Origin of the sequence: Enterobacter cloacae complex sp. SHL022, from assembly GCF_049237785.1 — a bacterium.
In the GTDB taxonomy this organism is placed as follows: domain Bacteria; phylum Pseudomonadota; class Gammaproteobacteria; order Enterobacterales; family Enterobacteriaceae; genus Enterobacter; species Enterobacter hormaechei_C.
Map to the genome: position 1 here is coordinate 287,129 of NZ_JBMKJH010000001.1, position 113,184 is coordinate 400,312.

Here is a 113,184-nt window from a genome sequence, read left to right on the forward strand (position 1 = left end):
GTTGCGCTGTACGATCTGATTGACCAGCTCCGTCGGGAGCTTAACTGCGCGGTGCTGATGGTCTCCCATGATCTGCATCTGGTGATGGCCAAAACCGACGAAGTACTGTGCCTGAACCATCACATTTGTTGTTCCGGCACGCCGGAAGTGGTGTCAATGCATCCCGAATTTATCTCCATGTTTGGCCATCGTGGCGCCGAACAGCTGGGCATCTATCGCCATAATCACAATCACCGCCATGATTTACAGGGACGAATTGTCCTGCGTCGGGGAAATGGACACTCATGATTGAACTGTTACTGCCCGGCTGGCTGGCCGGGATTATGCTTGCCTGCGCCGCGGGTCCACTCGGCTCGTTTGTCGTCTGGCGCAGAATGTCCTATTTCGGCGATACGCTGGCCCATGCTTCATTGCTGGGTGTCGCGTTTGGTTTATTACTGGACGTGAACCCGTTTTATGCGGTGATTGTCGTCACGCTGCTGCTGGCTGCCGGTCTGGTCTGGCTGGAAAAACGCCCTCACCTGGCAATTGATACCCTGCTCGGCATTATGGCGCACAGCGCCCTGTCGCTGGGCCTGGTGGTAGTGAGCCTGATGTCAAACATCCGCGTAGACCTGATGGCCTACCTGTTTGGCGATCTGCTGGCCGTCACGCCCGAAGATCTCATTTCCATTGCCATTGGCGTGGCGGTGGTGCTCGGGATCCTGCTGTGGCAGTGGCGGAGTTTACTGGCGATGACCGTCAGTCCGGATCTGGCCTTTGTCGATGGCGTGAAGCTTCAGCGCGTGAAGCTGCTGTTGATGCTGGTGACGGCGTTAACCATCGGCGTGGCGATGAAATTTGTTGGCGCGCTGATCATCACGTCGCTGCTGATAATTCCTGCCGCCACGGCGCGCCGTTTTGCGCGTACGCCGGAGCAAATGGCCGGTATCGCGGTGATTATCGGAATGATTGCGGTGACGGGCGGGTTAACCTTCTCGGCGTTTTATGACACGCCAGCGGGGCCGTCGGTGGTATTGTGCGCGGCGGTGTTGTTTATTTTCAGTATGATGAAAAAGACCGCGCAGTAGTCAGCATGTCCCCGGTGGCGCTTCGCTTACCGGGGCTAGAATTTATCGCTACTTACGGCATCGCGGGCGGCGTAATGCCGAAATGATTCCACGCCCGCACCGTCGCCATACGACCGCGCGGGGTACGCTGCAAGAAGCCTTGCTGGATCAGATACGGCTCCAGCACATCTTCGATAGTCTCACGCTCTTCGCCAATTGCCGCCGCCAGGTTATCCAGCCCTACTGGCCCGCCAAAGAACTTATCCAGCACCGCCAGCAGCAGCTTACGGTCCATATAGTCAAAACCTTCAGCATCGACGTTCAGCATATCCAGCGCCTGGGCTGCGATCTCGGCCGATATAGTGCCGTCGTGCTTCACCTCGGCAAAGTCACGCACCCGGCGCAGCAGGCGGTTGGCGATACGCGGCGTACCGCGGGAGCGCTTCGCCACTTCAAACGCCCCCTCTTCGCTCATATCCAGCCCCATGTAGCGCGCGCTGCGCCCCACAATATGCTGAAGGTCGGGCACCTGATAAAACTCCAGACGCTGCACGATACCAAAACGGTCACGCAGTGGAGAGGTCAGCGAGCCGGCGCGGGTCGTGGCGCCAATCAGGGTAAACGGTGGCAGATCGATTTTGATCGAGCGCGCGGCCGGACCTTCACCGATCATGATATCCAGCTGGTAATCCTCCATTGCCGGATAGAGCACTTCCTCCACCACCGGCGACAGGCGATGGATCTCGTCGATAAACAGCACGTCATGCGGTTCGAGGTTGGTCAGCATCGCCGCCAGGTCCCCTGCTTTCTCCAGTACCGGGCCGGAAGTGGTACGCAGGTTAACGCCCATTTCGTTGGCGACGATATTCGCCAGGGTGGTTTTACCTAACCCCGGCGGACCAAAAATCAGCAGGTGATCGAGCGCATCGCCGCGCAGCTTTGCCGCCTGGATGAAAATCTCCATCTGAGAACGAACCTGCGGCTGGCCGATATACTCATCCAGCAGTTTGGGACGGATCGCGCGATCCACCACGTCATCTGGCTGAATGGTGCCTGCCGATACCAGGCGGTCTGCTTCAATCATCCTTTACCTCACAATGCAGCGCGCAGCGCTTCACGAATCAGGGTTTCACTGCTGGCATCCGGTTTAGCAATTTTGCTCACCATCCGGCTGGCCTCCTGAGGTTTATAGCCCAGCGCCACCAGCGCGGCAACCGCTTCCTGCTCGGCATCATCATCCGATGCAGGCGCGCCCGGGGAAGTCAGCACCAGATCGGCTGCCGGCGTGAACAGATCGCCATGCAGACCTTTAAAGCGGTCCTTCATCTCGACAATTAAACGCTCGGCAGTTTTCTTCCCGATGCCCGGAAGTTTAATTAACGCAGCCGGATCTTCACGCTCAACGGCGTTCACAAACTGTGGCGCTGACATACCGGACAGAATCGCAAGCGCCAGCTTCGGCCCGACGCCGTTGGTTTTGATCAATTCGCGGAACAGGGTGCGTTCCTGTTTGTTATTGAATCCGTACAGCAGCTGAGCGTCTTCACGCACCACAAACTGGGTAAAGACAACCGCCTCTTTGCCCGCCTCCGGAAGCTCGTAGAAGCAGGTCATCGGCATATGGACTTCATAGCCCACGCCACCCACTTCCAGCAGCACTAACGGGGGTTGTTTTTCAATGATGATGCCTCTGAGTCTGCCTATCACGTGACGCTCCTGCGTTCTGGAAGAAATTATCTGCCGACATAATAAAAAAAGGCTGGATAAACATCCAGCCTGATTTGTCATTATCGTAACCTGCCTCGCGCCAGATTGAGCCGCGACTCGCTCATTTGCATCGCATTCTGGCTGACGTGACAGTGGGTAATCGCAATGGCCAGCGCATCCGCGGCGTCGGCCTGCGGGTTCGCAGGGAGCTTCAGCAGGGTACGCACCATGTGCTGCACCTGGCTTTTCTCCGCGCTACCAATGCCCACCACCGTCTGCTTAACCTGACGGGCCGCATACTCGAACACCGGCAGATCCTGGTTCACGGCGGCAACAATCGCCACGCCGCGCGCCTGACCGAGCTTTAACGCCGAGTCAGCATTTTTCGCCATAAAGACCTGCTCGATGGCGAAATAGTCCGGCTGAAACTGGGTGATGATCTCCGACACGCCCGCATAGATGAGCTTCAGGCGCGACGGCAGATCGTCCACTTTGGTGCGAATACACCCACTGCCGAGGTAGGTTAACTGGCGTCCCACCTGACGGATAACGCCATACCCGGTGACGCGTGAGCCTGGGTCAATCCCGAGAATAATCGACATCACGCGTCTCCTGTAACGGATCTACACGCTCTCATCAGAGAGTCGCTGCAACCTCATCAGAGATTTCACCGTTGTGGTACACTTCCTGTACGTCGTCGCAGTCTTCGAGCATGTCGATCAGACGCAGCAGTTTCGGTGCGGTTTCCGCATCCATGTCCGCTTTGGTAGACGGGATCATGGAGACTTCAGCGTTATCCGCCTTCAGGCCAGCCGCTTCCAGCGCATCGCGCACGGCACCCATCTCTTCCCATGCGGTGTAAACATCAATAGCGCCGTCGTCGTAGGTCACCACGTCTTCCGCACCGGCTTCCAGCGCCGCTTCCATGATCGCATCTTCGTCGCCTTTCTCGAAGGAGATGACGCCTTTTTTGCTGAACAGGTACGCTACAGAACCGTCAGTGCCCAGGTTGCCGCCGGTTTTGGTGAACGCGTGGCGCACTTCCGCAACGGTACGGTTACGGTTGTCGGACAGACACTCAACCATCACCGCCGTACCGCCAGGACCGTAACCTTCATAAATGATGGTTTCCATGTTCGCGTCTTCATCACCGCCCACGCCACGTGCGATTGCACGGTTCAGGGTGTCACGCGTCATGTTGTTGGACAGGGCTTTATCCACCGCTGCGCGCAGACGTGGGTTAGAGGCCGGATCGCCGCCGCCCAGACGCGCCGCTGTCACCAGCTCACGAATGATTTTGGTAAAGATTTTACCGCGTTTGGCATCCTGTGCCGCTTTGCGGTGTTTGGTGTTGGCCCACTTACTATGACCTGCCATAAAAAGTTCTCCAAAAATCGCGCCTTCTCAGGCAGCGTTAATTACAAATTCTTCAATCGCCTGCCGGTTGCTCCACGACTTGGTCATTGCGGCGGCATCCGCCGCATCCACCCAGCGGTAGGTCAGGTGTTCCGTGAACACGATCTCCCGCTCATGGGGAAGCGCAAGGCAGAACCATGATTCCGTATTGCGCTCAATTCCCGGTGCATAGCGATGACGTAAATGGCTAAAAATTTCAAACTCCACCGTGCGCTGACAGTCCTTCAGGGTCAGTTGCTCGTAAGCAACATCAATGGCGACCTCTTCCTTTACTTCACGCGCGGCGGCCTGCGGTGCGGTCTCCCCCTCTTCCAGGCTGCCGGTAACCGACTGCCAGAAATCCGGATCGTCGCGCCGCTGCAACATCAGCACCCGCTTCGTGTCTTCTGCATAAATGACCACCAGAACCGAAACGGGACGCTTATATGCCATATCAGTTTTTCTCTTCCTTCTTCACCACCTCAATGCCCAGCTCAGCCAGTGCGGCCGGGTTGGCAAAGCTTGGCGCTTCGGTCATCAGACACGCGGCGGCAGTGGTTTTCGGGAAGGCGATCACATCACGGATGTTATCGGTGCCGGTCAGCAGCATGGTCAGACGGTCAAGACCGAAAGCCAGACCCGCGTGCGGAGGCGTACCGTATTTCAGCGCGTCCAGCAGGAAGCCGAACTTCTCGCGCTGCTCCTGTTCGTTGATGCCCAGGATGCCGAACACGGTCTGCTGCATTTCACCGCTGTGAATACGCACGGAACCACCGCCCACTTCGTAGCCGTTGATGACCATATCGTAGGCGTTTGCCACTGCGTCTTCCGGTGCTGCCTTCAGCTCTGCCGGCGTCATGTCTTTTGGCGAGGTGAACGGGTGGTGCATCGCGGTCAGGCCACCTTCACCGTCGTCTTCAAACATTGGGAAGTCGATAACCCACAGCGGCGCCCATTTGCTTTCGTCGGTCAGGTTCAGGTCTTTGCCGAGCTTCAGACGCAGCGCGCCCATCGCATCCGCAACCACTTTCTTGTTGTCTGCGCCGAAGAAGATCATGTCGCCGTCCTGCGCGCCGGTGCGCTCCAGGATCGCTTCCACGATGTCCGCGTTCAGGAATTTCGCAACCGGGCTGGTGATACCTTCCAGACCTTTCGCACGCTCGGTCACTTTAATATAGGCCAGACCTTTCGCGCCGTAGATCTTGATGAAGTTGCCGTAGTCGTCGATCTGCTTACGGCTCAGAGCCGCTCCGCCCGGCACGCGCAGTGCCGCCACGCGGCCTTTCGGATCGTTAGCCGGGCCAGCAAAGACCGCGAACTCAACGGCTTTCACCAGGTCTGCCACGTCCACCAGCTCCATCGGGTTACGCAGGTCTGGTTTGTCGGAGCCGTAGCGACGCTCGGCTTCCGCGAAGGTCATGATTGGGAAATCGCCCAGTTCGACGCCTTTCACGTCGTTCCACAGGCTACGCACCAGGGCTTCCATCACTTCACGCACCTGCTCAGCGGTCATGAAGGAGGTTTCCACATCGATCTGGGTAAATTCTGGCTGACGGTCAGCGCGCAGGTCTTCGTCGCGGAAGCATTTCACGATCTGATAGTAGCGATCGAAGCCAGACATCATCAGCAGCTGTTTGAACAGCTGTGGAGACTGCGGCAGCGCATAGAATTTGCCTTTATGGACGCGGGATGGCACCAGGTAATCGCGCGCGCCTTCCGGCGTGGCTTTGGTCAGCATCGGGGTTTCGATATCAAGGAAACCGTGGTCATCCATAAAACGGCGCACCAGGCTGGTGATTTTCGCACGGGTTTTCAGGCGCTGAGCCATTTCCGGACGACGCAGATCCAGGTAGCGGTATTTCAGACGCGCTTCTTCGGTGTTGACGTGGTTGGAGTCCAGCGGCAACGCTTCCGCGCGGTTGATGATCGTCAGATCGGACGCCAGCACTTCGATAGCGCCGGTCGCCATGTCGGCGTTGACGTTTTTCTCGTCACGCGCACGCACGGTGCCCGTCACCTGAATGCAGAACTCATTGCGCAGCTCAGAAGCCAGCTTCAACGCATCAGCGCGATCCGGATCGAAGAACACCTGAACGATACCTTCGCGGTCACGCATATCAATAAAGATAAGGCTACCAAGATCGCGACGACGATTGACCCAACCACACAGGGTGACCTGCTGCCCGACGTGGGACTGACGCAGCTGCCCGCAATATTCTGTACGCATGAGATATCCCTTAATTAGCCGCAGGCTGATTGTCGCCTGTCTCGCAGGCTACGATGTCGCAGCTTTCTGTATGTCACAACTGGATGAAAAAAGGCGGCTATTATACTGGAAATTCTGCCGCACGATAAGAGCGAAGCACGGCCTGACGCGCGTTTGCTGAACTCTTATTGCCTATTCTCACAAAAATTAACAAAATTATCCGACCGATAACAGGCCATCACGTCGTAAGGTGTAGAAAAGCAATCATTTGACGGGAGCGACGATGTTTACACTTGATGCCACCAAAACCGCCCTTGTGGTCATTGATTTACAGGAAGGCATTCTGCCTTTTGCCGGTGGTCCGCACACCGCTGACGATGTGGTCAGCCGCGCTGCGCGCCTGGCAGAAAAATGCCGCGCCAGCGGCTCGCCTGTTGTTATGGTGCGCGTCGGCTGGTCCGCTGATTTCGCCGAAGCGTTAAAACAGCCGGTTGATGCTCAGGCCCCGGCGCAGGCGCTGCCGGACAACTGGTGGACATATCCTGTCTCGCTCGGTAAACGCGACAGCGATATAGAAGTCACCAAACGCCAGTGGGGCGCATTCTACGGCACCGACCTGGAGCTCCAGCTGCGCCGTCGCGGGATCGACACGATTATTCTGTGCGGGATCTCCACCAACATTGGTGTGGAATCCACCGCCCGTAACGCCTGGGAGCTGGGCTTTAACCTGGTGATCGCGGAAGATGCGTGCAGCGCAGCCTCTGCGGATCAGCACCAGGGCAGCATGACCCATATCTTCCCGCGTATCGGTCGCGTGCGCAGCACGGATGAGATCCTCAGCGCGCTATGATGTACGTGGGCCTGCCCCAGTGGTCGCACCCGAAATGGGTGCGCCTGGGTATTACCAACCTTGAAGAGTATGCCCGACACTTTAACTGCGTGGAGGGCAATACCACGCTGTACGCTCTGCCCCGCGCGGAGATCGTCGAACGCTGGCGCGAGCAAACCACCGACGACTTCCGCTTTTGCTTTAAATTCCCGGCGACCATCTCCCACAACGCCGCGCTGCGCAACTGCGATGATTTAACCCACGAGTTTTTCACCCGGATGTCGCCTCTGGCCAACCGTATTGGCCAGTACTGGCTCCAGCTTCCCGCCACGTTTGGCCCACGCGACCTGCCCGCCCTCTGGCAGTTTCTCGAGGCCCTGCCACTTGATTTCACCTACGGCGTAGAAGTGAGGCATCCGGAATTCTTTGCCAAAGGCGACGCGGAGAAAGCGCTCAATCGCGGCCTGCATGAACGATCGGTCAACCGCGTGATCCTCGACAGCCGCCCCGTGCACAGCGCAATCCCGCACAGCGAAGCCGTTGTTGATGCCCAGCGCAAAAAACCGAAAGTGCCCGTCCATGCGATCGTAACGGCGCAGAACCCGATGGTCCGGTTTATCGGCAGCGATAACATGCAGCAAAATGAGGAGATGTTCGCCGTCTGGCTGCAAACGCTGGCGAAATGGGAGCACACCACCACGCCGTACCTTTTTTTACATACGCCGGATATCGCACAGGCGCCTGAACTGGTCGATGCTCTCTGGCAGGCCTTGCAGCAGGCGGTTCCGTCGGTTGGCCCCGCGCCGTCCATCCCACAACAATCTTCTCTTTTCTGAAATCACCCCCTATCATAGAGACGTGCCATCTGCCAAAAACAGGGAGTTAGTATGGTCAGCGCGCTGTATGCGGTGTTAGGTGCATTACTGCTGATTAAGTTTTCATTTGATGTTGTGCGCCTGAGAATGCAGTACCGCGTCTCGTACGGTGACGGGGGCTTTTCTGAGCTGCAAAGCGCAATCCGGATCCACGGCAACGCGGTCGAGTACATTCCCGTCGCGTTAATTTTACTGCTGTTAATGGAGATGGATGGCGCTGAAACCTGGATGGTGCACGTCTGCGGGCTGCTGCTGATAGCAGGGCGTTTGATGCATTATTATGGTTTTCACCATCGCCTGATCCGCTGGCGTCGTTCCGGCATGAGCGCGACCTGGTGCTCGCTTTTGCTGATGGTGCTGGCTAACCTTTGGTATATGCCGTGGGAGTTGGTTTTCTCCTTCCATTAGCGCACAATATGCCCCTTTATTTTTCCCGGATTTTTACGTTATGTCAGATCGCGACACGCTTTTTTCCGCGCCTATCTCCAGCCTGGGCGACTGGACCTTTGATGAACGGGTAGCCGAAGTCTTCCCGGATATGATCCAGCGCTCTGTTCCCGGTTATTCCAATATTATCTCCATGATCGGCATGCTGGCGGAGCGTTTTGTTCAACCCGGCACGCAGGTCTATGACCTGGGCTGTTCGCTGGGAGCGGCAACGCTGTCCATTCGTCGTAACGTTCATCACGAAGGCTGCAAGATTGTGGCTGTCGATAACTCACCGGCCATGGTCGAACGCTGCCGTCGCCACATTGACGCGTATAAAGCCCCTACGCCTGTGGAGGTGGTAGAAGGCGATATCCGCGATATCGACATCCAGAACGCCTCGATGGTGGTCCTGAACTTTACCCTTCAGTTCCTGGTGCCGGACGATCGTCAGCGGTTGCTGGATAAAATTTATCAAGGCCTGAACCCGGGCGGCGCGCTGGTGTTATCTGAGAAATTCAGCTTTGAAGATGCCAGCGTGGGCGAACTGCTGTTCAACATGCACCATGATTTCAAGCGTGCAAATGGCTACAGCGAGCTGGAGATCAGCCAGAAGCGCAGCATGCTTGAAAACGTCATGCTGACGGATTCCGTAGAAACCCACAAAGCGCGCCTGCGCAAAGCCGGATTTGAACACAGCGAACTGTGGTTCCAGTGCTTTAACTTTGGTTCTCTGGTGGCGCTGAAAGCCGGAGACGCAGCATGATCGAGTTCGGTAATTTCTATCAGCTGATTGCCAAAAACCATCTTTCCCACTGGCTGGAAACCCTGCCTGCGCAAATTGCCACCTGGCAGCGCGATCAGCAGCATGGTCTGTTGAAGCAGTGGTCCAACGCCGTGGAGTTTCTGCCTGAACTGACGCCTCATCGTCTGGATTTACTGCACAGCGTGACGGCGGAGAGCGAAGAGCCGCTCCCGGCCGGGCAGATCAACCGCATCGAAACGCTGATGCGCAACCTGATGCCGTGGCGCAAAGGGCCGTTTTCACTTTACGGCGTAAACATCAACACCGAGTGGCGCTCCGACTGGAAGTGGGATCGCGTTCTGCCGCATTTATCCGACCTGACCGGGCGCACCATTCTGGACGTGGGCTGCGGTAGCGGCTATCACATGTGGCGCATGATCGGCGCAGGCGCGCATCTGGTCATCGGTATCGATCCGATGCAGCTGTTCCTGTGCCAGTTTGAAGCGGTGCGTAAGCTGTTGGGTAACGACCAGCGTGCGCACCTGTTGCCGCTGGGTATCGAGCAACTCCCGGCCCTGAAAGCCTTTGATACCGTTTTCTCGATGGGCGTGCTGTACCACCGTCGTTCCCCGCTGGAGCATCTCTGGCAATTGAAAGATCAGCTGGTCAGCGGCGGCGAACTGGTGCTCGAAACGTTGGTTATCGAAGGCGATGAACATGCCGTTCTGGTGCCGGGCGATCGCTATGCGCAGATGCGCAACGTTTACTTCATCCCTTCCGCGCTGGCGCTGAAGAACTGGCTGGAGAAATGTGGGTTTGTCGATGTACGCATCGCCGATGTGTGCGTGACGTCGATTGAAGAACAGCGTCGCACCGACTGGATGATCACCGAATCGCTGGAGCAATTCCTCGACCCGGACGATCACAGTAAAACCATCGAAGGCTATCCGGCCCCGATGCGTGCGGTATTGATTGCGACGAAGCCGTAGTTTGTGCCGGGTGGCGGCTGCGCCTTACCCGGCCTACGCGTCGCACGTTTTCTCCAAAATAGTTCAAGTTGCAGCAAGGCGGCAACGCAGCGAATCCCCGGGAGCTTACATCAGTAAGTGACCGGGGTGAGCGAGGCGGCCAACGCGGCTGCGGCTTGAAATATGAAGGAGAAAAAAAGGCCCCTGTGTAATTTGCAGGGGCCTGGTACAAGCAAGCATCATATTGGGCGACATGATGCGCGGTAAAAATCGGTACGTTGCTACACGTGATGACGTTCAATCAACGATTTCATTACCGCAACCGACTCTCCATCCACACCGTAGCGCGAGTACTCATCCGCTTCAGCATCCGTCGACATTGACAACCCTGTATTGCGATAACGCATGGGTGAAGGTATCCATTTACCCGCTGAGCTGTGCAGCTCTTCCACCTCTGCGTTTAAAAACAGTTCCAGATTGCTGGCGCGTACTCCTGCGCCCGCCATGATTATTGGAACACCGGAATGTGCTTTTAGTTCCGTAATTAATTTCAGTCCTTTTTCAGCCGAGGACTGCTGGCCCGACGTCAGAACGCGCGCCACGCCCAGTTCTGCCAGCGTATCAAAGGCTTGTATCGGATCCTGACACATATCGAACGCACGATGAAAAGTGACCGCCATCCCCCGGGCGGCGCGCATGACCTGACGCATACGCGGAAGATCGATGTTGCCGTCTTCGTCCAGTACACCGATCACCAGCCCCGGAAAACCTAAATCACGGACGAGGGCGATATCCTCAAGCATGGCACTGAACTCACCCGCCGTATAACAAAAATCACCGCCGCGCGGGCGAATAATCGGGTGCACCGGAATAGTGATGGCCTGACGGGCTGATTTCAGCACGCCAGAGGACGGGGTTAATCCTCCTTCTTTCGGTGCCGCGCAAAGCTCGATGCGATCGGCCCCGTGCCGTTGCGCAGTGACGGCACACTCCACGCTGTAACAACAAATTTCCAGCAGCGCCATGTCATCCTCCTTAAATTTCACTCAACGTACCATCGTGGCACGTTGCCCGATTGGTGTCTGGATCGACGCTCACAATGCTTACGCTTCGCTGGCGATGATCTGCTCGATAGTCCAGGGATGGAATTTCACCGTCACGTTGCCGTCCGTTACGGCAAGCGTAGGGTTCGGTAAGCGTTCGCGCTCCCCTTTTGGCGAGCTGGTTTTGACGAAAATACCCGGCTGGCTTAACCCCTCGTCGGAAAGCAGCGTCAGCGCACGGGCGTTCAGCGTCTCGGGCTCCCCAGGCAGAACAATTTCGATATGCTCCCAGCCTTCGTGCGGATAACGCTTCTCTCCTGGCCAGGGCAGTTCCACAACGGTGAATTGCCAGTGCGCCACCGTTACCGGCGCATGAAGTTTGAACAGGCAGATCGGGCGACCGTTAATGATATTCTCCGACAGCAGTTCTCCGCACTGTTCAAAGCCACGCCGCCAGCGTTCGGCGGTGGCATTCTGGTGGCAGCGCAAAGAGATGTGATCGGCCTCAAGCGGCGCGATATCCAGCCCGAGACGGGTGGCAAGTTCTGTGAACGCCTGGGTGAAGCGCGGTAAATCTGCGGAAATATCATGCAGTTCGTCAATGGTGTGCCAGTTCGCCATAGGTCAGTCTCGTTTCGTGTCGCAAAGCCGCTAATTTACTCTGTTGCCCCCTGTCGACCAACCGCAGAATCACGGTTTTTTCGACTGCATGATTATGCATACCGTCTTCGCCTGGATTCTGAGCGATCTTCGCCCCCCGCAGGGCTGACGCCCGAAGGCATTTGCAGTATACTCCCGCCCTAAATTCTTAAACTGGCGTGGGTGTTTTTTACCCGCATCAAAAACGTAAGGTATCCAGGTGAATATTCAGGCTCTTCTCTCAGAAAAAGTCAGTCAGGCACTGATTGCCGCAGGTGCGCCTGCGGATTGCGAACCACAGGTTCGTCAGTCAGCGAAAGTACAGTTTGGCGACTATCAGGCTAATGGCGTGATGGCAGTGGCTAAAAAACTGGGCATGCCGCCGCGACAGCTCGCTGAGCAGGTACTGACGCATCTGGATCTCACCGGCATCGCCAGCAAAACCGAAATCGCCGGTCCAGGCTTTATCAACATTTTCCTTGAGCCTGCATTCCTGGCAAGCCACGTTGACGCGGCGCTGAAATCTGACCGTCTGGGCGTGGCTCAGCCAGAAGCGCAGACCGTGGTGGTTGACTACTCCGCGCCAAACGTGGCGAAAGAGATGCACGTCGGTCACCTGCGCTCCACCATCATCGGTGACGCGGCAGTGCGTACCCTGGAGTTCCTTGGTCACAAGGTGATCCGCGCTAACCACGTAGGCGACTGGGGCACGCAGTTCGGCATGCTGATCGCGTATCTGGAAAAACAGCAGCAGGAAAACGCAGGCGAAATGGCGCTGGCAGACCTGGAAGGTTTCTACCGTGAAGCCAAAAAGCACTATGACGAAGACGAAGCCTTCGCCGAGCGCGCGCGCAGCTACGTGGTGAAACTTCAAGGTGGCGACCCGTACTTCCTCGAGATGTGGCGCAAGCTGGTGGACATTACCATGTCCCAGAACCAGCTTACCTATAATCGTCTGAACGTGACCCTGACCCGTGACGACGTGATGGGTGAAAGCCTGTATAACCCGATGCTGCCAGGCATTGTGGCGGACCTGAAAGCTAAAAATCTGGCGGTGGAAAGCGAAGGCGCAACGGTGGTGTTCCTTGATGAGTATAAAAACAAGGAAGGCGAACCGATGGGCGTGATCGTCCAGAAAAAGGATGGCGGCTATCTTTACACCACCACCGACATCGCCTGTGCGAAATACCGTTACGAAACCCTGCATGCGGACCGCGTGCTGTATTACATCGACTCCCGTCAGCATCAGCATCTGATGCAGGCGTGGACTATCGTGCGTAAAGCGGGTTATGTGCCGGATTCCGTGCCGCTGGAACATCACATGTTCGGCATGATGCTGGGTAAAGACGGTAAGCCGTTCAAAACCCGTGCGGGCGGCACCGTGAAGCTTTCCGATCTGCTGGATGAAGCGCTGGAACGCGCGCGTCGCCTGGTGGCCGAGAAGAACCCGGACATGCCTGCTGACGAGCTGGAGAAACTTGCTAACGCGGTGGGAATTGGCGCGGTGAAATACGCGGATCTCTCCAAGAACCGTACCACCGACTATATCTTCGACTGGGACAACATGCTGGCGTTTGAAGGCAACACGGCGCCATACATGCAGTACGCTTACACCCGCGTACTCTCCGTCTTCCGTAAAGCCAATATCGACGAAAGCGTGCTGGCGAATGCTACGGTGTCTATTACCGAAGACCGTGAAGCACAGCTGGCTGCCCGCCTGCTTCAGTTCGAAGAGACGCTCTCCGTGGTCGCGCGTGACGGTACGCCGCACGTTATGTGTGCTTACCTGTACGATCTGGCCGGTCTGTTCTCTGGCTTCTACGAACACTGCCCTATCCTCTCTGCCGAGAGCGAAGCGGTGCGCCACAGCCGCCTGAAGCTCGCGCAGCTGACGGCGAAGACCCTGAAGCTCGGTCTGGATACTCTGGGTATCGAAACCGTAGAGCGTATGTAAAAAATAAACCCGGCAAGCGCCGGGTTTTTTATTATCAGAAATACTTCCGCAAATACTCCGTCAGGCACAGTATCGCCATCGCCTGCCCGTACGGCATCGAGGTCAGCGGTATCTGGCGGTAAAACGCCAGATCGCTGCCCATCCCGGTCCCGAACGAGGTTTGCAGCAGCTCCCCTTCCGGCGAGATGTTTTTCACGATACCGCGAATCGCTTTCTCCGCCACCTCTGCGTACTCTGCGCCGACATAACGCTTGCGCACGGCTTTCAGAATGCCGTAGGCAAACCCTGCCGTGGCCGACGCCTCCAGATAAGATTCAGGATCGTCCAGCAGCGTATGCCACAAGCCACTCTCGTCCTGACATTTTGCCAGTGCGGCGATCTGCGCGTTCAGTACCTGCACCAGATAGCGACGAACGGCGTTGTTTTCCGGCAGATCCACCAGCTCGAGGAAATCCGGGATCACGATGGTCAGCCAGCTGTTGCCACGCGCCCAGCGGGCCCGGGCAAAGTTGTGATTGCCGTCGTAATTCCAGCCGTGGAACCACAGCCCCGTCTCCCGATCCATCAGGTTCTGTACGTGGAGCAGGAACTGATAGATCGCCTCCTCGACGTACTCCGGCTTGTTCAGCAGCTTGCCGATTTTCGCCAGCGGCAGCACCGTCATCATCAGCGTGTCATCCCACATTTGCTGATGGTTCTCTTCCGCCAGGGTGATGTGCTGCATGCCACCATGTTCGGTGCGCGGCATCTCATTCATCGCCCATTCCGCCCAGCTTTCCAGCCACGGCAGCCAGGCCGGGTTTTTGGTCTCTTCGTAGCGATACGCCAGCGTCAGGAACGGCGACATGGTATTCACGTTTTTGGTGGTTGCGCCTTCAGCGAAACGGTCAGTAAACCAGCTGTCGATAATCTCGCGCATGCCTTCGTCACCGGTCTGGCAGTAATACTGCCAGATACCGTATAAACCGACGCCGTGGGTCCATTCCCATCCGGCCCAGCCTTTGGTGTCGATCACACGCCCGTCGTCCAGCCGAAGCAAAAACTCACCCGTTTTGTCGTGGATATTGACCAGGTTATGCGTCACCTTTTGAATCAGCGATTTCAGCTCATCCCTGGCGATAAAGCGCTCAGGCTGACGCAGTAATGGGCTATGTTTGACAGGCCAAACTTTCATCATCTTAACCTCTGTTGTATGTCGAATTCAGTACCGCGCGATCCTTCAGCGAAGGGGCCGCCGGCTTATTGCGATTCAGATAACCGATATTGTTGTTGCCCCACAGGGATTCATACGGCATACCGGCCAGCATCTCCACGGTGGCGCGGGCCTGCGGGGTCACCGCCTCTGGCATCGCATGGCCGGACTCGCGCATTTTCGCGGTCTCTTCACGCAGGGTGCTGTGGGTCTGCAAATTGAGTTTGAAGCGCAGGGAGACCAGGAAGCCGCAGAACAGTACCAGAATGGTGCCGACGCTCAGGATCATCAGAATGGTGTGGCTCACTTCCGCAGGCTGCACTTTTTGACCGCTGACAAAGCCAGACATCTGCATCACGATCCCCACCAGCATTACCGCACCGGCCTGGGACGCTTTACGGGTCAGCGTCATGATGCCCGCGAAGATCCCTTCGCGACGCTGACCGGTGATCACTTCGTCCACGTCAGCAATGTAGGTGTAGGTATTCCACGGTACGTAGTTGATCCCCCCGCGACCAAGACCGGCAACCGCAGAGATCAGCAGCAGCAGAGCGTAAACGTCGCTCAGGCCCGCGTAATAAAGTACCGCGTAAGAGAGCGAAGCCAGACCAAACAGCACGACCACCATGCGGTAAGACGGCGCAGGTCCGAAGCGAATGCACAGCGGGATCATGCCGATCACGGCGAGGAACTGGAAGATGGCCATCGTGCCCAGCAGGTTGGACGCCATTGACGCCTCCTGCATCAGCACAAATACCACGTAATAGGTAAACACGGCATTAAAGACGTCCTGTGCGATGTAGCCGCCAAGGTACATCCCCAGATGCTGGCGGAAAATCTTGATACGCAGCGTCGAACTTAATTCAACAAAAAGGCGATTCAGGCTCTGGCCCAGGGTCAGCTTTTTCTTCTCTTCTTCGGCACGCAGGGCCGCTTCAGACCACTCTTCCCGCGGGCGCTCCCAGGTAAAGAACCAGACGAACGTAAGCATCAGTGCGCAGAGTACGGAGAAGACCAGGCTTGCATAGAAGAAGGAGATCGCGTTGTCTTTGCCGAAATGCGTGAGCAGGATCCCCGGGAGGAAGGAAGCCAGAATAGCGGACATCTGCGCCATAGAGATACGCGCCCCGGAGAATTTGGTTTTCTGTTTGAAATCGTCCGTCATCTCCGGCACCAGCGTTTCGTATGGCACCAGGATCATGGTGTAGACGATATCAAAGATCAGATAGGTCAGCAGGTAGTACCAGAAACTCATGTCCCCTACCCACATCAGCGAGTAGCTGAAAACACAGGGAATACCGAGCAGGATGAAGAACTTACGACGGCCAAAACGCTTGCCCAGCCAGGTGGTGCCAAAGTTATCGGTTAAAAAGCCCATTAACGGGCTGACAACCGCATCCAGCACCCTTGCGGCGGCGAAGATAAAGGTTGCTTCAATCGGTGTGAGTCCACAGAAGGTGGTATAAAAATACAAAAGCCAGGCGGCCGTCAGGGCGGTGGTTCCCGCCCCGAGGAAGTCCCCTGACCCGTAAGCAAGATAATTTGCGAGTCCAATTTTACGTGTTTTCATTGCCGTCAACCCTAATCAGTTTTGGGAGACTCCCTGTAAGCAAACCTCGTCCGGGAGTTTTTACACGGCTACAGTAAAAGTATCGACCTGTTGATACCTTTCTGTTTCTGCCATCACAAAGGGGTGAATGGCAAAAATGCAAAGAGTGTCAATACGCGTGTCACTGATTTATAAAACAGCGTTTCTTTTGTATCAAAAGGGAAGGTCAATTTTGCGAGCCAGCCTTCAGAAATGCCTGAAGACTGGTGAAAAGGCAGGCAGTTAGCGGTAGTTGACGAGCACCTCGTTGCGCTGAACTTTCAGCGCCGGGATCAGACGTCCACCGCCTGGCACTTCCCAGATAAAGCGTAAAGGCTCCTGAGCAGACACCCCGTTGAAGGCCTGGGTGGTGCCACTTTGTCCCTCGATTTCCGCGCAGCGGGTCAGCGAGCACAGCCGCACTCGCAACCCGGCTGGTGTGGGTCCCGTCAGGGTGTAATTCCAGGCCACCAGCGTCATCTGCCCGGACACGGGCTCAGAGGCGGACAACGGACGGGAGGAGATCGACTCCCCGCGATGGTTGAGCGTTAAGCCTATACTGCTGGCCTGCCATGCCCCCTCGCCTGCGGCCTGCGCCGCCAGCGGGAAAAGTAAGATCCACAGCCACTTCCGCATTATTTCCCTCCTATGGTCGCCGTCATGCGAATATTGCGGTTATCGGACAGCTCCATATTCGACAGCACCACCAGCTGGTTCAGGCTCCGGCGCAGGAAGCGCGACAGCAGCGGACGCAGCGCATGATTCACCAGCAGCACCGGCGGCGCGCCCAGCATCTCCTGACGCGCCAGCGCCTCCTGGGTTTGCGCCAGTAATCTGTCCGCCAGACCCGGCTCCAGCCCGCCACCGCCCTGCAACGCCTGAAGCAGCAGCCGTTCCAGCGGCGTATCCAGGCCAATGACCTGCACTTCGCCGGTTCCCGGGAACCATTGCTGGGTAATGGCGCGTCCGAGCGCCACGCGTACCACCGCCGTCAGTTCGTGCGGATCGCTTTGCAGCGGCGCATGTTCGGCCAGCGTCTCAAGGATGGTACGCATATCGCGAATGGGCACCTTCTCGTCGAGCAGGTTTTGCAGCACTTTATGCAGGGTGGTTAAGGTCAGCACGCCCGGCACTAAATCTTCGGTCAGTTTCGGCATCTCCTGCGTTACGCGGTCGAGCAGCTGCTGCGCCTCCTGACGACCAAACAGTTCCGCAGAGAACTGGCCAATCAGATGGTTGAGGTGCGTCGCCACCACGGTACTGGCCTCAACAACCGTGTAACCCTGGATCTGCGCCTGCTCTTTCAGAGCGCTCTCAATCCAGATTGCCGCCAGACCAAAGGCCGGGTCGGTCGTCTGCTCACCCGGCAACGTGCCTGCGGCCGTGCCCGGGTTAATTGCCAGCCAGCGGCCGGGGTACGCATCACCGCTGCCGATTTCTACCCCTTTCATCAGGATGCGATAGCGCGCGGGCGGGAGATCCATGTTGTCCCGGATGTGGACCACCGGCGGCAGGAAGCCCATATCCTGGGCGAATTTTTTACGAATGCTGCGGATACGGCCAAGCAGTTCACCATCCTGCTGGAAATCCACCATCGGGATCAGGCGGTACCCCACTTCCATCCCCAGCGAATCTTCGAGCTGAACGTCGTTCCAGGTGGCCTCCACCGCCTGGGTGTTCTCAGGCATTTTGACCGGCGCTGGCTCTGCCTTAGGCTGCGTTTCACGGCCACGCATCCACCAGGCAAGGCCCAGCAGCGCGGCAGTAAACAGCAGGAATACCAGGTTTGGCATGCCAGGCACCATACCGAGCAGGCCCAGTACCGCCGCGGAGAGCAGCATAACGCGCGGGTTGCTGAACAACTGCCCCACCATCTGCTCGCCTACATCCTGATCGGTGCTGACGCGGGTCACAATCACACCCGCCGCGGTGGAGATCACCAGCGCCGGGATCTGCGCCACCAGACCATCACCAATGGTCAGCAGCGTATAGCTTTCCGCTGCGTGGCCCATGTCCATGCCGTGTTGCAGCACGCCGACGAGCAGGCCGCCGACGACGTTAATCACCATGATCAGAATGCCCGCGATGGCGTCACCGCGCACAAACTTACTCGCACCGTCCATGGAGCCGTAGAAATCTGCCTCCTGGGTCACTTCGGCACGGCGTTTTTTTGCTTCATCTTCCGCGATCAGCCCGGCATTCAGGTCGGCGTCGATGGCCATCTGCTTACCCGGCATACCGTCGAGCACGAAGCGCGCGCCCACTTCTGCGATACGCCCCGCCCCTTTAGTGATAACCATGAAGTTGATAATCACCAGAATGACGAACACCACGATACCGATGGCGAAGTTGCCGCCCACCAGGAAGTGACCGAAGGCTTCGACCACCTTGCCCGCCGCCGCCGCGCCGGTGTGCCCTTCCATCAGGATGATACGCGTGGAGGCAACGTTCAGCGCCAGACGCAGCAGCGTGGTGAACAGCAGGATCGTTGGAAACGCGGCGAACTCCAGCGTGCGCTGGGTGAACATCGCCACCAGCAACACCATGATGGACAACGCAATGTTGAAGGTGAAAAGCAGGTCGAGAATAAATGCCGGTAACGGCAGCACCATCATCGACAGAATTAGCAGGATCAGAATCGGTCCGGCAAGGATCTGCCATTGCGTCGATTTCAGGTTGCCGGGCAGGCGCAACATTGCCACCAGATTAGCCATCAGTGTCCTTCTCGTTCAAAAAATCCAGTGCTTCAGGCACCGGAAGGTTCTCAGGTTTTACAGGTCGTTGACCGCCCGCTAAACGCCAGCGTTTCAGTTGCCACACCCAGGCCAGCACCTCTGCGACAGCGGCGTAGAGCTGGCCCGGGATCTGTTGTCCAATTTCCGCGTGGCGATACAGCGCACGGGCCAGCGGCGGTGCTTCCAGGATCGGTACGCGGTTTTCCGTCGCGATTTCACGAATGCGCAGCGCAATCAGCCCGGCCCCTTTCGCCACCACTTTCGGCGCGCTCATTTTGTTTTCGTCGTACTGAAGCGCCACGGAGTAGTGGGTCGGGTTGGTGACGATGACGTCGGCTTTCGGCACATCTTCCATCATGCGCCGACGCGCGGCGGCACGCTGCATCTGCCGGATACGGCCCTTAACGTGGGGGTCGCCTTCCATCTGTTTATATTCATCGCGGATGTCCTGACGCGACATTCGCAGCTTTTTGATATGGGAATAGATCTGGAAGATAACGTCGAACGCCACCATCGGAATAATGCTGAGTACCACCAGCAGCGAGCATAACCCGACCAGGTTCAGGGCATTTTTCATCGCCGTCATCGGTGACTCGCTGATCAGGCGCATCATCTCCGGCCAGTGGTGCCACAGAAAAAACCCGGCTGTACTGCCCATAAGAAGCGATTTCAGGATCGCTTTAAGAAGCTCAGCCCCGGTTTGCGCGGAGAACATTTTCGCAATACCGGGTAGCGGGTTGAGCTTGGAGAATTTCGGTTGCAGCGATTTACCGCTGAACACCAGGCCACCGAGCATGACCGGCGAAACAAGGGCCACGATGACCACGCCCGCGATCAGCGGCAGCAAGGCGATCATCGCGCTTTTCACAAGGTTGATGATTTGAATGAGGATCAGATTGGGGTCATTGACCATGCTGTGATCAAAACGTAAGCCAGCAGAGAGCATTCCCGCCAGTCTGCGGGCGAGCATCTCCCCGCCCCACCAGATTATGCAGACGCCCACCACCAGGATCAGCAGGGATGTCAGCTCTCGGGATCGGGGGATCTGCCCATCCTCACGGGCTTTTTCAAGTCGGTGGGGTGTGGGGGCTTCTGTTTTGTCGTCGTTCTCTTCTGCCACTGTGCCTGCTCGCAGCCCATTAATTCACGGGTATCATGCCAGCGCAGAGAAAATCCAATGGCGGGAAAAGCCCGTTTATTCGGGCTCTTTTCGCTGTTTTTGTTCTGAGCTGCCTCAGGCCGCGTTAACGACCTGAGGCAGAACGGGCAATCAGAAACCAAGGCTATCCAGCAGATCGTCCACCTGATCCTGGCTTGCCACCACGCCCGCTTTGCTGGTGTCAAGCTGTGGACCATTGAGCAGGCTTTCGTTCTCGCGTTTCGGACGGGCAGCCGGTTCCGGAATGTTCTCCAGCAGCACCATCAGCAGCTGACGTTCAATCTCCTGAATCACATCCATCATGCGCTTGATCACCTGGCCGGTAAGGTCCTGGAAATCCTGCGCCATCATGATGTCCAGCAGCTGGGCGTTAGTGAAGCTGGTGTGGCCCGGCACGTCACCCAGGTACTGACGGGTATCCGTTACCAGTTCGCGGGCATCCGCCAGCTCAATAGGGTTCTCAAACCACTCATCCCAGCGTTTGCTCAGCGCTTTCGCACCCTTCTCCATGGCATCCTGGTGCGGCTGCGAGGCTTCAACGCTGTTCAGCGCACGCTCGGCCGCCTGCGCGGTCATCTGCACGACGTAGTCCAGACGGTCGCGCGCGTCAGGGATGGCTTCCGCCGCTTCGGCGATAGCCTGGTCCAGCCCCAGCTCACGCAGGCTGTCGCGCAGCATGCGGGTCAGGCTACCAATGCGGGCAATAATGTCGCTCGGCGAATGTTCTTCAACGGGTTTCATAGCAGGTTGCAACATATCCATCACCTCACATGCCGAGTTTCTCGAAGATCTTCCCGAGCTTCTCTTCCAGAGTCGCCGCGGTGAATGGCTTCACCACGTAGCCGCTTGCGCCCGCCTGTGCAGCGGCAATAATGTTCTCTTTCTTCGCTTCTGCGGTTACCATCAGTACCGGCAGAGAGGCCATACCTGCATCCGCGCGGATGGTTTTCAGCAGTTCGAGACCGTCCATGTTCGGCATGTTCCAGTCGGAAATCACAAAACCAAACCCGCCAGCCTGGAGCTTGTTCAGCGCATCCACCCCGTCTTCTGCTTCTTCAACATTGTTGAAGCCCAGCTCTTTCAGCAGGTTGCGCACAATGCGACGCATGGTGGAAAAGTCATCCACAACCAAAAACTTAAGCTCTTTATCCGCCATAAAATAATACTCCTGAGTCAAATACGTATTGCCTGTCCGGCACTGATTTTCGCCAGCATCTGCTGGCTTACCTGGCTAAGATCGACCACTTCGCTTACGCCACCCATATTGATGGCCTCGCGCGGCATGCCGAACACCACACAACTTGCTTCATTCTGCGCAATCGTCCAGGCGCCAGCCTGGTGCATCGCAAGCATTCCGGCGGCGCCGTCGTTACCCATCCCCGTCAGGATCACCCCAACGGCGTTGCGCCCCGCATGTTTCGCCACCGAATGAAACAGCACATCCACCGACGGACGGTGCCGGTTAACCGGCGGCCCGTCATGAATTTTGATTTGATAGTTCGCCCCGCTGCGCGCCAGCTCCATGTGCTTGTCACCCGGGGCGATATAGGCGTGACCCGGCAGCACGCGCTCGCCGTCTTCCGCCTCTTTCACGCTGATCTGGCACAGCTTATTCAGGCGCTCCGCGAACGAGCGGGTAAAGCCCGGCGGCATATGTTGCGTAATCAGAATACCCGGGCTTGAGAGCGGCAATGGCTGGAGTACATGGCGAATTGCCTCTGTTCCTCCGGTTGACGCGCCAATCACCAGCAACTTTTCCGAGCTGAGTAACGGCCCCGCCTTCAGGGTTGCCGGGGCTGCCGTCGGTTTATGCGCGGCAAGCTTCGCCCGGGACGCGGTGCGGATCTTCTCGGCGATCATCTCGCTGTACGCCAGCATCCCCTCGCGAATGCCGAGCTGCGGCTTGGTGACAAAATCCACCGCCCCCAGCTCCAGCGCGCGCAGGGTGATTTCTGAACCCTTACCGGTCAGAGATGACACCATCACCACCGGCATCGGGCGCAGGCGCATTAATTTTTCCAGGAAATCGATGCCATCCATGCGCGGCATTTCAACATCCAGCGTCAGCACGTCGGGGTTATATTTTTTGATTAAATCCCGCGCGACCAGCGGATCGGGCGCTGTCGCCACCATCTCCATATCGCTGTGGCTATTGATGATTTCGGTCATGATCTGACGCATCAGCGCCGAATCATCGACAGACAATACCCTGATTTTACTCATGCTTTTTCCTTACTCAGCGCATATACCGTTTGCCCACGCAGGCTAAACTCACGCACGAGGTTGCTGAAGTTTTCCGAGTGCCCGGCAAACAGTAAACCGTCAGGCTTGAGCAACGGAACAAAGCGACGCAAAATGTCCTGCTGCGTCGTTTTATCAAAATAGATCATCACGTTACGACAAAAAATGGCGTCGAATGGCCCCGGCACGTTGTACTGCTTATCCAGTAAATTAACGGGGGCAAATTCCACGCAGTTCGCCAGCTCCTGGCGTACGCGCACCAGTCCTTCATGCGGGCCGGTACCGCGCATGAAGTAACGCTGTAGCTGCTGGGGAGACAGCGTTTTCAGCTCATCCTGGCGATAAACGCCGTTACGGGCTTTTTCCAGCACTTCCGTGTCGATGTCGCTGGCGTACACTTTCCAGCGACCCGGTGCCATGCCCAGGGTGTCCGCCAGGGTGATGGCCAGCGAGTACGGCTCTTCCCCGGTAGAGGCCGCCGCGCTCCAGACGCGATACTCTCCGCCACGGCGGCGGGCGTGTTCCGCCAGCACCGGGAAGTGATGCGCCTCGCGGAAAAACGCGGTCAGGTTGGTGGTTAATGAGTTGATAAATGCCTGCCATTCGGCGCTGTTCTGGTTCGCTTCGAGCATGCTCAGATAGCGGCCAAAATCGTCCAGCCCCAGCGTGCGCAAGCGCCGCACCAGCCGGTTGTAGACCATGTCTCGCTTATGGTCCGCAAGCACGATCCCCGCACGCTGGTAGATTAACTGACATATCCGACGAAAATGCGCGTCGGACAGCGCGAGGCGCTGTGTCATCTGCAACAATAATGACGTTTGCCCTGAGGGCATGGGTGATGTCATAGCGCCTTCTCAATCACATTCAGGATACAACGGGCACGGCCTGTGACCGTCCGACTTCTGTTACTGCTTCAACGTGCTCTTTCACATTAAATACGGCGACTAACCCGGTAAGGTGATCCGCCTGGTTTGCCAGCTGATCGGTCGCAGCCGCCGCCTCTTCCACCAGTGAGGCGTTCTGCTGTGTAACCTGATCCATCTGTGTAACGGCCTGCGCCACCTGCTCAATACCACGGCGTTGTTCATCAGACGCCGAGGCAATCTCGCCCATAATGTCGTTAACCCGCGTCACGGAGGTGACTATCTCGTGCATGGTCTGCGCGGCGGTATCCACCAGCGCGGAGCCCTGCTGAACGCGGGAGACCGACTCTTCTATCAGCCCTTTGATCTCTTTCGCCGCATTGGCGCTGCGGCTGGCGAGGTTTCGGACTTCACCGGCAACCACCGCGAACCCGCGCCCCTGCTCGCCGGCACGCGCCGCTTCCACCGCCGCGTTCAGCGCCAGAATATTGGTCTGGAACGCGATACCGTCGATAACGCTGATAATGTCGCCAATTTTCTGCGAGCTGGCGGCAATCTCCTGCATCGTGCTGGCAACGTGAGAAGCCTGATCGCCCCCACGTTTCGCCGTCATCGCTGCCTGTTTTGACAAGTCGGACGCCTGACGCGCGTTATCGGCGTTCTGGCTTACCGTCGCGGTCAGCTGCTCCATGCTGGCCGCCGTCTGCGCCAGCGATGCCGCCTGCTGTTCAGTGCGGGAAGAGAGGTCGTTATTGCCTGCCGCAATCTCGGAGATCCCGGTATGCATGGCGTAACTGCCCTGGCGAACGTTGCTTACCGTTTCCCGCAGCGAACTCTGCATCGCCTTCAGGCTGGCGAAAATCGCTGATATTTCATTCCTGCCATACACGGCCACCGGACGCGCCAGGTCGCCCTTCGCAATACTGTCGAAGTGACTGCTGACGATGGCCAGCGGCTGGACGATCATTTTGCGCGACCACCACAGCGAGCCGCCGGTCAGCAGGGCCGCCAGGATTACCATGGTCAGGAATATCATCCCTGACATGCGGTAACTGGTACGGCTGTCCGCACCGGCACGCGCCACAAACTGGTTAATATCCTGCTGCCATGCGTTAAAGCTGTCGTCAAACGCCGCCTGAGACGCCTGCACCGGCGCGGTCAGGAAGTCAGAAAGCTGGTTGTTCTCCAGCCACGTCGCCTGATGGTCGAGATCGCCGTACCACACATCAAAGGTCTTTTTCATGGCGACTTTGAGCGCTTTCTCTTTCTCACTGACCGCCTCCTGCGCCGTAAAGGCCTTGAACTGCGCGTCGGCCTGCTTCAGGCTGCTGCGGGCCACAACCATCAGCGCCTTAATATCCTCCGGCGGATAGCTCAGCGCGGTTAACGTCCCTGCTTTGTTCAGCGCAGTGCTTGCCTGCAACAGCACGGCACGCGTTTGTGCCAGTGCGGAGCGCTGCTGATTACTCGTCTCAACTTCCTGCAAATTCTGATAGCCATCGCGAAACGCCCAGAAAGACAACCCGTTACTGCCAACCTGCAAAACCCCACACAGGATCAGAATCAAAAACAGTGTGGTCGAGATACGAATACGATTTAACATCCACGCTCCCATCAAGCGGCAAGCAGCCGCGGTTTAATTGTCAGTCAAAATGTTTCCCAGTTTTCATCTTGTCCGGTCACCGCTGCGCGCGTACGTGCTGTCACGGGCGCCGGGGCTGCTTCGCCGTACACCGACCGCGAGCTGACCGTATTTGTTGTTTTTGAAGTAAGACGGAACGCCGAGACAGCCATTTTCAGGCGGCTCGCCTGGTCCTCCAGCGCAGCGGCCGCGGCAGCGGACTCCTGCACCAGGGCGGCGTTTTGCTGCGTCACACGATCCATTTCCGATACCGCCAGGGCGACCTGGTCAATACCACGACTCTGCTCATCCGATGCAGAGGCGATTTCACCCATGATGTCCGTCACGCGCGTCACGGCATTCACGATGTCATTCATGGTTTCACCCGCACTTTCCACCAGCACCGAGCCGGTATCCACGCGTGAAACAGAGTCTTCAATCAGAGCTTTGATCTCTTTCGCCGCATTGGCGCTGCGGCTGGCGAGGTTACGCACTTCGCCGGCGACTACGGCAAACCCGCGGCCCTGCTCGCCCGCACGCGCCGCTTCAACGGCCGCGTTCAGCGCCAGGATGTTGGTCTGGAAGGCGATGCCGTCGATAACGCTGATGATGTCGGCGATTTTCTTCGAGCTGTCGGCAATGTCATGCATGGTTTTCACCACGCCGTCGACCACCCGACCGCCGCGCTGGGCGGTGTCGGACGCGCTTTCTGCAAGCTGCGACGCCTGACGGGCGTTGTCGGCATTCTGCTTCACGGTCGCGGTGAGCTGCTCCATGCTGGCCGCCGTCTCTTCCAGAGCGGACGCCTGCTGTTCGGTACGGGACGAAAGATCGTTGTTGCCCATCGCGATTTCACTCGTGCCGGTATAGATGGCATCCGCCCCCTCGCGCACGTTGGCGACGGTATCAATCAGCGAACGCTGCATATGGTCGACGCTGGTTGCCAGCTCGGAGATCTCATTGCGGCCAATAACGGACAGCGTTTTCGTGAGATCGCCCCGGCCTATATCACGGATATGGGCAATGACGCGGCCAAGCGGGTTAAGAAGGATATGACGAATGCCGTACCACACGGCCACCAGCACAATGACCAGCGCGAGGGCGAGAACCGCCATCTGCCATTTCGCGAAACGGTAGTCGTTCTGGCTTTGCGTAAAGGCGGAGTGATAAAGCTCGCCACTGGCTTTGGCGTACTCGCCGAGCGCCGCGCCGAGGGCGTTCTGCATTCCCTGGGTCGGCTGCGCGAAATAGGCGTCCATATTGCCCTTCTCCAGGAACTGCACCAGCTCCGTGAGGCCGGCGAAGTAGGCCTGATATTTTTCATCTATGTTCGCGCTCGCCTGCGCCATTGCCGGCTGAGGGGCGATTTTTTTGAAGGCGTCGTAATGTTTCGCCGCGTCTGCCAGCGTGGCGCGCGCATTCTTCAGCAGTTCCGTTTTTGCGCTGCTCTGCTGGTTATTTGGGTCCATCATCATGCGGGCAGACGAGCGGCTCAGGTTGATACGCGTCTGCAACATCAGATCCCAGGTCGTGGTCAGTTCGCTTTGCTGCATTCGCAAATCGTTCGAGGCCGCGAAGCTGTCCTGGTTCTGTTTTAACGACGAGAAAAAGAGGCCGCCAGAAGTAAGCTGAAGAAGTGCGAAAATGACCAGCACCATCATAAGCATTGTGACAACGCGGATACGGTTCAACATACAACACCTTCTCATAGATTTATTAACGGTGTTATCGGCACAGGCCACAGGAACTTTACATTTGCGAAAGGGAAAAGCGCGGGAGTCAGAATGCGACGTCGACAATCAGCGTGTCGGTGTAGGTTCCGGCAGGCGGCGTGGCCTGGCTGGTCAGAACTTTGGCGGTGTAGTTGTAGGTACGTAAAAGCCCGTCCGTACTGACCTGCGATGAGCTGGCGCTGGCCCAGCGCTCGCTGCCGCTGCTACCCCAGCGGTTGCTGGTCGCCTCTTTGTAGATGTCGTAACTCATGAAGTTGCTGCCGCTGACCATACGACGCACGTTGTTCAGGGCATTTGCCCCATTATTAATGCCTATGGTGTAGGTGCTGCCTTTGGTACAGGTGACGGCAACCGACTGTGAAACGGTGGGAAAATTTTGCACCAGCGGCGCGCTGTTAAAATTCACGTCCGGCGTGGTCATGGTGCTGCAATCGTTGGTGACGGTCATGTTGAGGAGGATCGAGGTGGTTGCCGTGCCGGTTTGCGGGGTCAGGCACGCTCCGACCGCGCCAACGGCGCACACGTTGTAGTTAATGCTGAACGTTAACAACACCTGATACGGCCCGGCGGTGACGTTCTGCCCCATTACGGTCCGGAAATAAAGGGGAATGTTGTAGCGCCTTGAACCCAGCAGCCCGAGCAGCGTGTTTCCGCTCCAGGTATAGGCTTTGCTGATTTGTATTTCACTGTTTCCGCCGCAGCCGGACGCCCCGCACAGGCGCGTAGGAATGACATCGGTAATAGCCGCGTTGTCCGTACGCTTCATGGTCGCCCGGCTATTCGCAAAGACGGATGCCGAAGTGTAATTCAGCGTCACCGAGTCGTTGGTTAACAGGTTGAGAACGGTATCGCAGGTCACCACCAGCGTGCCCGTCGTTTCCACTTCCCCGGTGCCGCTGAGTGCGAACGAGGTGACGCTGCCAAACGAGGCATTCACCGTACTGACGGTACAGGCCGCCCAGCTGCCGCCGGAGCACAGCAGCAGAAGCGCGATTAACAGGCGTCTCACGGCGCCTCCCGACAGGTCAGCGGACCGTAGGTTTGCAGCTTATGCTCAGGGTTTGCACCAACGGTCAGCGTTGCCGTACAGCGTTTACCCTCCGGGGTGATGACCTCGAGCGGATTCACATCGTTGAGGTTTTCCAGCCAGGCGAGGCCGTCATAGCCGACAACCGCGCTGCTGCGGGATGCGCGTCTGACCTGGCTTCCCACCGGGATCGCATTGCCCTGCGCATCGTGCAGAATGACGCTGGCAACCCGCTCCTGCTCCATCGGGAAATCCACCAGATAACCGTTATGCCGACGAATCGCCACCCGACGCTCGGTCTCTTTCAGCCGGGTATCCGCAGGTAAGTTCAGGGTATCAATGCGGTAGCTTGCCGGGTAATAGGCGGAAACGCCGCTGACCAACAGATAACCTTTGTTATTGGTTTTACCAACCGGCTGGTTTTCGTAGCTGACGGGTACGTCCGGATGTCCGTCGGTGCTGATCACCACAAACGCATCGTTGATTTTGTTCGCCGCAAACAGCTCACCGTCCATCAGCACGACAGAACCCATCGCCTCGCCCCACCAGGTCATCATGCCCTTCTCACCGTAGCCGCCGCCCTGTAGCTCCACGTTGTTATTCCGCCAGCCGAGCGTGGCCTGCTGATAGTTACTCGACCGCGACTGGTTGGCCCAGGCCATGTTCCAGCTAAAGCCGCCGTCTGAAGGCATCGAGTGGTTGTAGTTAATGCGTTGAGTGCTGCCTGCGTCAGGGGTGTTTTCAAAGGTGACGGCGGCGCTGTCACGTTCGCCGAGGGGAACCTGCAACGACAGCGCAACCGTCCAGTCGCCCCGCTGCTGGTCACGGCTGGCAGCCAGATAAATACTGCTTGAGCCCCACAAATTACGGCTCCAGGAGAGGTTGAGCAGCTCAGTTTTTTTGCTGTCAAAACTTTCAACCCCGATCCACGCCGCGCCGATATTGCCGTAACCGCCGAGGTTAAAGGTTAAGGAATACTGGTCGGTATTGCGGCTCAGGCTGGCAACGGGGTTATCATTTTCATCATAAACGGTGGGCTGATCGTACAGGGCGAGGTTGCCGAAGCCACGGTCGCGCCGGGTATGCTGGGTCGCTACGCTAAACTCGCTGGTGTTGTACTGATAGCCCCAGTTTATCTGGCCGCCGCTATCGCCGCGCATGCGGCTTTGGGTCCACGAGGTATTTACCACGCCAAAACGCCCGAGCTTCAGCACCGTGCCCGCACCGCCGAGCGCCAGCGACTCCGCCCCTTCCGCATGCCCCTCCAGCGTCAGCCAGTCGGTCACCCCGTAGCGATACGATCCGCTGCCCGCCGCCGGGCCATAGTCAAAATTCTCAATACCGTAGTTACGCCGCAGGCTACCCAGCGTCACGGCGCCGTCGCTTAACCCCTGCTTAAGCAGATCGCTGCTGACATAAAACGGCAGCGTGGTACTCACCTGACGACCCAGCGCATCAGTGGTAACCAGCACCGCATCCCCGGCACCGTTGATATACGGCAGATTGGTGAGGGTAAACGGCCCCGGCTGAAGGCGGGTGGAGCCGGAACGGTAGCCATTAATAAAGAGATCGACCGAGGTCGGGACAGCCGCCTCGCCGGAAAACGCCGGCAGCGGCCAGGTCACCAGATCAGGACGCAGGGAGAAGTCGCGCCCGTAGCTGATCCCGCCCATGCGCACGCTGGTGCTCCAGCTCAGCGCATCGCTGATGACGTCCCCGACGGTCCAGGTGGTGGCATCTTCCTCGTTGGTGATCAGAAACGTTGAGTCGTAGCGCACGTACCCTTCCTGCTGCCCGCTGTTACCGGTGAAATTCTGCCGGGCGTAACCCGTCGATGAAAACGAATAATCCTCATTGAAATAGCGGAACTCGTGCCAGACCGACGCCTGGCCGCCCGTGTGCTCGGAATGGTTGGTATAAACGTCGTAATTGAGCAACGCGCCGCGGCCATAGTGCGGCTTGCTATGCGTGTTCTGTTCGCTGAACGGCGTGATCCGCGCGGCGACCCAGTCCCGGGGGACCGTCAGCAACAGACGCTGGGCCGTGCTGTCGTACTCTGCGCGTACCGACGTAAGCGTCGAGAGATTCACCTCTCCGGCAGGCACATGCGCGGGCGGCAGCCCGGCGCGGAGCAAATCCGCGCCCGAAATAAACCAGGCACCCTCGCGCTGCGTCACCGGCACCACCAGACCCGTGTCATAGTGGTTCAGCACCAGGGCGAGCTGGAATACTGCTTCGCCGTTCATCGTCCGTGCATCCGGCGGCGGCGGTAAACTGTCGTCACCGGTTTCGGCAAAGGCGCTGGTACTGACGCAAAGCAGGATCATCATCGCCGGTTTCAGTTGACGGGCGTCGATTGCCATTGCGTATCCCTGGCATTAATTTGCGCGCTCATCCGGTTCGGCTGATAAATCCCTGCCGGAAGCGGCCAGCTTCGGGTGCTGCCTGGCAACACATAACCCAGCAGCCCCTCGGCAACCGTGCGTTTTTGCCCGCCCTGCTCAACCGCAACCTGGCTGAGCCGGACGTGAACATCCCCCTGATTACGGACCTGAAGCGCGGGTTTCCCCCCCTCCTGAACGACCCGCCAGCTCAGCTGTTGGGTGTTCGCCAGCGCGTGGTGTGCCCCTTCGTTGAGGGTGGGGATCCCCTGCCCATAAACAAATAAAGGAATCGAATAGCGCATTTGCAGTTTGAGGCCCATGGACGGTTCCGCTTTGGCATCCGGCTGGGGAATTTCATCCACAATAATGCGGTAGGCCTGCTCAACCCCCGACGGGATCGTCCCCTGCTTGATCAGGCGAATAAGCTGTTTACTGCCTTTAGCGATAGTCACGATCGGCGGGCTGGCGACCACATCCTGCTGGGCGGTGTAACGCTCATATCCGCCCTCCTGTTTCCAGCGCACAATGCGTATCTGCATTGTCGTGGCGCTGTTGCCCTGATTCTGGATCCACAATTCAGTTGCTCTGGCCTCTGCCGAAAGCCACGGATCGATGGGCCACAAAAGAATGGTTGCCGCTGCCTGCGCCTGGCCCGCTGCCAGAGCCGTTGCCCCCAACAGACCCACCAGGCCTGATCGCCTGAAAAATGGCTTCATCGATGTTCTCCCTTTCCTACCATGACAAGGTCACGGTGAGTTGATCTGAATATGTTCCCGGCAGGCTAAACCCCGTCAGGAGCGCGACGCCAAAAAGAGGCAACGCGATGTTATTGCTGTTGGTATAGGTAATCGGTATGGCCTGGTTAACGCCAATTTCACTGTTCGCGGCCAGTGAGCTGCTGCTGTAGAGCCGGTAACCGACCACCTCTGTCCCGCCTGAACGCGTCATCCGCCTCACAGAGCTATAATTCTGACCGCCGTTAATGCTCATACTTAGCGCCACACCCGGTGTGCAGGCGATGGACAACGCGCCGTCGGCGACAAAGCTGGTGCTGACCGGCGTGTTGTCCACGCCATTGCGGGTTCCAAAATCCAGCGTCCCAAAGCGCCCGCCCGTGCCGGTACTCACCGAGCATCCTGGTACTACCGTCGCGCTCACCCTGAAGGACTGGGATGTCACCGCCCTGGCGTCGCAGATCATCATCAGCCCGACGATCAGGGCCAAAAAAGGGTGCACGACGCCCTCTGCGCTTTCGCGCAGACATAAACACAATGCCTTCATGGCTGAATCAGTAGGTGACGCTGACGTTAATCGTGTCGGTATAGGTTCCCGGTACAACCGTTACGCTATTGCCGCCGCCTGTTATGCGCCCGTAGAGGGTATAGCTGTTCACCCCGCCCGCTGTGGAAGCTACGGGCAACGCGGCGTTGTTAGCAATCACGTTGTTGTACCCGCTGTCGCTATAGAGGCTGTATGCCACGCCCTGTGCCGCATTGGCGGTGTTCACCAGATATCGGGCGGGTGTGCCGGGGGTGCCGACAACGGTTCCGGGTGCGGTCGCGTTGGTGTTGCCGGTGATCGCCACCGTGTAACTGGCAGTGGTACATTGAATGGTAAAGGTATTTCCGCCGCTGGCCCCGGTTAACTGGGTTGTCAGGGTGGAGAATGTCGCAGGATGGGTCCCGAAATCGAGTGTCCCGAAGTTAATGCCGTTTTGCGTTGGCGAGCCGTTGATCAAACAACCGTTCGTCAACGTCAGCGTCGCCCCGATAGTACCGCTACTGGTGACTGCCAGCGCCTGACCGACAGTCGCCGCCGTCAGCAGTGTACCCGCGCAGATAAAAAGAAGTTTTCTTTTCATTTACCACCCTCCAGAAGAAATAATGGTCCGCTTGCCATATTTTATTCATACTGTTCAGTATGTTAGCCCCGCTTAAACATTCCCCGGCGCGGTTACTGAGAATTTAGTTTATGGTTCACGCTTCAACCACTTTCAACGAAGGTGAGACACCCGCCCCCAATTAACAGACTATTAACAAACATTACAAAGAGTTAGCAAAATAAAACGGGCATTATTCTTGCTTAATCTGAGGATATATCGCGTGTAATGTGATCTGCATCACAATATATCGTTATGATAAAAACAACGAATTTCATAAAAATTAAAAACAAGTTGTAACTCACGCAGCTTTACTTCAATTTATGCCTCGAATATTTTCCTGCGCTTAAATAAAAATTTTGTATGCATCGACGCAGGAAACTCTTTTAGCGCATAGAGGATCTTTTTGTGGCAAGTGCAAACAAACTCACGCTCTTCATCGTGATTTTCATGCTGGCGGGTATTCTTTCAGGTGCGGCGATCCATGAGTATGCTTCGTCCGACGCGATACAGGCCTGGTCGGAGAACATTACGCTACTGACCGATATTTTCCTGCGGCTGATTAAGATGGTGATTGCCCCGCTGGTGTTCAGCACCCTGACGGTGGGCATTATGAAGCTGGGTGAAACGTCGACGATTGGGCGCGTCGGGGGTAAAGCGATGGTGTGGTTTATCAGCTCATCCGTGCTTTCCATTCTGGTGGGGCTGTTTATTGTTACCCTTGAACAACCCGGCAGCGGTCTGAACCTGAGCATACCCACAGAGACAGTTGATACCGGCCTGGCCGTTAGTGGGATGTCGCTGAAAGCCTTCCTGTCACACACCATTCCAACCAGCATTGCCGGCGCGATGGCGAACAATGAGATCCTGCAAATTGTGGTCTTCTCGATGTTCTTCGGCATTGGCGGCGCGTCACTGGGCCAAAAATTCAACGCTCCGCTGGTCGCGGCGCTGGATGTGGTCTCCCACATTATGCTGAAGGTGACGGGCTACGTGATGTACGTTGCGCCGCTGGCCATTTTTGCCGCAATTTCGTCCGTCATTGCCACCCAGGGGCTGGGCATTTTGCTGAACTATGCCTCGTTTATTGGCGGTTACTATGTGGCGATCCTTCTGACCTGTCTGGTATTGCTGGCGGTAGGTTACATGGTGCTGAAAAAAGAGATTTTTCGTCTGGTGGCGATGCTGAAAGATCCGGTGCTGGTCGCGTTTACCACCAGCAGCTCTGAAGCGGCATACCCGAAAACGCTGGAGCAGTTAGCGCGCTTCGGCTGTTCACGGAATATCGCCTCTTTCGTCCTGCCGATCGGCTACTCGTTTAACCTGGTCGGCTCCATGGTTTACTGCTCGTTCGCCTCAATGTTTATCGCCCAGGCGTACAACATTCACCTGAGTTTCACCGAGGTGACGGTGCTGATGTTAACGCTGATGCTGGCCTCGAAAGGCATTGCGGGTGTACCGCGCTCGTCGCTGGTGGTGCTGGCGGCAACCATTCCGAGCTTTAACATTCCGGTGGCCGGGATCCTGCTGCTGATGGGGATTGATCATTTCCTGGATATGGGACGGTCCGCCATTAACGTGCTGGGGAACGGGATTGCGACGGCGATGCTGTCGCAGAATGAAGGGGCGCGGGAAGCGGAGGCAGAGCTGGTGGAGCAGGAGGCGTAAGGATACAAAAGAGCCGGGTGGCGCTGACGCTTACCCGGCTTCATTTTATGCTACATGATTCGCCGCAATATCCAGCAGCGCCATCTCTTCACTGTTCAGCAGCTTCTCAATATTCACCAGAATTAGCATACGCTCGCCGAGCGCACCCAACCCCGTCAGGTATTCCGTCGACAGCGTGACCGCAAACTCCGGCGCAGGACGGATTTGATCTGCGGTCAGCGACAGTACATCAGACACGCCATCCACCACGATCCCCACCACGCGCTGCCCCAGATTCAGGACGATCACCACCGTGTTATCGTTGTACTCCACATCGCCCTGGCTGAATTTCACGCGCAGGTCCACGATAGGCACAATCACACCGCGCAGGTTGGTCACACCCTTGATAAACGCTGGCGTGTTCGCAATGCGCGTTACCTGGTCGTAACCACGAATTTCCTGCACTTTCAGGATGTCGATACCGTACTCTTCATCACCTAAAGTGAAAACCAGGAATTCCTGCCCCGATGGCTCGCCCGCCAGTTTCGTTACGTTACTCATACCGGTCATGTTATTACCTTTTACTTAATCAGGCGGCTGTGTTCGCCACACGTTGTTCACGATTTAATCCCTGAAGTGCCGATACATCGACGATCAGCGCGACGCTACCATCACCCAGGATGGTGGCAGCAGAGATCCCCGGCACTTTGCGGTAGTTGCTTTCCAGGTTCTTAACCACCACCTGATGCTGACCAATCAGCTGATCAACCAGCAGCGCGTAGCGGCGTCCGGCGCTTTGCAGGATCACAACGATACCCTGCGTGGCCTCGGTTTTTGCCCCGTCCACTTCGAACACTTTCCACAGTTCCACCAGCGGCAGATACTCGCCGCGTACTTCGAGCACGCGCTCCCCGCCCGCCAGCGGATGCAGATCTTCTTCACGCGGCTGGAGGGACTCCATCACCGCGTTCAGCGGCAGAATAAAGACTTCGTCCGCCACTTTAACGGACATGCCGTCAAGAATGGCCAGCGTCAGCGGCAGCAGGATACGAATCGTGGTGCCTGCACCCTGCTTAGACTGGATCTCAACGTGACCGCCCATCTCCTGAATGTTACGTTTCACCACGTCCATGCCCACGCCACGGCCGGAAACGTCGGTGACCTGCTCTGCGGTTGAGAAGCCCGGGGCAAAAATCAGCATGCCCACTTCTTCGTCCGTCATGTTTTCGTTGACCGCCATTCCCTGCGAGATCGCCTTCGCCAGAATGCGCTCGCGGTTCAGGCCCGCGCCGTCATCGGTCACTTCGATGCAGATGTTGCCGCCCTGATGTTCCGCTGACAGGATCAGGTTGCCCACGGGCGATTTTCCGGCTGCCACGCGATTTTCCGGCAGCTCGATGCCGTGGTCGAGGCTGTTACGCACCAGGTGCGTTAACGGGTCGATAATGCGTTCGATCAGGCTCTTGTCCAGCTCGGTGGAGCTGCCCATCAGCGTGAGTTCGATCTGTTTGTTGAGCTTGCCGGCCAGGTCGCGCACCAGGCGCGGGAAGCGGCTAAAGACATATTCCATCGGCATCATGCGGATGGACATCACCGATTCCTGCAAATCGCGGGCGTTACGTTGTAACTGGCCCATGCTGGTGATGAGATCGCCGTGAGTCACCGGGTCCAGCTCGTTGGAACGCTGGGCCAGCATCGACTGGGTGATCACCAGTTCACCCACCAGGTTGATTAGCTGATCCACTTTCTCCACCGCCACGCGAATGCTCGTGGACTCGCTGGAACGCGCCGCCGGTTTTTCACCGCGGGCCGGGGCAGCCGTCTCTTTTGGCACGGCTTTCAGTGCCGGGGCAGCGGCAACTACCGCAGGGGTATTCTCTGCCGGAGCTGGCGCTTCAACGGCCGCCGCCTCGGTTTCAAACGCAATCTGATCCGCTTCAATGACGAAGCAGAGCACTGCCACGATGTCATCCTGACCGATCCCGCCGTCAAGCGTCGCGGCCAGGCTGTCTTTGCCCTTCACCACGTTGCTGAGCGTCGCCAGGTTCCCCAGCTCCTCTTCCAGCAGGTTGACCTCGTTCTCCTTCAGACGTGACAGCACCACGCGCAGTTTTCCTGCGGGCGCGTCAGGCGCCGTAGCGGGTTCGGCCACGGCGTCAACAACGCTCAGTTTTGCCGCAGGGACAGCGGGCGCAGACGCCTCACCTTTGGCTTCCAGCGCTAACTGACGCAGCGCGTTGCAGATGTATTCAAAGCTGGCGGCATCAGGCTCTGCCGAACTTTTATAGGCGTCGAGCTGTTCCTGCATAATATCTTTCGTTTCCAAAAACAGGTTGATAATGTCGGTATTGAGCTGCATCTCACCGCGTCGTGCTTCATCCAGCAGGTTTTCCATTAAATGGGTGGTTTCCTGCAAAATGGTAAATCCAAACGTTCCGGCTCCGCCTTTAATGGAATGCGCCGCACGGAAGATGGCATTGAGCTGTTCTGAGTCCGGCGCCTCGGGCACCAGATCCAGCAAATGTTGCTCCATATCGGCCAACAATTCGTCGGCTTCATCAAAAAATGTCTGGTAAAAATCGGTAATATCCATGCTCACGCTATCACCTCGGATTGGCTGGTGGCGATGTTGGAACGGCAGCCGAAGGGACGGCCCCAGGCTGTTTTAAATCGTCCAGTGACTCATTCTGACTTTCGGCGTTTTCATGCAGGATGGCCTGCTCCGCCTGCTGGTTCAGCACTAAAAGACTGATACGACGGTTGATGGCGTCATCCGGTCCGCGGTCGGTAAGGCGCATGGTTGCAGCCATGCCGACCACGCGCAGGACCTTGCCATCATCAAGCCCACCCGCCACCAGCTCGCGACGCGAGGCGTTGGCGCGATCGGCAGAAAGCTCCCAGTTGCTGTATCCTTTCTCTCCCGTGGCGTACGGGAAATCATCCGTGTGTCCGGACAGGCTAATGCGGTTAGGAATACCGTTCAGTACCGGTGCAATCGCACGCAGAATATCGCGCATGTAGGGCTCGACATCGGCGCTGCCGGTTTTAAACATCGGCCGGTTCTGGCTGTCGATGATCTGAATACGCAGCCCTTCCTGTACCAGGTCAATTTTCAGATGCGGACGCAGTGCGCGCAGCTTAGGGTCCGCTTCAATCAGCTGATCCAGGTCACCGCGCAGTTTTTTCAGGCGCGCCTGCTCCATCCGTTTTTTCAGCTCGTCGATGTTAGGCTGTTTTTTCACTTCGCCCTGCTGCTGGGTGTAATCGTCACCGCCGCCGGGGATCGGGCTGTCGCTGTTCGAAATGCGCGGCCCGCCGGTGACCGCCGTCGCCAGCGGCGTCCTGAAATATTCCGCAATCTGGATAAGCTCTTTCGGGCTGGAGATGGAGATCAGCCACATCACCAGGAAGAACGCCATCATGGCGGTCATAAAGTCGGCGTACGCGATCTTCCAGGAGCCGTGAGAACCGTGCCCGTGCGCCTTATGCTTGCGCTTTTTTACGATGACGATCGGATGGGACTGGTTTTTCATGCGTCCTCAGTTGTCGTCTGTTGGTTGGGGTTTTTCACCGCGCGCACGTGCTCTTCCAGTTCGATAAACGACGGACGTTCGCTGGAGTAGAGCGTCTTACGACCAAATTCGACGGCGATCGGCGGGGCATAACCATTGAGGTTTGAGAGCAGCGTAATTTTCACGCACTGCATCATTTTGGTGGTTTCGGCGCTCTTCTGGCGCAGCACGCTCGCCAGCGGGGAGATAAAGCCGTAGGCCAGTAAAATACCGAGGAACGTCCCCACCATCGCGTGGGCAATCAGCGCGCCCAGTTCAGCCGCCGGGCGATCCGCCGAGGCCAGGGCATGTACCACGCCCATTACCGCCGCCACGATGCCAAACGCCGGAAGCGAGTCGCCCACCAGCGCCAGGCTGTTGGCCGGCACTTCGGATTCGCTCTCATGGGTTTCAATCTCTTCGTCCATCAGGGCTTCAATTTCGAAGGTGTTCATGTTGCCGCTGATGATCAGGCGCAGGTAATCGACGATAAAATCGAGCATCATCGCGTCGGCCAGAATACGCGGGTAGCTGGCGAAAATTTCGCTCTCTTTCGGGTTTTCGATGTCCCGCTCCAGCGAGAACATCCCCTGCTGACGTGACTTCGCCATCAGGCGATAGAGCAGCGCCAGCAGATCCATATACATGCTTTTGGTGTATTTCGAGCGACGAAACAGCAGCGGAATCGCCTTCAGCGTGCCCTTGATCGATTTACCGTTGTTACCAACGATAAAAGCCCCTACCCCTGCACCGCCGATGATGACAAGTTCAGCCGGTTGATAGAGTGCTCCAAGGTGCCCGCCGGTCATCATGTAACCGCCGAAAACTGTACCGAGAACTACCAGGTAACCTAATAAGATAAGCACGACATCATCCTTCCGCTAGTGACTATGGCAGGACGTTCATTTCGAGCGCGAGACCTGAACGCAGGGTAAAAAAAAGCAGCGGTAATCGCTTACCGCTGCTGGAATCTTGCCCACAGGTTCGGGTTAAACAGCGTGTTCGATCTGTTCATCCAGCAGTTGTGGAATAATATCGGCAGCATCCCGGGAAAGTTTACGTCTTTTTACGGCTCGGGATGGAGGCTGGCACAAACTACAGGCGAAGCTGCCCGCAGGCTGATGCGCGTGGGTAATAAAATTGCCGTCACAGCAGTTGCAGCGCGACAATTCAAGCATGCCGCTTTCAACAAAACGCACCAGCGTCCAGGCGCGGGTCAGCGCCAGCAGAGGTCCCTCTTCCTGCTGCGGGCATTGCTCAAGGTAAAGTTTGTAGGCTTTGATCACGGCATCAACGCCGCTGCATAACCCCGTTTTAAGTAGGTACTGCCAGGCATTACAGAACATGGAAGCATGAATGTTCTGCTCCCAGGTCATGAACCAGTCAGTGGAAAACGGCAGCATGCCTTTTGGCGGCGGGCTACCACGCAGTTCTTTGTACAGCTTGATCAGACGACCACGGCTCAACTGCGTCTCGCTTTCCAGCATTTGTAAACGCGCGCCCAGCGTGATGAGTTCCATTGCCAGCTGGATATCACGGGCTTCCTGAACAATGCTTTTTTCGCTCATTGTTAAGCCCTTTTCTTCCGGGCTACGTCATCAGGCTGGCTGATTTCGTTGAGCAGGCGGGTGGAGAGAAGAATACCGGTGTGGATTTGTTGCAGATCGTCCACGCGAGATTCCTGAGTCAGACGCGTAATGGTCTGCGGGTTATCAAAACGGAACTGGCAGACAAGTTGATTGGTTTCAGCCAGCTTGACCATTTGCGGGAGGGTTAATCCACCCAGCATGGTTGCCATCTCTTCGTTAACACCCAGACGAAACATCGCTGACGGTTTGTCCTGACTAATCAAACGCTGCGCGAGCAATAAATACGACAAATTGATGTCATAAATATGTTTTAGCAACTCGGATGTATGCATTTTTCCCATCCCGAATAACCAACTATTATTTTTATGCGGAAAGACCGCACCCCGTGATGTCGCCGGGAAATCACCCGGTATAAAAAGAAAAGGCCAAATGCATAGTTGAATTTAGGTTTGTACGTCGTAAAGCGCGTGACCGGTTAACATGGCCAAAATGTCGGTTACACATTTTATCTTTTCTTACAAATAACTAAGATTTTTCCTAATTCGACGCAAACTCTACTCGTCAGTTTTGACACATACAATGCAGCCCCCCTGGAATTTAAAAAAATGTGATCTTCGTCACATAATTTACGCGAATGTAACCCATAAATCCATCAGCGTGACTTGTAATTTGACTATTTATTGAGCAACCGAAGCTTGGTTATATTCTTATGGAACGAATACTCATGCAGAGTGATGAGTGGATCGGGTATGAAAATTGCTATGTCGGAGAAGCGCTGCCCTTCCGCGTCTGAACGGGCGCGAACGTCAGGGAACAGCCAGAGTTAATTAAGTAAAAACAGCAGGTTAAGCTTTCAATTCGAGACAGGAGCTTCCAGGGGTCAGCATCACGCTTGCGTTGACGATCGGTTAACGCGATTTAACAGCACGGAAGGCTAAATGTGTGATTTACGTTAAGTTGTTAATTACTTTCATTTAGCGCCGCCATTTCGTTATTCTTCTTATAAGAATAATTAATGAATAATTATGATAAGGTTCACACTATTGTCGCATGTACCTCTTGCAGAAGCGGCAGATTCGCGGTAAAGCTTGAGAAACGTGTCATTCTGACATAAAAGGAGTGTGTGATGAGTTACTCCCATCTTCTTGTTTCTGTTGCGGTTTCTCCAGAAAGTCATCAACTCGTCGCCCGTGCCGTTTCCATTGCCCGCCCGAACAACGCCCGCATAAGTCTGATCACCCTGGCAGCTGAACCCGAAATGTATAACCAACTGGCAGCGCCTATGCTGGAAGATATTCGTGAGGTTCTTCAGGAAGAAACGCAGCAATTTCTGCGCGAGCTGGTTGAGCGGGCAAACTATCCTGTCCATCAGACGGTGATTGCCACCGGGGAATTAAGTGAACATATTCTCGACATTTGTCGGAAACAGAATATTGACCTGGTCATTTGCGGAAATCATAACCAGAGCTTTTTTTCCCGGGCGGCATGCTCGGCAAAATCCATCGTTTCGTCAAGCCAGGTGGATGTCCTGCTGGTGCCTCTCGGGGGCAATTAATGCCCCCGAAGGAAATCAGGCGAGTTTAGGGAAGGTCGCGATCTTTTTTTGCAGATCACCTTCCTGACTTTGCGGCTGGATCGCGCGCAAATCGTCAATAAAACGCGCCTGCCAGCGGTTGATATCATTCTTAACGATGGTCTCCATCATTTCCGAATGACGTGAAATGCGTTCCGCAAGCGGCATGGTTAACGCGCGATTCAGGGCATTTGCCACGTCATCGCGATCGTAAGGGTTCACAATCAGCGCTGAGGTTAACTCGTTTGCCGCACCGGCAAATTGGGACAGCACCAGCACGCCCGGGTCAGCAGGATCTTGTGCTGCTACATACTCTTTTGCCACCAGATTCATCCCGTCGCGCAGCGGCGTGACCAGCCCGACGTCCGCATAGCGGAACACTTTCATCAGGATTTTGCGCTCAAAATGCTGATTCAGATAGAAAAGTGGAGTCCAGCCGAGCTGGCCATAGCGCCCGTTGATGCGCCCTGCTTCGGTCTCAAGCTGGTGACGAATATCCTGGTAGGCCTGAACCTCACCGCGCGAGGTCGGCGCTATCTGGGTGTAGCGGATCTTGCCATGATGCTGCGGGAATTTATCCAGCAGGGTTTCATAGGCGAGGAATCGCTCCGGCAACCCTTTGGAATAATCCAGTCGTTCAACCGAAAAGATATTCTTAACGTGCTTGAGTTCGTCCTTGAGCTGGGCAAGCTTCGGCGGCAGCGGACCGGAGGCCTGCTCGGCAATTTCGTCTGGCTCAATACCGATTGGGTAGACTTCGGTATGGAAATTTCGTCCCCACGCAGTATGAGATTTACCGCCGTGAGTGACCAGCCGGGTTTTGCCCGACACGCTGTCGAGGAAGGCCAGCCTGTCATTTTCCGTCTGGAAACCGAGCAGGTCGTAATCTGACAGCGCCTCCAGGATCTCCTCGTGCTGCGGCAGCGCCGTAAAGATCTCCGGGGTCGGGAACGGAATATGCAGGAAGAAACCGATTCGGTTATTCACACCCCGTTTCCGCAACTCCCTGGCGAAGGGCAGCAGATGATAATCGTGGATCCATAAAATATCGTCTTCTTCGATCAGCGGCAGTAGTTTATCTGCCAGCAGCGCGTTGACGCGCATGTAGCCTTCATAGGATTCACGCTGGAATTTCACCAGATCCAGACGATAGTGAAACGCTGGCCACAGCACGGCGTTTGAGAACTCGGAATAATATTCATCATAGTCCTTCTCGCTAAGGGCGAAGGAGGCCCACGTGATATTGCCCCGTGACACCTTTTTTAGCGGTTTTTCTTCATTACTGATTTCCCCGCTCCAGCCAAACCAGAGACCACCCGCGGCTTTGAGGGCACCTAATACCCCGACCGCCAGGCCACCGGCACTGGCTTTTTTATCATCCGGCGGTGCGATGCGATTAGAGACGACGACTAAGCGACCCATAATGATTTCTCCCGTTGTTTTGCGCTATTTGTTGTTGTTGCTGGTTAGCGACGTCAGATATCCACTGCCAGACGCTGGCGACATTTTCCAGCCGCCATCCGGCAATGGTTTCACCAGATCCAACCTTGACAGACATGCCCTGGGCCTGGTTTACCACCCTGAACCCGGCCTCGTCGGTCAGGTCATCCCCAAAAAAGACTGGCGTACGCCCTTTGAACGGCGCTTCCGCCATAAACGCTGCAATGGCAGCGCCTTTGTTAATTCCTGCCGGTTTAATCTCGACCACACATTTACCCGGCTGTAACGCCAGCTCCGGATGGGCTTCGGCCACGCTTCTTGCTATCGAAAATATCGCCGCCTCATGATGGGGCGCCTGACGGTAGTGCAGCGCAAAAGCCATGCCTTTGGCTTCCAGTTCCGTACCGGGAAGCATTTCCAGAGCCGAAGAGAGTTGCGCATGCAGCGCCTGAATCAGCGTGTCGGGGAGTGAAACTATATGCAGTTGATCATGGATATCGCGGCGCTCCGCTCCGTGCACACCGGCCAGCGGAAAGTGATAAGGACTGGCGAGCACGTCCAGCTCGGCCATTGAGCGCCCTGAAATCAATGCCAGTGCCCCCTCGTTCTGTCGGGAGAGCTGCTGCAAATTCTCTAACACCGTGTCCGGTACAACAACGTCATCCGGATGCGGTTCAATCCCGGCGAGCGTCCCGTCGAGGTCAAAAAAGAAAGCAAATTTTCCGGGCAGTACAGGCGGTGCGGTTAACAAGTCAGCCACCCTAATCCTCCTTACAGTGAACAAAACAGCCATGTAAGTATAGACAGTGTGACGGTGCTCGCCATTTAGCAACCGGCCCGTCAACAAAACTGGCGGGCCGGTCAGGGGGTCAACTATGGTTAATAGTTGAGCAGGTTAGTGGCTAAAAATAAATCAGACGGTACGCTTCGCTTTTTGCTTGTAACGGTCGAAGATCACCGCTGCCAGCAGGATCAGGCCGCGTACGACGTACTGAGAGAACGGAGAAATATTGAGCAGGTTCATGGCGTTCTCTACGGTCCCCAGAATCAGGATCCCCGCCACCACATATGAGATTTTTCCGATGCCGCCCTTGAGGGAAACGCCCCCCAAAACGCAGGCTGAGATGACGATCAGCTCATAACCAATGGAGGTCATAGGCTGGCCGCTGGTCATGCGCGACGCCAGAATAATCCCCGCCGCCGCCGATACCAGCCCGGAAAGCACGAAGATAATGATCTTGGTCCGTACGACCGGGACACCCGCCAGACGCGCCGCCTCTTCATTGCCGCCAATCGCCAGGGTATTTCGGCCAAAGGTGGTGCGGTTGAGCAGGAAACCGAACAGGATCAAACAGCCTACCGTCAGCCAGATTGGCGCAGGCAGCCCCAGCCAGTTGGCATAGCCCAGAGTGAAGAAACGCTCGTCTTCGATCCCGACCGCTTTGCCGTCGGAGATGATATAGGCCAGACCGCGCACGATTTGCATGGTCGCCAGCGTCGTAATCAGGGCGTTAATCTTCAGGCGCGCAATGACAAACCCGTTCACCAGGCCGCTCAACACGCCGAGCAGCAGCCCGGCCAGCACGCCGATCCACAGGCTTTCGGTCATGTTGATCACCACGGCAGTGGTGACGCCTGCACAGGCAATCACCGAGGCGACCGACAGGTCAAAATCACCGGAGGCCAGGCAGAACAGCATTCCGCAGGCCACCATGCCGGACATGGAGATAGCCAGCCCCAGCCCCTTCATATTGATGAACGTGGCGAAGTTCGGCACAAAAATCGCGCAGGCGACGAAGAGGGCAGCAAAGACCACCAGCATGCCGTACTGGTCCCAGATGCGGCCAAAACTGAAAGCCGACTTCGGCGCTCCGGATGTAGTAACAGAGGACATCATTGACTCCTTACTCAGGCGACAGCCTGGCTAACTTTAGGCATGGCGAGACTCAACGCCTGTTGTTCATTCGCCTGTTCATGCAGCAATTCACCGGCAATTTCGCCTTCACGCATCACTACAATGCGGTCGGCGACGCCCAGCACCTCGGGCAGATCGCTGGAGGCGAACAGGACCGCCACACCACGTTTTGCCAGTTCATAGATGACGTTATAGATTTCGTGTTTCGCCCCCACGTCAATACCGCGCGTTGGTTCATCCAGCAAAATGACCTTCATATCTTCCGATAGCCAGCGCCCCAGAATGGCTTTTTGCTGGTTACCGCCGGACAGGTTCATGATCAGCTGTTCAGCGCCGGGGGTTTTAATGTTCAGCGAACGGATATGGTGATCCGCGTTGCTCGCCTCCCAGCCGTCGTTAATCAGACATCCCGCGCGGATAAACTTGCGCCGGGCAGAGATGTTGATGTTGTCGCGCACCGAGTGCACCGGAATAATGCCCTCTGCCTTTCGATCCTCCGGGCAGAGCATAATCCCCGCGTTAATCGCCTGCGCAGGCTTCTGAATATCGACCTTTTTCCCGTCGACGAAAACCTGGCCCTGGGTTATGCGCGTCCCGCCAAACAGCCCTTTCATCAGCTCGCTGCGCCCTGCCCCCACAAGGCCAAACAGCCCGACGATTTCGCCGCTGCGCACCGAGAGTGAAATGGGCGTGCGCACGCCTGGGGCTTTGACGTTATCCAGACGCAGACGCTCCGGGCCATACTCGCGCGGTTTCCAGTGGTAAATGTCACCCAGATCGCGTCCGACCATCGCCTGCACCAGCTGATCGTGATTAACCTGCTGCATATCGGTGAAGGTGCGCACGTAGCGTCCATCTTTAAACACGGTGATGGCATCGCTTAAGGCAAAAATCTCTTCCATACGGTGAGAAACGTACAGAATGATGCGGCCTTCTTTGCGCAGCTCGCGGATCACGCGAAAGAGATTTTCTATTTCACGCGCCGAGAGCGAGCTGGTTGGCTCATCGAAGGCGATAATTTTGGCGTTACGCGCCAGCGCTTTGGCAATTTCCACCATCTGCCACTGGCCGATGGAGAGATACTTAAGGGGCGTTTGCGGATCGACATCCAGCCCAAGGTGCTTGAGCTGCAAGCCCGCTTCATAATTGAGCAGCGAGCGGTTGACCACGCCGCTTTTATGCGGAAGCTGGCCCAGATAGATGTTCTCCGCCACGGTCATTTCAGGAATGAGATGCAGCTCCTGATAGATGATGGCGACGCCCGCATTTAACGCTGCCGTGGTGTCGGCAAAGGCCACCTCTTCGCCGCGAATAGCCAGCGTGCCGGTGGTGGGCGTGTAGTTGCCGCTGAGAATTTTTAGCAGCGTGGATTTTCCCGCGCCATTCTCCCCCATCAGGGCGTGAACCTGGCCGGCATAGCAGTCGAAGCTGATATCGGTCAGCGCGTTTACACCGGGGAACGTTTTACCGATGCCGCGGAAAGAGAGATACGGATCAGACTGTTGCATAACGACTCCGTGATTCCTGTAGTGTGTACGTCTGGCCCCTCACGGTGAGGGAGGGGCGCAATCACAGCGTATTACTTACCGCCCAGTCCTTTTTTCGCCAGCTCCTCTTTGAAGTTATCGCGGGTGATCAGCACCACATCGGTCACTTCAGTGAATTTCGGCGGTTCAGCCCCTTTGGTCACCCAGTTGTAGAGCATTTCGCTGGATTTATAGCCGTGGACATCCGGGCTTGGCAGCAGTGAGCCATAGAAGCCGGTCGCCTGCGCTTTAGACAGTTCGCTCACGGCGTCAACGCCGTTAATGCCGATCCCGATCACGTCCGGTGCTTTAAAGCCCTGGCCTTCCGTTGCACGCACGCCGCCCAGTACGGTGTTGTCGTTCATCCCCACCACCAGCCAGTGCTTCACTTCCGGATGCTGGACGAGCATGGAGTTTGCCGCATCAAAGGCGCCCGGAATATCGTTGGATTTGGTCGGGACTTTGTAGATCTGTTTTTCCGGGAAGCCAGCCGCTTTCAGGGCGTCCATGGACCCGGTGGTACGACGACGGGCGGTGTCCAGCTCGTCTGCGGTAATCGCCATCACGGCAGTCTCTTTGACATCCCAACCGCGTTTTTGCATCTCTTTATAGAGCTCCTGGCCCTGACGCTCACCGATTTTAGTGGCCGCCATCATTACCAGCGGAACGGTATCCATCGGTTTGCCTTTGGCATTCACGAACTGATCGTCCACCGCAATCACTTTCATGTCGTAACCGCGCGCTTTCGCGGCAATCGCTGACCCCAGTTTTGGATCCGGCGTACAGATAACGAAACCTTTCGCACCGCTGGCCGCCAGGCTATCAATGGCGTTCAACGTTTTCTCACCGTCAGGTACGGCGATTTTAATTACCTCAAATCCCAAATCTTTTCCGGCTTTATCAGCAAATTTCCATTCGGTCTGGAACCACGGTTCTTCAGGCTGTTTAACCAGAAAACCGAGCTTTAAATTTTCAGCGATAGCGGATTGTGACATAACGGCAGCCAGGCCGATGGCCGCCAGCGCTTTAGTAAATTTGTGCATGGTAAACTCCAGCTTAAGCATTCTTATCTGTAGGGAATAATGGCGAACAACTTATTTAATCAGACTTAAAACAAGGCATTAGCGCTTACCTTGTTATAAGCGTTATTGCTGGAGATAGTTTTAGCGGGAAATTAATCATCCATAAGAGAGCGACATCACACCGCAGAATTACAGTAATTGCGTACATAAATTCAGCGAAAAATGACATAAAAAAGGACGTAATTGTCCTACAAATGGAAAGGAGTTAAGCAGGATTATCCATAAGGTCAGCTAAGAAATCCCTGTAAGCCGGACGCCTTAGCGTCCGGCAGAAAATTTACCAGCGGTAATAGATGTGTTCAGCATGATCGCGCACGGGGGCGTCGGCACCCAACAAACGAGCAGAGAGCGTCAGCGCAAAGTCAAAAGCGTGCCCCAGCCCCTTGCCGCTGATGAGGTTATTATCCTCCACGACCGGCGCATCTACATATACTCCATCATCAACGCTCTGCCACAGATCGCCGGAACAGACGTAGCGGCGCCCCTTCAGTAGCCCGTTACCGCCCAGCACCCGCGCGGCCGCAGAGCAGATCGGGCAGATAAGTTTGCCGTGCTCGTCATGCGCGGAAACAAAGCGGATCACCTCCTGGTTAGCAGCAAGATTGACGCTCCCCTGCGGCCCACCGGGCAACACGACCGCGTCATACAGCCTATTAATGCGCTCCGTTAACGTACTGTCAGCCACCATGGGGATATTATGGTAACTCACTACCGCACGGGACTCCGCGCAGGCCAGCGTCTCCACCTCAATCTGTAAACGCCGCAGAATATCAATAGTTATAATCGCTTCTGCTTCTTCAAAACCAGGTGCCAGCAGCACCGCAACGTTAGCCATCATAAACCTCAAATAATGAAACAATGTAAAACATCGTTTCATTTTCTCGCGTTATCAGATCACAATCTTGCGCCGCGATCACAGAACCGTATATTGAGTGAAAATTGATTTAGCTCAAACTTGATACGACAGGATATATTTGCAAATATTATTTCTGATTTATCACTTTTACAGAATTTCCCGCCAAAGAACGTTTCCTGAAACGATAAAAATGAGCAAAATTGTTTTTACACCCTTTTAAATCAACATGTTATATAATTACCAATCTCGTAACCTTCTTTCTATTCTGGGCTATATTTAAATTTGTAATCTATGGTAAACACAGCCCAATTAAGAGTTTTCTTAAGTCGAAGAGAAGCGTATGCTTATTTAAATCGAACACAGGAAGTGAATTTTCGAGTTTTTACCTTGCAGAAATCTATTTCCGCCATTCAATCGTCAATACCTGCCGGGTCAGGTTAAGTAGCGGACATCAAGTCCCACAGTCAATAAGGATATGAGAATGACTACCCAAACGATGATGCAAAAACTGAATGCCCAGATGAACCTGGAGTTTTATGCTTCAAATCTGCATCTGCATTTGAGCGCGTGGTGTTCCAGAAAAAGCCTCAACGGCACTGCCACCTTCTTTCGTACTCAGGCGCAAAGTAACGTCACGCACATGATGCGTGTCTTTAACTTTTTGAAAGCTGTCGGGGCAAACCCTACCGTCAAAGAGCTTGAAACGATTGAAGATAATTACACTTCTCTGGAAGAACTGTTCCAGAAAACGCTCGAAGAGTATGAGCAACGCTGTGCGAAGCTGAGCAAACTGGCTGATGAAGCCAAAGCGCAACAGGACATCATTACCCTCACGTTTTTACGCGATATGGACAGAGAGCAGCAGCAGGATGGCATGCTGCTGAAGACGCTCGCAGATGAAATCCGCAACGCGAAACGTGCGGGGATTTGTCTGGAGCAGACGGACCGCCATCTTCTCGACATAGCTACCGTGCAACACCACTAAGTCCCTTCACCCGCTCCCGTCAGGGGGTGGGTACCAACTCCCTGCTTTTGCTGACATTTAACAAATCAGATCTTGCTCCCAATGAATAACCACACATCGTGTAATGATTTGTTTAATTACATTCATTGACGAGGGAGCATCATGATCACCATTGAGTTTATTGTCATTATCCTCTGCCTGCTGATAGGCACCCGCTTCGGCGGGATGGGCCTGGGGCTGATAAGCGGTATCGGCCTGTTTATTTTAAGTTTTGTCTTTGGTCTGCAACCCGGTAAACCGCCCGTTGACGTGATGCTCACAATCCTCGCCGTCATCGGCTGTGCGGCCACGCTACAGACCGCCGGTGGCCTGAATGTAATGATGCAGTTTGCAGAGCGCCTGCTGCGTAAACATCCCCAACACATCACCCTTCTCGCACCGTTTACCACCTGGATGTTGACCTTCCTCTGCGGGACCGGTCACGTCGTCTACACCATGTTTCCCATTATCGCGGATATCGCCCTGAAAAAAGGCATTCGCCCGGAACGGCCGATGGCGGTGGCCTCGGTGGCCTCTCAGATGGCGATCACCGCCTCCCCCGTTTCCGTGGCCGTCGTTTCGCTGGTCTCGATTCTGGGTGCGCAGCACGGCATCGGTCACGCGTGGGGGATCCTCGAAATCCTCGCCGTTTCCGTACCGGCCTCACTGTCTGGCGTCGCCATTGCGGCACTGTGGAGCCTGCGCCGGGGGAAAAACCTCGCAGACGATACTGAATTTCAGGAAAAGCTGAAAGATCCGAAACAGCGGGAGTTTATCTATGGAGGAACGGAGACGTTGATGGATCAGCGTTTCCCGAAACAGGCCTACTGGTCAACGTGGATCTTCTTCGCCGGGATTGCCGTTGTGGTCCTGCTGGGTGCGCTGCCCGAGCTGCGTCCGGCGTTTGAGATCAAAGGGAAAATGACAGCCCTGTCGATGAACCTTGTCATTCAAATGATGATGCTGATCGCCGGGGCCATCATGCTGATGACCTGCAAGGTGAATGCGTCGGCCATTTCAAACGGGGCGGTATTTAAGGCGGGGATGGTCGCGATTTTCTCGGTGTTTGGTGTGGCGTGGATGAGCGATACCTTTTTTCAGGCGCATCTCGACGAGTTGAAAATGGCGCTGGAGGGGGTGGTGAAGAGTCATCCCTGGACGTATGCCATCGTGCTGTTCCTGGTATCAAAACTGGTCAACAGCCAGGCTGCGGCCTTGACCGCGGTCGCCCCGATGGGGTTGATGCTGGGCATCGATCCGAAAATGCTGGTGGCCTTCTTCCCGGCATCCTACGGCTACTTTGTGCTGCCGACCTATCCGAGCGATCTGGCCTGTATCGGATTCGATCGCTCCGGTACCACCCGCATCGGTAAATTCATCATCAACCACAGCTTTATTCTGCCGGGGCTGATTGGCGTCAGCTGTGCCTGCGTGGTGAGCTATCTGCTGGTGCAGACGTTCTTCTGATCCTTCTGCGGGCGACAGGCTTTGTCGCCCTTCGACGTAAAAGCAGAAAAGGGTTTCTAATTTTAAAACATCGGTTTATTTTAGTGTGACTCACCCTGCGGTGTGAAGCGGAGTTCAATCAGCGCAATCGCTTTCTGGATCGCGCGGAGCGTAACCGGGTCCGCCGCAGCAGGATGGTTGGTGAAATCGATGTTTTTCAGTTGGGTCGACATCTTTTCGCGTACCTCAACCGGCGCGATAACGTCAATCACATCAAGGATTTGTTTGATAACCAGCTGGCAGGCGACGACGTCAGATACCAGTTCCTGATCGGCGCTCAGGTTTTGTGACATGGGGTTCTCCTTATTCAAAGGCCGCCATAGTAGCAAAACAGACGCCCTTCCATCTCCCTCTCGTCGTCCGCAGACATAAAAAACCTGCCGAAGCAGGTTTTTTTATCAGAACATCGCACCCGGTGGGACGTCTTTAAACGTTGTGCAGTAGTTTGCCCACATGCTTTTCAGGATTTTGCGCAGTTTCATTATGTTGCTCCAGTAACGTGTTATGCAGGTGTTATTATCAATACGCTTATAATATGACCACCATCACAAAAATCAACCATTTTGTGACCTGCATCACGGTTATTAAACCCTCAGTGCTGCTGGTTTGTTAAAAAAAGCCATGATAAATCTGCACGTTACAGTCTTATAAATTCCAGTAAATGTTTATAAAATTTTTTGAGCGGGCAGGAAGAGAATGAGTGAAAACGTATCCGGCAAAGAGAGCCGTGGATTATCGCCTGCGGCGCTGCTGGTGGCCGGTGCTTTCTTTATGGAGTTTCTGGACGGGACGGTGATTGCCACCGCGCTGCCGGACATGGCAAAAAGCTTCGGTGTACAGGCCGTGGATCTGAATATCGGCATCAGCGCCTACCTGATCACCCTGGCCGTGCTGATCCCCGCCAGCGGCTGGATCGCCGACCGCTTCGGCGCGCGAAAAGTGTTTGCCCTCGCGCTGGCAATCTTCACGCTGGCCTCGGTATTTTGCGGCCTGTCCACCACGCTCGATCAGTTCGTCGCGATGCGCGTCCTTCAGGGCATGGGTGGCGCGCTGATGGTGCCCGTGGGTCGCCTGGCCGTGCTACGCACCACGCCAAAACATCAGCTCATCACGGCAATCGCCACCCTGACGTGGCCTGCGCTGGTCGCGCCGATCATCGGCCCGCCGCTGGGTGGGTTCATTACCAGCTATGCCGACTGGCGCTGGATCTTCTTTATTAACGTGCCGCTGGGGATAATCGCCATTTTGCTGGCACTGCGCATCATTCCAGACCTGCATGAAGATACGCGCCGACCGTTTGATTTACCGGGTTTTGTTGTCACCACCCTTGCCATGGTGAGCCTGGTTTATGCGATGGAGTTGATGGGCGCAGAGCCTCTGCGAACAGGATTAACCGCCACGCTGTTTATCGTCGGTATCGTCGCGTTAAGTCTGGCACTGCGTCACTTTAAGCGGACAACCTGGCCGATGATCAGACTCGATGCGATGCAGGTGCCGACGTTTCGCGTCACCCTGTATGGCGGATCGCTGTTTCGCGCCTCCATCAGCGCGGTTCCGTTCCTGTTACCGCTGATGTTCCAGGTCGGCTTTGGCATGGACGCATTCCATTCGGGCCTGCTGGTGCTGGCGGTTTTCGTTGGCAATCTCACCATTAAACCGGCGACGACGCCGCTTATCCGCAGCCTGGGGTTTAAGCGGCTGTTGCTGATTAACGGTGCGTTGAATGTCCTGGCGTTGCTGGCCTGCGCGTTTCTGACGCCGCAGACGCCCGCGTGGCTCGTCATGCTGATCCTCTATCTGGGCGGCGTTTTCCGTTCGATTCAGTTTACAGCCATCAGTACGCTGGCTTTTGCGGATGTGCCATCGGTGCAGATGAGCTATGCCAATACTCTGTTTTCAACCGCAACGCAGCTTGCCGTGGGGCTTGGGATCACGCTCGGGGCGATTGGTATTCGTATCGGGGAAAAAGTCAGTGAGGCGATGGGGATTGCCGGCATGCCGGGAATGAGCTTCCGGCTGGCATTTGTGGCGATCGCACTAATCTGCCTGGTGGGAATGGTTGACACGCTGCGTCTGACCAAAGATGCAGGCAGCGCGGTCTCATCGAAAAAGTAACGCTATCTGCCGGGCAGGCAACGCACCGCCCGGCAAAACGGAATCAGCCAACAATACCGCGCACGAAGGCTTCGATCTCTTTGTCCTGGCAGTTCTCGAAGAAGCACTGCTGGAAGCGCTGGCCTGAGACGGCGGTTTTAACCAGCTCAGGATCGATTGCTCGCAGGGTATCCAGATAGTTTTCTTTCACCACCGCCGCTTTCACCTGGTTCAGGATCCCGGCGTTACGCACCTGCGGCTCTTTACGCTCTGGTGGATAACCTTCGCCATTGCGTCCGGTAAACGCTTTCTCAAAGATAAAGCGTACGTTCAGTTCTGCCCCCCAGCCGAAGCCCTTCGCAAAAGGCAGAGAAAGCGCGTTACCGTTGTTGATTTGCGCAAACAGGAAGGCATCCGCAGGATCGATGCAGTAACCGCAAATCACACCCGGATGGATGTTCAGGGACATCAACGCGCCCTGCCCGGTACCGCAGCCGGTGACAACAAAATCGACAGCTTTAGCGTTAAGCAGAATGCTCGCCATGATGCCCAGGTGAATATAAGTAAGATGATGATCGTTCTCATCACTCATACCGACGTTATAGACCGGGAAACCTTTCTCATCAGCAACGGCTTTCAGCTCATTAAGGATGATGGGATTTTTAGCGGCCTGGCTGTTTTCCATCATCAGTGCAATTTTCATCTTGTCTCTCCTGAATGCATGGCGGGCGATCCCGCTGTGGATACTTTTTCCACTTAACCTTACTATCAAACAAACACACTTTCAAATTAAGTGAAAACTTGTTTTAAAAAACAAAGATGCGCTCACAATTTCGCGCGGTGGCCCGGCTCGTTGCACAGTGAGAGGGCAGATCCTCCGGCTATTCCGGCCATTGCGTCACATCGCGTTGGTTACAATGGCGTATTTCCCGTCACGCAGAGTGAACCATGAAACGTGTAATCATAGCCGGAACGATCCTGTTGCTCGCCGGGTGCAGCATCAACCGTAAGGCAGAAATCAGCAGTACGGATGCCCCAAACGGAATTGTGCGCCTCGGCTATGGCCAGGCCATGCTGCAAAACGCCTGGTCTGATGAGTATGTTAATAACGGTACGGCAACCAAAGCCTGTCAACATATGGGCTACGCCACCGCGTCAGCCTACGGGCAGCCAATTAAAACCTGCACCCTGATCAGCGGTTCACTCTGTCTGAACGAAAGTGTGACCATTCAGTATAAATGTCAGGGATATGCTGTTACCTCTTCCAGCCAGAATCCGTGGTATTAACCGCTACTGCCAGTCACGCTGGCAGTTTATTTAATAAGAACTAAAACAATTCTCATTAATAAATATAAATAGCGGCAATGCGTTTTATTCCCATTCGTATTTTTAATAAAGAAATATTTATTTTACTTTTTGCAAATAATTAAATAACAAATTATAGTGTCGCTCATCGTGAACCAGAATTAATAAACCGGAGCTGCACCATGTTAAAAACTGAAATGATCGACAAGCTCAATGCGCAAATGAACCTTGAGCTGTTTTCTTCCCTGCTTTATCAGCAGATGAGCGCCTGGTGCAGCTATCACAGCTTTGAAGGAGCGGCCGCCTTCCTGCGTCGTCATGCCCAGGAAGAGATGACGCACATGCAGCGTCTGTTTGATTACCTGACGGACACCGGCAGCCTGCCGCGTATTGATAACGTGGCATCCCCTTTTGCCGAATACGGCTCTCTTGATGAACTGTTCCGCGCCACCTATGAGCACGAACAGCTGATCACTCAGAAAATTAATGAACTGGCTCATGCCGCCATGACCAGCCAGGATTATCCAACCTTTAATTTCCTTCAGTGGTATGTGGCTGAACAGCACGAAGAAGAGAAGCTGTTTAAATCCGTGCTGGATAAATTATCTCTGGCAGGTAAATCCGGGGAAGGTCTGTACTTCATTGATAAAGAGCTGTCGACGCTCGACACGCAGAATTAACAGAAAAGCGGTGCTGAGTTTTCAGCACCGTTTTATTTAATGACGGCAAATTTTACTTTCGTGAGTGGAAAATCCGTCTGCTGCCGGAATGAATTTTCCGCGCGCCGCCAGAAACGCCACCAGCTCCGCGGCCGTCATCTCTGAAGCTGAACAGGTATGGAAACGCGCCGCTTCGCCAAAGCGGGCATGTATCGCCTCAACCAGACTCTCCTCCGTATACCGCTCACCTGACTCAATCATCATATTCAGCACGTCGTGTCCGTGAATTGACATGGTTACCTCTCGTAAATAAAAAGCAGACTAAACGCTCCCTCCACGGCACGCTTTGCGCTGGCTCAGGTTACCCTTTTCTTTTTGTAAATTAATTTTTACATCCTATGTAACGGTGATTTGACGAGACGGGGCTTTTCCCTTACTCTGCGCCGCAGAATGAGTCGCGGTATGGAAGCGTTGTAGAGGAAAGCGTGAAGAACAGAACTCTGGGAAGTATTTTTATCGTCGCCGGAACGACAATTGGCGCAGGAATGTTGGCCATGCCGTTGGCTGCCGCTGGCGTCGGGTTTGGGGTTACCGTAGTGCTGCTGGGCGGTCTGTGGGCCCTGATGTGTTACACCGCGCTATTATTGCTGGAGGTTTATCAGCATGTCCCTGCCGATACTGGCTTAGGCTCCCTGGCTGCACGCTATCTTGGACGCTACGGGCAGTGGATCACCGGTTTCAGCATGATGTTCCTGATGTACGCCCTGACTGCCGCTTACATCAGCGGCGCCGGAGAGTTGATTGCGTCAAGTATCAATGACGGCTTCGGTGCGTCACTTTCACCGGAAACAGGCGCCATTGTCTTTACGCTGATTGGTGGCGGCGTGGTTTGTGCGGGCACATCGCTGGTCGATCTGTTTAACCGTTTTTTGTTCAGCGCCAAAATTCTTTTCCTTGTTGTGATGCTGGTGCTGCTGGCACCGCATGTTCACAAGATTAACCTGCTCTCCCTCCCGCTGGAGAAAGGTCTGGCGCTTTCGGCCATCCCGGTTATTTTCACCTCCTTCGGTTTTCACGGCAGCGTACCGAGCATCGTGAGCTATATGAACGGTGATATTCGCAAGCTACGCCGCGTCTTTGTTATCGGCAGCGCCATTCCGTTGATTGCTTACCTGTTCTGGCAGCTGGTAACCCTGGGCAGTATTGATTCCAATACTTTTATCGGCCTGATGGCAGAGCATTCTGGTCTGAATGGATTCCTGGTTGCCCTGCGTAACGTGGTGGCCTCTTCACACGTGGAGCTGGCGGTACATCTGTTTGCAGACCTGGCGCTGGCAACTTCCTTCCTCGGCGTGGCGCTTGGCCTGTTTGACTATATGGCGGATCTGTTCCAGCGGCGCAATACCGTTGCGGGACGCTTACAGACGGGGGCGATGACCTTCCTGCCGCCGCTGGCCTTCGCGCTCTTTTACCCGCGCGGGTTTGTGATGGCGCTGGGGTATGCCGGCGTGGCGTTATCGGTACTGGCCCTGCTGCTGCCTTCCCTGCTGGCGTGGAAGAGCCGCCAGCAACATCCGCAGCAGGGGTATCGCGTGGCGGGCGGTACGCCAATGCTGTGCGTGGTGTTTGGGTGCGGCGTGGCGATTATTCTGGTGCAGATTTTGATTGCAGCGGGGATGCTGCCGGAAGTGGGATAACTTATTTATACAGGTCCTGAGGTACTGTTCCGTTCACCTTAAGATCAACAGAATATAATTTTTTCACAGCATGTGAACGGGATAAGGGGGCCGCCGCGGCCCCCTTATCAATCCCCGCGGCCCCGCGGAAAATCGGTGCTTCGCACTGCGCTCACCTCCCGACCATCTGCCTGCGGTCGGCTCAACTCGACATCCTGTCTCGATTCGCCTCTGGCCGCCATCCATGGCGTCCAGCCCTTGTCATCTGGTCTCCGGTTCGCCGATTTTAGCGGGGACTCAACACCCGTGCCCCATTCAGGCCACAGTAATTAATGATTTAATGCAGGCAGCAGCTTTTAAACTTCTTCCCACTCCCGCACGGGCACGGGTCGTTACGCCCCACCTTCGACCCGTTCACGATCGGCTTTTTCGCTTCCGGCTGCTGCGGGTTAGCCACCCAGTAGTTATACAAGCGCAGCGCCGCAGGCTGAATGCTCTCGATGCTGGCCATATACTCCTCTTCGGTCAGCGCATCCAGCTTCTCGCTGTTCTCTTCCGTCCCGTGCAGGGCAATCACCGCCAGGTCCGCTTCCAGCGCTTCCGGCAGGGATGACCAGTCCGTCAGCGCCACGCCGCGCATGTAGCCATAGCACCACTCTTCCACCACGGTATAGCTCTGACCGTCAACGTCGTTATAGCCAAACAGCGGTTCAAACTGATCCGGGTATTCGCTCAAACGCTCGGCAATATCGTTCATGTGCTTAAAGCAGAGATCGATAAAACGGTTCATCTCACGATCGTTTTTCCAGCGAGGAATATATTTCTCACCACCCCAGACCGCCACCAGCCAGGTGTCGGGCTCCACCACAACGGGACCGGAAAGTACTGCGGTAAGCATGCCGTCCAGTTCGGACACGTCAATCACGGATGCATCGTCGTGACCGTAAGAGATTAATGTCTCTTCCAGCCACGCCATCTCGCTTTCATTTAATGGGCCTTCAGCCATTGCTGATACTCCTGATAAAAAAAACGATCCTGACATATATCGCCGCGCGTGCCTATCTGAAGTTTAGGTCTTTATTGCTGCAAAAACGTGCAAATCGTGACCGTTGCACAACTTATGGGCTTTGTTGTTAAGGAGATGTGATCTCCGCTGTAAAATCATATCATCCCGCAAAGGCGCATAAAACGGCGCTCTATACTCAACGTGTTGTGACCGGGTCAAGGGATTAACCATTCTGGCAACCTTTTTGCTTAATGTTCTGCGCGCTTCGCGGTGCGTGGGATCCTCGCCGTATTAAGCATGAGATTGCTTCTAAAGTGCATTTTGTTCTCGCTCTTGTTTTTGGATTTACGATGCCATCAGGCGTTCGGGTTTATACCTGGTGCAAAAACCTCTTTGCTAAGGAACATAATAATGTCGCTGAAATTTACCAAAACTCCCCTCTCCCTGGTGCTGGCCGGTTGTCTGGTGACGGCCTTTTCCGCGCAGGCCGATATCGTCATCGGCGTGGCCGGGCCGTTCACAGGCCCGAACGCAACCTACGGCGATCAATACTGGCATGGCGCTACGCAGGCGGCGGAAGACATTAACGCCGCCGGCGGGATCAACGGTGAGAAAATCAAACTGGTTCAGGGCGACGACGCCTGCGAGCCCAAACAGGCCGTCGCCGTTGCCAACCGCTTAGTCGATCAGGATAAGGTGAAAGCGGTCGTCGGCCACTTCTGCTCTTCGTCGACCATGCCCGCCTCCGAGGTCTATAGCGATGCCGGGATCCTCTCCATCACTCCCGGCTCAACGAACCCACTGATTACCGAACGTGGCATGAGCGACATATTTCGCATGTGCGGACGTGACGACCAGCAGGGCCAGGTCGCCAGCGATTTTATTCTTGATAAGCTGAAAGCCAAACGGGTGGTCATCATCCACGATAAAGACACCTACGGTCAGGGGCTGGCGGATGCCACTAAAGCGGCGCTGGCGAAACGCGGCGTTAAGGAGGTGATGTACGAAGGGTTGTCCCGCGGGGAGAAAGACTTTAACGCGCTGGTGACCAAAATCGGCGCACAAAAACCGGACGTGGTGTTCTTCGGGGGCTGTCACCCGGAAGCGGGCCCGCTGGTTCGCCAGATGCGTGAACAGGGCGTGCAGGCGAAGTTCTTCTCGGGAGACTGTATCGTCAATGAAGAGATGGTCACCGCCGCCGGTGGGGCACAGTACACCAACGGTATTTACATGACCTTCGGTAAAGATCCGCGCCTGATCCCGGACGGAAAAGCCGTCATCGAGAAATTCCGCACCGGTAAATTTGAACCTGAAGGGTACACCCTCTACGCCTACGCGTCTGTGCAGGCTATCGCGGCGGCATTCAAGGCCACGAAAGGGACGGATTCCGCAAAAGCCAGCGAGTGGCTGAAGGCCAACCCTGTCGACACGGTGATGGGTAAAAAAGCCTGGGACAGCAAAGGTGACCTCAAAGTCTCTGACTACGTGGTCTACCAGTGGGATGACAAAGGCAAATATAAAGAAGTGCCATAACGGGACGGAATCTGCTCAGCGCCGGCAGGTCTGACTGTCGGCGTAACCCTTTATTCAGGTGCGCGACCATGAGTACATTCTTTCTGCAACAATTAATTAATGGCTTAACGCTGGGGTCGGTCTACGGTCTTATCGCCATCGGCTACACCATGGTGTACGGCATCATCGGTATGATCAATTTCGCTCACGGCGAAGTGTATATGATCTCCGCCTATCTCTCGGCCATTGGCCTGGCCCTGCTGGCGTTTTTTGGACTCCACTCCTTTCCGCTGCTGATCCTGGGGACGCTGGTTTTCACCATCGTGGTCACTGGCGTTTATGGCTGGACGATTGAGCGCATCGCCTATAAGCCGCTACGCAACTCGACGCGTCTGGCGCCGCTGATTTCGGCCATCGGGATGTCGTTGATACTGCAAAACTACGTCCAGCTCAGCCAGGGCCCGCGCCAGCAGGGCGTGCCCACCATGCTTGATGGCGTGCTGCGTTTTCACCTTGGCGAAGGGTTTGTCCAGATAACCTATACCAAAGTCTTTATCCTCATCGCCTCGTTCGCGGGCATGCTGGTGCTGACCTGGATTATCAACCGTACCCGCTTAGGACGCATGTGCCGTGCGGTACAGCAGGATCGTAAGATGGCCTCCATCCTGGGTATCAACACTGACAGAATAATTTCGCTGGTGTTTGTTATCGGCGCAGCCATGGCCGGGCTGGCGGGCGTGCTGATCACCATGAATTACGGCACCTTTGATTTTTACGTCGGGTTTGTTATCGGCATCAAGGCCTTTACGGCGGCGGTGCTGGGCGGCATCGGCTCTTTGCCCGGTGCGATGCTTGGCGGGCTGATTCTGGGCGTCGCAGAAGCGCAATTCTCCGGGATGGTGAACTCGGATTATAAAGACGTGTTCTCGTTTGGATTGCTGGTCTTAATTCTGATCTTCCGTCCTCAGGGGCTGCTGGGCCGCCCTGTCGTGGCTAAAGTGTAAGGAACAACGCGATGACCTCTGACGGTTTTTCCCTGAAGCGCTGCATTCTGGACGCAATTTTTTCTGGAATGATCGCCCTGATTATTTTCGGCCCGATTGCGGGTGTGATACTGGATGGTTACAGCTTTACCTTTGACGGCCAGCGGCTGGCGTGGATTGTTGGCACGGTGATGGTGGGACGTTTTTTGCTGAGCGCCTTTTCAGCTACGGCGGCCGGAAGACGTTTACAGACGCGGTTTGAATCCGACAATGCGGGCGTGTATGTCCGGCCGCCGGCGTATAAAAGCCGCATGCGCTGGATCATTCCGCTGATTGTCACGCTGGCGATCTGCTTCCCGTTTGTAGCAACGAAATACCTTCTGACGGTTGCCATTCTCGGACTGATCTACGTCCTGCTCGGTCTTGGGCTGAACATTGTTGTTGGCCTGGCAGGGCTGCTGGATCTGGGTTATGTCGCCTTCTATGCCATCGGCGCTTACGGGCTGGCGCTCGGGTATCAGTATCTGGGGCTTGGGTTCTGGAGCATGCTGCCGCTGGCGGCGCTAATGGCCGCGGGCGCAGGCGCCCTGCTTGGCTTTCCGGTGTTGCGCATGCACGGGGATTATCTCGCCATCGTCACGCTCGGGTTTGGCGAGATCATCCGCCTGGTGCTGAACAACTGGCTCACCTTCACCGGCGGGCCAAACGGCGTTTCAGCCCCTGCCCCAACCTTTTTTGGCCTTGAGTTTGGCCGACGCGCCAAAGAAGGCGGCGTCCCCTTCCACGAGTTCTTCGGCCTGACCTATAACCCCAACATGAAGTTTATTTTCATCTATGCGGTACTTTTCCTGGTAGTCATGCTGGTGCTCTACATTAAACACCGGCTGACCCGAATGCCCATTGGACGGGCGTGGGAAGCGCTCCGTGAGGATGAGATTGCCTGCCGTTCCATGGGGCTGAATCACGTTCTGGTCAAACTCTCGGCCTTCACCCTGGGCGCATCGACGGCAGGTATCGCCGGGGTGTTTTTTGCCACCTACCAGGGGTTTGTTAACCCGACCTCTTTCACCTTTTTTGAATCGGCCCTGATCCTCGCCATTGTGGTCCTGGGCGGGATGGGCTCCACCGTCGGCGTCGTACTGGCCGCCTTTGTGCTGACCGTCACGCCGGAACTGCTGCGCAGCTTTGCGGAATACCGGGTGCTGCTGTTTGGCATGCTGATGGTGGTGATGATGATCTGGCGTCCTCGCGGTCTGATCCGCATCAACCGCAGCGGATTTACCGTGCGTAAAGGAGTGGCGCCATGAACGCAACGATTTTACGTGTAGAACATCTGATGATGCACTTCGGCGGGATCAAGGCCTTAAACGACGTCAATCTTGAGGTGCAGCGCGGCTCCATTACCGCACTGATTGGGCCTAACGGCGCAGGAAAAACGACCGTCTTTAACTGCCTGACCGGTTTCTACCGGGCCTCCGGCGGCAACATTCTGTTCAATGCACGAAATAAAACCACCAATGTCATTCAGGTGCTCGGCCAGAAATTCCAGCCGGGCGACTGGCTCAACCCGGCGCAGCTTGGTCAACGCCTGTTCTATAAAATGTTTGGCGGCACGCATCTGGTGAACCGCGCGGGTCTTGCGCGCACGTTTCAGAACATCCGCCTGTTCCGCGAGATGTCTGTTGTGGAAAACCTGCTGGTGGCACAGCACATGCGCGTCAACCGCAATCTGCTGGCGGGTGTGCTGAATACCCCTGCGTATCGTCGGGCAGAAAACGATGCGCTGGACCGGGCGTTTTACTGGCTGGAGGTGGTGGATCTGGTGGATTGCGCGAACCGTCTGGCCGGGGAAATGTCCTATGGTCAGCAACGACGCCTCGAAATCGCCCGCGCCATGTGTACCGGCCCGGAGATGATTTGTCTCGATGAACCTGCTGCCGGCCTGAACCCGGTGGAGACGCACAAGCTGAGTGAGATCATCCGGTTCCTGCGCGACCACCATGACATCACGGTTTTGCTGATCGAGCATGATATGGGGATGGTGATGGGCATTTCAGATGACATCATTGTGCTCGATCACGGCGATGTAATTGCCAGAGGTAAACCGGCTGAGATTCAGCACAATGAAAAAGTGATTGCCGCGTATCTGGGCACCGACGAAAGCGAGGTAAATCTGTGAGCGAACCGATGCTTCAGTTTCAGGATGTGGATGTTTTCTACGGGGTGATCCAGGCGTTGAAGCAGGTTTCGCTTGATGTTAACAAAGGGGAAACCGTGGCCCTGATTGGCGCTAACGGCGCGGGGAAGTCAACATTACTGATGTCTGTCTTTGGTCAGCCCCGGATCCGCAACGGGCAGATCCTCTTCTGCGGCGAGGATATCAGCCACAAATCTACCCACTATGTTGCCACCGGCGGCATCGCGCAGGCACCTGAGGGACGACGCATTTTCCCGGATATGTCTGTAGAAGAGAACCTGCTGATGGGGACAATCCCCGTCGGCAATCAGCATGCAGCGGAAGATATGCAAAGCATGTTCGACCTCTTCCCTCGCCTCAAAGAGCGACGTAACCAGCGGGCGATGACGCTTTCAGGCGGTGAACAGCAAATGCTGGCTATCGCCCGCGCGCTGATGAGCCGTCCTAAACTTCTGCTGCTGGATGAACCCAGCCTCGGCCTCGCGCCAATTGTGGTTAAACAGATCTTCCAGACGCTGCGCGAACTGGCCCGTAACGGAATGACGATTTTTCTGGTCGAGCAGAATGCGCACCACGCGCTGAAGTTGTCCGACCGCGGCTATGTGATGGTTAACGGCCAGATTCGGTTAAGCGGCAGCGGCGAGGCGTTGCTGAAGGATCCGGAGGTGAGGAAGGCGTACCTGGGTGGAGTGTGAAACGAAAAGGCTATAGTGAGAAAAACTCACAGTGATTGCCATTATTAATCGTTTTTCTGATGCGACCGCATTCAAATATCATCTTCACGACCCGCCTTTGCGCGGGTCGATAAAACGTTCAGCCGCAAACTGAATAATAATGATAAGAGGATCCGGGGCAAATATGACACTTGATGCGTTATATCAGTTATTGAAAACTGTATTACCACCTGACACCGATTCAGCCGATGATTTACAGGATTTTATGGCCATGCTTATGGCGACGAAACATCACTCTGAGGCTCTGTCACCGTTTGCGCAGCGCGTATACATGCTATCCGTTGCCCATCGCGACCCTAAGCAAGCGGCTGCGCTGATTTCAGCCTGTCATCCTGAAGCAGGAAAGCCCCTTCCGCTGCTCGACTTCTCCGGCTGGCCGGACGTGCGTTACGCCACGTCGGGTGAATTACAGACGCCCGAGACTGAAGAATATTTTCACAGAATTTCGTCTGCCGCCACGCTATTACGTGCGGCAATCATTGACGCTGAGCAACAGAAAAACACGCCAGCATTTTATATTCTGGATAAGATACTCAGCCTGAACAGCGCTTTGCCAGAATGTTATAAAAAGATGGCAAACATATCTTATTCATAACGGTATTAATAAACCCGACTGTCATCGTATTCCAGATAATCGATATCCAGCGCCGGAACGACCGGGGTATGGTTTTGCAGCCAGGCCAGAAGATGCTGAATGCTCTCTCTTTTGAGTGAATTTTTTGGCCAGACGAGGTAGTAGCCATCCCCCGTCGCAATAGCTTCCCTGAACGGCAGGCCCAGCAGGCCACTTTTCAGGGCATCAAGCGTGAGATGCAGGTCGGCGATAGCGATGCCGTGCCCGTTCATCGCGGCAATACTTCCCTGTTCAAGGGTATCGAACACCATACCGCTGCTCATATCGAGCCCCGGGAACAATCCTGTTCTTCGCAGCCAGCGCCGCCAGTCACGTCTGTCCGGTGAAGGATGGATCAAATCGCATTGCGGAAGCCGTTGCCGGGCCGGTTCGATAAGTGATGGGGTACAAACCGGGATAAGCCATTCATGAAAAAGCAGCTGACTCTCCGTTGTGTCACCAAAACGGCCATTACCAAGAAGGATGGCGCAGTCGTAGGGCTCAAGATTGAAATCAACGGTATCAATGTCCATCCAGACGCTGGCAATCTCAACCTGTGGTTTTGCATGGTTGTTGCGAAAAGATCGCAGCACGTCGAGAAGCCATCTCATGGTCAGGGTGCTGGGTGCTTTTAACCGCAGCAGGTGGTTTTCACTGCGAAATGCCCGGCAGGCCCATTCAATGCTCGTGAAGCTCTCGTTCAGCTGTCCGGCAAGCACTCGCCCGGCTTCAGTGACCTCCACGCGAGGACCTTGCCTTTTGAAAAGCTCGCAGTCGAACCACAGTTCAAGGGTACGAACATGTCTGCTGACCGCACCCGGCGTAATATTGAGCGTTTCAGCGGCTTTACTGAAGGAGTTCAACCGCGCAGCAACTTCAAACGCACGCAGTGCATACAATGGCGGTAAAGACATAACGTCCCTTAAATGAAAATTTCATTATGCTAAAACTTGTTCCGGGGCAACGCCAGCAAGTAAATTATGGAGAAAAACAATGATCCCCAATATACCGAGTCATATCGATAGGGGTCAAAATCGATATGCAAAAAGCTGCGGACAAACTCGTAGCCATTAGCAAAGATGTTTATCTGAACGGCTGCAACAGCGATTACAAACACCATATATGCGATAAATAGCGGGTATTTATGCAGCCTGTTAACTTTTAGTTTCCCGAGATAAAGCAAGAAAAAAATTGCAACAGATACAACAAAATAGACGATGGCAGGCCAAACGGGTGGATGAAGCGAAAATTCTAATTCTTGTGACATAATCAATTCTCTTTAGCTATCTGGTACATCTGCCATCCCGTAATGCTCCCAGTGGTCAAATCCAGCGCCATTGCGGTTTTAGATGCCTCTTGTCAACCGTAGTTCATATCCTGTACGTTCGAGAGCTTGTCGCCGGAGAACAATGTTTTGATCATTTGTTGATACCCTTGCCCAGCCCATTTGCAAGCTCTTCCACTTTTTCTAAGGAAAATCCAAATGAAGTTATCTGCGAAGCTGCCGCAGGGCAATCGATGAAACGGAGATATAAGAATTTACGCGATAAGGAAACGCCCTCGACGCATAATGATCGAAAAATTATGGTTGTGCATGGGTCAGGCACGAAAAATAAGATTTGTTGTCAGGAAGGGGGAATTGCAGGCACAAAAAAACCACCTTTCGGTGGTTTCACGACACTGCTTATTGCTTTGATTATTCTGCGTTTTCCCATGGTAGCCGGAGTGGGACTTGAACCCACACAGCGCGAACGCCGAGGGATTTTAAATCCCTTGTGTCTACCGATTCCACCATCCGGCCAGGGAAGAAAGTGGAGGCGCGTTCCGGAGTCGAACCGGACTAGACGGATTTGCAATCCGCTACATAACCGCTTTGCTAACGCGCCTTAAATCTGTTGTCTTTCGACCTGCACCCGCAAACTGCCGATGCTTTAATCTGGAGCGGGAAACGAGACTCGAACTCGCGACCCCGACCTTGGCAAGGTCGTGCTCTACCAACTGAGCTATTCCCGCATGTCATCAAGTAACTATTTAACGACTTCCTAACCACTTGATTTCATTATCGTCCGGCTAACTGTGCCGCCGTTCGATGCGTTGCATTCTACTGATATGACGTTATGAGTCAACGTTATTTTTTGCATCTCAGGACCGTTTGCTGAAAATTAAGCCGAAACGATCACTGTTCAAGCAAATCACCGCGCGCAGCGTTCAAATATTGCAGCATTGACCACAATGTCAGCACCGCCGCAACCCACAGCAGACCAATGCCGGCCCACTCAACCCAGGCATTCGGACGCCACAGCATCCACACCAGCGCCGCCATCTGCGCAGTGGTTTTAACTTTCCCAATCCAGGACACCGCCACGCTGCTGCGTTTACCCAGCTCCGCCATCCACTCGCGCAGGGCAGAGATAATAATCTCACGTCCAATCATGGTCGCGGCAGGCAGCGTCACCCACCAGGTATGATAATGTTCCGCCACCAGCACCATCGCGATTGCTACCATCACCTTATCCGCAACCGGATCGAGGAATGCGCCAAAGCGGGTGCTCTGGTTCCAGCGACGCGCCAGATAACCGTCAAACCAGTCCGTCACGGCAGCGATCAGGAAAATAAGCGCACAGGCAAAAGGCGCCCAGACGACCGGCAGGTAAAATGCCAGGACGAAGAACGGAATGAGCACAACGCGAAAGAGAGTGAGCAACGTAGGGATATTAAATCGCATGATGACGGTAACTGTCTGTTGTCAGTAAAATTTAGCTCTATGTTGCTACAGAGCCCTCAATGTTTCAACGAGTAGTAGATCTTTTCTGCCAGCCCTTGCGAAATACCCGGCACTTTTGCAATTTCTTCCATACTGGCGTTGAGTAATCCTTGCAATCCGCCCATATACTTCAACAGCATCTGGCGACGTTTTGGCCCGACGCCTTCAATCGTCTCAAGGGTACTGGTATTTTTCACTTTCGCCCGTTTTTTACGGTGCCCGCTGATGGCATGATCGTGCGACTCATCGCGAATATGCTGGATCACGTGCAGCGCAGGGGAATCCGGCGGCAGGCTAAAGCCCTCGCCTTCCGGCTCAAAGAACAGCGTTTCCAGGCCAGCCTTACGATCTGCCCCCTTCGCTACCCCTAGCAGCAGCGGATGGTTCTTGTCCCACTCTACGTCGAGCGATTCGAATACCGCCTTCGCCTGCCCCAACTGCCCTTTCCCGCCGTCGATAAGGATAACGTCCGGGATTTTGCTCTCTTCAATCGCTTTACCATAGCGACGGCGCAGCACCTGGTTCATGGCGGCATAATCGTCACCGGGCGTAATGCCGGTGATGTTATAGCGACGATACTCTGCCCGCAGGGGGCCATTCGCATCAAAGACCACACACGACGCCACGGTCTGCTCACCCATCGTATGGCTGATGTCGAAGCATTCCATGCGTTTCACTTCCGGCAGCTTGAGCAGCGTAGCAAGGGCGGTTAAACGCTGGCTGACGGTCGACTGCTGGGACAGTTTGGTGGTCAGCGCCGTGGCGGCATTGGTTCGCGCCAGCTTCAGATAACGTGCGCGATCGCCCCGCGGTTTCGTCTGGACATTCACCCGGCGGCCTGCCAGCTCTGAAAGCGATTCCGCCAGCAGGGTTTTATCGTCGAGCGTGAAGTCTAGAAGGATCTCCGAGGGCAGCGTACGCATCTGGCTGCCCTGCAAATAAAACTGGCCGACGAAAGTCTCCACCACTTCACCCAGCTCGGTGCCGCCAGGCACTTTCGGGAAGTAGCTGCGGCTGCCGAGCACTTTACCCTGACGAATAAACAGCACGTGAACGCAGGCCAGACCGGCGTCAAAGGCTACGCCGATAACATCGAGGTCGTCGCCCGTATTAGAAACAAACTGCTTCTCGGTCACCCTGCGCACCGCCTGGATCTGGTCGCGGATGCGTGCGGCCTCTTCAAATTCCAGCGCCGCGCTGGCTTTTTCCATACGAGTAATCAGTTGCGTCAGCACCTGATCGTCTTTCCCGGCTAAAAACAGGCGGACATATTCCACCTGCTGCGCGTACTCTTCTTCGCTTACCAGCCCTTCAACGCACGGCCCCAGGCAGCGGCCAATCTGATATTGCAGGCACGGCCGGGAACGGTTGCGGTAGACGCTGTTTTCACACTGGCGAACGGGGAAGATTTTTTGCAACAGCGCCAGCGTTTCGCGTACGGCATAACCGTTCGGGAAAGGGCCAAAGTATTCACCCTTCGCATGCTTAGCGCCACGATGCATCGCCAGGCGAGGATGGGTATCACCGCTCAGGAAGATAAACGGGTAGGACTTATCATCGCGCAGCAGGACGTTGTAGCGCGGCTGATACAGCTTGATATAGTTGTGCTCAAGCAGCAGCGCTTCCGTTTCCGTGTGCGTCACGGTGACATCAATGTTGTGGATGAGTGCGACCAGTGCTTCGGTTTTACGAGAGGCAAGATTGCTGCGGAAATAGCTGGAAAGGCGTTTTTTCAGATCTTTTGCCTTACCGACATAGATAACCGTACCGCCAGCGTCGTACATTCGGTAGACGCCCGGCTGGCTGGTGACGGTTTTCAGAAATGCTTTTGAATCGAACGCTTCACTCACTGACTTATTAACGACTCCGCATTGCACAAACCATGGCGAATGGCCAGGTGAGTCAGTTCGACATCACCGTGAATGTTCAATTTACTGAACATCCGATAGCGATAGCTGTTGACCGTTTTCGGGCTGAGATTCAACTGCTCTGAGATCTCATTCACCTTCTGACCTTTAGTGATCATCAGCATAATCTGCAATTCGCGCTCAGACAAACTGGCAAACGGAGATTCCGTTTTTTCCGGTTCAATCTGACTCAGAGCCATCTGTTGAGCAATATCAGAAGCGATGTAACGCTGCCCGGCGTATACGGTGCGGATCGCATTGACAACTTCCTGCGGCGCGGCGCCTTTACTGAGATACCCGGCAGCACCCGCCTGCATAACCCTGGCAGGCAGCGGATTTTCGGTATGGACGGTCAGCATGATAACTTTGGTATCAACGAACATGCGCGCGATTTTGCGCGTGGCTTCAAGCCCGCCAATACCGGGCATGTTCATATCCATCAGCACCACGTCTGCAGAGTTAGCGCGACACCATTTGACGGCATCTTCGCCACAGCACGCCTCGCCGGCAACTTTAATACCCTTTATATCTTCAAGAATGCGTCGTATCCCTGCGCGCACCAGTTCGTGGTCATCAACAAGAAGGACGTTGATCAAAGGAAATGTCTCCAGAATAGGGATAACGCTACTGACTGCTAATTGGGTTTATATTAACGGTTTTCCATGCAAGATTAAAACGCTAAAAAATCGGCTATACGATTCTGGTCTCGTTTTTGGAAATTAGGCTGTACAGCAAGTGGAAAGAAAACCCTTGTCCGCTGGGCTTTTACCGCTATTTTCTAGCATCGATATTCAAAAAGTTACTAAAACAGTTGTTAACTCAAACGAAAGAAAGCGCGCGATTTTTTGTAACAACAATTAACGAATGACGAACCGGGGATAAACATTTAATTGCCGCTAACATATTGGACAGAGTACCTTCATAATCCGCGTCGACCAATAATCGCGGCGCGACAAGTATAAAAAACAACCACTGCATTTTTTGCCATAGCTTGTGGTATACTCCGCCGCCTTAACTTTCATCGTCGCGCTCATGCGCTGTTTTATAATGAGGAAAATAAATGAGCACACCTGAATTTGCCACTGCCGAGAATAACCAGGAACTGGCACAGGAAGTAAACTGCCTGAAGTCGCTGCTGACGCTTATGCTACAGGCGATGGGCCAGGCTGATGCTGGTCGTGTGATCATTAAAATGGAAAAACAGATCGCGCAGATGGAAGACCAGGCGGAATCCGCTGTTTTTGCCAATACGGTTAAGCAAATTAAACAAGCCTACCGCCAGTAACAAAAACGGCTGGATGCAAAGCATTCAGCCGTTTTCTCGTCTGACACGCAGAACGTGATATCAGTCAGATAAGTCCCGTCGCCGCGGCATAACACGCTATCTGGATCTTATTCGGTGCGTTGAATTTCTTCTGCATATTCTTCTGATGGAAATTGACGGTATTTTCCGAGATGGAAAGAATGATGGCGATTTCTGCCGACGTCTTCCCTTCTGCGGTCCACTTCAGAATTTCCCGTTCACGCTTGCTGAATTTCATTTCAGGCGGCATCACCGTCTCATGTTCAAAGCGCAACAGCGTTGTGAGCGCCATCTGGACCAGCATTTGTAAACGCAGCTCAACTTCTTCACTGGATATCGAGTGTGCCTGTAAGCTGGTACATGACACGGAAAGGAAACCGAGCGCATGATTTGGCATCATCAGACACTGCGTTATTCCCTTGCGTAAACCGTGGTCCCGCGCGCCGTCCCATAATTGCTGGGCATCCGTGAATAATTCATCCGTCCAGGGCAAATGTCCCTGAATGAAATTCTCCGGCTTCAGTACCGGGTCAATGGCGAAATAATTCTCGGACTGATATTGCGCCATCCATTGTTGCGGATAACTGGAATGGACGGATGTTCGCGGGCGGGTAAATGGCACAGGGTGTCGAACACAAAGCGCATAATAATCGAATTCAAGCGCCTGCGTTTGTCGCTGAAGTTCCTGATATACCTCGTCAGCACAGGTCATTTGCTGAAACCGGAGGACGCATTCCCGTCGCCAGGTGAAAAAGTCTATATCCCTCATACTTGCCGAATGAAGCCTCTGATAAAGATAATCATTATTATGGTGAATATAACCTAACACATTTAGCATGATTATTTATATAAAATATCGGCCACAGGCAGATTATCTTTAATTTGGCGATGGCTTATCCACTTCAGGCGGAATAAAAAAGCAACAGAACGGAGTTTAAGGGAGGATAATTTGCTCCAGAAGCGACATCTGGAGCAAATTGAACGCTAAAATGCTACTGCATTAAGAATTTTTCAAGGAACTGACGGGTACGTGGCTGCTGCGGATTGGCAAACAGCGCTTTAGCTGGCCCCTGCTCAACTATTCTCCCCTGATCCATGAAAATAGCCCGATCGGCAACGTCGCGGGCGAAGCTCATTTCATGCGTCACAATCACCATCGTGCGTTTCTCCTGCGCCAGCTGTCGGATGGTGTTCAGCACTTCCCCGACCAGCTCAGGATCGAGCGCGGATGTGGGTTCGTCAAACAGGATCACATCAGGGCGCATCGCCAGCGCGCGCGCAATGGCGACACGCTGCTGCTGCCCGCCAGATAAGCGACGCGGATAGCTCGTCTCCTTCCCTGCCAGGCCAACCTTCGCCAGCAGCTCGCGGGCGCGGACCGTGGCGTCTTCCTTAGGTTCCCCCTTGACGATGACCGGCCCTTCAATAATGTTTTCCAGCACCGTGCGGTGCGGGAAGAGATTAAAGCTCTGGAACACGAAGCCGACATGCTGGCGCAGGCGGCGAATCAGCCCTTTTTGCTGGCTGATAGGTTTCCCGGTATCAATGGTGATATCACCCACGCGGATCGTCCCGCCTTCGGGCTGCTCCAGTAAATTGATGCTGCGCAGCAGCGTGGTTTTGCCTGACCCGCTCGGGCCGATAATTGCCACCACTTCGCCCTGCTCAACCTCAAGATCAATGCCATGCAGCACCGTTTGCCCGTGGAATTTTTTCACCAGGTTTTTGACGTCAATTGCACTCATTTTGGATCACGCTCCTGGCGGTTAAGCTGGTTTTCAAAATAGTTTTGCAGAGCGGACAGCACCGTCGCCATCACCCAGTAAATCAGCGAGGCCGCCAGATACATAGTAAACACTTCCAGCGTACGCGAGGTGATCAGCTGCGCCTGACGGAACAGCTCCGGCACCTGAATGGTCGCCGCAAGGGAGGTGTCTTTCACCAGGCTGATAAAGCTGTTGCTCAGCGGCGGCAGCGCCACGCGCGCCGCCTGGGGCAGGATCGCCCGGCGCAGCGTCTGCCACGGGGTCATCCCGATACTGGCCGCCGCTTCCCACTGCCCTTTATCGATGGAGGAGATCGCCGCACGCAGCGTTTCAGAGGTGTACGCCGCCGTATTCAGCGACAGGCCAATCATCGCCGCCGGGATCGGATCCAGCTCGATACCGAACTGTGGCAGCCCGTAGTAAATCATAAACAGCTGGGCGATAAGCGGCGTTCCGCGGAACACGGAGATGTAAAACCGCGCCAGCCACCGCACCGGCCAGATGTTGGACATGCGCATCAGTGCCAGCACAAACCCGAGCACCAGCCCGAAGAACATCCCGCCGATACTGAGCTGTAAAGTAAACACCGCGCCTTTAAGCAAGAACGGCAGCGAATCAATAACCAGTTGAATACTTTCTTGCATTATTATTTTTCTACCTGATTTTTAGACATGAGGATGATAGGCAAACAGCGCAGGCGCTCCGCCAGTATGAACAAACAAAATAGGTCCTTCATCCTTAAAGCGCTTGCGGGCAATGCCGTCGATCAGGCCCGCCATTGCCTTACCGGTATAGACCGGGTCAAGCAGAATACCTTCGAGACGGGCCAGCAGCTTAACGGCCTCCATCCCTTCATCATTGGGGGTGCCATAGCCCGGCGCGAAATAGTCATCCCACAGCAATATTTCCGCCTTCGCCTGAAGCGCAAGCTGTTCAGCCACCGCCTGTTGCAGGGTGACGACTTTCGGCTTTTGGTCCGCAACGCTTCTGGATACCGTCACGCCAATCAGCTCGACCTCCGGCATCAGCTGCTCAAGCCCGACCGCTAAACCGGCATGGGTCCCCGCACTGCCGGACGCCACCACCACCGAGGATAAACTTACCGCGCCTTCGCACTGCTGAGCGATTTCCAGCGCGCTCTCAACATAGCCGAGGGCACCCAGCGCATTCGAGCCGCCAACCGGGATCACGTACGGACGAAAACCCTGCGCTTCCAGACGCGTCGCCAGCTCGTCGAGCTGTGCTGCCGGGTCGGTCAACGCGTCGACCATTTCAACCTGCACGTTGAACAGATCCAGCAGCAGACGGTTACCGTTAGTCAGGTAATTCTCTGCCTGCGTCCCGATCGGGTTCTCCAGCAGGGCTACGCAGTGGAGTCCCAGCTTCGCCGCCACTGCCGCCGTCTGGCGAACGTGGTTAGACTGAATTGCCCCGGCGGTGATCAGCGTATCCGCCCCCTCGCGCAGGGCATCGGCGGCGAGAAATTCCAGCTTGCGCAGCTTATTTCCGCCCATCGCCATGGGCGTCACATCGTCACGCTTAATGAAAATATCGCGCCCCAGATAGTCAGAAAATCTCGGGAGAAACTCCAGCGGCGTGGGTGCGCCGATAAATTCCAGACGGGGAAAGCGCGTTAAATTCTGTAGTGACATGGTTCCTCCGGTCACGCAAACAATTGTTATTTCATTATGCACGCAGACGCGCGAGAAATAAAAAAGGCGCTTTTAAAAGCGCCTTTTTTTGTCAGTCAGAGACTTATTTCGTCACGTCTGCGCCGAACCACTTCTCAGAAAGCGCCTTCAGGCTACCGTCTTTCTGCATCTCAGCAATGGCACCATCGATGGCTTTCAGCAGATCCTCGTTACCCTTACGCACCGCCACGCCGGACTCCTGACGGGAGAACGCATCACCCGCGACAGCCAGGGTATTGTTGGTTTTCTTCACCAGATCCAGCGCTGCCAGGCGGTCCACCAGAATGGCGTCGATACGGCCTACGCGCAGATCCTGGTATTTCGTCGGGTCATCATCGTAGGTACGGATATCCACGCCCTGCACGTTCTGGCGCAGCCACTCTTCGTAGTTGGTGCCCAGACCGACGCCGACTTTCTTACCTTTCAGATCCGCTGCGGACTTGATGCTGCCTTCGTTACCTTTCTTCACCAGCGCCTGAATACCGGACACGGTGTACGGCGTGGAGAAGTCATACTTCTTCTTACGTTCGTCAGAAATGGTTACCTGGTTAATCACCACGTCAATACGTTTGGAGTCCAGTGACGCCAGCATCCCATCCCATTTGGTGGGTTTCAGGGAGGCTTTAACGCCGAGGTGTTTTGCCAGCTCCTGCGCAAACTCCACTTCAAAACCGGTCAGTTTACCGTCGTCACCCTGGAAGCTGAACGGAGGATAGGTTCCTTCCAGCCCAACCAGCAGCGTGCCGCGCTCTTTAACTTTGTTGAGCAGATTCTCTGCCGCGAACGTTTTCACGCTCATCCCCGCGACCAGCGCAACGGCCATCATCCCCATCAGCGCCTGACGACCCAGAAGTGCTAATTTCATAAGTACTCCGATACAGTGGAATTTTTGAGTAGTGTAGAGAAATCGCCTGCAACGTCAAAGGCGGCTGCGCTACATCTTATTCTTTTTTAATATATATCAGAAGTTGTTCCGGCGCGGACTTTCTGCTTTATGACGCCCGGCATCTGGACTTTATATTGTGCATACTTTCGCAGCGCGATGCGGTAATTGTTGGTACTGGTGGCGGGCAGCCAGGGCTCCAGATTTTCATCCAGGTATCCGGTCGTCAGCAGATCGCGGGAGATATTTTGCATGGTCAAATGCTGACCCAGGCGGCGCAGGCGAACCACGTATTCACGCACGGTGCCGTGACTCATCTCGGTTTGTTCAAACAGGAACTGCTTGAAGCCGATAATATCGAAGAAGTCGCTTTGCTCTTTGCAATGGAGATCGCCACAGAAACGGCAAAGCGCTACCCACTCTTTTTGCTCTTCAAGCCAGGCGGCTTCATCCATCAGCGTATCGAGGCGGGAAATCGCAATCTTATTCACGATTTCACCGCGACGAACCAGCGTGATGCGGTCGAGTAATTTTTTACAGTGGGCGCAATGCGTCTGGCTGTGTTTAAAGTCTTTCAGGTAGCGGCTTAAAGGCCGTCTTTTAGATTGCTGCACCGTCATGATAACTCCTGGTTGTCAATACGTTGTGCGGCATTTCCAAGGCGAATGACTCACCTATAACTTACCCAGTTTTGTGCGCAGGCGTTTAATGGCCTGGCTGTGCAGCTGGCTCACCCGTGACTCGCCCACCTCCAGCACGGCACCAATCTCTTTGAGATTGAGCTCTTCCTGGTAATAGAGGGTTAACACCAGTTGCTCACGTTCCGGTAAAGCTTCAATCGCTTCCATCACGCGCTGGCGTAAATTCCCTTCCAGTAAGTGGTGTAACGGGTTTTCTTGCTGATGTTCATCCGTCACCAGCTCGATGCTATCGCCATGCTCTTCGCGCCACTCATCATAAGAGAAGAGTTGGCTGTTATTGGTATCGAGCAACATCTGACGATATTCTTCAACAGGAATGCCCAGACGTTCCGCCACTTCGGTTTCCGTCGCGTTGCGCCCCAGCTCCTGTTCCAGCTGCCCCATCGCATGCGCCACTTCGCGCGCGTTGCGGCGAACGCTGCGCGGCACCCAGTCGCGGCTGCGCAGCTCGTCCAGCATCGCACCACGAATACGCTGCACTGCGTAAGTCGTAAATGCCGTTCCTTGCAGAGCGTCGTACCGGTCAACTGCATTCAATAACCCGATACCGCCCGCCTGTAGCAGATCGTCCAGTTCCACGCTCGCCGGCAAACGCACCTGGAGGCGCAATGCTTCGTGACGCACCAGCGGAACATAACGCTGCCACAGCGAGTGTTTATCCATTACACCTTCAGCGGTATAGAGTGAATTCACGATAAACAGCCCTGCGTTAGTTGAGTTATCGGCATGATTATCCGATTCTGGAGGGGTTTTAATCGGGTGAATAGTGGGTGAAATGAGGGGTTATTTGGGGGGTTACGCTTGTGCGTGGATAGAAAAAACCCCGCCGAAGCGGGGTTTAAGCGTAATCAGGCGATTAACCTTGCAGCAGAGACAGAACCTGCTGAGGAACCTGGTTAGCCTTGGCCAACACGGAGTTACCGGCCTGCTGGATGATCTGCGCTTTAGACATATTTGACACTTCGGTCGCATAGTCGGCGTCCTGAATACGGGACTGCGCTTCAGACAGGTTGGTGGTGGTGTTGTTCAGGTTGGTGACAGCAGAACCCAGGCGGTTTTGGATGGCACCTAAAGAAGAACGGAACTTATCGATGGAGCTGATAGCATCGTCCAATGCTTTCAGTGGATCGGTAGTAGTAGCAGCTTTAGTCGCTGCGTCGGTAGTGAATTTACCTGCTGCGTCAGTGTAAACAGCTTTTCCAGAACCATTGGTCACGCTGCCATCAGTTTGCAGGAAGTAATCAACGGTATTGGTAGTAGTCAGAGTACCATCAGTCGCTGTATAAGTAGCCGCGCCCCCAGTGGTAACAACGCCAGTTGCGCTAATAGAAATATCGTCAGTACCATCAGCGTCATTATCTATATTGAGAGCAGTACCTTTAGCAGCGGATTGCAGAGCATCAGCGCTGATACGAACGTTGCTCAGTGTAATTGTACCTGATTGAGAACCTGTTGCTGCGTCAGCAGAACCCGCCAGAGCGATAGTTGCGCCATCAGCCGTAGTAATTGAAACACCCACTGCACCTGTAGCGTCATGGTTTTTAGTCAGACCATCAAGCGTTGCCGCGGCAACTGTACCGGCGCTGTTTTGAGTCAAGTTACCTGTTGAATCGATAAACAGTGCTGAACCATCTTTAGCAGTAATTTTACCATCACTCGCCAGCACAACATCAACAGAAGTACCACCAATCTTAACGCTCAGGTTAGCAGTATCCCCTGCTTTCGGCGTCAGGAAGGATTGCAGTGCAGCGCTATTGCTGTCACCAGCTGCCGCACCAGCAGCGATGGTCGCCCCGAAGCTGAAATCATTTGTTGCTTTGTTGTAGGTATAGTTAGTCGCTGTCGCTGTCCCAAAACCATTAGAAATTGTGGCATCGACAATTGCACCATCAGACAGATTTGCAAATACGTTTGCAGCAGTGGCTTTATTCAGACCTGCGTCTACAGTGTATTTGGTTACACCGGCAGCATCGGTGGATGGTGTTGTACCTGCTGTAGCTGCTGCCGCTGCCAGTTCATCCTTGGTAGCAGCAGTGTTTGCCACAGAGCCCTGACCATTAACGTTAAAACCGGTCAGACCAAGAGTTTTAGAGTCGATTTGTTTCAGGTCGATAGTGATGGTCTGGCCATCGTTCGCTCCAACCTGAATTTTCATGGAACCGTCTTTAGCCAGCACATTAACACCGTTAAACTGAGTCTGACCAGACACGCGGTCAATTTCGTCCAGACGGGATTTGATTTCATCCTGAATTGAGTCCAGATCAGACTTAGAGTTAGTACCAGTAGAAGACTGAACGGTCAGCTCACGAATACGCTGTAAGTTGTTGTTGATTTCAGACAGTGCGCCTTCAGTAGTCTGTGCAACAGAGATGCCGTCGTTAGCGTTACGTGCAGCCTGAGTCAGACCTTTGATGTTGGAGGTGAAGCGGTTAGCAATCGCCTGGCCTGCTGCGTCATCTTTTGCGCTGTTGATACGCAGACCGGATGACAGACGCTCAATGGCAGTAGACATTGAAGACTGGTTCTTGTTGATGTTGTTCTGAGTGATCAGCGAGAGGCTGTTGGTATTAATGACTTGTGCCATGATTTCGTTTCCTGTTGTTCATCAAATCTGTGGATTAGATTTGGGTTTCCACCCTTCGGCTTCATCGCCGTCAAAGGTGTTATCGTCTGGTCCAAAACAACCTTTAGATTTTTTTTCAGGATCGCATCATTTTTTTAGCCACAGAAATACTCTTCTCTATTAGCGCTATTCTCGCCATTAAAAAAAAGAATCTAACCGTAAACTTTCCTGAGTTGAGGCCGATAACCCCACTATTCGTTCTACGTGTCGTTACATTAAGGAATAAATATGGCAAGTATTTCTACGTTGGGAGTCGGATCAGGTTTGCAGTTAGGCGACATTCTGGACAGTCTGACCGCTGCACAAAAAGCACAGCTGACGCCGATCTCTAAGCAGCAAACTTCCTATACAGCAAAACTTAGTGCCTACGGCACGCTGAAAAGTGCATTGGAATCCTTCCAGACGGCAAATACTGCACTTAGCAAAGCCGATCTGTTTACAGCGACTACCACCGCCAGCAGCAGCACAGCCTTCAGTGCCACAACCAGCGGCAGCGCGATTGCGGGTAAATACACCATTAACGTATCGCAGCTTGCGCAGGCGCAAACCCTGACAACAGCTAAAACGCAAAGTGATAATAAAACGGCGATTGCGACAGCGGACAGCACCATCACCATTCAGCAAGGTGGTGACAAGAAACCTGTCACTATTAATATCAGTGCGGAAAACTCATCTCTGAGTGGTATCCGAGATGCGATCAACAAAGCGGATGCTGGCGTAAGTGCCAGTATTATTAACGTCGGTAATGGTGAGTATCGTCTGTCCATTACGTCGAAAGATACCGGTAAAGACAATGCCATGACTATTAGTGTCAGCGGCGATACGGCACTTCAGTCCTTCATGGGCTACAACGGTAATAGCGCAGATACCGCTAACGGCATGATGGAAAGCGTTACGGCCCAAAATGCGCTATTGAAAGTTAATAACGTTGATATTGAAAACAGCAGCAATACAATCAGTGATGCGCTGGAAGATATCACTCTCAACCTGAACGACGTGACAACCGGTAATCAGACCTTAACGATCACTACCGATAACACTAAAGCGACCAAAGCGATAAACGACTGGGTGACGGCGTATAACTCCCTGCAAGATACTTTCAGCAGCCTCACAAAATATACTGCTGTGGACGCGGGTTCAGACGCTCAGAATACCAGCAACGGCGCGTTATTAGGCGACAGTACGCTACGCACTATTCAGACTCAGTTGAGAAGCGTGCTGAATAACCCTCACACCAGTTCCAATATCAAGACCCTTGCTCAAGCTGGCATCACTACCGACCCAAGCACCGGTAAACTGGAAGTGGATGATGACAAGCTTAGCGCGGCAATGAAAAACAGCGCGGCTGGTATCAAAGACCTGCTGATCGGTGACGGGAAAACATCCGGTATCACCACCACCGTTGGAACAAACCTTACAGGTTGGCTCTCCAGCACCGGCATCATTCAGGCTGCCAAAGATGGCGTCAGTAAAACCCTGAACAATTTAACTAAGCAATATAACGCGGCCAGCGAGCGTATCGACACCATGGTAGCGCGGTATAAAGAACAGTTTACGCAATTAGACGTCATGATGAACTCGCTGAACTCTACCAGCAGTTACCTGACGCAGCAGTTCGAAAATACGTCCAGCAACAAGTAGTAAACGCTAATCAGACCCTAGGGGGATAACATGTACGGCGCAAAAGGCACGCAAGCCTACGCAAAGATAGAAGTTGAAAGCGCGGTGATGAGCGCCAGCCAGCAGCAGCTGGTTATCATGCTATTTGATGGAGCCCTCAGCGCACTGGTACGGGCACGTCTGTTCCTTGCAGACGGTAATATCCAGGCAAAAGGGCTGGCGCTCTCCAAAGCGATTAATATCATCGAAAATGGCCTGAAGGTCGGATTGGATGAAGAGAGTAAAGACGAGTTAACACAAAACCTGATCGCTCTCTATGCCTATATGGTTCGTCGCCTGCTTCAGGCCAACCTTCGCAATGATGCCAGTGCCATCGAAGAGGTGGAAAATTTACTGCGCAATATTGCGGATGGCTGGAAGGAGGCAGCAGGTATACCAACTCTTGTCCAGGACGCCGTCTAATGAGTAACGCACCGCAACTTTATGCCCTTTATCAGCAACTCCTTGAGCAGAGCCAGTTGATGTTGCGACTGGCCCGGCAGGGACTATGGGATGATCTGATCATCTGTGAAACCGACTATGTTAATGCGGTGCACTCACTGGCTCGTCTCACTCAGGAAAGTGAACCTTCGACGCAGATTCAGGAGCAGCTTCGCCCGACGCTGCGGGTGATCCTGGACAACGAAGGCCAGGTAAAAACGTTGCTGCAAGCCAGAATGGATGAACTGGCGAAGCTGGTTGGTCAATCCTCCATCCAGAAAACCGTTCTCTCCACCTACGGTAACCAGGGCGGTCATGTCCTGGTTCCGCAAAGTAATAGCGATATCAATTAGCCATTTAACTGGCGGGCAAACGTTAACCGTTTCGTTCGCCAGGCATTTCTGCCAAACCTGCTCCATACTTGAGTTTCGCGACCTCATGGAGATGGTGCATGCGCAACCCAACACTTTTACAATGTTTTCACTGGTACTACCCCACCGGCGGTGAACTGTGGCGAGAAGTCACGGCATTAGCCCCCAATCTGAACGAAATCGGCATCAATATGGTCTGGTTACCGCCGGCCTACAAAGGGGCATCCGGCGGCTATTCCGTCGGGTATGACTCTTATGACCTTTTCGACCTCGGTGAGTTTGACCAGAAAGGCAGCGTCGCCACCAAATACGGCGATAAAGCCCAGTTGCTGGAGGCCATCAACGCCTTAAAAAGTAACCAGATTGCGGTGCTTCTGGACGTGGTGGTCAACCACAAAATGGGGGCCGATGAGAAGGAACCCGTCCGCGTGCAGCGCGTGGATGCGCAGGATCGCACCCAAATCAGCGATGAGATCATCGAATGCGAAGCCTGGACGCGCTACACCTTTCCCGTTCGGGCCGGCCAGTATTCGCAGTTCATCTGGGATTACAAATGCTTTAGCGGTATCGACCACATTGAAAACCCCAATGAGGACGGTATCTTCAAAATCGTGAACGACTACACTGGCGAAGGCTGGAACGATCAGGTCGACGACGAGATGGGCAATTTCGATTACCTGATGGGTGAAAATATTGATTTTCGCAACCACGCGGTGACGGAGGAGATCAAATACTGGGCGCGCTGGGTGATGGAGCAAACCCACTGCGACGGCTTCCGCCTTGACGCGGTAAAACACATCCCGGCCTGGTTCTATAAAGAGTGGATTGAGCACGTCCAGGAGGTGGCCCCGCAGCCGCTGTTTATCGTGGCGGAATACTGGTCACACGAAGTGGATAAATTGCAGCACTACATCAATCAGGTGGACGGCAAAACCATGCTGTTTGATGCGCCACTGCAAATGAAATTTCACGAAGCCTCACGCCAGGGACGCGACTACGATATGAGCCAGATTTTCACCGGTACGCTGGTGGAAGCCGATCCGTTCCATGCCGTGACGCTGGTGGCCAACCACGACACCCAACCCTTGCAGGCGCTGGAAGCCCCGGTTGAAGCCTGGTTCAAACCGCTGGCCTACGCGCTCATCCTGCTGCGTGAAAACGGCGTGCCGAGCGTGTTCTACCCGGATCTATTTGGTGCCAGCTATGACGACACCGGCGGGGATGGCGAGACGTATCACATCGATATGCCGGTGATTGAACAACTCCACGAGCTTATCCTCGCCCGGCAGCGTTTTGCCCACGGCGTGCAGACGCTGTTTTTCGATCATCCAAACTGTATTGCGTTCAGCCGCAGCGGGACTGAGGAGCACCCGGGCTGTGTGGTGGTGCTGTCGAATGGGGATGACGGCGAAAAGACGATCTGCCTCGGGGAGAATTACGGCAATAAGACCTGGCGTGATTTTTTAGGCAACCGCGAGGAAACCGTGACCACGGCGGCGGATGGCGAAGGGACGTTCTTCTGTAACGGGGGAAGCGTCAGCGTCTGGGTGATTGAGGACGCGCTGTAGTGCTGGAACAGTGCGGTCTGCGGACCCGCTCCCGAAGCGTACGCCATCCTCACAAAATAATGTCTGCACAGACGGCCCCCTCTCCCTTGAGGGAGAGGGCTGGGGTGAGGGGGAACATACGGCTCTGGTGGTCATTCCGTTCACTTTATGTTCCTTGCTACTCTGTCACAACATAACCGGTGAACGTGCCAGGGTGGCTCAGTCGCCACCACCCTGGCGACCCGGGCTTCCGGCGGAAAATCGCCGCTTCGCGGTGCCTTCGGCTTATTCCTTCCGGCTTATCGGGGACGGGCGGAGGTAACATCCCTGTAAAGCCCGCCCTCTCGGCGCATCCCTGCGCCTCGCCCCGGCCTACAGGAAACGCCTCAGCGATTTACAGCCGGACCAGAGCATCGCTGAAAGCCTTCAGTCGTTCTCAAACAAGTTTTTTGCTTCGGGTTAAAAGTTACGGAAGCTTACTCTCCAGCGGATTCTTGCTCAGGTAATCTGCGCATTCCACCGTTGGGCGGTCAACCTTGTACAGTTCCATGCCGTCATACTCCAGCGCCGCCCCATCACGATCGAGCGGATAGACGTCTCGTTTTTCGGTCACGTTATAATAATCATCTGAACGCAGCATGATCTTACCCGGCACCGCGATAACGCGCTGCCACTGACGGCAATCCAGGGTATCACCCTCTGGCGTCACCACCAGCGTGGCAATCGCCTCCGGGCTCACCATCGCGCTCTGCGGCCCTTTCGACTGCCAGTAACCTGCCAGATGCGAAGGTGCCGGATGCTTAACCACTTCCTGATAGTTTTCGACCTGAACGCATCCCGCTAACGTCAGCATTGCAGCCACAATTGCTACTTTTTTCATCATCTTTCCTGCATGCGAAGAAAAAAATATTGTGGCATTAAAGCCATCAGGCTGCCAGCGTAAGATAGGTATTGATTAAACCTGCATCCCCATCACTTCCTGGTATGCCGACACCAGCTTGTTACGCACCTGCAACCCCATCTGCAATGACACCGACGCTTTTTGCAGATCGGCCATCACATCGTTGAGCGCCACGCCGGGTTCGCCAAGGGTAAATCTCTCAGCCTGGGTACGGGCCGCGTTTTGCTTGTCGCTGATCCGGTCCAGCGCCGCATGCAGTTGACCGGCGAAACTGACGCCCGGCGGCTGGTCAGCCACGCTCTGATTACGGGCGGTCATCGCCGTTGCCTGTAACTGACTGAGTACCCCTTCAATGCCCTGTATAGCCATGACTCTCCCCTGGATGGTTTTTTACGAGGTCAAGACTAACAGCTTGTCAATAAGATAATGGCGGTAAATAGCGTTAAAAAACCAGGTTATTTGACGCATAGAAAATCCCGAATCATCAAATAATGGCAGGGCCATCAGTATGGAACTTTTGTCGTGTTTGCCGACCCGGGAGTCAGTTTTGTTTCTCTACACGAATAACGTAAACCACCAGGATTTAAGAGGTGCGCAATGAGTGCGACAGCAGCATCGACAGCGCCACAGAATAAATCACTCGAGTGGATGAACCGCCTTCGCGCCAACCCTAAGATCCCGTTGATTGTGGCAGGCGCTGCCGCCATTGCGATCGTTGTCGCGATGGTCTTATGGGCAAAAAGCCCCGATTACCGCACGCTCTACAGCAACCTTTCCGACCAGGATGGCGGTGCCATCGTCACCCAGTTGACCCAGATGAACATCCCGTATCGCTTTGCCGATAACGGCGGTGCACTTGAAGTACCGGCAGATAAAGTGCACGAGCTTCGCCTGCGTCTCGCCCAGCAGGGGCTGCCGAAAGGCGGCGCGGTTGGGTTTGAGCTGCTGGATCAGGAAAAATTCGGCATCAGTCAGTTCAGCGAGCAGGTTAACTACCAGCGCGCGCTGGAAGGTGAGCTGGCCCGTACGATTGAAACCTTAGGCCCGGTGAAAAGTGCCCGTGTGCACCTGGCGATGCCTAAGCCGTCCCTGTTTGTCCGCGAACAAAAGTCCCCTTCTGCCTCTGTGACGGTTAACCTCGAACCTGGCCGTGCGCTGGATGAAGGGCAGATCAGCGCCGTCACGCACCTGGTCTCCAGCGCGGTGGCCGGTCTGCCGCCAGGTAACGTCACGCTGGTGGATCAGAGTGGTCATCTGCTGACGCAGTCCAACACCGCCGGGCGCGATCTCAACGACGCCCAGCTGAAATACGCCGCCGACGTGGAAGGCCGTCTTCAGCGTCGCATCGAAGCGATTCTGGGCCCGGTGGTCGGCAGCAGCAACGTACACGCGCAAGTCACCGCGCAGATTGATTTCTCGAATAAAGAACAAACCGAAGAGCAGTACGCTCCGAACGGGGATGCCTCCCGCGCCGTGTTACGCTCGCGTCAGATCAATGAGTCGGAACAGGTCGGCGGCCAGTATCCTGGCGGTGTGCCGGGCGCGCTCTCTAACCAGCCTGCACCTGCCAACGCCGCGCCAATCTCCACCCCGCCGGCAAACCCGCAGAACGGTCAGCAAACGAATCAGCAGACGACCTCGACCGCGAACAGTACCGGCCCGCGTAACAGCAGCCGTAACGAAACGACCAACTACGAAGTCGACCGGACCATCCGCCATACCAAACTGAACACGGGCGATATTCAGCGTCTCTCTGTTGCCGTGGTGGTGAACTACAAAACGCTGCCGGACGGTAAACCGCTGCCGCTCACGGCGGAGCAGATGAAGCAGATCGAAGATTTGACCCGCGAAGCGATGGGCTTCTCTGAAAAACGTGGCGATACCCTCAACGTTGTGAACTCACCGTTCAACCCGGTGGATGAGACCGGTGGCGAACTGCCGTTCTGGCAACAGCAGGCGTTCTTCGATCAGCTGATGTCCGCAGGCCGCTGGCTGCTGGTGCTGATTGTCGCGTGGCTGCTGTGGCGTAAGGGCGTTCGTCCTCAGCTACAGCGTCGTGCTGAAGCCGAGAAAGCCGCGCTGGAACAGAAGAACGCGCGTCCGGACGAGGAAGAAGCGGTTGAAGTTCGTCTCAGCAAAGATGAACAGATGCAGCAGCGTCGTGCTAACCAGCGCATGGGCGCAGAGGTGATGAGCCAGCGCATTCGCGAAATGTCAGATAACGATCCGCGCGTCGTCGCGCTGGTCATCCGCGGTTGGATGGGTAACGAACATGAGTAATACGCTTACAGGCACCGATAAGAGCGTCATCCTGCTGATGACCATTGGCGAAGATCGCGCGGCGGAGGTGTTTAAACACCTCTCCCAGCGAGAAGTGCAGATCCTCAGCGCGGCGATGGCCAACGTGCGCCAGATCTCTAACAAGCAGCTGACCGAGGTGCTGGCGGAGTTTGAGCAGGAAGCCGAGCAGTTTGCCGCCCTCAACGTCAACGCCAACGAATACCTGCGCTCCGTGCTGGTTAAGGCGCTGGGCGAAGAGCGCGCCGCCAGCCTGCTGGAAGATATTCTCGAAACGCGCGACACCGCCAGTGGGATCGAAACGCTCAACTTTATGGAGCCGCAAAGCGCCGCCGATCTTATTCGCGACGAGCACCCGCAGATTATCGCCACCATTCTGGTCCATCTCAAACGGGGCCAGGCGGCCGATATTCTTGCGCTGTTCGACGAGCGCCTGCGCCACGACGTGATGCTGCGTATCGCCACCTTCGGCGGCGTCCAGCCAGCCGCGCTGGCGGAGCTGACCGAAGTGCTGAACAACCTGCTCGACGGCCAGAACCTCAAGCGCAGCAAAATGGGCGGCGTGAGAACGGCAGCGGAAATCATCAACCTGATGAAAACGCAGCAGGAAGAGGCGGTTATTACGGCGGTACGCGAGTTCGACGGCGAGCTGGCGCAGAAAATTATCGACGAGATGTTCCTGTTCGAAAACCTGGTCGAAGTGGACGACCGCAGCATCCAGCGCCTGCTCCAGGAGGTGGACTCCGAATCGCTGCTTATCGCCCTCAAAGGCGCCGAGCAGCCGCTGCGCGAGAAGTTCCTGCGCAACATGTCCCAGCGTGCGGCCGATATCCTGCGCGACGACCTGGCCAACCGTGGCCCGGTACGTCTGTCTCAGGTGGAAAACGAACAGAAAGCGATCCTGCTTATTGTTCGTCGACTGGCCGAAACCGGCGAGATGGTGATTGGCAGCGGAGACGACACCTATGTCTGATGAACTGTCGTGGAAGCGCTGGACGCCTGACGACCTCTCCCCTCCCAGCGCAGAGTTCACCCCTGCCGTTGTGTCGTCCGACGAGGGCGACGCCGGGGCGGGCGAACCCGAGCTGAGTGAAGAGGAACAGCGCGCCCAGTTGCTGGCCCAGATGCAAATGCAGGCGCACGAACAGGGCTTCAATGCAGGGATGAACGAAGGCCGTCAGACCGGGCACGCACAGGGTTATCAGGAAGGGCTGGCGAAAGGTTTAGAGCAGGGCATCGAGCAGGCGCGCCAGCAGCAGGCGCCGCTACATGCCCGCATGCAGCAGCTGGTGAGCGAGTTTCAGCATACGCTGGATGCGCTCGACAGCGTGATTGCCTCGCGCCTGATGCAGATGGCGCTGGAGGCGGCCCGTCAGGTGATCGGCCAGACGCCGATAGTGGATAACGCCGCGCTGATTAAGCAGATCCAGGGGCTACTCCAGCAGGAGCCGCTGTTCAGCGGCAAACCGCAGCTGCGCGTTCATCCTGATGATTTGCAGCGCGTGGAAGAGAGCCTCGGCGCTACGCTGAGCCTGCACGGCTGGCGGCTGCGCGGCGATCCGTCACTTCATCACGGAGGCTGTAAGGTCTCGGCGGATGAGGGCGATCTGGATGCCAGCGTCGCGACCCGCTGGCAGGAACTGTGCCGCCTGGCGGCACCGGGAGTCGTCTGATGACCGCTCGCCTTACGCGCTGGCTTAACACGCTTGATAATTTTGAAACGAAGATGGCGCAGCTGCCATCCGTTCGTCGTTATGGACGCCTGACGCGCGCCACCGGTCTGGTTCTGGAAGCCACGGGGCTGCAACTTCCGCTCGGCGCCACCTGCGTGATTGAGCGTCAGGACGGGGGCGACACGCGTGAAGTGGAAAGCGAAGTGGTCGGGTTCAACGGTCAGCGCCTGTTTCTGATGCCCCTTGAAGAAGTGGAAGGGATTTTGCCCGGCGCCCGCGTCTACGCGAAAAACATTAGCGGTGACGGCCTGCAAAGCGGCAAACAGCTCCCGCTCGGTCCGGCGCTGCTGGGCCGCGTCCTGGACGGAAGCGGCAAACCGCTCGATGGCCTGCCCTCCCCTGATACCACCGAAACCGGCGCGCTGATCACCCAACCCTTCAACCCGCTGCAACGCACGCCAATCGAGCACGTACTGGATACCGGCGTGCGGCCGATTAACGCCCTGCTCACCGTGGGACGCGGCCAGCGTATGGGGCTGTTTGCCGGCTCCGGCGTGGGTAAATCGGTCCTGCTCGGCATGATGGCGCGTTATACCCAGGCTGACGTGATCGTCGTTGGCCTGATTGGTGAGCGTGGTCGCGAAGTCAAAGATTTCATCGAAAACATTCTGGGTACGGAGGGCCGCGCCCGCTCGGTGGTGATCGCCGCGCCTGCGGACGTGTCGCCGCTGCTGCGTATGCAGGGTGCCGCCTACGCCACGCGTATTGCGGAAGATTTCCGCGACCGGGGCCAGCACGTGCTGTTGATTATGGACTCCCTGACCCGCTACGCGATGGCGCAGCGTGAGATTGCGCTGGCCATCGGCGAGCCGCCCGCGACCAAAGGCTACCCGCCGTCGGTCTTCGCCAAGCTCCCGGCGTTGGTTGAGCGCGCGGGGAACGGCATCAGCGGCGGCGGCTCCATCACCGCGTTCTATACGGTACTGACCGAAGGTGATGACCAGCAGGACCCGATTGCCGACTCCGCACGCGCGATCCTCGACGGCCATATCGTGCTGTCGCGCCGTCTGGCCGAAGCCGGGCACTATCCGGCCATTGATATTGAAGCGTCGATCAGCCGTGCGATGACGGCCCTGATCACCGAGCAACACTACGCCCGCGTGCGTAACTTCAAACAACTGCTCTCCAGCTTCCAGCGCAACCGCGATCTGGTAAGCGTCGGGGCGTACGCCAAAGGCAGCGACCCGATGCTCGATAAAGCGATTGCCCTCTGGCCGCAGCTGGAGGCATTTCTGCAACAGGGTATTTTTGAACGCGCCGACTGGGAAGATTCCCTCCAGGCACTGGAGCTGATTTTCCCGCAGGTGTAACACAGGTGGAGGGCGAAGGTCATGGCGCAGAACAGCGCGTTATCAACGCTGAAAGATCTGGCTGAAAAAGAAGTTGATGATGCCGCATTGCAGCTTGGCGCAATGCGACGCGGGTGCCAGCAGGCTGAAGAACAGTTGAAGATGTTAATCGACTATCAGCATGAATATCGCACCAACCTTAACACCGACATGACGCAGGGCATTGGTAGCCAGCGCTGGATTAACTATCAGCAGTTTATCCAGACGCTGGAAAAGGCGATTGAGCAGCATCGCCAGCAGCTTAACCAGTGGACGCAAAAAGTCGATACCGCGCTGAATTTCTGGCGCGAGAAAAAACAGCGGTTGCAGGCCTGGCAAACCCTACAGGACCGGCAGATTGCAGCCTCGACCCTGGCGGAAAACCGTCTGGATCAGAAAAAAATGGATGAGTTTGCCCAGCGCGCATCAATGAGGAAACCTGAATGATCACACTGCAACAACTGCTGATGACCGACAGCGACCCGTCCGGCGGCACGCTTGCCGGGAAAGGCGCTGAGGGCGCGCAAGATTTTCTCTCTCTGCTGGCGGGCGCGCTGACCGAGACCACCGGCAAAGGCAAAGATGCCCCGCTGACGCTGGCGGATCTGAAAGCGGCGGGCAGCAAGCTCTCGACAGCGGCAAAGGAAAAAAACGGTGATACCACGCTCCAGGCCAAAATCGCCGAACTGCTCTCCCGTCAGGAGACTCTAACTGATGAAGATACCGCCGTCTCCCTGCAAAGCCTCGTCTCCGGCCTGAAACCCGCCGCGAATACGGATGCGCTGAAGGCGCTAACCCAGCCGGAGGCGAAAACAAACAGCGAGACCACGACTGAAGAAGAGGAGCTGGCCGGGTTAAGCGCGCTGATGGCGATGTTACCGCACCAGCAGACCACCACCCCGGTAGCGACGCAGCCTGCGAGCACCGGGGAGATCGCCCCCCGTGCCGCCCTCCCCTCTGCGCTAGCCCAGACGGATAACGGCCAGCATCAGCCGCTTAGCCATGCGTTAACGGGTCAGGAAAAAATGCCGGTTCAGGACAGCGACACCTCGCTGCCCGCCACGGCAGCCGTTACGCCAGCCGTCGCCGCCGTCGCGGAGAAGCAGGACGTAGCGAGCGCGGCGTCGCCTGCCGCCAGCCCAACCGCGACGCTGGCCCCGATCGTCAGCCACCTGGCGCCTTCACAGCCTGCCGCTACCGTTGCGACAGCGCCGGTGTTAAGCCAGCCGCTGGGCACGCACGAATGGCAGCAGAATCTGAGCCAGCACATCACCCTGTTCACCAGACAGGGACAGCAGACCGCAGAGCTGCGTCTGCACCCGGAAGATCTGGGTCAGGTGCAAATTTCGCTTAAGCTGGATGACAACCAGGCACAGTTGCAGATGGTTTCGCCCCACAGCCACGTTCGCGCGGCGCTGGAAGCGGCCCTGCCGATCCTGCGCACGCAGCTTGCGGAAAACGGCATTCAGCTTTCCCAAAGCAGCGTCAGCAGCGAGGGCTTTACCGGGCAGCAGCAGTCCTCATCCGGGCAGCAACAGCACGCTTCGCGTTCCGGCCAGCATGGCGGGTTTAACGATGAGAGTGAAGAGTTATTGCCTGCCCCTGCCGCCCTGCAATCCGCCGCGCGCGGCAGCCGTGCCGTAGACATCTTTGCCTAAACGCCAGAGGTAACGTGATTATCCCCGTCTTTTCCACGCTTTGACCTAAGCCGGACACGGGATAATCACCGTATTAAGCTGTACCGAAACAGGAAGCTCGTATCAGATGACAGACTCCGCTATCACCAAAAAAAGCAAGCGTTCCATCTGGATCCCGCTGCTGGTGTTGATTACCCTCGCGGCCTGCGCCACCGCAGGCTACAGTTACTGGCGTATGCAGCAGGAACCCTCCAGCGCGGCCGCCAAAGCTGAAGCGCCGCCTCCACCGGCGCCGGTCTTCTACCCGCTGGATACGTTCACCGTGAACCTGGGCGATGCGGATCGCGTGCTTTACGTGGGTATTACGCTGCGTCTGAAAGATGAAGCGACCCGTGCACGTCTGAACGACTACCTGCCAGAAGTGCGTAGCCGTCTGCTGCTGCTGTTTTCTCGTCAGGATGCCTCCGCGCTCGCCACCGATGTGGGCAAGCAAAAGCTGGTCGATGCCATCAAACAGACGCTGGCGACCCCGCTGGTAAACGGCCAACCTAAGCAGGAAGTCACTGACGTTCTGTATACAGCCTTCATTCTGCGGTAACGACATGGGCGACAGTATTCTTTCTCAGGCAGAAATCGATGCGCTGCTCAACGGCGACAGCGATAAGAGTGACGAACCGAAACCGGGTCTGACCGGCGACGATAATATTCGTCCCTACGATCCCAATACCCAGCGTCGCGTGGTGCGCGAGCGTTTACAGGCGCTGGAGATCATCAACGAACGTTTCGCACGTCAGTTCCGTATGGGGCTGTTTAACCTGCTGCGTCGTAGCCCGGATATCACCGTCGGTGCCATCCGCATTCAGCCGTATCATGAGTTTGCCCGCAACCTGCCGGTGCCAACCAACCTTAACCTGATCCATCTGAAACCGCTGCGCGGTACCGGCCTGGTGGTGTTTTCGCCAAGCCTGGTGTTCATCGCAGTGGACAACCTGTTCGGTGGCGATGGTCGTTTCCCGACCAAAGTGGAAGGCCGGGAGTTTACCCATACCGAACAGCGCGTGATTAACCGCATGCTGAAGCTGGCGCTGGAATCCTACAGCGACGCGTGGAAAGCGATTAACCCGCTGGAAGTGGAGTACGTGCGTTCCGAGATGCAGGTGAAATTTACCAACATCACCACCTCCCCGAATGACATCGTCGTGAATACCCCGTTCCACGTCGAGATCGGCAACCTGACGGGTGAGTTCAACATCTGCCTGCCGTTCAGCATGATTGAACCGCTGCGCGAACTGCTGGTGAACCCGCCGCTGGAGAACTCACGTCACGAAGATCAGAACTGGCGTGAGAACCTGGTGCGTCAGGTGCAGCACTCGCAGCTGGAGCTGGTAGCCAACTTTGCCGACATCTCCATGCGGTTATCGCAGATCCTGAAATTACAACCCGGCGACGTTTTGCCGATAGATAAACCCGACCGCATTATTGCCCATGTGGATGGCGTACCCGTGCTGACAAGCCAGTACGGCACGATTAACGGCCAGTATGCGTTACGCGTTGAGCACTTGATCAACCCGATTTTGAATTCGCTGAATGAGGAACAGCCCAAATGAGTGACATGAACAATCCGTCCGATGAAAACAGCGGAGCACTGGACGATCTGTGGGCTGACGCGTTAAACGAGCAGAAAACAACGCCGACGAAAAGCGCGGCAGACGCGGTCTTTCAGCAGTTAGGCGGCGGCGACGTCAGCGGCACGTTGCAGGACATCGACCTGATTATGGACATTCCGGTCAAGCTCACCGTTGAGCTGGGTCGCACCCGCATGACCATTAAAGAGCTGCTGCGCCTGACGCAGGGTTCCGTGGTGGCGCTTGACGGTTTAGCGGGTGAGCCGCTGGATATTCTGATCAACGGCTACCTGATTGCACAAGGCGAAGTGGTGGTGGTGGCCGATAAATACGGCGTACGTATCACCGACATCATTACCCCTTCCGAACGTATGCGTCGTCTGAGCCGTTAAGTATGAAAACCCAGGCAACACTGTCCGCGCCCTCCGCCGTACCCGGCTCACCTCTGCTCCAGGTGAGCGGCGCGCTGTTCGGTATTATTGCCTTTATCCTTATCGCCGCCTGGCTGGCAAAGCGTTTCGGTCTGGCGGGGAAAACGGCCGGTACCCGCGGGTTGAAGGTCAGCGCCAGCACCCCGCTAGGACCGCGCGAACGCGTGGTCATTGTGGAGGTGGAAGATGCGCGACTGGTGCTGGGCGTGACCGCCTCCAGCATTAACGTTCTTCACACGCTGCCCCCTGCGCCTGCCACGGTGGAGGCTAACGCCCAGGCCCCTGCGGATTTCCAGTCCGTTATGAAGAGTTTGCTCAAGCGTCCCGGGAGATCCTGATGCGCCGTTTGTTATTCCTTACGCTGGCAGGCCTGGGCCTGTTCGCGCCCTCTGTGTATGCGCAACTGCCGGGGCTGGTTTCCACTCCGCTGGCGAACGGGGGACAAAGCTGGTCCCTGTCCGTGCAGACGCTGGTGTTCATCACCTCGCTGACCTTTATCCCGGCGATCCTGCTGATGATGACCAGCTTCACCCGCATCATCATTGTGTTTGGTCTGCTGCGCAACGCGCTCGGTACGCCCTCCGCGCCGCCGAATCAGGTGCTGCTGGGGCTAGCCCTGTTCCTGACCTTTTTCATTATGTCGCCGGTTATCGACAAGATTTACACCGAGGCGTACCAGCCGTTCAGCGAAGATAAAATTTCTATGCAGGTTGCCCTGGAAAAGGGGGCTCAGCCATTACGTGAATTTATGCTTCGCCAGACGCGCGAAGCGGATTTGGCCCTGTTTGCCCGTCTCGCTAACACGGGCGAGTTACAGGGACCGGAAGCGGTGCCGATGCGCATCCTGCTGCCAGCGTATGTCACCAGCGAGCTGAAAACCGCGTTCCAGATTGGCTTCACCATTTTCATTCCGTTCCTGATTATTGACCTGGTGATCGCCAGCGTCCTGATGGCGCTCGGGATGATGATGGTTCCGCCCGCGACCATTGCCCTGCCCTTTAAGATCATGCTGTTCGTGCTGGTCGACGGCTGGCAGCTGCTGGTCAGCTCGCTGGCGCAGAGTTTCTACAGTTGAGGAGCGCGCAATGACGCCTGAGTCGGTCATGATGATGGGCACGGAGGCGATGAAAGTCGCGATTGCCGTCGCCGCGCCCCTGCTGCTGGTTGCGCTAGTCACCGGTCTGCTTATCAGTATTCTCCAGGCCGCCACGCAGATTAACGAAATGACCCTGTCGTTCATCCCGAAGATCATTGCCGTCTTCGTGGCGATTATCGTTGCCGGGCCATGGATGCTCAATTTGCTGCTGGACTATATGCGCAACCTGTTCACCAATCTGCCTTACATCATCGGCTGACGGACGATGCTGCATTTCACCAGCGATCAGTTTGTTCAGTGGCTCGGGATCTATTTCTGGCCGATGCTGCGCATCATGGCGCTGATCTCCACCGCCCCCATACTCAGTGAAAAGTCGGTGCCTAAACGCGTCAAAATTGGGCTGGGCATGGTTATCACGATTATCGTTGCCCCTTCCCTGCCGGCGGTGGATATCCCGATCTTTTCCCCGAATGCGATCTGGATTGCCCTGCAACAGGTGATGATTGGCGTGGCGGTCGGGTTCACGATGCAGCTCGCCTTCGCCGCGGTACGAACGGCGGGTGAACTTATCGGTTTGCAAATGGGCCTGTCTTTCGCGACGTTCGTTGACCCGGGCAGCCACCTGAATATGCCCGTGCTGGCGCGTATTATCGACCTGCTGGCGATGCTGTTGTTTCTCTCGTTCAACGGCCACCTGTGGCTCATCTCGATGCTGGTGGACACCTTCCACACGCTGCCGATTGGCGACAACCCGGTAAACAGCAACGCGTTTCTGGCGCTGGTGAGGGCTGCCGGGCTGATCTTCCTCAACGGGCTGATGCTGGCGCTGCCGATCATTACCCTGCTGCTCACCGTTAACCTCGCATTAGGTTTACTCAACCGAATGGCTCCGCAGCTGTCGGTATTCGTCATCGGCTTTCCGGTGACGTTGACGGTTGGCCTTTTATTAATGTCATTATTGATGCCACTTATCGCCCCCTTCTGCGAACATTTATTCAGTGAGATATTCAATCTGTTAGCGGATATTGTTAGCGAACTTCCACGCAAATAATAACCCGCAGTGTTTGCAATGTCTTTCTGAGGATATTCCTAAAAATAATCTCGAAAAACATCTACCAGGATATATCTGACGCGGTTTAAATGTTTCTAACCACCTCACAATACTTAATATTTACTTTACTTTAAGATGATTCCTGGCAAATTATACGTAACTTTACGGGATAGTGAGTTCGCCTGAAAGTCTTTGTCATGCTCACAGGTTTTATTAGATTTTTTCCATCCCGTATGGCTGTTTATGAGCTCTCAGGCAGGTGGTGAATTATCGTTACGCATTGAGTGAGGGTATGCCATGTCAACGATCATTATGGATTTATGCAGCTACACCCGGCTAGGGTTAACCGGGTACTTAGCAAGCAGAGGGGTTAGAAAGAGAGACATCAACGATGCACACACCGTTGAAGAACTCGCAGCCGCTTGTGACGCCCACAAGCCCGGCGTGGTGTTTATTAATGAGGACTGTTTCATTCACGACCCCGCTAACAGTCAGCACATTAAGCAGATCATTAATCAGCATCCTAAGACCCTGTTTATTGTTTTTATGGCGATCGCCAATATTCATTTCGATGAGTATTTGTTGGTGCGTAAAAACTTATTAATCAGCTCGAAATCGATTAAACCAGAGTCACTTGATGACATTCTGGGCGATTATTTGAATAAAGAAGTTAAGAATGTAGGGGCGATTAACTTACCCACCCTATCATTAAGCAGAACTGAATCAAGTATGCTAAGAATGTGGATGGCTGGACAAGGGACAATTCAGATCTCAGACCAGATGAATATCAAGGCAAAAACAGTATCGTCACACAAAGGAAATATTAAAAGGAAAATTAAAACGCATAATAAGCAAGTGATATACCATGTCGTACGCCTGACAGATAATGTGACGAATGGGATTTTCGTTAATATGCGCTAATTTGCACGGCCATGTTGTACCCTACCTTGATCTCTGGCCTGGCCAGAGATTTTGCATTTAAGCAGCCGGAGCCGGGGAGAAGACGCCCCCGACGCCGCCCTATTCCGCCGTTTCTACAAAGATCCCATCCGGGTGCCCCAGTTCGTTGAAGAACCAGATGCCGAGCGGGTAATCTTCCAGCGACACCAGATACATTGTGCCTTCATTAAACTCTTCTATTGCCAGAACCACGCCCGGGCGGCGCGGCCCACCGTCCGTTTTGACGGTTACCCGATCGTTGACCTTCATACATTCCTCCTGTGGTTTTGAGCCAGTGTAGAACAAATTACATTGCCTGGCATCGCCGCCTGGCGCGAATGGCGTTTTTGTGTGCGGTCTATACTTAGCTGTTGAGACGGTTAAATGAGGAGCCCGCCATGAAGACTGACAAAGAGTACAGCGACACCATTAAGCGTGAGGTTGAAGTGGATGTCGATGCCCTGCTTGCCGCCATCAATGAAATTAGTGAGTCCGAAGTTCATCGCGCGGAGGATAATTCAGACCGTGTCGTGGTCAATGGTCGGGATTACCATACCTACCGTGAACTGGCTGAAGCATTCGAGCTGGATATCCATGACTTTAGCGTCTCGGAGACGAACCGCTAAGACGAAAAAAATCCCGGTCAAGGGGATGACCGGGATCAAACTTGCTTATGCAAGAAGCACTTGTAAATTCGTTACACCAGGAAATCTGGTGCAGGTAAGACATTATCCCCAACAGAATTGTCTTACAAGCATATATTCTCTTAGCGAATATTATATTTTATACATGTGAATTTTGGTTATGAGTATAAACCTGCGCCGCGTGTGGGTTTGTCGGGATCGTTTCCACTTAAACGGCGCTTCAATGCCTATTTTTTTTAAGATTTTTCTTAGGAAAAATCATCATCCGGGAGACATTATGCCTTCGCTTGAGGAGACTCTTCTTGTCTTTACCGACCTCGACGGCACGCTGTTGGATTTTCACACCCTTGACTGGCAGCCTGCGGCCCCGTGGCTGGAAAAATTAATGGATGAACAGATACCGGTCATTCTGTGCAGCAGCAAAACCGCGTCCGAGATGGATGACATCCAGCAGGAACTGGGGCTTGGCGGGCTGCCCTACATTGCGGAAAACGGCGCGGTGATCCAGCCTGACGTACGGTGGGAAAACGCCGCACGGTTCATCTCAGAAAAGAAGCATGACGATATCCGGCAGTGTATTGCCCGGGTACGCCAGGAGATGCATCTGAAATTCACCACCTTCGATGATGTGGACGAGCACGTAGTCGCCGAATGGACCGGGCTGAGCCGTCCCCGTTCGGTGCTTGCGCGCAAGCACGAGGCTTCCGTGACGCTGATCTGGCGTGACAGTGATGAACAAATGAGATACTTTGCCGCCGAACTCGCCCGGCAGCGGCTGAAGATCGTCCAGGGTGCACGCTTCTGGCATATTCTGGACACCTGCTGCGGCAAAGACGTGGCGGTTCACTGGCTTGTGGACCAGTATCGCCTGCACGAGGGCTACGAACCGACGACGCTGGGCCTGGGCGACGGCCCCAATGATGCCCCGCTGCTGGACAGCGTAGGCTTCGCCGTGGTGGTGAAAGGCTTCAACCGGGAGGGTATCAGCCTTATAAACAACGATCCAGCCCGGGTTTATCACACTCAGCACACCGGGCCGACCGGCTGGTGCGAGGGACTTGATTACTTTTTGAGGTGATCTTGCCAGATGACCCGGTTACGCCCGCGCTGTTTCGCCTCATACAGACGCGCATCGGCGGTGGATTGCAGATTTTCGAAGTGATAATTGCCCTTCTCCTGCGCACCAGAGACGCCAAACGACGCACTCACGCGCAGGGTGGTACTTTTCTTAATCAGGATCTCTTTGCTGTCGATACGCTCGCGGATCTGCTCTGCGACTTCCGCCGCCTCTTCAAGCGTCATGCCGGGCAGCACCACACAGAACTCTTCCCCCCCGACACGTCCGGCAATATCTTTATCACGGAGGGTGCTGGCAATCAGCCCCGCGGCATGGGACAACACCTTATCACCCGCCTGATGCCCGAACCGATCATTGATACTCTTGAAGCAGTCAAGATCGATCTGAATGACCGAGAAAGGAAGCGACTGCTGTTCACACTGCTTCGCCAGTATTTTCGCCTGATCAAACAGCGATCCACGATTATTCAGCCGGGTCAGAGGGTCATGCCAGGCCTGCCATTGCAGCGAGTTCTGCATCGAATACATATTACTGACCATGCGCCGGATCACCAGCCATGAGATGAGCAGCATCGCGGTGAACAGCGCCCAAAGCAATGCCAGCACAATGCTGATGCTACCGAAATCGCCGCGCACCCCTTCATCCAGGGTGTGCACGCGCAGGATGACGCCATCAAAATGGTCAAGACGCTCCCAGCTGACAAAACGACTCCCCAGACGAATGCCGCCTTCGGAATCCGATTCTATCGCGTGCGCTAACTGGGCTAATTCGCGCGCGTCAAAATGATTAACGTCCACAGCAGGTGACTCAGATGTCGCAAGCAGGGTAAGCCGGCTGTCATACAGCTGGTATTCCCCTTCCGGGTTATCGCCCACGGCTTCCACCAGCAGGCGACGCAGGGTGGCAAAGGTGAAATCCATCGCCACCACGCCATACCAGACGTGATGGTAATAAACCGGCACGCTGGCGGTAATCAGCGGCTTTTTGCCCACAAAAGAGGAAGGCGGCGAGATAAACCAGCGCACGGCACGCGCACGGTTTTCACGCTCGGACTGTTGGGTAAACCAGGGCTGAGTGACCAGATGATAATAGCGCTGCACGATATCGCTGGAATTTCCCGGCGTATCCGTTTCCAGAAAGAATCCGGCGCGAGAGACATAAATCACGCGCTCTTCGTTGCGGGAAGGGCTGGATGCCAGACGCAGTAAATACCCCACTTCAAGCGCCGCGGACAATTCATTATCAAGGTACTCATCATCACGGTTCAGAAGAGTGGTCTTTTCAACGAAGGCATCCGAAACACCGTTGATCGGTAATGTGCGCCGTTTATCAACCGCAATTTGCCAGGTGGGAGACGTGCGCAAATGCGCAAAACGCTTTACCGCATCATGCAGCGCGCCAAACGCCAGCGGCGTTTCCAGCGCATCATGCATGCTGTGGCGAAAAAACAGCATTTTATCGACGCTGAACTGAAGCTGTCTGTCCAGCGCACTGGCAACCGTTTCCAGATGGTTACGCTGGCTGGAGATATAAGCATCTTCCAGTACCACAACTTCGCGCCAGGTCAGGAGAGTGGAAAAAATCAGGACAACGATAAAACAGAGGTTAACAATCAAACTGGGATTGCTACGCTTATGCAGCCACTGCAAAAAAGATTGTTTTACAACAAAGGTATCGTGCTGCACACACACTCCCTGATTGTCGCTCACCATCCGATATGATAAGTCTTCTGCCAGTAAAAACGCCCGGCAAGGCCGGGCGTTGTGTGATTAAGCCTTGTCGCGTTTTTGCCTTTTATTAGCAGGCTGAAGCTCGTCTTCACGAAAAGCCTCCCGCTTAATGCCGTATCCATCATGCCACCGACACTCCACCATTCCGCTGGAATACCCGGTGACGATCATGCCTGGACCACCATTTTTAGGCTTAACTTCATCACTGATCAAAAAGACCATACCTGCCTCCTGTATCAGGGTGAAACGTTTTCAATTTAGACGAGGAATAGTCTTTTTGCACCCGGGGTCAGCAATAATTAATGCGATTTCCCGCGTACTTTTTCAACCAGCTTAACAACGGCTACCACAATCAGACCGACGATAAAGCCCAGCACGAGGTTAAGCAGTGTGGGCAGGATCGCAGCGACTACCGCTCCCTGGCCTGACGCAAAATGTTCAATCATGTGATGCAGCGAAGCAACACCGTGCACGATAATTCCACCGCCGACCAGGAACATTGCCAGGGTTCCCACCACCGATAAGGTTTTCATCAGCCACGGCGCTACCACCAGCAGGCTTTTCCCGATGCCGCGCGCAATTGCGCTGGATTTTTTTTCCAGCCAGAAGCCGATATCGTCCAGCTTGACGATCAGCCCGACCAGACCATAAACCCCTATCGTCACGAGGATCGCAATGCCGGACAGGATCAGCACCTGGTTCATCAGAGGGGCCTCTGAGACGATCCCCAGCGTAATCGCCACAATTTCGGCCGAGAGGATGAAGTCAGTACGGATCGCGCCTTTGACCTTATCGCGCTCGAACGTTTTTGGATCCTGCGCGGCCAGCGCTTCCAGACGCTGCTGGCGCATTTCCGGGGTGTCTTTCTCTTTGCGTGCAGCGAACATATGCAACACTTTTTCGGCACCCTCGAAGCACAGGAACGCCCCGCCAATCATCAGCAGGGGCGTAATGGCCCAGGGTATAAAGGCGCTAATCAGCAACGCCAGCGGAACGAGGATCACCTTGTTAATAAAGGACCCTTTCGCTACGCCCCACACCACCGGCAACTCACGGTTCGCCCGCACGCCGCTGACCTGCTGCGCGTTCAACGACAAATCATCTCCCAGTACCCCGGCGGTTTTTTTCGCCGCCAGTTTTCCCATAACCGAAATGTCATCCAGCAAGGTGGCGATATCATCCAGCAATGTTAATAAGCTACTTCCTGCCAAAATCTCTATCCTTCTTTTTTTGCTAATTAAGTGAATAGTATGGAACAAAACTCACCGCCCGGAAACAGGCACCTCACGTCAACAAAAATTTCACATTAACTACACAATTAAAGCACTCGCCAGCCCGATAGTTTTGGCGTTAACTATGAGCGAACTTTTTATTTCGTCGTGAGGGACTATGCGTTTTCGGCATTTATTACCGCTCATTGGAGCACTCTTTTCTCTTTATATCATCTGGGGATCCACCTATTTTGTCATTCGTATAGGCGTGGAAAGCTGGCCCCCGCTGATGATGGCCGGTATTCGTTTCCTTACGGCCGGCGTGCTGCTGATGGCATTTTTATTGCTGCGCGGCCACAGGCTACCGCCGCTGCGTCCCCTGCTTAACGCCGCCCTGATTGGCCTGCTGCTGCTGGCGGTGGGCAATGGCGCGGTAACCGTCGCCGAGCACCAGAACGTACCGTCGGGCATCGCCGCCGTGGTCGTCGCGACCGTGCCGCTGTTTACGCTCTGCTTTAGTCGTCTCTTCGGGATCCGCACCCGTAAGCTCGAATGGCTGGGCATCGCGATTGGGCTTGTGGGTATCATCCTGCTGAACAGCGGCGGTAACCTGAGCGGGAACCCCTGGGCTGCCGTTCTGATCATGATCGGCTCCATGAGCTGGGCCTTCGGCTCGGTCTACGGTTCCCGCATCGAGCTGCCTTCCGGGATGATGGCGGGTGCCATTGAGATGCTCGCGGCAGGCATTGTGCTGCTGATGGCCTCCGCGTTGACGGGTGAAAAACTGACGGCGATGCCAGACCTTTCAGGTTTCCTGGCCGTCGGGTATCTGGCGCTGTTTGGCTCCATTATCGCTATCAGTGCCTATATGTACCTGATTCGCAACGTCTCACCGGCGGTTGCCACCAGCTACGCCTACGTTAACCCGGTGGTGGCCGTGCTGCTGGGTACCGGTTTTGCGGGCGAAGTGCTGTCGACGATTGAATGGCTGGCGCTGGGCGTGATTGTCTTTGCCGTGGTGCTGGTCACGCTGGGTAAATATTTGCTGCCCGCGAAACCGATTGTTACGAGGTGTGAGGTGGAGAAACCGTGATCGGGTGAATGCCCTGGGTATCGATCTGCGCGGCCTGACCGCCGCCGCAGATCCACTCTTCCAGCCGCTCCGTCAGTTCCACGTCATTCAGCTTCATTCTTCCGCGCAGCGCGCACTCCCAGACAATCAGCACCCGCCAGCCCTGAGCGTAAAGCTGCGAAACATCGCGTTTATCACGCTCGACGTTCCTGCCAATTTTGTCCAGCCAGAAGTCGGTGCGTGTCGCCGGGACTTTAAACAGATAGCAGTCATGATGATGCCAGAAACAGCCGTGGGTAAAGATGATGCACTGGTACGCGTCGATGACGAAATCAGGACGCCCGGCAAGCGTGGCATCCTGAACCCTGAATTCAAACCCGACGGCGGTCAGGAGGCCCGCGATCCGTTTTTCGATCGCGGTATCACGCGTGCCGATGGCACGCATGTTTTTACTGCGCGTGGCCTTATTGTGAACGTCCGCCATTGACGGCCTCACTCTGACGAAGCTGAACGGCCTTGCTGATACGTGAGGCCAGCAGTTTAGCTACGGCGGCAAAGGCGGGCACTACCACCGAGTTGCCAAACTGACGATAGGCCTGGGTGTCCGACACGGGGATGCGAAAACTGTAGCCCTGCGGCGTCTCAAAGCCCATTAAGCGAGCGCACTCGCGCGGCGTTAAGCGCCGCGGTCGGTGCTGTTGGTTCTGTGGATCGTCGAAATCTTTTTCGCCCAGCGCCTTATCCCAGCCCCGATCGATAAGAATTTCCGCGCCATCTTTGTAATAGCGCGCCGACAGCGTACGCGTCACGCTGTCAGGATTAAGCGGATTGACCATGCCAAACCCAAAGCCATTGCCTTTGGCCTGATGCTTTTTGGCATAGCGATAGAGGTATTTCCACAGCACCGGGGTCAGAATGAATTTTGCATCGACGGCGGGCTCCAGCAGATCGGCCACCGTCGGGCGGCGCGCCGGATACAGCGAAGGCAAATCACGCAGCGTAAAATCGCCTTTTAGATTGAGATCGCGGCGGAAACCCACCAGCACAATACGTTCGCGGTGCTGTGGCAGGAAGTGTTTGCCGTCGATAATTTTCGGATCGTCCGGCCCCATATCCTCTGCATCCGCCACGTCGTAACCCAGTTCATCCAGCGTTTGCATGATAATGCGGAAGGTTTTGCCGCCGTCATGACTCTTTAAATTCTTGACGTTCTCCAGCACAAAAATTGCCGGGCGGCGGGCATCAATAATCCGGGCAACGTCAAAAAACAGTGTGCCCTGCGTATCACAGGCAAAGCCGTGTGCGCGTCCCAGCGCGTTCTTTTTCGACACGCCAGCCAGCGAGAACGGCTGACACGGAAAGCCTGCCAGCAGCACATCGTGCGCCGGAATGGTATTGCGAATGTGTTCGGCGGCCTCTTCATCGCTGACGCCAGTTTTGTGGCTCAGCGTGACATCACGAATATCCGCGTTGAACTGGTGCGCGTCGGGGTCGCAATACCAGTTGGCTTTATAGGTACGGACGGCATGTTTATTCCATTCACTGGTGAACACACACTGCCCGCCAATAGCTTCAAAGCCATGGCGAATGCCGCCGATACCGGCAAAGAGATCGATAAATCGAAAGGCATAATTCGGATGCGCAGCAGGAGGACGCGGCAGCAGGTTGCGCAGATAACGGAACTCGCCGTCGCTCAGGCGGTGCCCTGCCCTGTCGCTTATCAGCAACCGCTTGAGTATCGCCGGGCTCCAGTGACTCTCGCCATGGGCCACCAGCTGGTTTGCCAGCGTTTTAGCATCATACATTTCCAGCAGCTGACGCAGGAGTGCCTGCACGGCTGCCGTTGATTTCTCAACCCGCTCAGGCGCGGGCACAGTCACTGATCGATTTTCCTGCATTCTCTTAACCGGACAATAAAGACAGAAAACAGAGTACCACAGTTCAGGATCGCACACTGCGACGGAAATGGGTCAATATCTGGCTGTCGGTTTCGAGGTAATCGCCCTGTAATTCGGCACTCAGCTTCGCCATAAACTGGATCAGAAAATCGGCATTGTGACGCGCAAGTTTGCGCCCCCGCGCGGTTTGCATAGTGTCCGGCAGGCGCAGGAGTTTGGTCTGAAAGTGGTCGAGCGCGAAGGCTTTATCATCCAGCGCTCGTGTTACGGCGAACGGGTCGTCGGCATCAAACAGCGCGGCGCCCAGCGCACCGGAGACGGCAAAGACGCGCGCCAGGCCGATAGCGCCTAACGCCTCCAGCCGGTCGGCATCCTGCACAATTTTGGCCTCCAGGCTTTGCGGCGCGATACCGGCACTGAAGCTGTGCGCTTCAATAGCATGCTCAACGGCTGCATAACGATCCGGCGGAAAATCAGGAAAGTCGCGACTGAGGATCTCGCGCGTTTTTCGCGCTGCCAGCCGCGAGGAGTGGCTACGTTCCGGGTGATTTTTCGGCAGGCTGACAATGTCATGGAAGTAGCATGCGGTCAACACAACCAGCGGATCGCTATCCTCGTCAGCCATAATACCCTGCGCCGTCATCCAGACGCGGCGAAAATGGGCGATATCGTGCGCCGCATCATCAGTAAAATGATTTTCGTCGAGCCAGCGCTCATAACGGTGCTGCCACTGCGCAAGTTCCATCATCCCATCCTGTTGCTCAAAAGAGAGTGAATTATAATACATCCGAATCAAAATCTTTAATAAATAGAATTGCGAAATACTTAATAATAATTACCCGCTATATTTTCAATTAATTAATTCACATGAAAAATAAAGAGATAAAAAGAAATATTTTGTAATATTTTTACCAGTTTAATTACATTTATTTTTGAACCTAAATAATAATCCATAGAATAGTATCAGCCATGTAGTTACGGAGGGTAATTACATATATTCAGACAATTTATATTTAAAGGGAATATATAATGAAAAGAAAAGTTCTGGCAATTCTTGTACCCGCGTTATTAATGGCTGGCGCAGCAAATGCAGCGGAAATGTATAACAAAAACGGCAACAAAGTTGACCTGTACGGTAAGGTTGATGCGCGTCATACCTTCTCCGACAACCCAGGCGACGACGGCGATGAAACCTATGTACAGGTGGGTTTCAAAGGCGAAACGCAGATCACGAACGACCTGACAGGTTACGGCCAGTGGGAATATAAAACCTACGCTAACGATACCGAAGGCGCAGGCGACACCTCTTTTAACCGTCTGGCCTTTGCTGGCCTGAAATACGGAGAATATGGCTCATTCGATTATGGCCGTAATTACGGCGTCGTGTATGACGTTGAAGCCTGGACCGATATGCTGCCGGTATTTGGTGGCGACTCCTATACCTGGACCGACAACTATATGGTTGGCCGTACTAACGGTGTGGCGACCTACCGTAATAATGACTTCTTCGGTCTGGTCGATGGCCTGAACTTTGCGCTGCAATACCAGGGTGCTAACGAAGGTGCTAACGCAAACGAAAATCAGGAAGGCACCAAAAACGGTCATGATGATGTTCGTTTCCAGAACGGCGACGGCTTCGGTATGTCTACCACCTATGACTTCGATTTCGGCCTGACGCTGGGTACGGCTTATTCTTCCTCTGACCGTACTAACGACCAGGTCGCTTACGGCGCTGGCACCTATAACCGCTTCAGCAAATATGCTGGCGGTGAACGTGCGGAAGCGTGGACAATCGGCGCTAAATACGATGCTAATGATGTCTATCTGGCCATGATGTATGCGGAAACCCGTAACATGACTCCGTACGGCAACGATGGCATCGCCAACAAAACCCAGAACTTTGAAGCCGTAGCACAGTACCAGTTTGACTTCGGTCTGCGTCCATCCCTGGCGTGGGTCTATTCTAAAGGCATCGATTTGGGTGGTAACGATTATCATCCAGGCAATGGTTATGACTATGTAGACCAGGATCTGGTTAACTATATCGACGTGGGCATGACCTACAGTTTCAACAAGAACTTCTCCACCTACGTTGATTATAAAATCAACCTGCTGGACGAAGATGATGCCTTCTACAATGACAACGGTATTGCTACCGATGACATCGTTGGCGTAGGCATGACCTACCAGTTCTAAGCACTATCAAAATTAAAGCCCGCGATGCGGGCTTTTTTTATTTGACGCTGAAATGTTATGGCGCTTCCTGCAAGGCCAGGCGAACAAACCCGTTATTCTGCGCCAGCAATTCATGCGCTTTCCAGGCATTCAGACCCGTCAGCACCATCAGTACCGCCGTTTTGCACTGGTGGTTACAGCTTTCCAGCGCGGCCTTCGCCTGCGCCCGGCTACATCCCCCCGCTTCCATCACAATGGCAATTTGTCGTTCGGCCCATCTGGTGTTGCTTGCCTCCAGATCAACGCGCAGGTTGCTGTACACCCGTCCTGTCCGTACCGCCAGACCGGTGGTGATCATATGCAGGATCATGCTTTGCGCAATGCCTGCTTTAGCGTTGGTATACCCGGCCACCACATCCGCGCCCAGATCGGGAGCAATGACCATACTCGCCAGCTGCGCCGCTTCACTTTGCGCATCCTCAGTAATGAGCGCAACCGTTGAGCCCAGAGACCACGCATGACGCATCGCGCCCCAAACCCATGGCGTTTTGCCGCTGACGGACAGCGCCAGCATCATGTCATGCTCGCCAAATTCTATCGTCTGAAGGTCGGCAACGCCGCTCGCGTAGCTTCCGGCGTTATCACCTGCTGTTAACGCAATGACGGGGTGTTTGCCCGGCGCAAACGCTTCTGCCGCCTGCTCAGCCATGCGTCCGGACGCGCCCGCGCCGGTCAGCACCAGACGTCCGCCGTGGCTAAGCGTCGCCGCCGCGTTATCCACCACGCGGGCCAGCATACTTAAGTGTGGGGTAAGTGCAGAAGAGATTTGCGCGTCATCCTGGTGTATGACGTTAAGCATATCCAGCGTCGATAATCTGTCGATGTTCATCGTGCTGGCGTGCCGTCTTTCCCTGGCCGTACCGGTAAGCATAATGCTCATAAACTGCCTCCTTATTATGAGTACCCACACACTATAAAGTGTTTTATATAGGTCACCTGAGAGGAGGCTCACGAAACGCCTCTCTTTACATGGCTTTATGAAACGCCCGTCATCAGCGATAATTAGCCCTTTCTTTTTCATCGCGGAGTGTTAATGAGCGATTTGCAGCCCTTCCCCCCGACGCGCAAGCGCCCTATGAAGCTGAATACGCTGGTTACGCTGATGGTGTGCGCGATTATCGGCTCGGTGCTGCTGGTGGTCTTCGCGCTCTACTCTGTGCAGATCACCCGCGCCACGCGCGATGACGTGAAAGATACCGCGCTGGGTATCGCCCGGACGCTGGCCGACAGCCCGGAGATCAAGCGTGGCCTGATGGAATCGCCGCAGGCTGGCATCATCCAGCCGATAGCCGAGGCGGTGACGAAGCGCAACGACTTGCTGTTTACCGTGGTCACCGACCTGCGTGGGATCCGCTATTCCCATCCAAACGAAGCGCTGTTAGGTTTGCATTTTATTGGCGACGATCTGACGCCCGCCCTGGAAGGGAAAGAGAACGTCTCCGTTAACCGCGGTGCGCTCGCGGAAGCGCTGCGCGTCTTTACGCCCGTGTATGACGACCAGCACGAACAGATCGGCGTGGTGGTGGTGGGTATTTCGCTGAATAAAGTTGAAGATCAGATTGCCCGCGGGCGGCTCAACGCCGTGTGGACCATCTTATTCAGCGTTCTGATGAGCTCAGTGGCGATCTGGGGTCTGGTCCGGGTTCTGAAACGTATCCTCTTTGGGCTGGAGCCTTACGAGATCTCAGCCCTCTTTGAGCAGCGCCAGGCCATGTTGCAGTCCCTGCGCGAAGGCGTGATGGCCGTGGATATGCACGGGCGCGTGACGATGATTAACCACACCGCCAGAGAGATTTTGCTCCTGAGCTCGGGTGAGCACTCCGAGAGCAGCGGCGAACCACTGCTGGCCAGCCTGCGGGAAGTGGCGAAAACCGGCATTGCTCGCCAGGATCAGGAGATCGGCTGTAACGGACGGCTACTGCTGTGCAACATGGTCCCCGTGAAAAGCCAGAATCAGGTGATCGGGGCAATCAGCACCTTCCGCGATAAGACCGAAATCAGCCAGTTAATGCAGCGTATCGATGGCATGGTCAACTATGTTGATGCCCTGCGCTCCCATACGCATGAGTTTATGAACAAGCTGCACGTGATCCTCGGCCTGCTGCACATGAAGCGCTACGATAAGCTGGAGGAGTACATCATCCAGACCGCGCAGAATTATCAGACGGATATCGGCGCGATACAGCGCAAAGTTAAATCGCCGGTCATTGCGGGTTTCCTGCTGGGTAAAATTAACCGCGCCAAAGAGGCTGGAGTGACCCTGACGCTGGCGGAGGAGAGTCAGCTTCCTGACACCGCCAATGAAGAGCAGGTTGCGGTGCTGATCACCGTGCTGGGCAATTTAATCGAAAATGCCCTGGATGCGATGGAAGGCCAGCCGGAAGGCGAGATCGGCCTGCTGCTGCATTATCAGAACGGCTGGCTGAGCGGTGAGGTCAGCGATGACGGTCCCGGTATTGATCCCGAGCGGCTGGAGGCTATTTTTACAAAGGGCTACTCAACAAAAGGTGAAAACCGCGGCGTTGGGCTGTTCCTTGCGCGTCAGCAGATCCAGAATCTGGGCGGAGATATTACCGTCGAGTCTGAACCTGGCGTATTTACCCAATTTTTTGTTCAGATCCCCTGGGATAGCGAGAGGAATATCGCGTGATAAATGTGTTAATTGTCGATGATGACGCCATGGTAGCCGACCTCAACCGTCTGTATGTTAACCGCGTTGAGGGTTTTAGCTGCTGCGGCGTCGCTTCCACGCTCAACCAGGCCGAGGCGTTGATCGCCAACCCAGGCCAGCCGATCGATCTGGTGCTGCTGGATGTCTATATGCAGCAGGATAACGGGCTGGATCTGCTGCCCATCATTCGCGCGTCGGGCCGCCCGATTGACGTCATCATGATCTCGTCGGCCTCCGACGCCGCAACAATCCAGACGTCCATGCACTATGGCGTGGTGGATTACCTGATTAAACCGTTCCAGTTCCCGCGTTTTGAAGAGGCGCTGAACGGCTGGAAGGCAAAGCGCAGCCTGATGGGATCGCATCAGTATTATGAACAGGCCGACGTCGACAGGCTGATCCACGGCGGCGCGCCGGAGCTGGCTGACAGCAAAAAATTACCGAAAGGCCTAACGCCGCAGACGCTGCGCACCATTTGCCAGTGGATCGACAGCCATCCGGAGATAGAATTTTCCACCGACGATCTGGCGAATGCGGTCAACATTTCCCGCGTCTCCTGCCGCAAGTACCTGATCTGGCTGGCGCAAATTAATATCCTGTTCACCAGCATTCATTACGGCGCTACCGGCCGACCGGTATATCGATACCGTTTGCAGCCGGAACAGGTCGGACTGCTCAAACAGTACTGCCAGTAATTCGGTAGCTGTCGTCCAGAAGGGTAAAACGGAAGTGGTGCATCGAGGAGATCACCACTTCTTTTGTTTTGGTGACAAAAATGGCTTCAATATCGGGGCGCGAACGCAGCGCGGCGCAGCCCTTTTCCACACCCATGCCGTAGATCAGCGTGGTCCAGATATCGCCGTCGAGGGAGTCTTGCGAAATAATCGTCACGCTGTCCAGTTCGTTATCCAGCGGGTAGCCGGTGCGCGGGTCAAGTATGTGGTGATAACGTTTGCCGTTCTGCTCGAAATAGCGCTCATAGGTGCCTGACGTCACCACCGACCGGTTCTCTACCGTCATAGCGCCAATCAGCGCGTCACCGGCGAACGGTTTTTTCAGGCCGACGCGCCAGCCGCCCTCCGGCGAACCTAACGTCTGGACATTGCCGCCAAGGTTGATCAGCCCAAGTTCAACGCCCTCTTTATGCAGGTGATCCCGCACCCTGTCGGCGATATAGCCTTTAGCAATAGCACCCAGATCGATCTCCATTCCCTGGCGAGTAAGAAACACGCTGCTATTGGCTTCATCCAGCACCACGTCCGCAGGATCCGTGATGCCCATCAAGGCGGCGATCTCGTCCGCGGGCGGTACAGCGTCCCCCTTAAAGCCAATTTTCCAGCATTTCACCAGCGGGCCGATCGCCAGGTTAAAGGCGCTGTCTTTAAGCAGGCTTGCCGCTTTCGCGCAGCGGATCAGCTCAAACACCGGACGACTGACGGCAACCGGATGCTGACCAGCCGCATGGTTGATGTCCATTACCTGGGAGTGCGCACGGTTAACGGTGAGCAGATCTTCGTACTGTTTGATCAGGCGAAACACGCGGGAGGCAAGCGCTTCGTCATGGGAAAAGAGTTTCAGGAGTATGGGCGAGCCCATCAGAACGGCGGAGTAGCTGTAAACGCGATGGCTATCAGGCATTGCATGAGTCCTCAGGTGTAGCCCCGGCAGGCACCGCGCCGCCGGGGAAACAGGAGCCTTACCGTGTTTTCGAACGCATAGCCGCCTGATGTCCTGCAAGCGTACCAAAAATAATGATATCTGCCACCGCATTACCGCCGATGCGGTTACCGCCGTGGATGCCACCAACAACCTCACCCGCAGCAAACGCTCCCGGCAATACGTTATGGTTGCTGTCCAGCACGCAGGTATCGGTATTGATGGTCACGCCGCCCATGGTGTGGTGAACCCCTGGTGCAATCTGAATGGCGTAGAACGGCCCTTCGTTGATTGGCGCACGCAGCGCGGTGGTACGTCCAAAGTCGTCATCGTGCTGTTTCTCCACAAAGCCGTTGTAGCGTTCCAGCGTTGCCAGGAACTGGTGGTGATCCATCCCCAGCGCTTCCGCCAGGGCTTTTGGCGAACTGGCGCTGGTAACAAACCCTTTCGCGATGTACTCATCCGCGGCTTTATTTTTGACGCGAACATGCTCGTCAAAGACGATGTAAGCGTATTTCTCCGGCAGCGCGATGATTGACGCCGAGACTTTATCGCGGGTCTCCATTTCGTTAAAGAATCGGTTGCCCTGCTGGTTTACCAGAATCGCCCCGCCGCCGCGGATGGATTCGGAAATCAGATACGACGTTTTCTGCTCAACGGTTGGGTGGATCTGAATTTCGCCCATATCCACTGTGCCTGCACCGATACGCTCCAGCAGCGCGATACCGCCCCCGGTCGCCCCTTTGTGGTTAGTGGTAACGAACCCTGCCAGATCCGGACGGTATTTCACCACCATCTGGCTGTTGGCGCTGAAGCCACCCGTTGCGACAATCACGCTTTTGGTTGCCACGGTGAGGGTTTCGTTCTCTTCGGTGGTCAGACGCACGCCGGTCACTTCGCCGTTTTCGAAGATGATGTCGCTCACGGAGGTATCCAGCATAACCTCGATGTTGCGCTTGTTGACGTTACGCACCAGGCCGCTGATCAGATACCCGCCAACTGCGGAACCGTCTTTCGGACGGTGCGTACGGTCGATGCTCATCCCGCCGGTGGTGGTGATGTCGTTCAGCATAATGCCGCGCGTTGCCAGCCATTCGATGGCCTGCGGCGCGTTCTCGACAAAGCGACGCAACAGTTCAGGGTTGTTCTTATTGCCACCGCCTTTCAGGCTTTCCTGGTAGAACAGCTCTTTGCTGTCCTGAATGCCCTTCACGCGCTGGAAGCGGGTCTCCGCCGCGTTCATCCCGGCAGAGGCTTTAATGGTGTTCCCGCCAATAGTCGGCATTTTCTCAACGATCAGCACGCTCGCGCCTTCGTCGTGAGCCTGAATCGCCGCCGCCAGACCGGCGCCGCCGCTGCCGACCACCACCACGTCCACGCTTTTAGTCTCATTCGGGTCAGCGCCCTCTTCTGCCGCCAGCGCTTTGCTGGATTTCAGCATCGCCTTCGAGACCGCTTTTTTCACCGCCTCGCTTTGGCTGGTCGCGCCGGTGATAGCATCCACGTGCGGAGTGTTGGCATCCAGAATACGGGAGCGGATCTCTTCGAAGCTGGTGACAAACTCGACGTCTTCACTCGGGCCGGAGGCCAGTTCGATATCGGCGATGCGGTCGGTTTCGAGGCTGACGTTAATCACCAGTTCGTTAGCATCGTCCTGCACTTTTTCAATAAAGGTGCCCGGTTTGAATTTAGATTCGCCCATGCTCATGTCGCGGATCATCGCTTCCACCAGCGAGAAGCGCCACAGCGGTTCCGGGATGCTCAGTTCTTCGCGTCGGGTACTGTCCATAAACAGCTCCAGGCTTTCGCCCGCCGCGATGCGATCGGTCCAGTCCGGATAGGCGATGGTGGCACGACCAACGGCAATCAGGTCGTAACCGTGATCCAGCGCTTCATTCACATCCGTGGCATTCACCACGCCGCCAACGCCCATCACCGGTACCTGAGCCAGCGTGTCTGAGCGCATGGCGCAGTATTTTTCGATAAGTGGCGTCGGGTCCTGAGTATCGACGATAGAAGGACGCAGGGCGGCGCCAAGGGAAAAGTGGAGATAATCCACCCCGCGCGCGGCCAGTTTTTCCAGCAGATACAGGGTATCTTCGAAGCGAATGCCCGGGACTTCCAGCTCTTCCGGAGAGAAACGGTAGCCAATGATAAACGCGTCGTCCGCGTACTGGCGCACCATCTTGTGGGTAATGTCCAGCACCGCCAGCGGGAATTTCGCGCGGTTTTCGCGGCTGCCGCCCCACTCGTCGTCGCGCTGGTTGGAGTTCGGGGAGAAGAACTGCTGGATCAGATAGGTATTCGCCCCGTGGATTTCGACGCCGTCGAACCCGGCCTGAATTGCGCGGCGCACGGCTTCGCCAAACTTGCCGATCATGCCTTCCACCTCTTCCGCGGTCAGGGCAACCGGCGTGGCGGCACCGTCACGCGGCGCGGCAACGGCGCTTGGGCCAACCGGCGTGCGACCGCCGATCAGTTTTGGGTCGACCATACGGCCGCCGTGGTAGATTTGCAGCAGGGCTTTGGAGCCTTTTGACTTGATGGCGTCAGCGATTTTTGCCAGCCCGGCGATTTTCTCGTCGTTATCAATGCCAATTGCGCCCGGGAACGCCAGGCCGAGATCGTCAACAAAACAGCACTCAACGATGATGGTGCCGATGCTGCCCGCGCGGGCGCGGTAGTACTCCACCAGCTCGCTGGTCACGGTGCCATCGTAATAACCGGTACAGGTTGTCATCGGGGCCATTAACAAACGGTTTTTCAGTTCAGTACCATTCGGTAATGTGAAGGGGCTTAAAATACGTTCGTTAGTGCTCATAATAGAAACTCCAAACTTTAAAAATTAAGAATTCGTTATCGGGATGATTTTTTATTTCGTGTTTTTTGCCGATGTCATGATAGTAATATAAAGCTTTTTTTAGTTTATAAAGCCATTACGTTAGTTAATAAACTATTTAATCCCTTCGATAACATTAATAACACATTGGTGTTAGCGCGAATGTTTTACTCGTTCACAATAATTTAAAAAAAGTTAAATCACAAAAGGTCAAACCAATACACCACAACTACCAAAAAACCAAATAAAACAACAACAAGAAAAAGCACCAAAATTTAAATGTTATAGTTTTGATACATAAAATGCGTAAAATCAGCGAATAACCACACTACTCAGAGTGGTTATTATAAAAAATATAAAAATAGCCATTCAGTTCCGTTTTTTTGATCGTGATCAATAGTTATGGCATTCAAAAGAGCAATATAAAAACATCATCATTTTTTATTTGGCGCAAACAAAAATGCGTTAAATCGCTATTACTGAAAACACAAAAACGCACCTTAAATAACTAAAAAAAGCAAAACGAATAAAGCAATCGAATTTGTGTTTTCGCTGTACGACGAATTTTTGACAACTTAAGACGTGAAACTATGAATACAAAAACTGCTGTAACGCCTCCTGCGGCGAATCTGGCATCAAATGGAACAGCAAAACGACTGCTGATGATGGCTTTGCCCGTCATTGTTGCCGTCCTGCTGTTGTTTGTTCCCGTTCCGGACGGGCTGCCGCCTTATGCGTGGCACTACTTCGCCATCTTTGTTGGCGTCATCGTCGGGTTGATTTTCGAACCTCTGCCGGGCGCCGTGATCGGTCTTACCGGCGTCGTGGCGATTGCGCTGTGCAGCCAGTGGGTGCTCTTTAGCCCGGAACAGCTGGCTGACCCAAAATTCAAGCTGGCGGGCGCCTCCTTTAAATGGGCGGTCAGCGGGTTTGGTAACTCCACCGTCTGGCTGATTTTCGGTGCCTTTATGTTCGCCGCAGGCTACGACAAAACCCGCTTCGGTCGCCGCCTGGCGCTGATTCTGGTGAAGTACCTGGGCCGTCGCAGCCTGACGCTCGGTTACGCCATTACGTTTGCGGACCTGCTGCTGGCCCCGTTTACCCCGTCCAATACCGCGCGCAGCGGTGGGACCATCTACCCGATCATCGCCAACCTGCCGCCGCTGTACGGTTCAAAACCCAACGACCCAAGCGCGCGCAAAATCGGTTCGTATCTGATGTGGGTGGCAATTACCGCGGCCTGTATCACCAGCTCGATGTTCCTTTCCGCTCTGGCACCTAACCTGCTGGCGCTGGCGCTGGTAAAAAGCACGGTCGGAATTGATATCTCCTGGGGGACCTGGTTCCTCGCCTTCCTGCCGCTGGGTATTCTGCTGATCCTGACCATGCCGCTGCTGGCTTACTGGTTCTACCCGCCGGAAGTGAAGGTAAACAACGAAGTACCGTTATGGGCGACCCGTGAACTGGAAAAACTGGGCAAACTGTCGCGCAATGAGATCCTGCTGCTGGTGTTCGTGTGCTGTGCGCTGCTGATGTGGATCTTCGCCGCCGCATGGATTGAGCCCGCGATGGCTGCCCTGCTCATCGTTGGCCTGATGCTGTGGACCGGCGTGCTGGAGTGGAACGATATCACCGGTAACAAAGCCGCGTGGAATACCTTCGTGTGGTTCGCCACCCTGGTGGCGCTGGCGGATGGCCTCTCCTCCACCGGCTTTATCAGCTGGCTGGGTAAAGAAGGCGGCCTGCTGATGAGCGGTATTTCTCCGGGTGTCGCCACCATCGTGCTGCTGCTGGCGTTCTACCTGCTGCACTATCTGTTCGCCAGCACCACCGCGCACACCACGGCGCTGCTGCCTGCGATGCTGACTATCGCCTCCACCATTCCGGGCATGAATATGGAAGTGTTCGTCCTGCTGATGGTGACCTCACTGGGCGTGATGGGGATCATTACCCCCTACGGTACGGGTCCAAGCCCGATTTACTACGGTAGCGGTTACCTGCCAACCAAAGACTACTGGCGCCTCGGCACCATCTTCGGTGCCATCTTCCTGGCGGCCCTGCTGCTGATTGGTTACCCGTGGATGTCCATGATGTTCTGATTCCTGACCGCCGGACATATCCTCCGGCGGTTTTATTTTTGTGGAGCAAGCTATGTCAAACAAACCCTTTATCTACCAGAACCCCTTCCCTCTCGCGCATGACGACACCGAATACTATCTGCTGACCAAAGAGCATGTCTCCGTTGCCGAGTTCGACGGTCAGGAAGTGCTGAAAGTGGAGCCGGAAGCCCTGACCCTGCTGGCGCAGCAGGCTTTCCACGACGCCGCGTTTATGCTGCGTCCGTCTCATCAGAAGCAGGTTGCCGCCATTCTTAACGATCCGGAAGCCAGCGAGAACGATAAGTACGTTGCCCTGCAATTCCTGCGCAACTCCGAAATTGCGGCGAAAGGCGTGCTGCCCACCTGTCAGGATACCGGTACGGCAATCATTATGGGTAAGAAAGGCCAGCGTGTCTGGACCGGCGGCGGCGACGAAGCGGCGCTGAGTCAGGGCGTGTATAACACCTATATTGAAGACAACCTGCGCTACTCGCAGAATGCGGCGCTGGATATGTATAAAGAGGTGAATACCGGCACCAACCTGCCCGCGCAGATCGACCTCTACAGCGTTGATGGTGACGAGTATAAATTCCTGTGCATGGCGAAAGGCGGCGGTTCCGCCAACAAAACT

The 113,184-nt window shown here is 55.2% G+C and carries 115 protein-coding genes, 3 tRNA genes and 1 pseudogene (2 of these 119 only partly in view); 50 read left to right on the forward strand and 69 right to left on the reverse strand.

Annotated features, from left to right (window positions below; all coding sequences use genetic code 11):
- Positions 1-288, forward strand: the 3' end of a protein-coding gene (gene znuC / locus ACOTZD_RS01380) for a zinc ABC transporter ATP-binding protein ZnuC (RefSeq protein ID WP_003859757.1). The gene continues 468 nt to the left of window position 1, outside the view; 288 of the gene's 756 nt are visible here — the last part of the coding sequence; the start codon falls outside the window, past its left edge; the stop codon is at positions 286-288.
- A complete protein-coding gene (znuB, locus tag ACOTZD_RS01385; protein WP_003859755.1) occupies positions 285-1,070 on the forward strand; it encodes a zinc ABC transporter permease subunit ZnuB in 786 nt (261 codons plus the stop codon). The genes znuC and znuB overlap by 4 nt, the downstream gene beginning before the upstream one ends.
- Before the next feature lie 52 nt (positions 1,071-1,122).
- Here the strand turns inward: znuB and ruvB are convergent, their stop codons facing one another.
- The 6 genes from ruvB to aspS all read right to left on the reverse strand — a co-directional run bounded on the left by ruvB (position 1,123) and on the right by aspS (position 6,378).
- Positions 1,123-2,133, reverse strand: coding sequence for a Holliday junction branch migration DNA helicase RuvB (ruvB, locus tag ACOTZD_RS01390; RefSeq protein ID WP_003859753.1), 1,011 nt, complete (start codon positions 2,131-2,133; stop codon positions 1,123-1,125).
- An 8-nt stretch (positions 2,134-2,141) separates the two neighbouring features.
- Complete coding sequence (gene ruvA, locus ACOTZD_RS01395) at positions 2,142-2,756, reverse strand: Holliday junction branch migration protein RuvA (protein WP_003859751.1); 615 nt, start codon at positions 2,754-2,756, stop codon at positions 2,142-2,144.
- A gap of 80 nt (positions 2,757-2,836) precedes the next feature.
- Positions 2,837-3,358 carry a crossover junction endodeoxyribonuclease RuvC gene (gene ruvC / locus ACOTZD_RS01400; RefSeq protein ID WP_003859749.1) on the reverse strand — a complete coding sequence of 174 codons (522 nt, stop codon included), beginning with the start codon at positions 3,356-3,358 and terminating at the stop codon, positions 2,837-2,839.
- A 34-nt stretch (positions 3,359-3,392) separates the two neighbouring features.
- Positions 3,393-4,133, reverse strand: coding sequence for a YebC/PmpR family DNA-binding transcriptional regulator (locus tag ACOTZD_RS01405; RefSeq protein ID WP_003859747.1), 741 nt, complete (start codon positions 4,131-4,133; stop codon positions 3,393-3,395).
- A gap of 27 nt (positions 4,134-4,160) precedes the next feature.
- Positions 4,161-4,604, reverse strand: a complete 444-nt coding sequence (nudB, locus tag ACOTZD_RS01410; RefSeq protein ID WP_174401966.1) for a dihydroneopterin triphosphate diphosphatase — start codon at positions 4,602-4,604, stop codon at positions 4,161-4,163.
- A 1-nt stretch (position 4,605) separates the two neighbouring features.
- A complete protein-coding gene (gene aspS / locus ACOTZD_RS01415; RefSeq protein WP_003859743.1) occupies positions 4,606-6,378 on the reverse strand; it encodes an aspartate--tRNA ligase in 1,773 nt (590 codons plus the stop codon).
- Between the two features lie 262 nt (positions 6,379-6,640).
- Here aspS and ACOTZD_RS01420 point away from each other — a divergent pair, with 262 nt between their 5' ends.
- Genes ACOTZD_RS01420 through cmoB form a run of 5 tightly spaced genes read left to right on the forward strand, consistent with a single transcriptional unit; the run spans position 6,641 to position 10,221 of the window.
- The gene (locus tag ACOTZD_RS01420; RefSeq protein WP_017384353.1) at positions 6,641-7,207 is read left to right on the forward strand and encodes a hydrolase; all 567 of its coding nucleotides are present in this window, start codon (positions 6,641-6,643) and stop codon (positions 7,205-7,207) included.
- Positions 7,204-8,022 (forward strand): DUF72 domain-containing protein, encoded by an 819-nt coding sequence (locus ACOTZD_RS01425; protein ID WP_023314350.1) that lies wholly within the window; start codon positions 7,204-7,206, stop codon positions 8,020-8,022. Before ACOTZD_RS01420 ends, ACOTZD_RS01425 begins: the two co-directional genes overlap by 4 nt.
- A 51-nt stretch (positions 8,023-8,073) precedes the next feature.
- Entirely contained in the window at positions 8,074-8,469 is a 396-nt protein-coding gene (locus ACOTZD_RS01430) for an MAPEG family protein (protein ID WP_003859737.1), read from the forward strand.
- A 40-nt stretch (positions 8,470-8,509) separates the two neighbouring features.
- The gene (gene cmoA, locus ACOTZD_RS01435) at positions 8,510-9,253 is read left to right on the forward strand and encodes a carboxy-S-adenosyl-L-methionine synthase CmoA (RefSeq protein ID WP_421636243.1); all 744 of its coding nucleotides are present in this window, start codon (positions 8,510-8,512) and stop codon (positions 9,251-9,253) included.
- Positions 9,250-10,221 (forward strand): tRNA 5-methoxyuridine(34)/uridine 5-oxyacetic acid(34) synthase CmoB, encoded by a 972-nt coding sequence (gene cmoB, locus ACOTZD_RS01440; RefSeq protein ID WP_022651447.1) that lies wholly within the window; start codon positions 9,250-9,252, stop codon positions 10,219-10,221. Before cmoA ends, cmoB begins: the two co-directional genes overlap by 4 nt.
- Positions 10,222-10,481: 260 nt before the next feature.
- Here cmoB and cutC read toward each other — a convergent pair whose 3' ends face one another.
- Both cutC and ACOTZD_RS01450 read right to left on the reverse strand, forming a co-directional pair.
- Entirely contained in the window at positions 10,482-11,225 is a 744-nt protein-coding gene (gene cutC / locus ACOTZD_RS01445) for a copper homeostasis protein CutC (RefSeq protein WP_047653733.1), read from the reverse strand.
- 78 nt (positions 11,226-11,303) lie between these two features.
- On the reverse strand, positions 11,304-11,864 hold the full coding sequence (locus tag ACOTZD_RS01450) for a VOC family protein (protein WP_045896070.1): 561 nt from the start codon (positions 11,862-11,864) through the stop codon (positions 11,304-11,306).
- A gap of 238 nt (positions 11,865-12,102) precedes the next feature.
- On the opposite strand from ACOTZD_RS01450, the gene argS reads away from it, so the two are divergent.
- Positions 12,103-13,836, forward strand: a complete 1,734-nt coding sequence (argS, locus tag ACOTZD_RS01455; protein ID WP_032609527.1) for an arginine--tRNA ligase — start codon at positions 12,103-12,105, stop codon at positions 13,834-13,836.
- A 34-nt stretch (positions 13,837-13,870) separates the two neighbouring features.
- On the opposite strand, the gene ACOTZD_RS01460 is transcribed toward argS, so the two are convergent.
- From ACOTZD_RS01460 to ACOTZD_RS01535, 16 genes are all read right to left on the reverse strand, one after another.
- Positions 13,871-15,010: a glycoside hydrolase family 88/105 protein gene (locus ACOTZD_RS01460; protein ID WP_048209383.1), complete on the reverse strand. Its 1,140-nt coding sequence runs from the start codon at positions 15,008-15,010 to the stop codon at positions 13,871-13,873.
- Between the two features lie 4 nt (positions 15,011-15,014).
- On the reverse strand, positions 15,015-16,598 hold the full coding sequence (locus tag ACOTZD_RS01465; protein WP_003859727.1) for an MFS transporter: 1,584 nt from the start codon (positions 16,596-16,598) through the stop codon (positions 15,015-15,017).
- Positions 16,599-16,859: 261 nt separating this feature from the next.
- Positions 16,860-17,252, reverse strand: coding sequence for a flagellar protein FlhE (gene flhE / locus ACOTZD_RS01470; protein WP_003859725.1), 393 nt, complete (start codon positions 17,250-17,252; stop codon positions 16,860-16,862).
- Positions 17,252-19,330 (reverse strand): flagellar biosynthesis protein FlhA, encoded by a 2,079-nt coding sequence (gene flhA / locus ACOTZD_RS01475; RefSeq protein WP_003859723.1) that lies wholly within the window; start codon positions 19,328-19,330, stop codon positions 17,252-17,254. Before flhA ends, flhE begins: the two co-directional genes overlap by 1 nt.
- Positions 19,323-20,471, reverse strand: coding sequence for a flagellar biosynthesis protein FlhB (flhB, locus tag ACOTZD_RS01480; RefSeq protein ID WP_003859720.1), 1,149 nt, complete (start codon positions 20,469-20,471; stop codon positions 19,323-19,325). Before flhB ends, flhA begins: the two co-directional genes overlap by 8 nt.
- A gap of 150 nt (positions 20,472-20,621) precedes the next feature.
- Complete coding sequence (cheZ, locus tag ACOTZD_RS01485) at positions 20,622-21,266, reverse strand: protein phosphatase CheZ (protein WP_003859718.1); 645 nt, start codon at positions 21,264-21,266, stop codon at positions 20,622-20,624.
- Between the two features lie 10 nt (positions 21,267-21,276).
- Positions 21,277-21,666 carry a chemotaxis response regulator CheY gene (gene cheY, locus ACOTZD_RS01490; RefSeq protein WP_000763862.1) on the reverse strand — a complete coding sequence of 130 codons (390 nt, stop codon included), beginning with the start codon at positions 21,664-21,666 and terminating at the stop codon, positions 21,277-21,279.
- A gap of 17 nt (positions 21,667-21,683) precedes the next feature.
- Positions 21,684-22,733, reverse strand: a complete 1,050-nt coding sequence (locus tag ACOTZD_RS01495) for a protein-glutamate methylesterase/protein-glutamine glutaminase (RefSeq protein ID WP_003859716.1) — start codon at positions 22,731-22,733, stop codon at positions 21,684-21,686.
- Positions 22,730-23,596 carry a protein-glutamate O-methyltransferase CheR gene (cheR, locus tag ACOTZD_RS01500; protein ID WP_003859714.1) on the reverse strand — a complete coding sequence of 289 codons (867 nt, stop codon included), beginning with the start codon at positions 23,594-23,596 and terminating at the stop codon, positions 22,730-22,732. The genes ACOTZD_RS01495 and cheR overlap by 4 nt, the downstream gene beginning before the upstream one ends.
- Positions 23,597-23,615: 19 nt before the next feature.
- Positions 23,616-25,217, reverse strand: coding sequence for a methyl-accepting chemotaxis protein IV (gene tap, locus ACOTZD_RS01505; RefSeq protein ID WP_045340739.1), 1,602 nt, complete (start codon positions 25,215-25,217; stop codon positions 23,616-23,618).
- Between the two features lie 44 nt (positions 25,218-25,261).
- The gene (gene tar, locus ACOTZD_RS01510) at positions 25,262-26,929 is read right to left on the reverse strand and encodes a methyl-accepting chemotaxis protein II (RefSeq protein WP_023324886.1); all 1,668 of its coding nucleotides are present in this window, start codon (positions 26,927-26,929) and stop codon (positions 25,262-25,264) included.
- Positions 26,930-27,014: 85 nt separating this feature from the next.
- Positions 27,015-27,977, reverse strand: a complete 963-nt coding sequence (locus ACOTZD_RS01515; protein WP_022651452.1) for a Csu type fimbrial protein — start codon at positions 27,975-27,977, stop codon at positions 27,015-27,017.
- Complete coding sequence (locus ACOTZD_RS01520; protein WP_022651453.1) at positions 27,974-30,358, reverse strand: fimbria/pilus outer membrane usher protein; 2,385 nt, start codon at positions 30,356-30,358, stop codon at positions 27,974-27,976. Before ACOTZD_RS01520 ends, ACOTZD_RS01515 begins: the two co-directional genes overlap by 4 nt.
- On the reverse strand, positions 30,334-31,095 hold the full coding sequence (locus ACOTZD_RS01525) for a fimbrial biogenesis chaperone (RefSeq protein ID WP_022651454.1): 762 nt from the start codon (positions 31,093-31,095) through the stop codon (positions 30,334-30,336). The genes ACOTZD_RS01520 and ACOTZD_RS01525 overlap by 25 nt, the downstream gene beginning before the upstream one ends.
- 16 nt (positions 31,096-31,111) lie before the next feature.
- On the reverse strand, positions 31,112-31,660 hold the full coding sequence (locus ACOTZD_RS01530; RefSeq protein WP_032609535.1) for a Csu type fimbrial protein: 549 nt from the start codon (positions 31,658-31,660) through the stop codon (positions 31,112-31,114).
- Positions 31,661-31,667: 7 nt separating this feature from the next.
- A complete protein-coding gene (locus ACOTZD_RS01535; RefSeq protein ID WP_003859701.1) occupies positions 31,668-32,240 on the reverse strand; it encodes a Csu type fimbrial protein in 573 nt (190 codons plus the stop codon).
- A 426-nt stretch (positions 32,241-32,666) separates the two neighbouring features.
- Here ACOTZD_RS01535 and ACOTZD_RS01540 point away from each other — a divergent pair, with 426 nt between their 5' ends.
- Positions 32,667-33,926: a dicarboxylate/amino acid:cation symporter gene (locus ACOTZD_RS01540; RefSeq protein WP_003859700.1), complete on the forward strand. Its 1,260-nt coding sequence runs from the start codon at positions 32,667-32,669 to the stop codon at positions 33,924-33,926.
- Positions 33,927-33,971: 45 nt separating this feature from the next.
- On the opposite strand, the gene cheW is transcribed toward ACOTZD_RS01540, so the two are convergent.
- From cheW to flhD, 6 genes are all read right to left on the reverse strand, one after another.
- Positions 33,972-34,475, reverse strand: coding sequence for a chemotaxis protein CheW (cheW, locus tag ACOTZD_RS01545; protein ID WP_003859699.1), 504 nt, complete (start codon positions 34,473-34,475; stop codon positions 33,972-33,974).
- Positions 34,476-34,494: 19 nt separating this feature from the next.
- Positions 34,495-36,504: a chemotaxis protein CheA gene (gene cheA / locus ACOTZD_RS01550; RefSeq protein WP_003859698.1), complete on the reverse strand. Its 2,010-nt coding sequence runs from the start codon at positions 36,502-36,504 to the stop codon at positions 34,495-34,497.
- A 4-nt stretch (positions 36,505-36,508) separates the two neighbouring features.
- Positions 36,509-37,438, reverse strand: coding sequence for a flagellar motor protein MotB (gene motB / locus ACOTZD_RS01555; RefSeq protein WP_045337563.1), 930 nt, complete (start codon positions 37,436-37,438; stop codon positions 36,509-36,511).
- Positions 37,435-38,322 (reverse strand): flagellar motor stator protein MotA, encoded by an 888-nt coding sequence (motA, locus tag ACOTZD_RS01560; RefSeq protein WP_003859696.1) that lies wholly within the window; start codon positions 38,320-38,322, stop codon positions 37,435-37,437. Before motA ends, motB begins: the two co-directional genes overlap by 4 nt.
- A 123-nt stretch (positions 38,323-38,445) precedes the next feature.
- Entirely contained in the window at positions 38,446-39,024 is a 579-nt protein-coding gene (gene flhC / locus ACOTZD_RS01565) for a flagellar transcriptional regulator FlhC (RefSeq protein WP_003859695.1), read from the reverse strand.
- Positions 39,025-39,026: 2 nt separating this feature from the next.
- Positions 39,027-39,377, reverse strand: a complete 351-nt coding sequence (flhD, locus tag ACOTZD_RS01570) for a flagellar transcriptional regulator FlhD (protein ID WP_003859693.1) — start codon at positions 39,375-39,377, stop codon at positions 39,027-39,029.
- Between the two features lie 794 nt (positions 39,378-40,171).
- Here flhD and uspC point away from each other — a divergent pair.
- Positions 40,172-40,600, forward strand: coding sequence for a universal stress protein UspC (gene uspC / locus ACOTZD_RS01575; RefSeq protein ID WP_003859692.1), 429 nt, complete (start codon positions 40,172-40,174; stop codon positions 40,598-40,600).
- A gap of 15 nt (positions 40,601-40,615) precedes the next feature.
- Here uspC and otsA read toward each other — a convergent pair whose 3' ends face one another.
- The 6 genes from otsA to ACOTZD_RS01605 all read right to left on the reverse strand — a co-directional run bounded on the left by otsA (position 40,616) and on the right by ACOTZD_RS01605 (position 47,416).
- The gene (gene otsA / locus ACOTZD_RS01580; RefSeq protein ID WP_003859691.1) at positions 40,616-42,040 is read right to left on the reverse strand and encodes an alpha,alpha-trehalose-phosphate synthase; all 1,425 of its coding nucleotides are present in this window, start codon (positions 42,038-42,040) and stop codon (positions 40,616-40,618) included.
- Entirely contained in the window at positions 42,015-42,818 is an 804-nt protein-coding gene (otsB, locus tag ACOTZD_RS01585; RefSeq protein ID WP_023314361.1) for a trehalose-phosphatase, read from the reverse strand. The genes otsA and otsB overlap by 26 nt, the downstream gene beginning before the upstream one ends.
- Before the next feature lie 153 nt (positions 42,819-42,971).
- Positions 42,972-43,952 carry an arabinose ABC transporter permease AraH gene (gene araH, locus ACOTZD_RS01590; protein ID WP_003859689.1) on the reverse strand — a complete coding sequence of 327 codons (981 nt, stop codon included), beginning with the start codon at positions 43,950-43,952 and terminating at the stop codon, positions 42,972-42,974.
- A 14-nt stretch (positions 43,953-43,966) separates the two neighbouring features.
- Positions 43,967-45,481, reverse strand: coding sequence for an L-arabinose ABC transporter ATP-binding protein AraG (gene araG, locus ACOTZD_RS01595; RefSeq protein WP_003859688.1), 1,515 nt, complete (start codon positions 45,479-45,481; stop codon positions 43,967-43,969).
- Between the two features lie 71 nt (positions 45,482-45,552).
- Positions 45,553-46,542, reverse strand: coding sequence for an arabinose ABC transporter substrate-binding protein AraF (araF, locus tag ACOTZD_RS01600; protein WP_003859687.1), 990 nt, complete (start codon positions 46,540-46,542; stop codon positions 45,553-45,555).
- 316 nt (positions 46,543-46,858) lie between these two features.
- Entirely contained in the window at positions 46,859-47,416 is a 558-nt protein-coding gene (locus tag ACOTZD_RS01605) for a DJ-1/PfpI family protein (RefSeq protein WP_058662937.1), read from the reverse strand.
- Between the two features lie 502 nt (positions 47,417-47,918).
- Between ACOTZD_RS01605 and ACOTZD_RS01610 the strand changes: the two genes are divergently transcribed.
- On the forward strand, positions 47,919-48,422 hold the full coding sequence (locus ACOTZD_RS01610; protein ID WP_003859685.1) for a non-heme ferritin-like protein: 504 nt from the start codon (positions 47,919-47,921) through the stop codon (positions 48,420-48,422).
- 141 nt (positions 48,423-48,563) lie between these two features.
- A complete protein-coding gene (locus ACOTZD_RS01615) occupies positions 48,564-49,907 on the forward strand; it encodes an anaerobic C4-dicarboxylate transporter (RefSeq protein ID WP_003859684.1) in 1,344 nt (447 codons plus the stop codon).
- A gap of 80 nt (positions 49,908-49,987) precedes the next feature.
- Here the strand turns inward: ACOTZD_RS01615 and ACOTZD_RS01620 are convergent, their stop codons facing one another.
- Positions 49,988-50,239: a DUF2766 family protein gene (locus ACOTZD_RS01620; protein WP_003859683.1), complete on the reverse strand. Its 252-nt coding sequence runs from the start codon at positions 50,237-50,239 to the stop codon at positions 49,988-49,990.
- Positions 50,240-50,344: 105 nt separating this feature from the next.
- Positions 50,345-50,428: a stress response protein AzuC gene (azuC, locus tag ACOTZD_RS01625; protein WP_003859682.1), complete on the reverse strand. Its 84-nt coding sequence runs from the start codon at positions 50,426-50,428 to the stop codon at positions 50,345-50,347.
- Between the two features lie 214 nt (positions 50,429-50,642).
- On the opposite strand from azuC, the gene ACOTZD_RS01630 reads away from it, so the two are divergent.
- Positions 50,643-52,061 (forward strand): MFS transporter, encoded by a 1,419-nt coding sequence (locus tag ACOTZD_RS01630; RefSeq protein WP_003859681.1) that lies wholly within the window; start codon positions 50,643-50,645, stop codon positions 52,059-52,061.
- A 43-nt stretch (positions 52,062-52,104) separates the two neighbouring features.
- On the opposite strand, the gene ACOTZD_RS01635 is transcribed toward ACOTZD_RS01630, so the two are convergent.
- Positions 52,105-52,743: an RpiB/LacA/LacB family sugar-phosphate isomerase gene (locus tag ACOTZD_RS01635; RefSeq protein ID WP_003859680.1), complete on the reverse strand. Its 639-nt coding sequence runs from the start codon at positions 52,741-52,743 to the stop codon at positions 52,105-52,107.
- Positions 52,744-52,988: 245 nt separating this feature from the next.
- Between ACOTZD_RS01635 and yecR the strand changes: the two genes are divergently transcribed.
- Positions 52,989-53,327: a YecR family lipoprotein gene (yecR, locus tag ACOTZD_RS01640; RefSeq protein ID WP_174401968.1), complete on the forward strand. Its 339-nt coding sequence runs from the start codon at positions 52,989-52,991 to the stop codon at positions 53,325-53,327.
- A 200-nt stretch (positions 53,328-53,527) separates the two neighbouring features.
- Positions 53,528-54,025, forward strand: a complete 498-nt coding sequence (gene ftnA / locus ACOTZD_RS01645) for a non-heme ferritin (protein ID WP_003859676.1) — start codon at positions 53,528-53,530, stop codon at positions 54,023-54,025.
- Positions 54,026-54,061: 36 nt separating this feature from the next.
- Here ftnA and ACOTZD_RS01650 read toward each other — a convergent pair whose 3' ends face one another.
- Complete coding sequence (locus ACOTZD_RS01650) at positions 54,062-54,298, reverse strand: YecH family metal-binding protein (RefSeq protein ID WP_003859673.1); 237 nt, start codon at positions 54,296-54,298, stop codon at positions 54,062-54,064.
- A 191-nt stretch (positions 54,299-54,489) separates the two neighbouring features.
- Here ACOTZD_RS01650 and tyrP point away from each other — a divergent pair, with 191 nt between their 5' ends.
- Complete coding sequence (gene tyrP / locus ACOTZD_RS01655; protein ID WP_032628311.1) at positions 54,490-55,701, forward strand: tyrosine transporter TyrP; 1,212 nt, start codon at positions 54,490-54,492, stop codon at positions 55,699-55,701.
- A 316-nt stretch (positions 55,702-56,017) separates the two neighbouring features.
- Here the strand turns inward: tyrP and ACOTZD_RS01660 are convergent, their stop codons facing one another.
- A complete protein-coding gene (locus tag ACOTZD_RS01660) occupies positions 56,018-56,686 on the reverse strand; it encodes a YecA family protein (RefSeq protein ID WP_003859671.1) in 669 nt (222 codons plus the stop codon).
- Positions 56,687-57,097: 411 nt separating this feature from the next.
- Between ACOTZD_RS01660 and ACOTZD_RS01665 the strand changes: the two genes are divergently transcribed.
- The 6 genes from ACOTZD_RS01665 (at position 57,098) to ACOTZD_RS01690 (ending at position 62,707) form a co-directional block, all read left to right on the forward strand.
- A complete protein-coding gene (locus ACOTZD_RS01665) occupies positions 57,098-58,219 on the forward strand; it encodes a branched-chain amino acid ABC transporter substrate-binding protein (protein WP_003859669.1) in 1,122 nt (373 codons plus the stop codon).
- A gap of 68 nt (positions 58,220-58,287) precedes the next feature.
- On the forward strand, positions 58,288-59,202 hold the full coding sequence (locus ACOTZD_RS01670; RefSeq protein WP_003859667.1) for an ABC transporter permease subunit: 915 nt from the start codon (positions 58,288-58,290) through the stop codon (positions 59,200-59,202).
- Positions 59,203-59,213: 11 nt separating this feature from the next.
- Positions 59,214-60,488, forward strand: coding sequence for a high-affinity branched-chain amino acid ABC transporter permease LivM (gene livM / locus ACOTZD_RS01675; protein ID WP_003859664.1), 1,275 nt, complete (start codon positions 59,214-59,216; stop codon positions 60,486-60,488).
- On the forward strand, positions 60,485-61,360 hold the full coding sequence (locus tag ACOTZD_RS01680; RefSeq protein ID WP_003859662.1) for an ATP-binding cassette domain-containing protein: 876 nt from the start codon (positions 60,485-60,487) through the stop codon (positions 61,358-61,360). The genes livM and ACOTZD_RS01680 overlap by 4 nt, the downstream gene beginning before the upstream one ends.
- Positions 61,357-62,073, forward strand: a complete 717-nt coding sequence (locus ACOTZD_RS01685; protein ID WP_174401969.1) for an ABC transporter ATP-binding protein — start codon at positions 61,357-61,359, stop codon at positions 62,071-62,073. The genes ACOTZD_RS01680 and ACOTZD_RS01685 overlap by 4 nt, the downstream gene beginning before the upstream one ends.
- A 163-nt stretch (positions 62,074-62,236) precedes the next feature.
- On the forward strand, positions 62,237-62,707 hold the full coding sequence (locus ACOTZD_RS01690; RefSeq protein ID WP_421636244.1) for a hypothetical protein: 471 nt from the start codon (positions 62,237-62,239) through the stop codon (positions 62,705-62,707).
- Positions 62,708-62,712: 5 nt separating this feature from the next.
- Here ACOTZD_RS01690 and ACOTZD_RS01695 read toward each other — a convergent pair whose 3' ends face one another.
- From ACOTZD_RS01695 to uvrY, 8 genes are all read right to left on the reverse strand, one after another.
- Complete coding sequence (locus ACOTZD_RS01695) at positions 62,713-63,639, reverse strand: LysR substrate-binding domain-containing protein (RefSeq protein WP_022651459.1); 927 nt, start codon at positions 63,637-63,639, stop codon at positions 62,713-62,715.
- Between the two features lie 29 nt (positions 63,640-63,668).
- Positions 63,669-63,992 (reverse strand): hypothetical protein, encoded by a 324-nt coding sequence (locus ACOTZD_RS01700; RefSeq protein ID WP_003859653.1) that lies wholly within the window; start codon positions 63,990-63,992, stop codon positions 63,669-63,671.
- Positions 63,993-64,439: 447 nt separating this feature from the next.
- Positions 64,440-64,526, reverse strand: a tRNA-Leu gene (locus ACOTZD_RS01705).
- An 11-nt stretch (positions 64,527-64,537) separates the two neighbouring features.
- Positions 64,538-64,611, reverse strand: a tRNA-Cys gene (locus tag ACOTZD_RS01710).
- 51 nt (positions 64,612-64,662) lie between these two features.
- Positions 64,663-64,738: transfer RNA gene (locus ACOTZD_RS01715), tRNA-Gly, on the reverse strand.
- 163 nt (positions 64,739-64,901) lie between these two features.
- Positions 64,902-65,450, reverse strand: a complete 549-nt coding sequence (pgsA, locus tag ACOTZD_RS01720) for a CDP-diacylglycerol--glycerol-3-phosphate 3-phosphatidyltransferase (RefSeq protein WP_003859652.1) — start codon at positions 65,448-65,450, stop codon at positions 64,902-64,904.
- Between the two features lie 56 nt (positions 65,451-65,506).
- Positions 65,507-67,339 carry an excinuclease ABC subunit UvrC gene (gene uvrC, locus ACOTZD_RS01725; RefSeq protein WP_003859650.1) on the reverse strand — a complete coding sequence of 611 codons (1,833 nt, stop codon included), beginning with the start codon at positions 67,337-67,339 and terminating at the stop codon, positions 65,507-65,509.
- Positions 67,336-67,992: a UvrY/SirA/GacA family response regulator transcription factor gene (gene uvrY, locus ACOTZD_RS01730; protein WP_003859647.1), complete on the reverse strand. Its 657-nt coding sequence runs from the start codon at positions 67,990-67,992 to the stop codon at positions 67,336-67,338. Before uvrY ends, uvrC begins: the two co-directional genes overlap by 4 nt.
- Before the next feature lie 397 nt (positions 67,993-68,389).
- Here uvrY and ACOTZD_RS01735 point away from each other — a divergent pair, with 397 nt between their 5' ends.
- Together ACOTZD_RS01735 and ACOTZD_RS01740 are read left to right on the forward strand one after the other, a co-directional pair.
- Positions 68,390-68,470 (forward strand): hypothetical protein, encoded by an 81-nt coding sequence (locus ACOTZD_RS01735; protein ID WP_418235935.1) that lies wholly within the window; start codon positions 68,390-68,392, stop codon positions 68,468-68,470.
- On the forward strand, positions 68,457-68,681 hold the full coding sequence (locus tag ACOTZD_RS01740) for a DUF2594 family protein (RefSeq protein ID WP_003859644.1): 225 nt from the start codon (positions 68,457-68,459) through the stop codon (positions 68,679-68,681). Before ACOTZD_RS01735 ends, ACOTZD_RS01740 begins: the two co-directional genes overlap by 14 nt.
- A gap of 64 nt (positions 68,682-68,745) precedes the next feature.
- Here the strand turns inward: ACOTZD_RS01740 and sdiA are convergent, their stop codons facing one another.
- The 8 genes from sdiA to ACOTZD_RS01780 form a co-directional block, all read right to left on the reverse strand.
- Positions 68,746-69,468: a transcriptional regulator SdiA gene (gene sdiA, locus ACOTZD_RS01745; RefSeq protein WP_003859639.1), complete on the reverse strand. Its 723-nt coding sequence runs from the start codon at positions 69,466-69,468 to the stop codon at positions 68,746-68,748.
- A 223-nt stretch (positions 69,469-69,691) separates the two neighbouring features.
- A complete protein-coding gene (tcyN, locus tag ACOTZD_RS01750) occupies positions 69,692-70,444 on the reverse strand; it encodes an L-cystine ABC transporter ATP-binding protein TcyN (protein WP_003859634.1) in 753 nt (250 codons plus the stop codon).
- Positions 70,441-71,109: a cystine ABC transporter permease gene (gene tcyL, locus ACOTZD_RS01755; protein WP_003859632.1), complete on the reverse strand. Its 669-nt coding sequence runs from the start codon at positions 71,107-71,109 to the stop codon at positions 70,441-70,443. Before tcyL ends, tcyN begins: the two co-directional genes overlap by 4 nt.
- Positions 71,110-71,130: 21 nt before the next feature.
- Positions 71,131-72,117: a D-cysteine desulfhydrase gene (gene dcyD, locus ACOTZD_RS01760; RefSeq protein ID WP_003859630.1), complete on the reverse strand. Its 987-nt coding sequence runs from the start codon at positions 72,115-72,117 to the stop codon at positions 71,131-71,133.
- Positions 72,118-72,220: 103 nt separating this feature from the next.
- A complete protein-coding gene (gene tcyJ / locus ACOTZD_RS01765) occupies positions 72,221-73,021 on the reverse strand; it encodes a cystine ABC transporter substrate-binding protein (RefSeq protein WP_003859627.1) in 801 nt (266 codons plus the stop codon).
- An 86-nt stretch (positions 73,022-73,107) separates the two neighbouring features.
- Positions 73,108-73,659: a flagella biosynthesis regulatory protein FliZ gene (fliZ, locus tag ACOTZD_RS01770; protein WP_015570235.1), complete on the reverse strand. Its 552-nt coding sequence runs from the start codon at positions 73,657-73,659 to the stop codon at positions 73,108-73,110.
- Between the two features lie 54 nt (positions 73,660-73,713).
- Positions 73,714-74,433: an RNA polymerase sigma factor FliA gene (locus ACOTZD_RS01775; protein WP_003859623.1), complete on the reverse strand. Its 720-nt coding sequence runs from the start codon at positions 74,431-74,433 to the stop codon at positions 73,714-73,716.
- 163 nt (positions 74,434-74,596) lie between these two features.
- Positions 74,597-76,324, reverse strand: a complete 1,728-nt coding sequence (locus ACOTZD_RS01780) for a FliC/FljB family flagellin (protein WP_023314396.1) — start codon at positions 76,322-76,324, stop codon at positions 74,597-74,599.
- 267 nt (positions 76,325-76,591) lie between these two features.
- Here ACOTZD_RS01780 and fliD point away from each other — a divergent pair, with 267 nt between their 5' ends.
- The 4 genes from fliD (at position 76,592) to amyA (ending at position 80,402) form a co-directional block, all read left to right on the forward strand.
- The gene (gene fliD / locus ACOTZD_RS01785; RefSeq protein ID WP_032659217.1) at positions 76,592-78,004 is read left to right on the forward strand and encodes a flagellar filament capping protein FliD; all 1,413 of its coding nucleotides are present in this window, start codon (positions 76,592-76,594) and stop codon (positions 78,002-78,004) included.
- 30 nt (positions 78,005-78,034) lie between these two features.
- Complete coding sequence (gene fliS / locus ACOTZD_RS01790; protein WP_006811147.1) at positions 78,035-78,445, forward strand: flagellar export chaperone FliS; 411 nt, start codon at positions 78,035-78,037, stop codon at positions 78,443-78,445.
- The gene (gene fliT, locus ACOTZD_RS01795) at positions 78,445-78,816 is read left to right on the forward strand and encodes a flagella biosynthesis regulatory protein FliT (protein WP_003859615.1); all 372 of its coding nucleotides are present in this window, start codon (positions 78,445-78,447) and stop codon (positions 78,814-78,816) included. Before fliS ends, fliT begins: the two co-directional genes overlap by 1 nt.
- 98 nt (positions 78,817-78,914) lie before the next feature.
- A complete protein-coding gene (gene amyA, locus ACOTZD_RS01800) occupies positions 78,915-80,402 on the forward strand; it encodes an alpha-amylase (RefSeq protein ID WP_003859614.1) in 1,488 nt (495 codons plus the stop codon).
- Positions 80,403-80,847: 445 nt separating this feature from the next.
- Here amyA and yedD read toward each other — a convergent pair whose 3' ends face one another.
- Positions 80,848-81,261, reverse strand: coding sequence for a lipoprotein YedD (gene yedD, locus ACOTZD_RS01805; RefSeq protein ID WP_022648547.1), 414 nt, complete (start codon positions 81,259-81,261; stop codon positions 80,848-80,850).
- Between the two features lie 75 nt (positions 81,262-81,336).
- Entirely contained in the window at positions 81,337-81,651 is a 315-nt protein-coding gene (gene fliE, locus ACOTZD_RS01810; protein ID WP_003859612.1) for a flagellar hook-basal body complex protein FliE, read from the reverse strand.
- Positions 81,652-81,879: 228 nt separating this feature from the next.
- Here fliE and fliF point away from each other — a divergent pair, with 228 nt between their 5' ends.
- The 14 genes and pseudogenes from fliF to rcsA all read left to right on the forward strand — a co-directional run bounded on the left by fliF (position 81,880) and on the right by rcsA (position 93,402).
- Positions 81,880-83,562 (forward strand): flagellar basal-body MS-ring/collar protein FliF, encoded by a 1,683-nt coding sequence (gene fliF, locus ACOTZD_RS01815; RefSeq protein WP_045617692.1) that lies wholly within the window; start codon positions 81,880-81,882, stop codon positions 83,560-83,562.
- The gene (fliG, locus tag ACOTZD_RS01820; protein WP_003859608.1) at positions 83,555-84,553 is read left to right on the forward strand and encodes a flagellar motor switch protein FliG; all 999 of its coding nucleotides are present in this window, start codon (positions 83,555-83,557) and stop codon (positions 84,551-84,553) included. Before fliF ends, fliG begins: the two co-directional genes overlap by 8 nt.
- The gene (fliH, locus tag ACOTZD_RS01825; RefSeq protein WP_045346618.1) at positions 84,546-85,253 is read left to right on the forward strand and encodes a flagellar assembly protein FliH; all 708 of its coding nucleotides are present in this window, start codon (positions 84,546-84,548) and stop codon (positions 85,251-85,253) included. The genes fliG and fliH overlap by 8 nt, the downstream gene beginning before the upstream one ends.
- Positions 85,253-86,623 (forward strand): flagellar protein export ATPase FliI, encoded by a 1,371-nt coding sequence (fliI, locus tag ACOTZD_RS01830; protein ID WP_003859604.1) that lies wholly within the window; start codon positions 85,253-85,255, stop codon positions 86,621-86,623. The genes fliH and fliI overlap by 1 nt, the downstream gene beginning before the upstream one ends.
- A gap of 21 nt (positions 86,624-86,644) precedes the next feature.
- On the forward strand, positions 86,645-87,088 hold the full coding sequence (gene fliJ, locus ACOTZD_RS01835; RefSeq protein ID WP_006811155.1) for a flagellar export protein FliJ: 444 nt from the start codon (positions 86,645-86,647) through the stop codon (positions 87,086-87,088).
- Entirely contained in the window at positions 87,085-88,299 is a 1,215-nt protein-coding gene (fliK, locus tag ACOTZD_RS01840) for a flagellar hook length control protein FliK (RefSeq protein WP_023324905.1), read from the forward strand. The genes fliJ and fliK overlap by 4 nt, the downstream gene beginning before the upstream one ends.
- A 106-nt stretch (positions 88,300-88,405) precedes the next feature.
- On the forward strand, positions 88,406-88,876 hold the full coding sequence (fliL, locus tag ACOTZD_RS01845) for a flagellar basal body-associated protein FliL (protein WP_003859598.1): 471 nt from the start codon (positions 88,406-88,408) through the stop codon (positions 88,874-88,876).
- Positions 88,877-88,880: 4 nt separating this feature from the next.
- On the forward strand, positions 88,881-89,885 hold the full coding sequence (gene fliM, locus ACOTZD_RS01850; protein ID WP_003859594.1) for a flagellar motor switch protein FliM: 1,005 nt from the start codon (positions 88,881-88,883) through the stop codon (positions 89,883-89,885).
- Positions 89,882-90,295: a flagellar motor switch protein FliN gene (fliN, locus tag ACOTZD_RS01855; RefSeq protein ID WP_003859592.1), complete on the forward strand. Its 414-nt coding sequence runs from the start codon at positions 89,882-89,884 to the stop codon at positions 90,293-90,295. Before fliM ends, fliN begins: the two co-directional genes overlap by 4 nt.
- Before the next feature lie 2 nt (positions 90,296-90,297).
- Complete coding sequence (gene fliO / locus ACOTZD_RS01860; RefSeq protein WP_003859591.1) at positions 90,298-90,672, forward strand: flagellar biosynthetic protein FliO; 375 nt, start codon at positions 90,298-90,300, stop codon at positions 90,670-90,672.
- Positions 90,672-91,409 carry a flagellar type III secretion system pore protein FliP gene (gene fliP / locus ACOTZD_RS01865; RefSeq protein ID WP_003859589.1) on the forward strand — a complete coding sequence of 246 codons (738 nt, stop codon included), beginning with the start codon at positions 90,672-90,674 and terminating at the stop codon, positions 91,407-91,409. The genes fliO and fliP overlap by 1 nt, the downstream gene beginning before the upstream one ends.
- A gap of 10 nt (positions 91,410-91,419) precedes the next feature.
- Positions 91,420-91,689 (forward strand): flagellar biosynthesis protein FliQ, encoded by a 270-nt coding sequence (gene fliQ / locus ACOTZD_RS01870; RefSeq protein WP_059371174.1) that lies wholly within the window; start codon positions 91,420-91,422, stop codon positions 91,687-91,689.
- A gap of 6 nt (positions 91,690-91,695) precedes the next feature.
- Positions 91,696-92,488: pseudogene (gene fliR / locus ACOTZD_RS01875) on the forward strand (flagellar biosynthetic protein FliR); the annotation flags it as partial.
- Between the two features lie 290 nt (positions 92,489-92,778).
- A complete protein-coding gene (rcsA, locus tag ACOTZD_RS01880) occupies positions 92,779-93,402 on the forward strand; it encodes a transcriptional regulator RcsA (RefSeq protein ID WP_003859584.1) in 624 nt (207 codons plus the stop codon).
- A 99-nt stretch (positions 93,403-93,501) separates the two neighbouring features.
- Here rcsA and dsrB read toward each other — a convergent pair whose 3' ends face one another.
- Entirely contained in the window at positions 93,502-93,690 is a 189-nt protein-coding gene (gene dsrB, locus ACOTZD_RS01885) for a protein DsrB (protein ID WP_003859583.1), read from the reverse strand.
- Positions 93,691-93,818: 128 nt separating this feature from the next.
- Between dsrB and yodD the strand changes: the two genes are divergently transcribed.
- Positions 93,819-94,046 (forward strand): YodD family peroxide/acid resistance protein, encoded by a 228-nt coding sequence (yodD, locus tag ACOTZD_RS01890; protein ID WP_017383339.1) that lies wholly within the window; start codon positions 93,819-93,821, stop codon positions 94,044-94,046.
- 295 nt (positions 94,047-94,341) lie between these two features.
- Positions 94,342-95,142 carry a mannosyl-3-phosphoglycerate phosphatase-related protein gene (locus ACOTZD_RS01895; RefSeq protein WP_003859579.1) on the forward strand — a complete coding sequence of 267 codons (801 nt, stop codon included), beginning with the start codon at positions 94,342-94,344 and terminating at the stop codon, positions 95,140-95,142.
- On the opposite strand, the gene dgcQ is transcribed toward ACOTZD_RS01895, so the two are convergent.
- The 3 genes from dgcQ to ACOTZD_RS01910 all read right to left on the reverse strand — a co-directional run bounded on the left by dgcQ (position 95,127) and on the right by ACOTZD_RS01910 (position 98,083).
- Positions 95,127-96,827, reverse strand: coding sequence for a cellulose biosynthesis regulator diguanylate cyclase DgcQ (gene dgcQ / locus ACOTZD_RS01900; RefSeq protein ID WP_063158941.1), 1,701 nt, complete (start codon positions 96,825-96,827; stop codon positions 95,127-95,129). The genes ACOTZD_RS01895 and dgcQ overlap by 16 nt on opposite strands.
- 84 nt (positions 96,828-96,911) lie before the next feature.
- A complete protein-coding gene (locus ACOTZD_RS01905) occupies positions 96,912-97,094 on the reverse strand; it encodes a YodC family protein (RefSeq protein ID WP_003859574.1) in 183 nt (60 codons plus the stop codon).
- A 77-nt stretch (positions 97,095-97,171) separates the two neighbouring features.
- Positions 97,172-98,083: a DUF808 domain-containing protein gene (locus tag ACOTZD_RS01910; RefSeq protein ID WP_003859571.1), complete on the reverse strand. Its 912-nt coding sequence runs from the start codon at positions 98,081-98,083 to the stop codon at positions 97,172-97,174.
- Positions 98,084-98,261: 178 nt separating this feature from the next.
- Here ACOTZD_RS01910 and yedA point away from each other — a divergent pair, with 178 nt between their 5' ends.
- Positions 98,262-99,176, forward strand: a complete 915-nt coding sequence (yedA, locus tag ACOTZD_RS01915; protein ID WP_023324907.1) for a drug/metabolite exporter YedA — start codon at positions 98,262-98,264, stop codon at positions 99,174-99,176.
- On the opposite strand, the gene ACOTZD_RS01920 is transcribed toward yedA, so the two are convergent.
- The 3 genes from ACOTZD_RS01920 to ACOTZD_RS01930 are packed head-to-tail and all read right to left on the reverse strand — an operon-like array spanning position 99,148 to position 101,798.
- Positions 99,148-99,639, reverse strand: coding sequence for a very short patch repair endonuclease (locus tag ACOTZD_RS01920; protein WP_023324908.1), 492 nt, complete (start codon positions 99,637-99,639; stop codon positions 99,148-99,150). The genes yedA and ACOTZD_RS01920 overlap by 29 nt on opposite strands.
- Complete coding sequence (locus ACOTZD_RS01925) at positions 99,620-101,053, reverse strand: DNA cytosine methyltransferase (protein ID WP_057979973.1); 1,434 nt, start codon at positions 101,051-101,053, stop codon at positions 99,620-99,622. The genes ACOTZD_RS01920 and ACOTZD_RS01925 overlap by 20 nt, the downstream gene beginning before the upstream one ends.
- A gap of 43 nt (positions 101,054-101,096) precedes the next feature.
- Positions 101,097-101,798, reverse strand: a complete 702-nt coding sequence (locus tag ACOTZD_RS01930; RefSeq protein ID WP_174401982.1) for a phosphohydrolase — start codon at positions 101,796-101,798, stop codon at positions 101,097-101,099.
- Positions 101,799-102,082: 284 nt separating this feature from the next.
- Here ACOTZD_RS01930 and ompC point away from each other — a divergent pair, with 284 nt between their 5' ends.
- Positions 102,083-103,249: a porin OmpC gene (gene ompC, locus ACOTZD_RS01935; protein WP_063158939.1), complete on the forward strand. Its 1,167-nt coding sequence runs from the start codon at positions 102,083-102,085 to the stop codon at positions 103,247-103,249.
- A 55-nt stretch (positions 103,250-103,304) separates the two neighbouring features.
- Here the strand turns inward: ompC and ACOTZD_RS01940 are convergent, their stop codons facing one another.
- Positions 103,305-104,168: an N-acetylmuramic acid 6-phosphate etherase gene (locus ACOTZD_RS01940; RefSeq protein ID WP_059371025.1), complete on the reverse strand. Its 864-nt coding sequence runs from the start codon at positions 104,166-104,168 to the stop codon at positions 103,305-103,307.
- Positions 104,169-104,321: 153 nt separating this feature from the next.
- Here ACOTZD_RS01940 and ACOTZD_RS01945 point away from each other — a divergent pair, with 153 nt between their 5' ends.
- Together ACOTZD_RS01945 and dcuR are read left to right on the forward strand one after the other, a co-directional pair.
- Complete coding sequence (locus tag ACOTZD_RS01945) at positions 104,322-105,938, forward strand: sensor histidine kinase (protein ID WP_023324912.1); 1,617 nt, start codon at positions 104,322-104,324, stop codon at positions 105,936-105,938.
- Complete coding sequence (dcuR, locus tag ACOTZD_RS01950; RefSeq protein ID WP_003859556.1) at positions 105,935-106,654, forward strand: two-component system response regulator DcuR; 720 nt, start codon at positions 105,935-105,937, stop codon at positions 106,652-106,654. Before ACOTZD_RS01945 ends, dcuR begins: the two co-directional genes overlap by 4 nt.
- Here the strand turns inward: dcuR and ACOTZD_RS01955 are convergent.
- Together ACOTZD_RS01955 and ACOTZD_RS01960 are read right to left on the reverse strand one after the other, a co-directional pair.
- Entirely contained in the window at positions 106,635-107,597 is a 963-nt protein-coding gene (locus ACOTZD_RS01955; protein ID WP_045897119.1) for an FAD:protein FMN transferase, read from the reverse strand. The two genes, dcuR and ACOTZD_RS01955, sit on opposite strands and share 20 nt — an antisense overlap.
- Before the next feature lie 58 nt (positions 107,598-107,655).
- The gene (locus ACOTZD_RS01960) at positions 107,656-110,436 is read right to left on the reverse strand and encodes a flavocytochrome c (RefSeq protein ID WP_045896107.1); all 2,781 of its coding nucleotides are present in this window, start codon (positions 110,434-110,436) and stop codon (positions 107,656-107,658) included.
- Positions 110,437-111,044: 608 nt separating this feature from the next.
- Between ACOTZD_RS01960 and ACOTZD_RS01965 the strand changes: the two genes are divergently transcribed.
- Together ACOTZD_RS01965 and fumA are read left to right on the forward strand one after the other, a co-directional pair.
- On the forward strand, positions 111,045-112,553 hold the full coding sequence (locus ACOTZD_RS01965; protein ID WP_023314425.1) for an anion permease: 1,509 nt from the start codon (positions 111,045-111,047) through the stop codon (positions 112,551-112,553).
- Between the two features lie 52 nt (positions 112,554-112,605).
- On the forward strand, positions 112,606-113,184 hold the 5' end (the start) of the coding sequence (fumA, locus tag ACOTZD_RS01970; RefSeq protein WP_174401970.1) for a class I fumarate hydratase FumA. The gene runs 1,071 nt beyond the window's last position; 579 of the gene's 1,650 nt are visible here — the first part of the coding sequence; its start codon is at positions 112,606-112,608; its stop codon lies off the right edge, out of view.

What these genes read in the sequence shown, in the direction of transcription:
- znuB (WP_003859755.1), top strand. Translation starts at nt 285, where the DNA reads ATGATTGAACTGTTACTGCCCGGCTGGCTGGCCGGGATTATGCTTGCC.
- ruvB (WP_003859753.1), bottom strand. Translation starts at nt 2,133, where the DNA reads ATGATTGAAGCAGACCGCCTGGTATCGGCAGGCACCATTCAGCCAGAT.
- ruvC (WP_003859749.1), bottom strand. Translation starts at nt 3,358, where the DNA reads ATGTCGATTATTCTCGGGATTGACCCAGGCTCACGCGTCACCGGGTAT.
- ACOTZD_RS01405 (WP_003859747.1), bottom strand. Translation starts at nt 4,133, where the DNA reads ATGGCAGGTCATAGTAAGTGGGCCAACACCAAACACCGCAAAGCGGCA.
- nudB (WP_174401966.1), bottom strand. Translation starts at nt 4,604, where the DNA reads ATGGCATATAAGCGTCCCGTTTCGGTTCTGGTGGTCATTTATGCAGAA.
- aspS (WP_003859743.1), bottom strand. Translation starts at nt 6,378, where the DNA reads ATGCGTACAGAATATTGCGGGCAGCTGCGTCAGTCCCACGTCGGGCAG.
- ACOTZD_RS01420 (WP_017384353.1), top strand. Translation starts at nt 6,641, where the DNA reads ATGTTTACACTTGATGCCACCAAAACCGCCCTTGTGGTCATTGATTTA.
- ACOTZD_RS01425 (WP_023314350.1), top strand. Translation starts at nt 7,204, where the DNA reads ATGATGTACGTGGGCCTGCCCCAGTGGTCGCACCCGAAATGGGTGCGC.
- ACOTZD_RS01430 (WP_003859737.1), top strand. Translation starts at nt 8,074, where the DNA reads ATGGTCAGCGCGCTGTATGCGGTGTTAGGTGCATTACTGCTGATTAAG.
- cmoA (WP_421636243.1), top strand. Translation starts at nt 8,510, where the DNA reads ATGTCAGATCGCGACACGCTTTTTTCCGCGCCTATCTCCAGCCTGGGC.
- cmoB (WP_022651447.1), top strand. Translation starts at nt 9,250, where the DNA reads ATGATCGAGTTCGGTAATTTCTATCAGCTGATTGCCAAAAACCATCTT.
- cutC (WP_047653733.1), bottom strand. Translation starts at nt 11,225, where the DNA reads ATGGCGCTGCTGGAAATTTGTTGTTACAGCGTGGAGTGTGCCGTCACT.
- ACOTZD_RS01450 (WP_045896070.1), bottom strand. Translation starts at nt 11,864, where the DNA reads ATGGCGAACTGGCACACCATTGACGAACTGCATGATATTTCCGCAGAT.
- ACOTZD_RS01460 (WP_048209383.1), bottom strand. Translation starts at nt 15,010, where the DNA reads ATGAAAGTTTGGCCTGTCAAACATAGCCCATTACTGCGTCAGCCTGAG.
- ACOTZD_RS01465 (WP_003859727.1), bottom strand. Translation starts at nt 16,598, where the DNA reads ATGAAAACACGTAAAATTGGACTCGCAAATTATCTTGCTTACGGGTCA.
- flhE (WP_003859725.1), bottom strand. Translation starts at nt 17,252, where the DNA reads ATGCGGAAGTGGCTGTGGATCTTACTTTTCCCGCTGGCGGCGCAGGCC.
- flhA (WP_003859723.1), bottom strand. Translation starts at nt 19,330, where the DNA reads ATGGCTAATCTGGTGGCAATGTTGCGCCTGCCCGGCAACCTGAAATCG.
- cheZ (WP_003859718.1), bottom strand. Translation starts at nt 21,266, where the DNA reads ATGTTGCAACCTGCTATGAAACCCGTTGAAGAACATTCGCCGAGCGAC.
- cheY (WP_000763862.1), bottom strand. Translation starts at nt 21,666, where the DNA reads ATGGCGGATAAAGAGCTTAAGTTTTTGGTTGTGGATGACTTTTCCACC.
- ACOTZD_RS01495 (WP_003859716.1), bottom strand. Translation starts at nt 22,733, where the DNA reads ATGAGTAAAATCAGGGTATTGTCTGTCGATGATTCGGCGCTGATGCGT.
- cheR (WP_003859714.1), bottom strand. Translation starts at nt 23,596, where the DNA reads ATGACATCACCCATGCCCTCAGGGCAAACGTCATTATTGTTGCAGATG.
- tap (WP_045340739.1), bottom strand. Translation starts at nt 25,217, where the DNA reads ATGTTAAATCGTATTCGTATCTCGACCACACTGTTTTTGATTCTGATC.
- tar (WP_023324886.1), bottom strand. Translation starts at nt 26,929, where the DNA reads ATGTTGAACCGTATCCGCGTTGTCACAATGCTTATGATGGTGCTGGTC.
- ACOTZD_RS01520 (WP_022651453.1), bottom strand. Translation starts at nt 30,358, where the DNA reads ATGGCAATCGACGCCCGTCAACTGAAACCGGCGATGATGATCCTGCTT.
- ACOTZD_RS01525 (WP_022651454.1), bottom strand. Translation starts at nt 31,095, where the DNA reads ATGAAGCCATTTTTCAGGCGATCAGGCCTGGTGGGTCTGTTGGGGGCA.
- ACOTZD_RS01530 (WP_032609535.1), bottom strand. Translation starts at nt 31,660, where the DNA reads ATGAAGGCATTGTGTTTATGTCTGCGCGAAAGCGCAGAGGGCGTCGTG.
- ACOTZD_RS01535 (WP_003859701.1), bottom strand. Translation starts at nt 32,240, where the DNA reads ATGAAAAGAAAACTTCTTTTTATCTGCGCGGGTACACTGCTGACGGCG.
- cheW (WP_003859699.1), bottom strand. Translation starts at nt 34,475, where the DNA reads ATGACCGGTATGAGTAACGTAACGAAACTGGCGGGCGAGCCATCGGGG.
- motB (WP_045337563.1), bottom strand. Translation starts at nt 37,438, where the DNA reads ATGAAAAACCAGTCCCATCCGATCGTCATCGTAAAAAAGCGCAAGCAT.
- flhC (WP_003859695.1), bottom strand. Translation starts at nt 39,024, where the DNA reads ATGAGCGAAAAAAGCATTGTTCAGGAAGCCCGTGATATCCAGCTGGCA.
- flhD (WP_003859693.1), bottom strand. Translation starts at nt 39,377, where the DNA reads ATGCATACATCCGAGTTGCTAAAACATATTTATGACATCAATTTGTCG.
- uspC (WP_003859692.1), top strand. Translation starts at nt 40,172, where the DNA reads ATGAGTTACTCCCATCTTCTTGTTTCTGTTGCGGTTTCTCCAGAAAGT.
- otsA (WP_003859691.1), bottom strand. Translation starts at nt 42,040, where the DNA reads ATGGGTCGCTTAGTCGTCGTCTCTAATCGCATCGCACCGCCGGATGAT.
- araH (WP_003859689.1), bottom strand. Translation starts at nt 43,952, where the DNA reads ATGTCCTCTGTTACTACATCCGGAGCGCCGAAGTCGGCTTTCAGTTTT.
- araG (WP_003859688.1), bottom strand. Translation starts at nt 45,481, where the DNA reads ATGCAACAGTCTGATCCGTATCTCTCTTTCCGCGGCATCGGTAAAACG.
- araF (WP_003859687.1), bottom strand. Translation starts at nt 46,542, where the DNA reads ATGCACAAATTTACTAAAGCGCTGGCGGCCATCGGCCTGGCTGCCGTT.
- ACOTZD_RS01605 (WP_058662937.1), bottom strand. Translation starts at nt 47,416, where the DNA reads ATGGCTAACGTTGCGGTGCTGCTGGCACCTGGTTTTGAAGAAGCAGAA.
- ACOTZD_RS01610 (WP_003859685.1), top strand. Translation starts at nt 47,919, where the DNA reads ATGACTACCCAAACGATGATGCAAAAACTGAATGCCCAGATGAACCTG.
- ACOTZD_RS01615 (WP_003859684.1), top strand. Translation starts at nt 48,564, where the DNA reads ATGATCACCATTGAGTTTATTGTCATTATCCTCTGCCTGCTGATAGGC.
- ACOTZD_RS01620 (WP_003859683.1), bottom strand. Translation starts at nt 50,239, where the DNA reads ATGTCACAAAACCTGAGCGCCGATCAGGAACTGGTATCTGACGTCGTC.
- azuC (WP_003859682.1), bottom strand. Translation starts at nt 50,428, where the DNA reads ATGAAACTGCGCAAAATCCTGAAAAGCATGTGGGCAAACTACTGCACA.
- ACOTZD_RS01630 (WP_003859681.1), top strand. Translation starts at nt 50,643, where the DNA reads ATGAGTGAAAACGTATCCGGCAAAGAGAGCCGTGGATTATCGCCTGCG.
- ACOTZD_RS01635 (WP_003859680.1), bottom strand. Translation starts at nt 52,743, where the DNA reads ATGAAAATTGCACTGATGATGGAAAACAGCCAGGCCGCTAAAAATCCC.
- yecR (WP_174401968.1), top strand. Translation starts at nt 52,989, where the DNA reads ATGAAACGTGTAATCATAGCCGGAACGATCCTGTTGCTCGCCGGGTGC.
- ftnA (WP_003859676.1), top strand. Translation starts at nt 53,528, where the DNA reads ATGTTAAAAACTGAAATGATCGACAAGCTCAATGCGCAAATGAACCTT.
- ACOTZD_RS01650 (WP_003859673.1), bottom strand. Translation starts at nt 54,298, where the DNA reads ATGTCAATTCACGGACACGACGTGCTGAATATGATGATTGAGTCAGGT.
- ACOTZD_RS01660 (WP_003859671.1), bottom strand. Translation starts at nt 56,686, where the DNA reads ATGGCTGAAGGCCCATTAAATGAAAGCGAGATGGCGTGGCTGGAAGAG.
- ACOTZD_RS01665 (WP_003859669.1), top strand. Translation starts at nt 57,098, where the DNA reads ATGTCGCTGAAATTTACCAAAACTCCCCTCTCCCTGGTGCTGGCCGGT.
- ACOTZD_RS01670 (WP_003859667.1), top strand. Translation starts at nt 58,288, where the DNA reads ATGAGTACATTCTTTCTGCAACAATTAATTAATGGCTTAACGCTGGGG.
- livM (WP_003859664.1), top strand. Translation starts at nt 59,214, where the DNA reads ATGACCTCTGACGGTTTTTCCCTGAAGCGCTGCATTCTGGACGCAATT.
- ACOTZD_RS01680 (WP_003859662.1), top strand. Translation starts at nt 60,485, where the DNA reads ATGAACGCAACGATTTTACGTGTAGAACATCTGATGATGCACTTCGGC.
- ACOTZD_RS01690 (WP_421636244.1), top strand. Translation starts at nt 62,237, where the DNA reads ATGACACTTGATGCGTTATATCAGTTATTGAAAACTGTATTACCACCT.
- ACOTZD_RS01695 (WP_022651459.1), bottom strand. Translation starts at nt 63,639, where the DNA reads ATGTCTTTACCGCCATTGTATGCACTGCGTGCGTTTGAAGTTGCTGCG.
- ACOTZD_RS01700 (WP_003859653.1), bottom strand. Translation starts at nt 63,992, where the DNA reads ATGTCACAAGAATTAGAATTTTCGCTTCATCCACCCGTTTGGCCTGCC.
- pgsA (WP_003859652.1), bottom strand. Translation starts at nt 65,450, where the DNA reads ATGCGATTTAATATCCCTACGTTGCTCACTCTCTTTCGCGTTGTGCTC.
- ACOTZD_RS01740 (WP_003859644.1), top strand. Translation starts at nt 68,457, where the DNA reads ATGAGCACACCTGAATTTGCCACTGCCGAGAATAACCAGGAACTGGCA.
- sdiA (WP_003859639.1), bottom strand. Translation starts at nt 69,468, where the DNA reads ATGAGGGATATAGACTTTTTCACCTGGCGACGGGAATGCGTCCTCCGG.
- tcyN (WP_003859634.1), bottom strand. Translation starts at nt 70,444, where the DNA reads ATGAGTGCAATTGACGTCAAAAACCTGGTGAAAAAATTCCACGGGCAA.
- tcyL (WP_003859632.1), bottom strand. Translation starts at nt 71,109, where the DNA reads ATGCAAGAAAGTATTCAACTGGTTATTGATTCGCTGCCGTTCTTGCTT.
- dcyD (WP_003859630.1), bottom strand. Translation starts at nt 72,117, where the DNA reads ATGTCACTACAGAATTTAACGCGCTTTCCCCGTCTGGAATTTATCGGC.
- tcyJ (WP_003859627.1), bottom strand. Translation starts at nt 73,021, where the DNA reads ATGAAATTAGCACTTCTGGGTCGTCAGGCGCTGATGGGGATGATGGCC.
- fliZ (WP_015570235.1), bottom strand. Translation starts at nt 73,659, where the DNA reads ATGACGGTGCAGCAATCTAAAAGACGGCCTTTAAGCCGCTACCTGAAA.
- ACOTZD_RS01780 (WP_023314396.1), bottom strand. Translation starts at nt 76,324, where the DNA reads ATGGCACAAGTCATTAATACCAACAGCCTCTCGCTGATCACTCAGAAC.
- fliD (WP_032659217.1), top strand. Translation starts at nt 76,592, where the DNA reads ATGGCAAGTATTTCTACGTTGGGAGTCGGATCAGGTTTGCAGTTAGGC.
- fliS (WP_006811147.1), top strand. Translation starts at nt 78,035, where the DNA reads ATGTACGGCGCAAAAGGCACGCAAGCCTACGCAAAGATAGAAGTTGAA.
- fliT (WP_003859615.1), top strand. Translation starts at nt 78,445, where the DNA reads ATGAGTAACGCACCGCAACTTTATGCCCTTTATCAGCAACTCCTTGAG.
- amyA (WP_003859614.1), top strand. Translation starts at nt 78,915, where the DNA reads ATGCGCAACCCAACACTTTTACAATGTTTTCACTGGTACTACCCCACC.
- yedD (WP_022648547.1), bottom strand. Translation starts at nt 81,261, where the DNA reads ATGAAAAAAGTAGCAATTGTGGCTGCAATGCTGACGTTAGCGGGATGC.
- fliE (WP_003859612.1), bottom strand. Translation starts at nt 81,651, where the DNA reads ATGGCTATACAGGGCATTGAAGGGGTACTCAGTCAGTTACAGGCAACG.
- fliF (WP_045617692.1), top strand. Translation starts at nt 81,880, where the DNA reads ATGAGTGCGACAGCAGCATCGACAGCGCCACAGAATAAATCACTCGAG.
- fliG (WP_003859608.1), top strand. Translation starts at nt 83,555, where the DNA reads ATGAGTAATACGCTTACAGGCACCGATAAGAGCGTCATCCTGCTGATG.
- fliH (WP_045346618.1), top strand. Translation starts at nt 84,546, where the DNA reads ATGTCTGATGAACTGTCGTGGAAGCGCTGGACGCCTGACGACCTCTCC.
- fliI (WP_003859604.1), top strand. Translation starts at nt 85,253, where the DNA reads ATGACCGCTCGCCTTACGCGCTGGCTTAACACGCTTGATAATTTTGAA.
- fliJ (WP_006811155.1), top strand. Translation starts at nt 86,645, where the DNA reads ATGGCGCAGAACAGCGCGTTATCAACGCTGAAAGATCTGGCTGAAAAA.
- fliK (WP_023324905.1), top strand. Translation starts at nt 87,085, where the DNA reads ATGATCACACTGCAACAACTGCTGATGACCGACAGCGACCCGTCCGGC.
- fliL (WP_003859598.1), top strand. Translation starts at nt 88,406, where the DNA reads ATGACAGACTCCGCTATCACCAAAAAAAGCAAGCGTTCCATCTGGATC.
- fliM (WP_003859594.1), top strand. Translation starts at nt 88,881, where the DNA reads ATGGGCGACAGTATTCTTTCTCAGGCAGAAATCGATGCGCTGCTCAAC.
- fliN (WP_003859592.1), top strand. Translation starts at nt 89,882, where the DNA reads ATGAGTGACATGAACAATCCGTCCGATGAAAACAGCGGAGCACTGGAC.
- fliO (WP_003859591.1), top strand. Translation starts at nt 90,298, where the DNA reads ATGAAAACCCAGGCAACACTGTCCGCGCCCTCCGCCGTACCCGGCTCA.
- fliP (WP_003859589.1), top strand. Translation starts at nt 90,672, where the DNA reads ATGCGCCGTTTGTTATTCCTTACGCTGGCAGGCCTGGGCCTGTTCGCG.
- fliQ (WP_059371174.1), top strand. Translation starts at nt 91,420, where the DNA reads ATGACGCCTGAGTCGGTCATGATGATGGGCACGGAGGCGATGAAAGTC.
- rcsA (WP_003859584.1), top strand. Translation starts at nt 92,779, where the DNA reads ATGTCAACGATCATTATGGATTTATGCAGCTACACCCGGCTAGGGTTA.
- dsrB (WP_003859583.1), bottom strand. Translation starts at nt 93,690, where the DNA reads ATGAAGGTCAACGATCGGGTAACCGTCAAAACGGACGGTGGGCCGCGC.
- yodD (WP_017383339.1), top strand. Translation starts at nt 93,819, where the DNA reads ATGAAGACTGACAAAGAGTACAGCGACACCATTAAGCGTGAGGTTGAA.
- ACOTZD_RS01895 (WP_003859579.1), top strand. Translation starts at nt 94,342, where the DNA reads ATGCCTTCGCTTGAGGAGACTCTTCTTGTCTTTACCGACCTCGACGGC.
- ACOTZD_RS01905 (WP_003859574.1), bottom strand. Translation starts at nt 97,094, where the DNA reads ATGGTCTTTTTGATCAGTGATGAAGTTAAGCCTAAAAATGGTGGTCCA.
- yedA (WP_023324907.1), top strand. Translation starts at nt 98,262, where the DNA reads ATGCGTTTTCGGCATTTATTACCGCTCATTGGAGCACTCTTTTCTCTT.
- ACOTZD_RS01920 (WP_023324908.1), bottom strand. Translation starts at nt 99,639, where the DNA reads ATGGCGGACGTTCACAATAAGGCCACGCGCAGTAAAAACATGCGTGCC.
- ACOTZD_RS01925 (WP_057979973.1), bottom strand. Translation starts at nt 101,053, where the DNA reads ATGCAGGAAAATCGATCAGTGACTGTGCCCGCGCCTGAGCGGGTTGAG.
- ACOTZD_RS01930 (WP_174401982.1), bottom strand. Translation starts at nt 101,798, where the DNA reads ATGGAACTTGCGCAGTGGCAGCACCGTTATGAGCGCTGGCTCGACGAA.
- ompC (WP_063158939.1), top strand. Translation starts at nt 102,083, where the DNA reads ATGAAAAGAAAAGTTCTGGCAATTCTTGTACCCGCGTTATTAATGGCT.
- ACOTZD_RS01940 (WP_059371025.1), bottom strand. Translation starts at nt 104,168, where the DNA reads ATGAGCATTATGCTTACCGGTACGGCCAGGGAAAGACGGCACGCCAGC.
- ACOTZD_RS01945 (WP_023324912.1), top strand. Translation starts at nt 104,322, where the DNA reads ATGAGCGATTTGCAGCCCTTCCCCCCGACGCGCAAGCGCCCTATGAAG.
- ACOTZD_RS01955 (WP_045897119.1), bottom strand. Translation starts at nt 107,597, where the DNA reads ATGCCTGATAGCCATCGCGTTTACAGCTACTCCGCCGTTCTGATGGGC.
- ACOTZD_RS01960 (WP_045896107.1), bottom strand. Translation starts at nt 110,436, where the DNA reads ATGAGCACTAACGAACGTATTTTAAGCCCCTTCACATTACCGAATGGT.
- ACOTZD_RS01965 (WP_023314425.1), top strand. Translation starts at nt 111,045, where the DNA reads ATGAATACAAAAACTGCTGTAACGCCTCCTGCGGCGAATCTGGCATCA.